This is a genomic window from Spiribacter onubensis (assembly GCF_040838425.1).
GTDB classification, from domain to species: domain Bacteria; phylum Pseudomonadota; class Gammaproteobacteria; order Nitrococcales; family Nitrococcaceae; genus Spiribacter; species Spiribacter onubensis.
The window spans coordinates 175468-266336 of the sequence record NZ_JBAKFI010000004.1; the positions used below are offsets into that span (position 1 = coordinate 175468).

Annotated in this window: 72 protein-coding genes, 3 tRNA genes and 1 other RNA gene (1 of these 76 running past the window's edge); 29 read left to right on the top strand and 47 right to left on the bottom strand. The window is 64.2% G+C overall.

Translation table 11 applies throughout. From position 1 onward, the window contains the following. The 3 genes in view from hrpA to thrH are tightly spaced (each overlapping or abutting the next) and all read right to left on the bottom strand, a layout consistent with a single transcriptional unit that may run on beyond the window. On the bottom strand, positions 1-494 hold the 5' end (the start) of the coding sequence (gene hrpA, locus V6X63_RS08625; RefSeq protein ID WP_367978644.1) for an ATP-dependent RNA helicase HrpA. It extends 3283 nt beyond the left edge of the window; 494 of the gene's 3777 nt are visible here — the first part of the coding sequence; the start codon lies at positions 492-494; its stop codon lies off the left edge, out of view. Then, positions 487-1074, bottom strand: coding sequence for a metallophosphoesterase family protein (locus tag V6X63_RS08630; RefSeq protein WP_367978645.1), 588 nt, complete (start codon positions 1072-1074; stop codon positions 487-489). The genes hrpA and V6X63_RS08630 overlap by 8 nt, the downstream gene beginning before the upstream one ends. Further along, a complete protein-coding gene (thrH, locus tag V6X63_RS08635; protein WP_367966267.1) occupies positions 1071-1679 on the bottom strand; it encodes a bifunctional phosphoserine phosphatase/homoserine phosphotransferase ThrH in 609 nt (202 codons plus the stop codon). Before thrH ends, V6X63_RS08630 begins: the two co-directional genes overlap by 4 nt. A gap of 173 nt (positions 1680-1852) precedes the next feature. On the opposite strand from thrH, the gene V6X63_RS08640 reads away from it, so the two are divergent. The 4 genes from V6X63_RS08640 (at position 1853) to V6X63_RS08655 (ending at position 6346) form a co-directional block, all read left to right on the top strand. Beyond that, positions 1853-2536 (top strand): Bax inhibitor-1/YccA family protein, encoded by a 684-nt coding sequence (locus V6X63_RS08640; protein ID WP_367978646.1) that lies wholly within the window; start codon positions 1853-1855, stop codon positions 2534-2536. A gap of 169 nt (positions 2537-2705) precedes the next feature. Beyond that, positions 2706-3692: an HTH-type transcriptional regulator CysB gene (gene cysB, locus V6X63_RS08645; RefSeq protein ID WP_367978647.1), complete on the top strand. Its 987-nt coding sequence runs from the start codon at positions 2706-2708 to the stop codon at positions 3690-3692. 15 nt (positions 3693-3707) lie between these two features. Beyond that, complete coding sequence (locus V6X63_RS08650) at positions 3708-5630, top strand: DUF294 nucleotidyltransferase-like domain-containing protein (protein WP_367966264.1); 1923 nt, start codon at positions 3708-3710, stop codon at positions 5628-5630. Then, a complete protein-coding gene (locus V6X63_RS08655; protein ID WP_367978648.1) occupies positions 5630-6346 on the top strand; it encodes a 3'-5' exonuclease in 717 nt (238 codons plus the stop codon). The genes V6X63_RS08650 and V6X63_RS08655 overlap by 1 nt, the downstream gene beginning before the upstream one ends. On the opposite strand, the gene V6X63_RS08660 is transcribed toward V6X63_RS08655, so the two are convergent. From V6X63_RS08660 to ffs, 6 genes are all read right to left on the bottom strand, one after another. Next, complete coding sequence (locus V6X63_RS08660) at positions 6343-8010, bottom strand: BCCT family transporter (RefSeq protein ID WP_367978649.1); 1668 nt, start codon at positions 8008-8010, stop codon at positions 6343-6345. The genes V6X63_RS08655 and V6X63_RS08660 overlap by 4 nt on opposite strands. A 36-nt stretch (positions 8011-8046) precedes the next feature. Beyond that, the gene (locus V6X63_RS08665; RefSeq protein WP_367966261.1) at positions 8047-8466 is read right to left on the bottom strand and encodes a universal stress protein; all 420 of its coding nucleotides are present in this window, start codon (positions 8464-8466) and stop codon (positions 8047-8049) included. 216 nt (positions 8467-8682) lie between these two features. Next, positions 8683-9282 (bottom strand): recombination mediator RecR, encoded by a 600-nt coding sequence (gene recR, locus V6X63_RS08670; RefSeq protein WP_367966260.1) that lies wholly within the window; start codon positions 9280-9282, stop codon positions 8683-8685. A gap of 12 nt (positions 9283-9294) precedes the next feature. Continuing rightward, positions 9295-9618 (bottom strand): YbaB/EbfC family nucleoid-associated protein, encoded by a 324-nt coding sequence (locus V6X63_RS08675; protein WP_367967818.1) that lies wholly within the window; start codon positions 9616-9618, stop codon positions 9295-9297. A 6-nt stretch (positions 9619-9624) separates the two neighbouring features. Next, the gene (gene dnaX, locus V6X63_RS08680) at positions 9625-11250 is read right to left on the bottom strand and encodes a DNA polymerase III subunit gamma/tau (RefSeq protein WP_367978650.1); all 1626 of its coding nucleotides are present in this window, start codon (positions 11248-11250) and stop codon (positions 9625-9627) included. A 48-nt stretch (positions 11251-11298) separates the two neighbouring features. Then, an RNA gene (gene ffs, locus V6X63_RS08685) (signal recognition particle sRNA small type) lies at positions 11299-11395 on the bottom strand. Between the two features lie 59 nt (positions 11396-11454). On the opposite strand from ffs, the gene chrA reads away from it, so the two are divergent. Further along, complete coding sequence (chrA, locus tag V6X63_RS08690) at positions 11455-12630, top strand: chromate efflux transporter (RefSeq protein ID WP_367978651.1); 1176 nt, start codon at positions 11455-11457, stop codon at positions 12628-12630. A gap of 23 nt (positions 12631-12653) precedes the next feature. On the opposite strand, the gene V6X63_RS08695 is transcribed toward chrA, so the two are convergent. Together V6X63_RS08695 and V6X63_RS08700 are read right to left on the bottom strand one after the other, a co-directional pair. Further along, a complete protein-coding gene (locus V6X63_RS08695) occupies positions 12654-13832 on the bottom strand; it encodes an FAD-dependent monooxygenase (RefSeq protein WP_367978652.1) in 1179 nt (392 codons plus the stop codon). Between the two features lie 17 nt (positions 13833-13849). Beyond that, positions 13850-15484 carry a hypothetical protein gene (locus V6X63_RS08700; protein WP_367978653.1) on the bottom strand — a complete coding sequence of 545 codons (1635 nt, stop codon included), beginning with the start codon at positions 15482-15484 and terminating at the stop codon, positions 13850-13852. 108 nt (positions 15485-15592) lie between these two features. Here V6X63_RS08700 and mdoH point away from each other — a divergent pair, with 108 nt between their 5' ends. Further along, on the top strand, positions 15593-17419 hold the full coding sequence (gene mdoH / locus V6X63_RS08705; RefSeq protein ID WP_367978654.1) for a glucans biosynthesis glucosyltransferase MdoH: 1827 nt from the start codon (positions 15593-15595) through the stop codon (positions 17417-17419). A gap of 93 nt (positions 17420-17512) precedes the next feature. On the opposite strand, the gene lon is transcribed toward mdoH, so the two are convergent. Continuing rightward, the gene (lon, locus tag V6X63_RS08710; RefSeq protein ID WP_367978655.1) at positions 17513-19921 is read right to left on the bottom strand and encodes an endopeptidase La; all 2409 of its coding nucleotides are present in this window, start codon (positions 19919-19921) and stop codon (positions 17513-17515) included. 126 nt (positions 19922-20047) lie between these two features. Between lon and V6X63_RS08715 the strand changes: the two genes are divergently transcribed. Beyond that, a complete protein-coding gene (locus V6X63_RS08715; RefSeq protein WP_367978656.1) occupies positions 20048-21406 on the top strand; it encodes an 8-oxoguanine deaminase in 1359 nt (452 codons plus the stop codon). Between the two features lie 82 nt (positions 21407-21488). Next, complete coding sequence (locus tag V6X63_RS08720) at positions 21489-22847, top strand: TrpB-like pyridoxal phosphate-dependent enzyme (protein ID WP_367978657.1); 1359 nt, start codon at positions 21489-21491, stop codon at positions 22845-22847. Between the two features lie 30 nt (positions 22848-22877). Here the strand turns inward: V6X63_RS08720 and V6X63_RS08725 are convergent, their stop codons facing one another. From V6X63_RS08725 to gltX, 4 genes are all read right to left on the bottom strand, one after another. Further along, positions 22878-23195, bottom strand: a complete 318-nt coding sequence (locus V6X63_RS08725; RefSeq protein ID WP_367966251.1) for a hypothetical protein — start codon at positions 23193-23195, stop codon at positions 22878-22880. Positions 23196-23283: 88 nt separating this feature from the next. Further along, positions 23284-23360: transfer RNA gene (locus V6X63_RS08730), tRNA-Glu, on the bottom strand. 80 nt (positions 23361-23440) lie between these two features. Next, a tRNA-Ala gene (locus V6X63_RS08735) sits at positions 23441-23516 on the bottom strand. 69 nt (positions 23517-23585) lie between these two features. Beyond that, positions 23586-25010 carry a glutamate--tRNA ligase gene (gene gltX, locus V6X63_RS08740; protein ID WP_367978658.1) on the bottom strand — a complete coding sequence of 475 codons (1425 nt, stop codon included), beginning with the start codon at positions 25008-25010 and terminating at the stop codon, positions 23586-23588. A 120-nt stretch (positions 25011-25130) separates the two neighbouring features. Between gltX and V6X63_RS08745 the strand changes: the two genes are divergently transcribed. After that, positions 25131-25205: transfer RNA gene (locus V6X63_RS08745), tRNA-Val, on the top strand. 1997 nt (positions 25206-27202) lie between these two features. Then, complete coding sequence (locus tag V6X63_RS08750) at positions 27203-27535, top strand: hypothetical protein (protein WP_367978659.1); 333 nt, start codon at positions 27203-27205, stop codon at positions 27533-27535. A 233-nt stretch (positions 27536-27768) separates the two neighbouring features. Here V6X63_RS08750 and V6X63_RS08755 read toward each other — a convergent pair whose 3' ends face one another. The 12 genes from V6X63_RS08755 to osmF all read right to left on the bottom strand — a co-directional run bounded on the left by V6X63_RS08755 (position 27769) and on the right by osmF (position 45523). Continuing rightward, complete coding sequence (locus V6X63_RS08755) at positions 27769-30579, bottom strand: BPTD_3080 family restriction endonuclease (RefSeq protein WP_367978660.1); 2811 nt, start codon at positions 30577-30579, stop codon at positions 27769-27771. A 4-nt stretch (positions 30580-30583) separates the two neighbouring features. Next, positions 30584-33445 carry a site-specific DNA-methyltransferase gene (locus tag V6X63_RS08760; protein WP_367978661.1) on the bottom strand — a complete coding sequence of 954 codons (2862 nt, stop codon included), beginning with the start codon at positions 33443-33445 and terminating at the stop codon, positions 30584-30586. Positions 33446-34175: 730 nt separating this feature from the next. After that, positions 34176-34622, bottom strand: coding sequence for a hypothetical protein (locus tag V6X63_RS08765; protein WP_367978662.1), 447 nt, complete (start codon positions 34620-34622; stop codon positions 34176-34178). Next, positions 34615-35178, bottom strand: a complete 564-nt coding sequence (locus V6X63_RS08770) for a hypothetical protein (RefSeq protein WP_367978663.1) — start codon at positions 35176-35178, stop codon at positions 34615-34617. The genes V6X63_RS08765 and V6X63_RS08770 overlap by 8 nt, the downstream gene beginning before the upstream one ends. A 644-nt stretch (positions 35179-35822) precedes the next feature. Then, a complete protein-coding gene (locus V6X63_RS08775; protein ID WP_367978664.1) occupies positions 35823-36404 on the bottom strand; it encodes a hypothetical protein in 582 nt (193 codons plus the stop codon). A 571-nt stretch (positions 36405-36975) separates the two neighbouring features. Beyond that, positions 36976-39213 (bottom strand): phage/plasmid primase, P4 family, encoded by a 2238-nt coding sequence (locus V6X63_RS08780; RefSeq protein ID WP_367978665.1) that lies wholly within the window; start codon positions 39211-39213, stop codon positions 36976-36978. A gap of 320 nt (positions 39214-39533) precedes the next feature. Continuing rightward, on the bottom strand, positions 39534-40184 hold the full coding sequence (locus V6X63_RS08785; RefSeq protein ID WP_367978666.1) for a hypothetical protein: 651 nt from the start codon (positions 40182-40184) through the stop codon (positions 39534-39536). A gap of 92 nt (positions 40185-40276) precedes the next feature. After that, the gene (locus V6X63_RS08790) at positions 40277-41494 is read right to left on the bottom strand and encodes a tyrosine-type recombinase/integrase (protein ID WP_367978667.1); all 1218 of its coding nucleotides are present in this window, start codon (positions 41492-41494) and stop codon (positions 40277-40279) included. Between the two features lie 305 nt (positions 41495-41799). Further along, positions 41800-42504 (bottom strand): ABC transporter permease, encoded by a 705-nt coding sequence (locus tag V6X63_RS08795; RefSeq protein ID WP_367966241.1) that lies wholly within the window; start codon positions 42502-42504, stop codon positions 41800-41802. Beyond that, complete coding sequence (locus tag V6X63_RS08800; protein WP_367978668.1) at positions 42501-43439, bottom strand: ABC transporter ATP-binding protein; 939 nt, start codon at positions 43437-43439, stop codon at positions 42501-42503. The genes V6X63_RS08795 and V6X63_RS08800 overlap by 4 nt, the downstream gene beginning before the upstream one ends. After that, positions 43426-44592, bottom strand: coding sequence for an ABC transporter permease (locus V6X63_RS08805; protein ID WP_367978669.1), 1167 nt, complete (start codon positions 44590-44592; stop codon positions 43426-43428). The genes V6X63_RS08800 and V6X63_RS08805 overlap by 14 nt, the downstream gene beginning before the upstream one ends. 22 nt (positions 44593-44614) lie before the next feature. Next, the gene (osmF, locus tag V6X63_RS08810) at positions 44615-45523 is read right to left on the bottom strand and encodes a glycine betaine ABC transporter substrate-binding protein OsmF (protein WP_367966238.1); all 909 of its coding nucleotides are present in this window, start codon (positions 45521-45523) and stop codon (positions 44615-44617) included. 153 nt (positions 45524-45676) lie between these two features. Between osmF and V6X63_RS08815 the strand changes: the two genes are divergently transcribed. Then, positions 45677-46717, top strand: coding sequence for an NADP(H)-dependent aldo-keto reductase (locus tag V6X63_RS08815; protein ID WP_367978670.1), 1041 nt, complete (start codon positions 45677-45679; stop codon positions 46715-46717). Between the two features lie 27 nt (positions 46718-46744). Here V6X63_RS08815 and V6X63_RS08820 read toward each other — a convergent pair whose 3' ends face one another. The 3 genes from V6X63_RS08820 to dsrO are packed head-to-tail and all read right to left on the bottom strand — an operon-like array spanning position 46745 to position 51676. Further along, complete coding sequence (locus tag V6X63_RS08820; protein WP_367978671.1) at positions 46745-49819, bottom strand: tetrathionate reductase subunit A; 3075 nt, start codon at positions 49817-49819, stop codon at positions 46745-46747. Further along, positions 49812-50918, bottom strand: a complete 1107-nt coding sequence (gene nrfD, locus V6X63_RS08825; RefSeq protein ID WP_367966235.1) for an NrfD/PsrC family molybdoenzyme membrane anchor subunit — start codon at positions 50916-50918, stop codon at positions 49812-49814. Before nrfD ends, V6X63_RS08820 begins: the two co-directional genes overlap by 8 nt. After that, positions 50915-51676: a sulfate reduction electron transfer complex DsrMKJOP subunit DsrO gene (gene dsrO / locus V6X63_RS08830; protein WP_367978672.1), complete on the bottom strand. Its 762-nt coding sequence runs from the start codon at positions 51674-51676 to the stop codon at positions 50915-50917. The genes nrfD and dsrO overlap by 4 nt, the downstream gene beginning before the upstream one ends. Positions 51677-51764: 88 nt before the next feature. On the opposite strand from dsrO, the gene V6X63_RS08835 reads away from it, so the two are divergent. After that, a complete protein-coding gene (locus V6X63_RS08835; protein WP_367978673.1) occupies positions 51765-53582 on the top strand; it encodes a PhnD/SsuA/transferrin family substrate-binding protein in 1818 nt (605 codons plus the stop codon). Continuing rightward, positions 53579-54172, top strand: coding sequence for a response regulator (locus V6X63_RS08840; RefSeq protein WP_367966232.1), 594 nt, complete (start codon positions 53579-53581; stop codon positions 54170-54172). Before V6X63_RS08835 ends, V6X63_RS08840 begins: the two co-directional genes overlap by 4 nt. Here V6X63_RS08840 and V6X63_RS08845 read toward each other — a convergent pair. Beyond that, complete coding sequence (locus V6X63_RS08845) at positions 54169-54963, bottom strand: transporter (RefSeq protein ID WP_367978674.1); 795 nt, start codon at positions 54961-54963, stop codon at positions 54169-54171. The genes V6X63_RS08840 and V6X63_RS08845 overlap by 4 nt on opposite strands. Before the next feature lie 143 nt (positions 54964-55106). Here V6X63_RS08845 and V6X63_RS08850 point away from each other — a divergent pair, with 143 nt between their 5' ends. Further along, entirely contained in the window at positions 55107-55790 is a 684-nt protein-coding gene (locus V6X63_RS08850; RefSeq protein ID WP_367966230.1) for a response regulator transcription factor, read from the top strand. Between the two features lie 21 nt (positions 55791-55811). Here V6X63_RS08850 and V6X63_RS08855 read toward each other — a convergent pair whose 3' ends face one another. Beyond that, positions 55812-56729 (bottom strand): LysR substrate-binding domain-containing protein, encoded by a 918-nt coding sequence (locus tag V6X63_RS08855; protein WP_367966229.1) that lies wholly within the window; start codon positions 56727-56729, stop codon positions 55812-55814. 160 nt (positions 56730-56889) lie between these two features. Here V6X63_RS08855 and V6X63_RS08860 point away from each other — a divergent pair, with 160 nt between their 5' ends. The 5 genes from V6X63_RS08860 to fdxA all read left to right on the top strand — a co-directional run bounded on the left by V6X63_RS08860 (position 56890) and on the right by fdxA (position 64778). Beyond that, complete coding sequence (locus tag V6X63_RS08860; protein ID WP_367978675.1) at positions 56890-57204, top strand: DUF1127 domain-containing protein; 315 nt, start codon at positions 56890-56892, stop codon at positions 57202-57204. A gap of 93 nt (positions 57205-57297) precedes the next feature. After that, positions 57298-58587, top strand: coding sequence for a metallophosphoesterase family protein (locus tag V6X63_RS08865; protein WP_367978676.1), 1290 nt, complete (start codon positions 57298-57300; stop codon positions 58585-58587). Continuing rightward, positions 58587-61763, top strand: coding sequence for an ATP-binding protein (locus V6X63_RS08870; RefSeq protein WP_367978677.1), 3177 nt, complete (start codon positions 58587-58589; stop codon positions 61761-61763). Before V6X63_RS08865 ends, V6X63_RS08870 begins: the two co-directional genes overlap by 1 nt. A gap of 7 nt (positions 61764-61770) precedes the next feature. Then, positions 61771-64380 (top strand): DNA mismatch repair protein MutS, encoded by a 2610-nt coding sequence (gene mutS, locus V6X63_RS08875; RefSeq protein ID WP_367978678.1) that lies wholly within the window; start codon positions 61771-61773, stop codon positions 64378-64380. A 74-nt stretch (positions 64381-64454) separates the two neighbouring features. Beyond that, positions 64455-64778 (top strand): ferredoxin FdxA, encoded by a 324-nt coding sequence (fdxA, locus tag V6X63_RS08880; protein ID WP_367966224.1) that lies wholly within the window; start codon positions 64455-64457, stop codon positions 64776-64778. Here fdxA and xerD read toward each other — a convergent pair whose 3' ends face one another. From xerD to V6X63_RS08895, 3 genes are all read right to left on the bottom strand, one after another. Beyond that, positions 64779-65696, bottom strand: coding sequence for a site-specific tyrosine recombinase XerD (xerD, locus tag V6X63_RS08885; protein ID WP_367978679.1), 918 nt, complete (start codon positions 65694-65696; stop codon positions 64779-64781). After that, positions 65686-66498 carry a slipin family protein gene (locus tag V6X63_RS08890; RefSeq protein WP_367978680.1) on the bottom strand — a complete coding sequence of 271 codons (813 nt, stop codon included), beginning with the start codon at positions 66496-66498 and terminating at the stop codon, positions 65686-65688. The genes xerD and V6X63_RS08890 overlap by 11 nt, the downstream gene beginning before the upstream one ends. Before the next feature lie 105 nt (positions 66499-66603). Further along, a complete protein-coding gene (locus V6X63_RS08895; RefSeq protein ID WP_367978681.1) occupies positions 66604-67629 on the bottom strand; it encodes a Fe(3+) ABC transporter substrate-binding protein in 1026 nt (341 codons plus the stop codon). A 146-nt stretch (positions 67630-67775) separates the two neighbouring features. Between V6X63_RS08895 and V6X63_RS08900 the strand changes: the two genes are divergently transcribed. Further along, positions 67776-68915 carry an ABC transporter ATP-binding protein gene (locus tag V6X63_RS08900; RefSeq protein ID WP_367978682.1) on the top strand — a complete coding sequence of 380 codons (1140 nt, stop codon included), beginning with the start codon at positions 67776-67778 and terminating at the stop codon, positions 68913-68915. 23 nt (positions 68916-68938) lie between these two features. Here V6X63_RS08900 and V6X63_RS08905 read toward each other — a convergent pair whose 3' ends face one another. Then, entirely contained in the window at positions 68939-70636 is a 1698-nt protein-coding gene (locus V6X63_RS08905) for an ABC transporter permease (RefSeq protein WP_367978683.1), read from the bottom strand. 130 nt (positions 70637-70766) lie between these two features. Here V6X63_RS08905 and hisC point away from each other — a divergent pair, with 130 nt between their 5' ends. Then, positions 70767-71843, top strand: coding sequence for a histidinol-phosphate transaminase (gene hisC / locus V6X63_RS08910; RefSeq protein ID WP_367978684.1), 1077 nt, complete (start codon positions 70767-70769; stop codon positions 71841-71843). Here hisC and V6X63_RS08915 read toward each other — a convergent pair. Beyond that, a complete protein-coding gene (locus V6X63_RS08915; RefSeq protein WP_367978685.1) occupies positions 71840-73207 on the bottom strand; it encodes an MATE family efflux transporter in 1368 nt (455 codons plus the stop codon). The genes hisC and V6X63_RS08915 overlap by 4 nt on opposite strands. On the opposite strand from V6X63_RS08915, the gene V6X63_RS08920 reads away from it, so the two are divergent. Next, the gene (locus V6X63_RS08920; RefSeq protein WP_367966216.1) at positions 73206-73877 is read left to right on the top strand and encodes a 7-cyano-7-deazaguanine/7-aminomethyl-7-deazaguanine transporter; all 672 of its coding nucleotides are present in this window, start codon (positions 73206-73208) and stop codon (positions 73875-73877) included. The genes V6X63_RS08915 and V6X63_RS08920 overlap by 2 nt on opposite strands. On the opposite strand, the gene V6X63_RS08925 is transcribed toward V6X63_RS08920, so the two are convergent. The 6 genes from V6X63_RS08925 to V6X63_RS08950 form a co-directional block, all read right to left on the bottom strand. Further along, complete coding sequence (locus tag V6X63_RS08925; RefSeq protein ID WP_367978686.1) at positions 73874-74287, bottom strand: N-acetyltransferase; 414 nt, start codon at positions 74285-74287, stop codon at positions 73874-73876. The two genes, V6X63_RS08920 and V6X63_RS08925, sit on opposite strands and share 4 nt — an antisense overlap. Then, a complete protein-coding gene (gene serS, locus V6X63_RS08930) occupies positions 74284-75567 on the bottom strand; it encodes a serine--tRNA ligase (protein WP_367978687.1) in 1284 nt (427 codons plus the stop codon). Before serS ends, V6X63_RS08925 begins: the two co-directional genes overlap by 4 nt. Before the next feature lie 15 nt (positions 75568-75582). Beyond that, positions 75583-75966: a fluoride efflux transporter CrcB gene (gene crcB / locus V6X63_RS08935; RefSeq protein WP_367978688.1), complete on the bottom strand. Its 384-nt coding sequence runs from the start codon at positions 75964-75966 to the stop codon at positions 75583-75585. Between the two features lie 63 nt (positions 75967-76029). Continuing rightward, on the bottom strand, positions 76030-77328 hold the full coding sequence (locus tag V6X63_RS08940) for a replication-associated recombination protein A (protein WP_367978689.1): 1299 nt from the start codon (positions 77326-77328) through the stop codon (positions 76030-76032). Beyond that, positions 77325-77993, bottom strand: a complete 669-nt coding sequence (lolA, locus tag V6X63_RS08945) for an outer membrane lipoprotein chaperone LolA (protein WP_367978690.1) — start codon at positions 77991-77993, stop codon at positions 77325-77327. Before lolA ends, V6X63_RS08940 begins: the two co-directional genes overlap by 4 nt. 2 nt (positions 77994-77995) lie before the next feature. Then, on the bottom strand, positions 77996-80341 hold the full coding sequence (locus V6X63_RS08950; RefSeq protein WP_367966210.1) for a DNA translocase FtsK: 2346 nt from the start codon (positions 80339-80341) through the stop codon (positions 77996-77998). A gap of 109 nt (positions 80342-80450) precedes the next feature. Between V6X63_RS08950 and V6X63_RS08955 the strand changes: the two genes are divergently transcribed. From V6X63_RS08955 to infA, 4 genes are all read left to right on the top strand, one after another. Continuing rightward, on the top strand, positions 80451-81584 hold the full coding sequence (locus V6X63_RS08955) for a GNAT family N-acetyltransferase (RefSeq protein ID WP_367978691.1): 1134 nt from the start codon (positions 80451-80453) through the stop codon (positions 81582-81584). Further along, complete coding sequence (aat, locus tag V6X63_RS08960; RefSeq protein WP_367966208.1) at positions 81577-82326, top strand: leucyl/phenylalanyl-tRNA--protein transferase; 750 nt, start codon at positions 81577-81579, stop codon at positions 82324-82326. The genes V6X63_RS08955 and aat overlap by 8 nt, the downstream gene beginning before the upstream one ends. Continuing rightward, positions 82319-83041: an arginyltransferase gene (locus V6X63_RS08965; RefSeq protein WP_367966207.1), complete on the top strand. Its 723-nt coding sequence runs from the start codon at positions 82319-82321 to the stop codon at positions 83039-83041. The genes aat and V6X63_RS08965 overlap by 8 nt, the downstream gene beginning before the upstream one ends. A gap of 73 nt (positions 83042-83114) precedes the next feature. After that, positions 83115-83333: a translation initiation factor IF-1 gene (gene infA, locus V6X63_RS08970; protein WP_367966206.1), complete on the top strand. Its 219-nt coding sequence runs from the start codon at positions 83115-83117 to the stop codon at positions 83331-83333. A gap of 6 nt (positions 83334-83339) precedes the next feature. Here the strand turns inward: infA and clpA are convergent, their stop codons facing one another. Both clpA and clpS read right to left on the bottom strand, forming a co-directional pair. Continuing rightward, positions 83340-85610, bottom strand: coding sequence for an ATP-dependent Clp protease ATP-binding subunit ClpA (clpA, locus tag V6X63_RS08975; RefSeq protein WP_367966205.1), 2271 nt, complete (start codon positions 85608-85610; stop codon positions 83340-83342). Positions 85611-85668: 58 nt separating this feature from the next. Beyond that, the gene (clpS, locus tag V6X63_RS08980; RefSeq protein ID WP_367966204.1) at positions 85669-85989 is read right to left on the bottom strand and encodes an ATP-dependent Clp protease adapter ClpS; all 321 of its coding nucleotides are present in this window, start codon (positions 85987-85989) and stop codon (positions 85669-85671) included. A 93-nt stretch (positions 85990-86082) separates the two neighbouring features. Here clpS and mnmA point away from each other — a divergent pair, with 93 nt between their 5' ends. From mnmA to acnA, 3 genes are all read left to right on the top strand, one after another. Next, positions 86083-87204: a tRNA 2-thiouridine(34) synthase MnmA gene (mnmA, locus tag V6X63_RS08985; RefSeq protein WP_367966203.1), complete on the top strand. Its 1122-nt coding sequence runs from the start codon at positions 86083-86085 to the stop codon at positions 87202-87204. Further along, entirely contained in the window at positions 87191-87808 is a 618-nt protein-coding gene (gene hflD / locus V6X63_RS08990; protein ID WP_367966202.1) for a high frequency lysogenization protein HflD, read from the top strand. The genes mnmA and hflD overlap by 14 nt, the downstream gene beginning before the upstream one ends. A gap of 132 nt (positions 87809-87940) precedes the next feature. Then, positions 87941-90691, top strand: a complete 2751-nt coding sequence (acnA, locus tag V6X63_RS08995) for an aconitate hydratase AcnA (RefSeq protein ID WP_367978692.1) — start codon at positions 87941-87943, stop codon at positions 90689-90691. Between the two features lie 54 nt (positions 90692-90745). Here acnA and V6X63_RS09000 read toward each other — a convergent pair. Further along, a partial coding sequence (locus V6X63_RS09000) for a transposase (RefSeq protein WP_367978695.1) occupies positions 90746-90869 on the bottom strand: 124 nt, incomplete at its 5' end.

Sequence of the window (90869 nt, forward strand, 5' to 3'; positions counted from 1 at the left end):
TCGATGATCAGGGTGTCGTATCCCCGCAGCATCTCGTCGGCCTGGGTCTCGGCAAGCAGCATGCCATCGGTCAGCAGCTTGACCCGCGTCTGTGGGCCGCTCCGGTCGCTGAATCGGACCCGGTAACCCACGCCTGCACCGAGTTCGGTGCCGCACTCTTCGGCCACCCGGCCGGCAAGGCTGCGGGCGGCGATACGTCGCGGCTGGGTATGCCCGATCACGCCGTCGATCCCGCGTCCCATTGCCAGCATGAGCTTGGGTAGCTGCGTACTCTTGCCTGAGCCGGTCTCGCCGCAGATCACCACCACCGGGTGATCGCGCACGGCGGCCTTGATCTCCTCGGCATGCTCGAGGACAGGCAGGTCCAGGTTCAAGTCCGGATGGAGCGTGAGCGCCTCACGGGCAGCGCGAGCGCGCTCCTGCGAGCGGTCGGGGGTGCCTTCCGGGCGTTGACCGCGACGATTACCCCGGCGGCGACGTCGACGTTCAGTCATCCGGGTCGTGGGCGTCGTCCACTGAGCGGGTGTCGGGTCGGCGGCGGCGACGGCGGATACTGCGCGGCTCAAACCGCAGTGCCTCGAGCTGCCAGTCGTGCTCGCCGCAGGTCAGGATCAGGCAGGCAGGCCCGCCATAGGTGCGGGTGCGGCCCGCGGCGCCGGGATTGAGCATCCATGGCGTCGCCGACTGATCGGTGAGCTGCTGATGGCTGTGGCCATACACGACGGCTCGATAGTCAGCATAGTCGCGCCGATATCGGCGGTGCCGCTGTTCGATACTCCCGCCATCGTCACCATGGATGAGCTTGACGCGCCCGCCGGGCAGTTCCACGGAGGCCTCTCGGGGCAGCTTCTCCAGGGTATCGAGCTCGGTTTCCGGCCAGTGGGCCGCGTCATCATTGTTGCCGCGGATGGCGATCACCTCTTCGCGCGGGTGCAGCGCAAAGAGGATGTCGGCCCCGCCGACATCGCCGGCATGGAGCGCGATGTCGCAGTGGCTGACCTGCTCCGCCACCCGGCTGTCGAGGAACCCGTGGGTATCCGCGAGGATCGCGACACGGACCGGCCGGTCGATCATGACCGAGCGAAGCCCTCCGCGATGGTGTCGCTGAGCTGCTCGTATTCGCTGGTCACCGGGAAGTCCGGGAACTCGCGGATCACGTTTTCGGGCGCCCGGAACAGGATTCCCTGATGGGCGGCCCCCAGCATGGCCGTGTCGTTATAGGAGTCGCCCGCGGCGACCACGTTGAAGTTGAGTTCGCGAAGCGCCCTGACCGCAGCCCGCTTGTGGTCCGCCATACGCAGGCGATAACCGCTGATCCTGCCGTCCCCGGCTGTCTCCAGCGTGTGGCAGAACAGCGTCGGCCAGTCGAGCTGGCGCATCAGCGGTCGGGCGAATTCGTAGAACGTATCCGAGAGAATGATGACCTGATAGTGCTCACGCAGCCGATCCAGGAACGCCCTGGCGCCGGGCAGCGGCGCCATGCGATCGATGACCGCCTGGATATCAGGCAGCCCGAGCCCGTGCCGGGCCAGGGTATCGAGGCGCATCCGCATGAGCTCATCATAATCGGCAATGTCGCGTGTGGTGGCCCGCAGTGCGTCGATGCCGGTGAGGTCGGCGAAGTCGATCCATATTTCGGGGACGAGCACCCCTTCGAGGTCGAGACAGACGATATTCACTTGATTGCGCCCAAAGAATCAGGGTCGCGGACAGTAAGGCTTTTCCCGGGAGGCTGCAAGCCGGAGGCCGATGTTTCATGAAAACGTCATGCCATTGAACCAACGTGACACCGCCCCCATCTAATGGCATGTTGATGGGGCTTGTGCCCGAACACCGACGGAGGTAGACAACGATGGCTCAGGATTTTCGCGCAGTCACGGCAGGCCGCAGCACTACGGGTGGTTCGGTACTCGCCAGCAACAAGGTGCTGCGCAATACCTATGCGCTTCTGGCGATGACGCTGCTGTTCAGCGCCGCCATGGCCGGCGTGGCCATGGCAACCAGCGCGCCACCCATGCACTGGCTGCTGGTGCTGGGCGGGTATTTTGGTCTCCTTTTTCTGACTACATCCCTGCGCAACAGCGTCTGGGGGCTGGTCAGCGTCTTCGCGCTCACCGGTTTCATGGGGTATACGCTGGGACCGATCATCAGTCTCTATCTCGGCGCCTTCAGCAACGGTGCGGAGCTGGTGATGATGGCCCTGGGCGGGACCGGCACCATCTTCCTTGGCCTGTCCGCCTACGCGCTGACCAGCCAGCGTGATTTCAGTTTCATGCGCGGATTCATTTTCGCCGGCGTGCTGGTGGCCTTTGCGGGCTCCATCGCCGCGATCCTCTTCTCGATTCCCGCATTGTCGCTGGCGGTCAGTGCTGCCTTCGTGGTGCTGATGAGTGCGCTGATCCTCTATCAGACCAGCGAAATCATCCGTGGTGGAGAGACCAACTACATCATGGCCACCATCACGCTGTACGTGACCATCTACAACCTGTTCCTGAGCCTGCTCCAGCTGCTGAGCGCCTTTGCCGGCGAGCGCTAGGACACGGCCGGACAACGCCTCTCGAAAGCCCTGGCCTGCCTCTCCGGCAGGTCAGGGCTTTTGTTTTAGCGCCGACGGGGTCCACTCTGACGGGGCGCGCGACCGGTTGAAGCACTGACAGCGAAGCGTTATAAAAAACAGCCTTTCTACTGCATTTTGGAATAAAAGTATGAAGCTCAGTCAGCTGCGCTATATCGTTGAAGTCAAGCGCCGCGGGCTCAATGTCTCCGCCGCCGCCGATGCGCTCTACACTTCACAGCCCGGGGTCAGCAAACAGATCCGTCTGCTTGAGGATGAGCTCGGCGTGCCGATCTTCGAGCGCAGCGGCAAACATTTCACCCGGCTCACGCGCGCCGGTGAAGAGGTCATGGCCGTCGCCGAACGGATCCTGGCTGAAACGCGCAACATCAACGCCATCGCCGAGGAATATGGCGACGACCGCGCCGGCAGCCTGGCGATCGCCACCACGCACACTCAGGCCCGCCATGCCCTTCCGGACGCCGTACAGGACTTCCGTCGGCGCTACCCGCGCGTGAGTCTGCACTTTCACCAGGGCACTCCCGTACAGATCGCCGAGATGGCCACCGCGGGCGAGGTGGACTTTGCCATCGCCACCGAGGCACTCGAGCTCTACGAAGACCTGGTCATGCTTCCTTGCTATCGCTGGAACCGCAGCATCATCGTCCCCGAGGGGCACCCGCTCTGCGAGCGCACTCCGCTTACACTCGACGCCATCGCGGAATACCCGATCGTCACCTATGTATTCGGCTTTACGGGGCGGTCGCGGCTTGATGAGGCATTTGCCGAGCGCGGCCTGTCTCCTGAGGTCGTATTTACTGCCACCGACTCGGAGGTCATCAAGACCTATGTTCAACTCGGCCTCGGTGTAGGCATCATGGCCAGCATGGCCTTCGACGCCCGGCGTGACGAGGGTCTGGTGGCGCTGGACGCGAGCCACCTCTTCGAGGCGAGCACCACGCGCATCGGGTTCCGGCGCAATGCCTATATGCGCCGCTACATGCTGGCCTTCATTGAAACCTTTGCGCCGCACCTCACGGAGGATGTCGTCGCAGAGGGGATCCGGGCCCGCACCCCCGAGCAGCGAAAGGCACTCGAGGGAAGACTGGAGCCGAGGCTCGGCACGACGGACGCCTAGAAAGAGACTGATGCGATGGATCCGGAGCTGCTGGAAATCCGCCGTCACCTGAGCGCCTATCCGCCCTTCGATGCCCTCTCCGACGCGCTGCTGGACGAGGTCGCAGAGAACATAGAGATCAGCTACTACCGCGCGGGCAGCCAGATCCTGGCGGCCAACCAGTCCATCGAGTCGCTTTACTATGTGCGCAGCGGAGCGGTCGAGGTCTACCGCCGCACCGGCGACCTCTTCGACCGGCTGGGCGAGGGGAGCATCTTCGGCCACTACGGCCTGCTACGTGGGCGCCGCGTGCACTATCCCGCCGTGGCCATCGAAGACACGCTCATCTATGCCATGCCGGTCGCGGTCTTCGATCACCTCTGCGAGGCGGACGATGACTTTGCCGACTTCGTCGAGCTGGGTCGCCCGCGGCTCGAGGCGGCCGTGGAAACCCAGCGGCGCGGCAACGACCTGATGACCACGCGGGTCCGCAAGCTCGTCACCCGTGCCCCGTTGATCGCCGAATCCGGTGAGACCGCTCGCGAGGCGGCACTGCGCCTGGCCGACGAGCCGTCCGCGGCACTGCTGGTCGTCGAGGCAAGCGGCGATGACCCGCGCTACACCTATGCCGATGCTGAGGGCGCGTTATGGCAGGTCCGCGGCATCCTGACCGATGCCGACTTCCGCGCCCGGGTCGTAGCCACGGGTCGGTCTGCCGATACGCCGGTGGGAGACATCGTCAGCGATCGTCTGGTGGCGGTGCAATCAGACGAGACCGTCCAGGAAGCCATGCTCACCATGCTCCGGCACAACGTGCATCATCTGGCGGTAGTGCACCGGCGCCGGCCGATCGGGCTCATCCGGCTCGAGGACGTGGTCCGCTACGAGACGCAGAGCAGTCTCTACCTCATCGACAGCCTGTTCAGCCAGGACACGCCGGCCGGGCTCGCCACGCTGCTACCGGATGTGCGGACCTCTGCCGTGCGGATGATCCGCGATGGGGCGGACTCACGCACGGTCAGCACGGCCCTGTCATCCATCGGTCGAAGCTTCGTGCGCCGACTGCTGGAACTGGCCGAGGCCGAACTGGGACCACCGCCGGTGCCCTACGCGTTCATGGCCATGGGTTCCATGGCGCGGAGTGAACAGACGCTGGTCACCGACCAGGACAATGCCCTGGTCCTTGATGATGGATACGATCCCCAGCTCCATGACGATTATTTCCAGACCCTGGCCCAGCGGGTGAGTGATGGCCTGGACGCCTGCGGCTACAGCTACTGCAAGGGCGGCATCATGGCGACGAACTCGCGCTGGCGACAGCCACTGGCGGTCTGGAAGCGGTACTTCCGCAGCTGGATCGAGCAGCCCAATCCGGAACGGCTTCTGCACAGCAACATCTTCTTCGACCTGGACAATGTTCACGGCGAGGAACGTTTCATCGAGGCGCTGCAGGCGCTGGTCGCCTCGGAAGCCGGGCGAAGCAGGGCGTTTCTGGCGGCCATGTCCCGGAATGCCCTCAACCGGACGCCGCCCATTGGTTTCTTCCGCGACTTCGTCATGGAAAAGGACGGCCGCCAGAACAACTCGATCAACGTCAAACGCCGCGGCACGGCTCCGCTCACCGATCTGATCCGAATCCATGCGCTGGCCTGCGGATCCCGCGCCCAGAATTCGTTCGAGCGGCTCAACGATATCGCGGAGACCCAGCTGCTGGGGCCGGGCGTCGCCGACCGGCTGAGCTATGCACTGGAGATCCTCAGCATGACCCGTCTGCGGCATCAGGCGATCGATATCGAGCAGGAACGGGAACCCGACAATAACATCGAGCCGGAGAACGTGCCCGCCAAGGAACGTGCCGATATAAAGGAGGCATTCAGGGCGCTGAGTCAGGCCCAGAAGTTCCTCCGCTTCCGCTACCCGATGCCTGCCGGTGGCGTGAGAAGCGACCGGTCCGGTTGATGGGGACGAAGAACGGGGCAGTGGGCGGCGGCTGGTCCGCATGGCTTCAGGACCAGGCGCGACGGACGGAGACACCGGTCCTGCGCGCATTCTATGAGCGTTTTCCGGCCGATGCCCACCAGCCGGTTGGCCAGACACCGCTGGTTGCACTCGACCTCGAGACCAGCGGGCTGGATCCAAGGCGGCACGCGATCCTCAGTATCGGGCTGGTGCCTTTTGACCTGAACGGGATCAGCATCGCCAGGCGGCGTTACTGGATCCTCCGCCCCCCACGGGGCTTCTCCGGCGAATCCGTGGCCTATCACCACATCACCCATGCAGATACCGAGCAGGCGCCGGATTTTGCCGAGATTCTGCCGGACCTTCTGGATGCACTCGCGGGGCGGTTGCCCGTGGTGCACTACCACCCGATTGAGCGCGGCTTTCTCGAACGCGCGGCACACCAGCGCGGACTGGAGACATTCCGCTTTCCGGTGATCGATACCATGGCCATCGAGGCCAGACGTTATCGACAGCGCTGGCGCATGGGCCTGCGGCGTCTGCTGGGAAAGGCGCCGACCTCCATCCGGCTGAACGACAGCCGGGCCCGGTATAACCTGCCCGCCTACGAGGGCCATCAGGCCGTCATCGACGCAACAGGGACCGCCGAGCTGCTGCTGGCGCAGATACAGCACCACTACAGCAGCTCGACAGCCATCGGCGACCTCTGGGTCTAGGCCCCACGAGGCTCCGACATCAGTCCCTTAATGATCGCATAGCAGGCGATCAGAAGGACGATGGTGAAGGGGAAGCCGGCCGATACCGCCATTGCCTGGAGGGCTGAAAGGCCACCGCCGAGCAGCAGTGCAATCGCGATGGCGCCCTCGATGATGGCCCAGAACATCCGCTGCGGCTTGGGTGCGTTGACCTTGCCGCCGGCGGTGATGGCATCAATGACGAGCGATCCGGAGTCCGACGAGGTCACGAAGAAAACGATCACCAGAAAGATGGCAATGATCGAGGTGATGAGGCCCAGCGGGAGATTACCGAGCATCTCAAAGAGCTGCAGGTCGCCACTGGCCCCTGCGACGTTCTCCAGACCGAGATTGACCACCTGATCGATGGCCGTGCCGCCCAGCGCCGTCATCCAGAGCACGGAGATCAGCGTCGGGATGATCAGGACCGCAATCAGGAACTCACGCACCGTGCGACCGCGGCTGACTCGGGCGATGAACATGCCGACGAACGGTGACCAGGAGATCCACCAGGCCCAGTAGAACGCCGTCCAGCCCTGGCTGAAGTTGGCGTCCTCGCGGCCGAAGGGGTTGGATAGAGCCGGGAGGTCAGCGACATAGGAGACCAGGAACTGGAAGAACCCCGTGGCGATGAACAGCGTCGGCCCGAAGATGATCACGAACAGCAACAGCAGCGCCGCAACGATCATATTCAGCTGCGACAGGCGCTGCACGCCCTTGTCCACCCCCAGCATGACCGAGCCCAGTGCGACGAGGGTGATGCCGACGATCAGCAGGACCATGGTCAGCTCATCCCCCGGGATGCCGAATAGATAGGACAGACCCGCGGTGGCCTGCTGTGCGCCCAGACCGAGCGAGGTCGCCAGCCCGAACAGCGTGGCAAACACCGCCAGGATATCGATGATGTGCCCCGGCCAGCCCCAGACACGCTCGCCGAGAATCGGATAGAACACCGAGCGCATGGTCAATGGCAGACCCTTGTTGAATGAAAAGAGGGCCAGCGACAGGGCCACCACGGCATAGATGGCCCAGGGATGGAGCCCCCAGTGGAAGATCGTCGCCGCCATGGCGAGGGAGATGGCGCCACTCTCGTTGCCGGCGGCCGCTCCAAGGGGGGCCCAGTCCGTCCGCACGCCGTTCTCGACACTGGTCCCGCCGATCGCACTGTTGAAATGGGCCAGCGGTTCGGACACCCCGAAGTACATGAGCCCGATGCCCATGCCGGCGGCGAACAGCATGGCAAACCAGCCGGTGTAGCTGAAATCCGGCTTGGCGTGCTGGCCGCCGAGCCTGACCTTGCCCAACGGCGTGAAAATCAGTCCGACGGACACCAGAACAAAGACATTGGCGCCGGCGAGGAAGAACCAGGAGATATTACTGGTGAGCCAGGCACGAAGGCCCTCGAACAGCGGCCCCACCTGGTCCTGCAGGGCCAGCGTGATGATGACGAAGGCGAGGATCACCAGCGCCGAGAAGGTGAAGACCTTGCCATGCAGGTCAACATCGACGCCGAATTTGGTGGCCGCAATATTGTCCTGGCCGATCACGTAATCCGTATCGATGAGATTGGCCGGTCCTTCCGGCGCTGGCACGCCAACCGACTCGTTGCTGTCTTGGGTATCGTCGTTGGTATGGTCGTTAGTCACGAGGACTGCTCCCTTACTACGATTCGAGGCGCCCGCTCAGGCGGGGCGCACCAGGAATACGGAAATATCGGTATGCGAGGCGATACGGTCGCCATGCGCGGGTATGACGGCATCCAGGTGCTTGGGCAGATGCGTGGCCATGACAACCAGGTCGGCGCCGACATCGTCGATGGATCTCAGGATGGTCCGGTCGAGATCGGCAACGGGATCGGGTGAATTGATACACCGGGAATGGGCCGGCTGGCCATGAACCTTCGCCTGCTCCTGCGCGAATGCTTCGAGTTTCTGCGCGTACTCTTCGGGGGTTCGGGCCACGGTGCCCGGCGTTGATGTGGTGACACCCAGATAGTGGACTTCGGCGCCGTAATGCCGCGCGAGGTCAGCGCTGGCCGCGAGCGAGCGCTCGATCGCCTCAAGATGCGCCAGGTCCACCGGGACCAGGATTTTCTTGAACATGCCCTTTGCTCCTTGCATGACGGATGAAGGTGATCCAGCGGTGGGGCACCGCGGTCCTGTACCTGCTGCATGGAAAGGGCGAGGTGCGCCGGTTAGGGCCTGTGACAGCGCCGGATTCACCGAGTTATCGTCGTTGTTCCCTTTACTACCCTGAGGTATCGGTCTCTGGCCGGTCAACCGGGCAACGGCTGAAGGGAGGAGAAATCAGGCTGAATCTCAGCCGTAACGGGCCCGTCCGGCAAAGGCATGGGAGAGGGTGCCAGCGTCGACGTAGTCCAGATCGCCGCCCAGCGGCACACCATGGGCAATCCGCGAGACCTGGATATCGGCGTCAGCCGCCATGCCGGCGATGTACTGGGCCGTTGCCTCACCTTCCACCGTCGGGCTGACCGCCAGAATGATTTCCCGAACCTCGCCATCGGCGAACCGGGCCTGGAGCACCTCGAGCCCGAGCTCGCCCGGGCCGACGCCATCGAGTGGCGAGAGCCGTCCCTTGAGAACGAAGTACTGACCGGAGTAGTCCGTGGCATCCTCGAGGGCCTGCACATCGGAAGGATTCTCGACCACGCAGAGCACCGCCGCATCGCGGCGGTCGCTGGCACACAGCGGACAGAGCTCCTCCTCCGTGAGATTGCGACATCGCCGGCACTCACCCACCGTCTCCGCCGCTGATTCCAGGGCGCGCGCGAGACGCCGCGCCCCGTCCCGGTCATGCTGCAGCAGCGCGAAGGTCATCCGCTGAGCCGACTTCGGACCTACGCCCGGGAGGCAGCGCAGCGCCTCCATGAGCGACTGGACTGAGGGAGAATATGCCATGGACCCTGGCGCCTAGAAGGGCATCTTCATGCCGGGCGGCAGATTGAGCCCCTCAGTCAGGCTTCCCATCCGCTCCTGGGTGACCTGCTCAAGCTTCTGGACGGCGTCGTTACACGCCGCGGCCACGAGGTCTTCAACCATTTCGCGGTCATCGTAGACCCCCTCGTCGATGGTCACGCGGCGGACCTCATGACGTCCGGTCATGACCACACTGACCATGCCGCCGCCGGCCTGGCCGGTCACTTCCATCTCCGCGAGCTCAGCCTGCGCCTTCTGCATTTCCTCCTGCATGCGCTGGGCCTGTTTCATCATGTTGCCGAGTCCACCTTTCATGATCTGCTCCTAGTCGCGTGGACGAATGGATTCGCTGATGACTTCGGCATCAAAGGTTGCCCTGAGTGCCGCAATATTCGGATCCGACTCGATGGCGGCTCTGGCCTCGGCCTGTCTCTCGGCCTCACGACGCTCGGCCGCCGCGGCTGGCGTCTCGGCGTCGACTTCGCCCATTTCGATGTGCACGCTGACGGGCTCCCCGAAATGCGCGGACAGGGCCTCGGCGAGACGGGCCGTCACGTTGTCATTGACGAGGTGTCGGTGCCCCTCGTCGATCTGCAGGGTGACGCGGCCACCCTCCCGACCGACCCAGTCGCAGTGGTCGGCCAGCGCCTGCGCCATGCCCGACAGGGAGAGTTCGGCGGCCAGTCGGTGCCAGTCTGTGTCGGCGGCCGGCGCCGTCCGCGCGCGACCGGTCCCGGAACCCGCCGCGGCCGCGGTGGCATCCCCCGCCGGCGTCGCGGTGGGCGCGGCGGATGGCGATGTCCCCGGCGGCGATGGTGCCGGTGAGGGCGACGGCCGCCTCGATCCACCACCGGCATCCGCGGGTTCGGGCTCGAACGCCAGCATGCGCAGAACGACCATCTCGAAACCAGCGCGCGGGTCGGGGGCCAATGGCAGGTCACGCCGTCCCTGCAGGACAATCTGGTAGAGCAGCTGCACCCAGGCCGGATCCATTCGCTCGGCAATTGCCGCCAGCCGCTCGGCAGCGGGGCCGTCGCTGTCGAAGACCGCCGGGACTGTCTGGGCGAGGCTGAGCTGGTGCAGCATGGCCAGCATTTCCGCGAGTGCCTCCCCGAAATCCGGTGCGCCCTCCGCCATGCGGGACACGGTTTCGAGCAGACCCGGGCCATCCGAGGCGGCCAGACGCTCCAGCAGCTCGACAATGAAGTCCTGCTCTATGCTGCCCAGCATGTCACGGACCTCGGCATCCATGAGTCTGCCACTGCCGAACGCCAGCGCCTGATCCGTGAGGCTGAGGGCATCGCGCATGCTGCCATCCGCCGCCCGGGATAGCCGGGCAACCGCCGCGGTATCCGCCTCGATGCCCTCGGCTTCGGCGATCCGCTCGAGCTGCTCGCCGATCATCTTCGGCAGCAGCGGCTTGAGGTTGAATTGCAGACAACGAGACAGCACGGTCACCGGCAGACGCTGGGGATCGGTGGTGGCGAGCAGGAACTTGACGTGCTCCGGCGGCTCCTCGAGCGTCTTCAGCAGCGCGTTGAAGCTGTGCGCCGAGAGCATGTGGACCTCGTCGATGAGATAGATCTTGAAACGTCCCCGGGTCGGGGCGTATTGCACGTTGTCCAGTAGTTCGCGGGTATCCTCCACCTTGGTCCGTGAGGCGGCATCGACCTCGATCAGGTCAACGAAGCGGCCGGCATCGATCTCGGTGCAGGCCGCGCATTCCCCGCAGGGATGGTCCGTGACACCATCCGCTTCACAGTTCAGGCACTTGGCGAGGATACGCGCCACCGTGGTCTTGCCGACGCCGCGGGTCCCCGTGAACAGGTAGGCGTGGTGCAGCCGGCCGTTCGCCAGGCCATTGGCCAGCGCACGCAGCACGTGCCCCTGACCGACCATTTCGTCAAAGTGACGGGGACGCCATTTGCGGGCAAGCACCTGATAGCTCATCGCGGGAGTATATCACTGGCATCCGCCGGTGAAGGAGGGGAAAAGGCGGGGCGCCAGCCACACCCCGGCGCCCGAGTCCACCGCTACCGCTGCTCCCTTCCGGGCCTGACGGGATTTGCGGTTTATCGTCGCGGGGGGACCAGCGCCACCGCAATGAAATATTAACAGTTCACCCTGTCGTGAGCGAGCCAGTCGGGAGGGTTCATGCCCCGGATCGGAGAGATTTTCTGGACATTCCTGCGTTTGGGCCTGATCGCCTTCGGCGGGCCCGTGGCGCACCTCGGCTATTTCCGGCGCTGGTTCGTGGAGGAGCGGCGATGGCTGACCGACGACGCCTATGCGCAGTCAGTCGCCCTTTGTCAGATGCTCCCCGGACCGTCGAGCAGTCAGACCGGGTTTGCCATTGGCATCCATCGCGGCGGCCTGGTCGGCGGTATCGCGGCATGGGTGGCATTCACACTGCCATCCGCGCTGATCATGATCGCGATCGGCATGGGCGTCACCACCCTGGATGGATTCGCGGATGCCGGATGGCTGCAGGGCCTCAAACTTGCCGCCGTGGCGGTCGTCGCCAACGCCCTCTACGGAATGGCGCGCCAGCTCTGCCCCGATCCGCCGCGCATCGGCATCGCCGTGGCGGCCACGCTGGGCGCTGGCCTGTTACCGGGCATGGGCGGCCAGGTGGCGATGATCGCCCTGGGCGGGCTGACGGCCATCGCATTCCTCGACGCACCGAAGCAGACCCCCGGCACCCTGCATGTCGGCATCAGCCGCCGACAGGGACTGATCGCCCTCGGCGTGTTCACCGCCGGGCTTCTGGTGCTCATGCTCCCGCTCCCCGGCATGCCGGCCCTCTGGGGTGTACTATACCGCAGCGGCGCACTGGTATTCGGTGGCGGCCATGTCGTCCTGCCGCTGCTTGAGACCGGACTGGTGGCACCCGGAGTCATTGATGGAGACCGCTTCCTCGCCGGCTATGGGGCCGCCCAGGCCATCCCGGGCCCCATCTTCACATTCGGTGGCTATCTGGGCGCCCAGATCATGCCCGGTCACGCTCTATGGGCCGGTCTGCTGGCGATCGTGATGATCTTCCTGCCGGGCATGCTGCTGGTGGTCGGACTCCTGCCATTCTGGAGCGCACTCGGCCGCTTCCAGCGGGTCCGTCAGGCACTGCTTGGCATCAACGCCGCCGTTGTGGGGCTGATTGCAGCGGTTCTCTGGGACCCCATCCTGATCAAGGGAATCGGCGGCCCGATGGACGGCCTCATCGCCCTGCTCGCCCTCGCCGCCCTGGCCCTGCTCCGATTACCGGCCTGGGCCGTGGTCGCGGCATGCGCGCTCGTCGGCGAGCTGATCACGCGTCTGCCCGCGGTGGGCTGAGGCACAAGACCGTCCCATCGCGGCTAGCGCCCCTCGAGGGCGTATCGGAGGACGCGCCGTTTGACCCAGCCGCCATGGTCGGCCAGCTGCATGCCCCAGCCCCGGATCGGCGCGAGAGGCCCGAACGGTGCCGTGAACCCGACGTGAAAGGCGCTCATTGTGGATTGCATGAGCTGGTTATCCGGTCGCCGCGAGCGCTCGTAGGCGGCCAGCAGCGGCGGATGCGCCAGGGGCAACGCCCGACGATGCGCCTCGGCAATCTGCACGGCCAGCGTGCGGGCATCGCGCAGACCGAGGTTCACGCCCTGGCCGGCCAGGGGATGGATGACATGCGCCGAGTCGCCCACAAGCACCACGTTGCCCTGCCAATAGCGACGCGCATGCATCCGGCGGATGGGAAAACTGCCACGGGCATACAGGGTGTCAATAAGTCCAAGCTCGATCGGGAAGGCCGCCTCCACTGCCTGCACGAAGTCCGCCTCGGTCATGGCGAGGAGCTCACGCGCCCGGGCCGGGCGGACATACCAGACCAGCGAGGCATTGCCATTGGCGAGGGGTAACAGTGCCTGCGGGCCCTCGGGCGTGAATCGCTGCCAGGTCTGCCGACCTGCCAGGGGTCGCGGGCGGACGGTGGCCACCACGGCATGCTGCCCGTAATCGCCCTCCCATACGGCTATGCCGGCGGTATCCCGCAGCCGCGAGGCCGCCCCGTCCGCAGCGACGGTCAACGCCGGCTCCAGCTCCCCCTCGCCCTCAAGCGTCAGACGCGGGCCATTGGCGCCCGGCTGGATATCCAGCGCACCCGCCGGGGCATCAAGCTGGACCGCTGACAGCGACGCGGCCGTCTCGAGCAGTGACGCCTGCAGATGGTCGTTCTCAATGAACAGACCCAGCCGGTCCAGCCCCAGTTCATCCGCCGTGAAATGCAGGCGCCCGCCTCCGGCGATATCCCAGGTCATGACCTCATCAAAGTCTGCGAGGCGCTCGCCATCCAGTGCGGGCCAGGCGCCGATGGCCTCCAGATATTCGATGGACCGGCGGTTGAGTGCAGAAACCCGAAGCCGTGGCGGTTCCTCGCCGGCGGGCCGTGCGGGTGGGCGGGACTCCAGCACACGCACCGGAATCCCCCGGCGGCCGAGATCAACGGCCAGCGCCGCACCGACCATTCCACCACCGACCACGAGCACGCGATTGCCTTCCATCCCGGGGACTCCTTCCGTCAATGCCGTGATGGTGCCACAGTGGCCTTCACCGACGCAGGGTCCGGAACGGGGTTTTCTTGTCCATCATCAAAAACGGCGAGCAGGTAACCGCGTAGATCCGCCAGGGTCCCGATGCCCCGCCCCTGAGGCATGACGCCGGATCGGAACCCCAGCCGACGGAACTCCGCCAGCAGCGATTCATCCCGCGCGATGATATGCACCGGCACCTCCCGCGATGCATCGTCGCCGGTAATCAGCGGCGCCGGCTGGTGGTCACCCAGCAGGATGAGCACGCCATCGCCGAGATCCCTCGCGGCCCACTCGCCCGCCGTGCGCAGTGCATAGTCCACGGCGCGGGCGTAGTGTCGCCTCACGCGCTCGCCGTCGCTCCAGACGTTGCCCGGCGAGGGTCCGGCATCCGCCCAGCGGTGGAAGACCGATCCGTCCGTGACGGCGTTCCAGTCGACGATGGGTAGGATCGGCGTCCACGGGGCATGACTGCTGATGAGCGCCAGTTCGGCGAACAGCGGGGCGCGGGCGGGCTCACGTATGGCGGTCTGGAAATAGTGCCATGTGTACTGATCGGGCATCGTGACCCAGTTGAGAGGCGGCCCGGCGTAGTCGATGCGGCCGTGGTCATGGATCTGGTCATAGCCCCACTGCCGTCCGGCCGGCCACGGATCGGTGATAGCCGGCATCAGCGCCGCCGTCTCGTATCCCGCCGCGTCGAAATCGCGGATCAGCGACGGACCCGAGGCATCGAGGAAAAGGTCATAGCGGATCTGATTGCTGATCCACCGACCACTCAGCACGCTGCCATGGGCGAGCCAGGACTGCCCGCCCTGGACCGGGGAACGCAGGGTTGTGGTCACCGCACTCAGGCCCGCGCCCTCCAGGGAAGCGGAGAGATCCTCGAGGGCCGCCCGGCCGGTATCGCGGTAACGCGCATCATGCAGCATGGTCACCCCGTAGGACTCAATAAAAGCCAGGATGACGTCGCGGCCCTCGAGACGGGCCATGGACCGATCGACGGGCTCCCCGGAAACGGCGAGGGCACCGGCAAAGGCCTCACGCTCGCGGGCCGTCCGCTGCATGCGCTCGGCCTGATCGGCGAAGCGAATCACCGCCGGCGAATCCACGGCCAGGCCAATCGGCCAGGCATCTCGATAATGATTCAGCAGAAGGCCCACGCCGACCAATGCCACCCCGAGCAGACTCAGCGGCAGACGGCGCCCCGGCAATGCCAGATGCTGCAGGCCACGGCTCAGTCCGAACATGAGGGCAGTGATGACCAGGGCGCCCGCGCCCAGTGTCAGCCAGGCCAGCAGCCCGCCGATGGCGCCACGCAGCAGATGCTCAACCGAGGCGGCGAGGGGCAGGTCGATGAGCAGATTCATGGGCCGCCCCAGTGCGAGGCCCGTCCCCAGGTCGGAGAGTGCCAGAGCGACCGAGATCAGCAGCAACGCCGCCAGCGGCGGAGCGATCCAGCGGGCCCAACCGGCGGGCAGCATCATGAGCAGGCCGACAATGACCAGCGTCTCGGCAGCCAGCCACGGGTACGGGAACGCCGTGTAGGGCATCCACCATTCCGGGGCCACCAGCAATAGGTTGATCGCCAGTACGATCAGCAGCGCCACGGCAGCCTGTCTCATCAATCGTTCCCCATCAGGTGCCTGCGCCCTCGTCCATATGCAACTTCACCCGCCGGCCACTGTCGACGCACTTCAGGGAATGCGCTCCGAAAGCCATAGAGACCGCCTATGACCCACTCAAGCTGGCATCTCATGCAGCCGGGACTGACAGTGCGCCGACTGGTGCTGATGATGCTGGTATGGGCGACGGCGGCCGCGGGTCTCCATGCTTTCTGGCGGCTACTCGCCCCCGGGGGCATGCAGCCGCTTGAGTGGGCGGTTCTCATGCTGTTCGCCATCACCTTCACCACATCCTGCGTGGCTTTCTGGACCATGATGACGGGCATTCTACTGCGCCTCGCCGGCAGACACCCGGTTACGCTGAGCCGGCACGGGCCGGATGCCGCCGATGCGCCGCCACTGGCCCGTACGGCGCTGGTCATGCCCGCCTACAACGAAGACATGCCCGGTGTGGTGCACTGTCTGACCGCCACCTGGCGCTCTCTCCAGGAGACCGGCGAGAGCGGGTACTTCGACTGCTTTCTGCTCAGCGACAGCAGCGATCCCGACCAGCGGGCCCGGGAACGCGATGCAGTAGCGCGACTGCGCGCCCGCTTTGGCAACGGTCTGCGCCTCTTCTACCGGGCCCGCCCGGACAACACCGGTCGCAAACCCGGCAACATCCGCGATTTCTGCGAGCGCTGGGGAGCCCATTATGAGTATATGATCGTACTCGACGCCGACAGCCGAATGACCGGCGAGACCATCCTCACACTCGTGCGACGCATGCAGGCCAATCCGCAGGCCGGCATACTGCAGACCGTTCCACTACCGGTCGGCCAGCGCACGATCCTGGGCCGGTTCCAGCAGCTGGCGGCCAGTCTGCATGCCCGCCACATCGCCAACGGACTGGCCTTCTGGCAGGGCAACAGCACCAATTACTGGGGGCATAACGCGATTGTCCGCGTTGCCGATTTCCAGGCCTGCTGCGGACTGTCGAAGCTCCCCGGCAAGCCGCCACTGGGCGGCGACATCATGAGCCATGACTATGTCGAGGCGGGGCTGATGCGGCGTCATGGCCGCGGCGTCTATGTGCTGCCGGAGATCGGCGGCAGTTTTGAGGGCATGCCAGGGAATTTCGTGGATGACCTCAAGCGTGAACGTCGCTGGTGCCAGGGAAATCTCCAGCATCTGCGCCTCTTGCGGGGGCGGGGCTGGCGACCGGTCACAAGGCTGAATTTCCTGCTTGGTGGACTGGCCTACGTCAACGCGCCGCTCTGGCTGCTGATGATTGCCGCCGGCGTGCTCGACGCCGTCCTCTCGCCGGATGCCGGCCGCTGGGTGGCTGCCGCGAGCTCGCCGGCGCAACTCCTGATCCCACTGCTCGGGCTCAGTCTCATGGTCCTGTTCGGCCCGCGTCTGCTGGGCATTCTAGTGACCGCGGCAAGCCCGGAGGGCGCCGGGCGTCGAGTGGCCCTGCTGCGCGGCGGCCTGCTGGAGCTTGGCTTCGGCATCCTGCGCTCACCGCTGATGATGGTGCTCTACACCGGATTCATCGTGAGGCTGCTGACTGGACGACCGGCCGGGTGGGACACCGGGGTGCGCGGCCGGCGCCAGATCGATGCGGGTCAGGCGTGGCGACTGGGCTGGCCGATTGCGCTGGCCACCGCTGCCGTGGCCTTACTGGTCGCGACGGCTGCACCCGCGCTGCTGCCCTGGCTCCTGCCGGCACTGGTTGGCCCGTTGCTCTTTCCACTCTTCCTGCAACTGACAAGCCTCACCGCGCCGGGCTGGCTGCCGGCTACACCAGCCGAGGCGCAGGGGCATGTGCCGATGAACCGGCATGCGGTCACCGCCTCACCACGGACCAGCCCATGGCGCGAAGCGCAGACACCGGCGGAACACTTCCGCCCGATGCCGCTCCAGCCACTTTCCTGGCGACCCGACGGTGTCTGATTCCGGAGACCTGACCTACACCCTCCTGATCTGGCTGGAGAACCCGACCGGCCAAGCAATCCGCCCGGCCCCCCTGCCCACGGATCAGCCGATCTAGCCCGCCGCTGCCGCGGTATCGGTCTCAGCGGCTCGCAGTGCGATCTCCGTGGCCTCCTCCACATGCTCGATCCAGTGGAAGGTCATGTCCTCGCGCGCCGATTCGGGGATATCCTCGTAATCCTTGCGGTTGCGAGCCGGCAGCAGCACCGTGTGAATCCCAGCCCGGCGGGCCGCCAGCACCTTCTCCTTGATGCCGCCTACCGGCAGCACCAGTCCGCGCAGCGTAATCTCGCCGGTCATCGCGACATCCTCGCGAATGCAGCGGCCGGTCAGCAGCGACACGAGCGCGCTGTACATCGCCACACCGGCACTCGGGCCATCCTTGGGGATGGCGCCGGCGGGGACATGGACATGCACATCATCCGACTGCAGTGAGCTGATATCGAGATCGAGCTGATCCGCTCGGGCCTTGATCAGGCTGAGGGCCGTCTGTGCGCTTTCCTTCATCACATCGCCAAGCTGACCGGTGAGCACCAGCCGTCCACTGCCCTGGGAGCGATTGGCCTCGATGAAGAGGATATCGCCACCCACCGGCGTCCAGGCCAGGCCGGTGGCCACCCCAGGCACGCTGGTGCGCATCGCCACCTCGCCCTCGAACCGGGGCGCACCGAGGATATCCGCGATATCCCCGGCATCGACGCGAGCCCGCTCAAGGCTGCCGTCTGCGATGCGCACGGCAAAATGACGGGCGACGGCACCCAGCTCGCGCTCGAGCTGACGGCACCCGGCCTCGCGGGTGTACTCGGCGACGATCCGGTGCATGGCCGCGTCGGTGACCTCGAGTTGCTCGGCGGTCAACCCCGCACCCGCGCGCTGACGGTCCAGCAGGTAGCGGCGGGCGATCTCGACCTTCTCCTCCTGGGTGTAACCCGGGATCTCGATCATCTCCATGCGGTCGCGCAGCGGCCCGGGGATCTGGTCGGGCACGTTGGCGGTGGCGATGAAGAAGACCCCCGTCAGGTCGAACGGCACACCCAGGTAGTTATCCTGGAATGTCCCGTTCTGCGCCGGGTCGAGGACCTCCAGCAGCGCCGCCGATGGGTCGCCCTGAATGCCGCCGCCGAGCTTGTCCATCTCATCGAGCATCAGCACCGGGTTGCGCGAACCCGCCTTGTGGATGCTCTGGATGATCTTGCCGGGCAGCGCACCAAGATAGGTCCGGCGATGGCCGCGGATCTCGGCCTCGTCGTGGACGCCACCGAGGCTCGCCCGCATGAAGTCACGCCCGGTTGCCCGGGCAATGCTCTGGCCCAGTGAGGTCTTGCCGACACCCGGTGGACCCACGAAGCAGAGAATCGGGCTGCGCCCCTCGGGATTGAGTTTGCGGACCGCGAGATGCTCCAGGATGCGGCGCTTGACCGGCTCCAGCCCGTAGTGGTCCGCATCCAGTATCTCCCGCGCCCGATCGATGTCGATATCCTCATCCCGCTCCAGCGACCAGGGCAGCTCGAGCAGCCAGTCAAGGTAGGTGCGCAGCATGGAATACTCGCCGGCGCCCTCGGGCATCCGCTCGAGACGCCGCAGCTCCTTGCGGGCCTGCTTGTCCACCTCCTCGGGCATCTGCGCGTCGTCGATGCGCTGCTCCAGTTCGCGGATCTCCTCGCCTTTCTCGTCGCTCTCGCCCAGCTCCTCCTGGATCGAGCGCAACTGCTCGCGGAGCAGCGCCTCACGCTGGCGCTCGGACATTGTCTCATGGGTGCGCTCGCTGATCTTCTGCGACAGCTTGAGGACCTCCACGCGGTAGTCCACCAGCGACAGCACCCGCTCCAGCCGGGTCTCGATGTCGAAGGTCTCCAGCAGTTCCTGGCGCTCCTCGCTGCCCAGATCGAGATAACCGGCCACGGAATCGGCAAGGACGCCCGGCTCCTTAATGCTGGTGAGGGCGCCAGCCAGTTCCTGCGGCGCCTGGGGAAGCAGCTCCAGCGCCTCCAGTGCCTTATCCCGCAGCGCCAGCATCCGTGCATCGATTTCCGGCCCCTCGGGCTGGTACTCGGCGATTCGCTCCACACGCCCGACCAGGAAAGGGTAACCCTCCAGGAATTCGGTGACCCGGAAACGCTCAACCCCCTGGAGCACGAGGTGGTGATGGCCCTCACGGCCATTCACGAAACGCATCACGTTGGCGACCGCGCCGACCGTATGCAGGTCTTCCGCACCGGGATCCTCCACCGCGGCGTCCCGCTGGAGCAGCACGCCCATCGGCTGTTCGTGCTGCACCGCCTGGCGGGCCGCCAGGATCGATTTCGCACGGCCGACCCCGACCGGGACCAGCATATTGGGGAACAGCACCATGTTGCGGACCGGCAGCAGGATCAGCGCATCATCCGGGAGTCTGGGGATGACCAGGCTGCGGGAGGGCTCGACCGCCGGCTCTTGCTCGATCGTTGTCTCGTCGTTCGTCATTCATTCCTCCATGCATTCGGGATATCCCGACGCGTTTCACTCCGAGATGGAGGCATCATGCAGCGGATTCAAGAGACCCTTGTCGATGTGCCATGCTGCGTGGGCATACCGGGAGGATGTCGAGCCATGAATGACTGCGCCATCGTCAACGCCAGCTGGATCATCAATCCGGGCGCCGATACTCCACCGCTGCAGCACGGCAGCCTGATCATCCGCGATGGCTTCATCGCGGAGATCGGGCCGGCGGACGAGGTGGAAACCGATGGCCTGACGCCGATCGACGCCCGTGGCCTCGTGCTCATCCCCGGCCTGATCAACACCCATGACCACTGCCTGGAGTGCCTGACACGGGCACTGCCCGGCGCGCAGGACGCCGGACTCGGCGAATGGCTGCGGATCCACAATCCCATCTGGTCGCGCGCCACCCCAGAGGCACTCCGGAGCGCAACACAAGTCCGCGCCGCGGAACTGCTGCTCAGTGGGTGCACCACCACCATGGATCACAACTACCTCTGGCCGAATGGCTGCTCGGTGGAGGATCAGATCGAGGCAATGCGGGCGATGGGCCTCCGGTTCCACGTCTCCCGCGGCTCGGTCACCATCGGCGCGTCCAGTGGTGGGCTCACGCCGGACGCCGTCGCCGAGAACGAGTCGGAGGTCCTCGCCGACAGTGAGCGGGTGATCCAGCAGTATCACGACCCGACCCCCGGGAGCCTGCTGCAGGTGGTCCTTGCACCGTGCTCGCCCTACTCGGTCAGCGAGGCCTTCATGCGCGACACCGCCGCCCTTGCCCGGCAGTCCGGTGTCCGTCTGCATACCCATCTCGCCGAGGGCCGCGACGAACACGCCTGGTGCCTGGAGAATCTGGGGCAGACACCGCTGGGACACATAGAATCGCTGGGCTGGCTCGCCGACGATGCCTGGTTCGCCCACATGATCACGCTCTCGGCGCCGGAAATCGTCCGGCTCGGGATGAGTGGCGCCGGCGTCGCGCATTGCCCATGCTCGAACATGCGCCTTGGCAATGGCATTGCCCCGATTCGCTCGATGCTGGCCCACGGCGTGCCGGTGGGCATCGGGGTTGATGGCGCGGCATCCAACGACGGCGGCAATCTGCTTGCCGAGACCCGGCAGGCGATGCTGTTGCAGCGCGTCGATCAGGGTGCCGCCGCGATGAGCGCCGGACAGGCACTGGCACTGGCGACAACCGGCGGCGCCGGGGTGCTGGGCCGCTCGGACATCGGCCGGCTGGCGCCCGGCATGGCGGCCGATATCGCCGGCTTTCGGCTCAATGCCCTTGAGATGGCCGGCGGCGCGGTTCACGACCCCCTGGCGGCGCTCGCCCTGTGCCCGCCGGCAAGGGCCGATCTGGTCATGGTGAACGGCATCCAGCGGGTGCGGGACGGTGAACTTCTGGACCATGACCTAGAGGCACTAGTGGCCCGCCATAATGCGCTGTCCCGGGCGCTGGTCAATGACGCCTGAGTCCGCGTCGATGAAGCACACATCGGGGCGTCGATGATATGGTTGCGCTCCAGCCCGATCCCCCATGAGAGGCACGACCACGATGAGCGAGCGCGTAAAGACCGTTCTGCCCGAGAGCGAAATACCGCGGCACTGGTACAACATCAACGCCGACCTGCCCGAGCCCATGGCTCCGGTGCTGCATCCAGGCACTTTCGAGCCGGTAGGCCCGGACGACCTGGCACCGCTTTTCCCCATGGCGGTGATCGAGCAGGAGATGAGCACCGAGCGGGAGATCCAGATCCCTGAGCCGGTTCGCGACGCCTACCGCCAGTGGCGCCCGTCACCGCTCTATCGGGCCCGACGCCTGGAGAAGGCCCTCGGGACCCCGGCACGGATCTACTACAAGTACGAGGGGGTCAGTCCTGCCGGCAGCCACAAGCCGAACACAGCCATCCCCCAGGCCTTCTACAACAAGGCCGAAGGCGTGAAGCGCATCACCACGGAGACCGGTGCCGGTCAGTGGGGCTCATCGCTGGCCCTCGCCGGCGCCATGTTCGACCTCGCCATTGAGGTCTTCATGGTCAAGGTCAGTTTCAACCAGAAACCCTACCGCCGGGCCTTCATGGAGAGCTTCGGTGCCACCTGCATCGCCAGCCCCAGCAACACCACCGAGGCCGGGCGCGCGGTCCTGGCCGATCATCCCGACGCCACCGGCAGCCTGGGTATCGCCATCAGCGAGGCCGTGGAGCTCGCGGCACAGCGGGAGGACACGAAGTACGCGCTGGGTAGCGTGCTCAATCATGTGCTACTGCATCAGACCGTGGCCGGCCTGGAGACCATGCGCCAACTGGAGATGGTCGACGACTATCCCGACAAGGTCATCGGCTGCACCGGTGGCGGCTCCAACTTCGCCGGCATCGCCTTTCCCTTCCTTGGTGAGCGTCTTCGGGGCGGGCCGGCCACTGAATTCATTGCCGTCGAGCCAGCCTCCTGCCCCACCCTGACCAAAGGCAGGTTCGCCTATGACTGGGGCGACACCGGTCATCTCACCCCACTGACGAAGATGCACACGCTTGGCTCGGGCTTCATGCCGCCGGGCTTCCATGCGGGCGGGCTGCGCTATCACGGTATGGCCCCACAGATCAGTCACCTGACCGAACTTGGCTACATCCACCCGCGCGCCTATGGGCAGCTCGAGTGCTTCGCCGCGGGCCTGGAGTTTGCACGCGCGGAGGGGATCATCCCGGCACCGGAAGCCAATCATGCGGTCAAGGCGACGATCGACGAAGCCGTTGCCTGCCGGGAGTCCGGCGAGTCGAAGGCCCTGCTGTTCAACCTCTGTGGCCACGGCCATTTCGACATGCAGGCCTATACGGACTACCTGGCGGGGAACCTCAAGGAAGAGCAGGCGAGCGCCGCGGAGCAGTCCATGGCGCTGTCGGGGCTGCCGGGCGTATAACCGGTCCCGGAGCGGGGGTCGCTGCGCCGTTCAGCGGGGTGCGGCGACTCCCCAGTCTCGGGCCGCGCCCAGCGCGATGCCCACCCAGGCTGGCAGCCCGTCGGCCAGACGATAATGCACCTGAAACCGTTCGCGACGTTCCGACAGCACACCGCAGGCGGTCAACTCGGCCAGGGTCTGGCGAACCTGCGCCGGCTCCTGGCTTAGCGCACCGGCCAGGGTTTCGGACTCCAGCTCGCCGGCCTCATACAGACAGGTCAGCGCCCTGAGCCGGCGCTCATCACTGATAATCCGGTGGAACTCGGCGCCCCGCAGCGTCTCCGTCAGTCGACTTGCCTGTGCACCCATCTCGACTCTCCTGTCTGTCTTTCCCGGAGTATTGACCGGCCGTATTACAGGAGTGTGAATCAGGATTTCGAAGGGGTCAGGGAAGAAATGGCGTCCCCAACGGGATTCGAACCCGTGTCGCCACCTTGAAAGGGTGGTGTCCTAGGCCGGCTAGACGATGGGGACGCTGTCCAAACGACGCAGCGGATAATAGGCAGAACGCAGGGTTCCGTCAAGGTGACGCTGCATCGGATCAAGGGGAAGATTGGTGGAGCCAGGCGGGATCGAACCGCCGACCTCCTGCATGCCATGCAGGCGCTCTCCCAGCTGAGCTATGGCCCCGTTTCCAAAGAATCCGCAGTCTAGGAATTGGCCCCGATGCTGTCAAGGCCAATGCCGCCCCACCGCTGCTCAGGCGTTGCTTTGCGCCTGCCGCATGGCCCACTCAAGGGCCTTGCCGATACGCGACAGCGCCGTCTCGCGGCCAAGGAGCTCAAGCGTGATGTCGATGGGCGGTGAAACCGGTCCACCCGACACCGCGACACGCAGTGGCTGCGCCACCTTGCCCATCTTGAGCTCCTGCTCCTCGGCCACGCCGCTGACCGCCTGATGGATGGCCTCGGCATGCCAGTCCTGCAACGCGGAGAGCGCGTCGACAAGGGCTGCCAGCACGGTGTCGGAGCCCTTGAGATGCTTGCGCGCCGACTTCTCGTCATAGCCCTCGGGCTCGCGGTAGAAGAACCGGCTGTTTTCGGCCATCTCCACCAGCGTCTTACTGCGCTCCGCCTGCGCCTGGACGACCCGCTCGATATCCGGCCCGTCATCGGCGCCCGGGTCGATATCCATTGCCCCCAGATGCCAGGCCAGGTGCCGGGCCACATGCGCCGGCGGCAGCGTCTTCATATAGTGCTGGTTGAGCCAGTCAAGCTTGGAGGGATTCAGGCTTGATGCCGAGTGATTGATATCGGCGATATCGAAGTACTCGATCATCTCATCGAGGCCGAACACCTCCTGGTCGCCATGCGCCCACCCGAGGCGGACCAGATAATTGATGACCGCCTCGGGCAGATAGCCGGCATCGCGATACTCCATGACACTGGCCGCGCCGGCACGCTTGGACAGTTTCTTGCCCGACTCGTCCAGGATCATGGGCACATGCGCATAGACCGGCGGCTCGACGCCAAGCGCCCGGAGGATGTTGCCCTGGCGGGCGCTGTTATTAAGATGATCGTCACCGCGGATCACATGGGTGATGTCCATATCCATGTCATCCACCACCACGACAAAGTTGTAGGTGGGCGAGCCATCCGCCCGGGCGATGATCAGGTCATCGAGCTCGGCGTTGTCGAATACCACCTTGCCCTTGACCTGGTCGTCGACCACCGTATGACCCGCGCGTGGCTGACGAAAGCGGATCACCGGCTCGCCCTCAGCATCCGCCGGCGGCTCGGTCAGATCGCGGCAGCGCCCGTCATAACGGGGCTTCTCCTTTCTCGCCTGCTGGTCGGCACGTAGCGCATCAAGCCGCTCGCGAGAACAGTAGCAGCGGTAGGCGGTGCCCTCCTCCAGCATGCGGTCGATGACTTCGCGATAGCGATCGAAGCGGTGGGTCTGGTAAAGAGGCCCCTCGTCGTAGTCCAGACCCAGCCAGCTCATCCCCTCGAGGATCGCGTTGATCGCCTCAGGCGTCGAGCGCTCCAGGTCCGTGTCTTCGATGCGCAGAACGAAGCGGCCACCATGGCGCCGTGCGTAGAGCCAGCAGAATAGCGCCGTGCGGGCGCCGCCAATATGCAGATAGCCGGTGGGACTCGGCGCGAATCGAGTGGTGACGGTCATGGCAGCCTTCGTTGTCTGAAAACGTGACAGTTTAGCGATTGACGCGGGTAAACGGCCAGCCTGACGCGGCGGGGCCGCGTTGACAGTCATGGGGCGACTTCCTAAACTTCACGCTCGGTTGGGCGGTTAGCTCAGCGGGAGAGCACTGCCTTCACACGGCAGGGGTCGCTGGTTCGATCCCAGCACCGCCCACCAACCTTTTCAATTACTTACGTGCTTCCGCTCCTGGCAACGACAGACAAAAGGTGGAACGCTGGGTGGAATCCGTGCGCGTCTCGAGCTCGCCGGATCACCCTCGCATGCGGGCAGATGCGGACTGGGAGTGCTCTCAAGCATCGCGAAGGTCTATCTGCGAGCCATTACCGGAGAGCTCGAAGAGTCATCAGAGCGTGGACCGAGAGGGATAAACTCACACGCCCAGCTGCGTTCATCCCCAGCTTAGGGGGGTGGGGGTACCCACCTCGACCCAACGACCTCGGGGCGCCCACCCCCACATACGGCGTGCTCGTACATCTCGGACCAGTTCGCCCAAAATGTGTTAGGGCCCTTACAGCCGCTAGTCGGTTACGCACTGGCTGCCATGAGACGGTTAGGTGGCCCTCTACACAGGCTTTTGGTTCGTTTTCCCCCGTCAGGCAAGATATCCTCTCCGTCGATCGACTCGCCATCCATCGCCGGTACTACAACAGCAAAGCGAATTCGCGCGCCCGCTCGCGGCGATGGGGCGCATAACCCGCCAACCATTTAAATCTGGCGGTCGACGGCCTCAAATCTCGGTGGAGCCCAAAATGTGGATGGTGGCCTCGTTGTACGCCGCATCCCGCCCCATCAGCAGATCGAGTGACTCCCGAGCTGCCGCTTTCAGGCCCATAACCACTCTTTCATCTGCGGCGAACTGACCCCGGAACACGACTTCAATGCCGAGCTCGGCCCGTGCGAACCCTTTCGGGACTACCCCGGGTGTCAGCAGCGATCAGTTATAGGCTCCCACGGTCGCATTACAGTCGGCGGTAAGGCTTCCTGGAAACGCCCCACCCTACCCATGATAATTGGGCTCTTAGCAGTCCTGCAGCCAGTACCGGCGCGGAGGGAGGCAAGGGCGCTTCACTGGGCGGCGAGTTCCATACATAACCGAGAGGTCCCGCCCCTACCCCGAGACATTCCAACGGAACCGTGACGTTTCCTGCTAGGGGTAGGGATTCAGTAGCTGCCTCGCAAGGGTGGTGCGAGGCGACGCCAGTGGAGGTAGCGACCAACCGCAACACAGACACTGTCGGTACCCCTGTCGCTCTGAGACAGTACCTCGGAAAATGGAGCGCGGGCTGGTTTATCCGAAACTAAACCCTCACCAATCTTACCGCGCCCGACGGCGTCTTACATTTCTTGCACCCTTCTTGCATTTCTCACACACTTCTTGCCAATATTCCCGAACCTTAGACAACATTTAATTAAATGAATTTTACTTGACCCGAAAAATCCCTTGGCGGAAAGGCGGCAGATAGCGGCCATATTAAAAGATTGCCTAGCATACATACGAGCAGAAATTAACCTATGTTTAAAAATAAACGAAGAGAAAAAATTGCAGTTCTTTAAAGATTGGAAGAAAAACGCATCTGAGTACAGAGCTCTTCAAAAAGAACTCCAGCTCGTTATGAATAAACGGGGCGTCAACTTTATGCATTTACACCCGGAAATAACGAAGTGCTTAATTCGGATATCACGTACAGATGGCGCAGAAGCCGCCGCTGATTGGCTAGAGAACACGATGGAGATACAGCTTCATTTGAACATGTCGGAAAAAGAAGTTAGTGAACAGCTAATCCGCCTATGTCGAAAGTGGAACAGAGATGCTTCGCGGTAAACTACACTGGACGTGTCTTGTTGTAATTTGGCAAGGTGCCAAATAAATACAGAATGTTGTGCAGTGAATATGCTTTGCGTATGCCCAACGCTAGAAACGTTGGCAAAACGAAGAATACTCGGGAATCCACACCGGGTCTTTATGCTAGTTTTTCCTGTCCCTCGGAAGAAATACGCAGCACCCAATCCAGTACCTTGTCTAGTAGCACATGTATCTGGCATTTTCCGAAGACTGAGGAAGAAAAAAATAATGTATAACTAACCCAAAAATAGCAAACCGATATGAGAAAACCTTTCCGATTTGTTCGTCCTGGTTAAAAAAAGGATATTAAATGCAAATAGCCAGCGTCGCATCAGCAGCAATCATTGGCGGAATAGCCGGTTTAATAGCTGGATCTCTCGGAGACACGATCATCTCAGGGTTGTTAGCTGGCGCTTTTATTGGAGGCGTAATCGGAGTCATATTCAATATTCGCCCCAGATCATTTGAAGAACCAGAAATCGCAGTTGAATCTTTCTCACCTGCCGGTTTCGCTGGAGGGATTGCAGGTGGCATCGCGTCAAATGCAGGATTGATCGGAATTCTTGTAAGTTCCGTTGCCGGGTGGATACTCGGACTCTTCCTCCCCGCGATTCTTATCGCATTCTTAATGCCCCGCAAGTAATAGATGTATGAACGTTATAAAATATGGCTAGCGCCTGATCTAGCAAAATAATCTCAATAATACGATTAACATTACGAAGAAGCAATAACCGTCTATCCAATAACTGGACCGCAAGGTAATCACTAAAAAACACCAATCCACCTAATCCGTCATAGATCAGATTTTTACTCGCTAAAATTTCCGTTTTTTGAAGGTATTACCATTTTATGTCCTGCTCGATAACTAGCGATTCATTAATTCATTAAAGAGTGTCGAATAGTATGTTGCGGTGTGGTTGCGTGCTTTGTCACTATGTCCTCCACTTCGTTCGGATTAAAAGCTACATCCCATGCCCACAACCCAAAGCCACCAGTCATATTCATTGCCGCAACCCATTCATCGAGGGTCGCATGTTTAGCTCTGTTCTGCGGGCTATCGGTACCTTTGATTTCGAGTAAGAGCGTCATCCCGTTGGCAAGCAGTACCAAGAAATCGGGGGCGTATCGCCGACGGGAACCCGCCCACATATAAAATACTTTAAAGCCGAGATGATCGTTCTTGGCGTATGCGAGAACATCATCGCGCTTCTCGAATACGTTAGCCGCGTGGCCTTCCCAGGCAGAATCTCCGACCAGATGGCTGATATGCGACTTGGTCGTTGGGAAGCACGGCTTGGTCGTATACCAGGTGCGCATCAACCCCGTTGTACCGATCGGCGATTCCTCGTCATACACTGGAGTCAGACGTTGCGTATTCTGCTCAGTCACGTTGCTCAGAACATGCTGAACTACGCGATCGATGTTTAGCGCGATGAGAATGCGTCGCCTGAGCGGTTCGGCGTGAAACAGCGACGGGATTTCGAGGCGATCAGATTTCATGAAGGCTTCGACAATCCTCACCAGCTGCGCAGCCAGGTATTCATGAGTCCCATTGAAGCCGTGGCTGAGCTCGGCAAATGCCTTCCGGGCCGCTTGGAACACGAGTCGCTGTAGGCGGAACCCATCCGGCAGCTCCTCAAGGTCGATCGCGGTGACCTTACCCATGTCTGTCGCGCCGCCTAGCGCCGGGGCGAGTTCAGCGCTGATCGGTGTGCTGGCCGGATCGAGGACAAGCGGCTGGATCTTGTTCCAGTCGATGGCGAGCTCCGGTTTGACAACCGTTTCGACACGCAGAACATTCGGCCATTTAAGCTCCAGATGCGCTCGATCCGGCACCACCTCAATCTGCGTTGTTGGCTTCGGTGGTGGCGGCGGCTCACCGCCTGCAGCGGTTTCCGAGATCGAGAGCGGCACACCGAATACGTTCACATACTCTGGAAGGAAAAGCCCGTTCTCATCGGTGTCGTAGGACACGCGGCGTAGGCCGCGTCCGACGACCTGCTCGCAGAGCAACTGAGAAGTGAAGGCCCGGAGCCCCATGATGTGCGTCACGTTCTTGGCATCCCACCCTTCAGACAACATCTGCACGGATACAACGTTCTGCAAATCTTGTCCGCCCGTCCCGCGCTTGCCGACGTTGTCAATAATTTCACGAAGCAGGTCTTCCTTCTTCAACGAGCGGATCTCGTTGCGGATGGTCGGTGGAATATCCGCTGCACCGACGATCGCGTTGAGACGCGCCTCGTAATCCTTGTCAGATGATGCCGATTCCCCGATTTCGGCCTTTTCCAGAACCTTGGAATCGACCCGGAGCGTCCGCGTCGGTGCGCTCAACTCTGGCCAGTGTGCATCCCCGCGATTGAAGTAGTGCTCGATGCGCGCCGCGGTTTCGGTCCGGTTGCAAACAGTGAGCATAACGGGCGGCGAGTGATGCCCTGCCTCCTGCCAGCGCGCGCGAGTTTCTCGCCAATCGGCGCCGAGCAGTGTATAGGCGTCCTGCACCAGCTTCGGCAGCGCCTCATGAAGCTCCGCCTTTCGGTTCAAGTCCTGGTGTACAGAATCTTCTCGGTAAAGGTGGTATAGCTTTGAGCGCAGGGTCTTTGCGTCCGGGATGGCGTCGTCGCGAACCACCACACGCGGCGTTTTCACCAGCCCCGCTTCAATCGCGTCGTTCAACCCGAAATCGGAGACAATCCAGTCGAACAACGCAATCTCGGTGCTTTTTTTACCGGTCGGCGCGAACGGGGTCGCAGACAGATCGAAACAGCGCTGAATACGACGAGTCTTGTGGATACGGTCCAGTCCCTCGATCCACCGCGTTGCCTCATCAAGATCGATGCCCTGTTCGGCCGCGTCCTTTTTGCTGATCTTGACCTCGGGTGGCTTGCGATAGGCGTGGTGCGCCTCGTCATTGATTACGATAATGTCTTTGTGCGCGGCCAGATTGCCCAGCACCCGCCGAGTAAACGCCTCGTCAGACTCCCGGCCCTTCTTTACCACTGAGCGGTCCACTTCCTTCAACGGCATCAGCGTGTGCCAGTTCTCGATAAGGATTTCGGCCTGGTTCAGCTTCTGCCGCAGGGCCTCGGAGGGGCACAGGTTGAACTCGTCATAATAGCTACCCTCGCTCGGGCGCAGCACCTGCAACCGTTCCTTAACGGTTAGCCCGGGCGCTACGATGAAAACTGCACGGCTGAAATCCTTGTTCCGCTTAGGATAGGTCACAGCATTAAGCACCTGCCAAGTGATGACCATCGCCATCACCATGGTCTTACCGGCGCCAGTCGCCATCTTATTGCAGAGCCGCTGCCAGTCGCCGCCATCGCCTGGGATGAAGATGCCTTGCTTGTAGGCTGCCAAACCCTCGACCCACCAGATCAGCGTCTCGATGGCCTCTAGCTGACAGAAATAGAAAGGGTGCTGACGAGCCTCCTGGTCATACCAGTGCTCCAGCAGTTTCCGCGTCACAATCGTCACGCCCGGCCAGCCGTCCGCCCGCCATTGATCCGAGCGTTCCCTGATCGTGTTGACCAAGTCGAGGTCATGTACTCGCTTTGTATTGGTACGGGCGTCGAAGACTTCATAGCTTGCCGGTCGCCGCTCCGGCTTGATTTTCAGCTGGCCGCCCGTGCCGTCGACCCAGTGCTGCTGGGGGCACTCCCAGGGCTTATTTATGATCAGGGACATGGTGCTATTCCCCGAGCTGCATGATCTTGAGTGACTCGATACCGCGGTCGTCCACGATCTTGACGGCGATCCGCCGATTCTCCCCGGGTTCGAAGGGCAGCGACGTGGTCCCGTGAAACTGTTCCAGCAGCTCTTCGTCCAGTTCTGCGCGGATCGTCTTGCGCAGGCGGTTCCAGCCGCCCTTGCCGTCCGCCATCGGGAAGAACACCTGATGCGGCATCAGCGACCGGTTGTCGTAGTCGGTGTCCAGCTCCCACATCGCAATCTGCCTCTTGCCGCCGGAGATCAGATCGCCCGTCTTCGGGTCGAAATAGTCGAAGCCGCTCACCTCGACCTCCCAAAGCCCGTCCTCGCGCTTGCGCAGTTCCACGTCCGGCTGGCCCATCAGCCAGAAGGACTGGTTTGACCCGCGCTTCCTCTTCAAGTCTTCGGTCAAGAGGTCGGTGTTCATCTGCGCCTTGAGCAGCGTAACTCCCGGCCAGCTCACCTCGTCGATGTCCTTCGCGGCCTCGGGATCGAAGGTGAAGGCGCAGAACAGGACGAATTTGGGCGACGGGCGAAGGGTCTCGGCCTCGGTCAGTGCCAGTTCCACCTGCCGCTGCTCCAGCGCCGCATGCTCGGGGCCGAAGCTGACGAGGACGCGTTCGCCCGTCTCGGCCAGCGACCCGCTGGCGTGGATGTGCTTCAGCCCCGGCAGCGTCTCGAACTCGGCGAAGCGGAGCGTGGCGCCGCCCTTTCCGCGCACGCCGGTCTTGAGCAGTTCGTCGCGCCAGAGCGCCTGGCGGGAGGTCTCGCCGGAGCGGGCGACGGTCTCGTCGGCTTCCTGCAGCGGCATGCTCTCGTCCAGCGACAGAACGGTCGGCGCTGGTACTGCCTCGACCGAGAAAGGCCCGCAGATGCGCAGCTTGGATTTGTCGATGCGCGGCTTGTCGTAGAGCGTCTCCTGCTTCGCATGGTCGGCGATGGACTGATCCATGCGGCGCTGCATCGCTTGACGGGCGGCGTGGAAGGCGTCGAATGGCGCGCGGGCGGCCTCCGGCCAATCGTCCGACCAGTCGAACGGCACCTCCCATTCGTGCAGGGTGTCACCCTTGGCGAAGTTCACCGGTTTGCCCTTGCGCACGCCCTGAGCCGGCTGGAGCGGCTTCGGCGGGCTGGAGGTCAGTGCGGCGTTCAGGTCTTCCAGCGCCGATGCGATCTTCGGATGGTCCTCGTCGTAGATCGTGTCGATATCGGGGTTGTTCGCGATGCTCTTCAGCGTGATGTGCGGCACGGTCTCGTAGTCGAAGCCGCCGTTCAGCCCCTCATGTGGATAGCGCAGGGCGTAGTAGTCGAAACTAGCGGTCATCAGCCGCTGCTTGGCCAGCGTGATCGCGACGCGAGAGGTGTCACAGGTGATCCAGCGTCGCCCCCATTTCTCGGCGACGACGGAGGTGGTGCCGGAGCCGCAGGTCGGGTCGAGCACCAGATCGCTGGGGTCGGTGGTCATGAGGAGGCAGCGTTCCACAGCTGAAGTAGCTGTTTCAACAACATAGACCTTCGTCGATCGCATCAAGGTATCAGTCCACAAGTTGTTTAGCGGAACAGCTGGGTAGTCATCCAAGTACATCACGTAAGCCAGGTTCTTGCCGGTGGACACCAAGCGGTTAGCTTTCAAGACACGCCTCATCGATGTCGGATTACTTGCCCACTGGCGATCTCCAGGGGGTACAAAGCTATTGCCCTCAAAAACAAGAGGGTCCATGCGATGCTGAGGGTTATCGTGCTGCGATGCTGGATTCGATTGTTTGAAGATCCGCGAGCCTTTGGGAAAACTGATAGACCCATCTTTTTCTTGCTTTGTCATTGCTCGACGCAGACCGTTGGCTTGCTCAACTTGGTCATATCTCTCGCCAGTAGACTCGCCCAACCCTGCAATTTTTCGAGAATAAAGTTGTCGATACTTTGAGAGTTGTCGATTTTTTGCGTAAAAAAGAATGAAGTCGCAATTTGACGCTAGTTTTTTCGAGGTTGCGGTCCCACCTTTTTTCAGAATTATCTCGCAAACGAAATTTTCTTCTCCAAAAACCTCATCCATTAAAGTCCGGACTCGGTGCACGTTTTCATCCGAAATCTGGACGAACACCGACCCACTCTCGGTGAGCAATTCCCGAGACAGCATCAGCCGGTCGCGCAGATAGGTGAGGTAGGAATGGATGCCGAGCTCCCAGGTGTCCCGAAACGCCTTGATCATCTCCGGTTCCTGCGTCAAGTCGTCGTCCGAGCGGTCTTTCACGTCGCGCTTGTTCGTGAAGGGCTGGAAGTTCGAGCCGTACTTAATGCCATAGGGTGGATCGATATAGATCATCTGAACCTTGCCGCCCATACTCTCCTTGGTGAGTAGCGAGTTCATCACCAGCAGGCTGTCGCCCGCCACCAGCCGATTCGACCAGCCCTTTTCGTGGTGGTAGAAATCCAGCGCCTGGCGCAGCGGCAGGTTCTCGAACGGCGCCGCGAACAAGTCCGACTGCTGCAATTGCGTCGCGCCGTCCTTACCCTTTAGCCGCTTCGCGGCCTTGGCGAGGATCGTCGCCGGGTCCACTCGTTCGTGGACATGAAGCGAAACGGTATCAACCTCAAAGCTCGTTCGCTCCGCCTTGCCTGTCCAGTTTAAATAGGGCGCCTGCAGTCGCTTCAGCTCGTGTAATGCTTCTCTCATGCGCTCCCGGTCGTCGCTGGCCAGCGCGTCATCGATCAGCCTCTCGATTCCCGCACGCGCGCTGTCGAAGTTCAGATCTGGGTCGAGATGCGGGTCGTAGGCCCACTCGGTCTTTTTACTATCCGGATCGGTACCAGCATGAACCATTCCGACCTCAGGGTTGTTCACTCTGGTCTCGTCGTGGCGGTAGCTCAGGATCTGCGAAGGCTCGGACTGGGCTGCAGCTGCCTTTGGCCGATCGGCCGCGCCAGCCCGACGGGGCGAGCCAGACTCAGCGGAACCTCCCTCGGAGTACCCATCACCGCGGGTTTGTCCGTCATCGGTGAGCGCTATGGAACCGCCCCGCCCCTTTCCACGTCGCAACAGACCCGATGCGATCAATTCGTCACGAGCTGTGGCGTACTCCGCCTCGGACAACTCTGGTACCGAACCCGCCAGGTGCCGCCTCATTGAGCTATTACTAACGGTGGACCCGTCCTGCGGGCACAGAGACAGGATGAGATTTTTCAGACGGTCAGACATTAGTGAAAGCTACCTTGCTGTTCGGCTTTTCAACGCGACGGTAATGTAGACGGGACGAACAATATCACTCCTTAACTCATGCCGCCTGAGGCAGTAAAGCTACATCGCATAGGCGAGCGCCAGTACCGAGACTGGGTTTCCCGTCCCGCATGATTTAGTACTTGCCAAATGAATATCTGTGGGTGAGTGGCCTGTCAGTTCCTTTCACCCGAAGACGTACTGCAGCCGTTGACTCGGCAGGAATGTGCATTGGTCGGCCAACTGTGAACAAAAGACAAGCTCCGGAACAGTAGCACTCAGCCTGGAGTGACCGGAGAGATTACTGCTAGTGTAATCAGAACGGCCAGTAACGCGAGTCCTATGAGAAACCAGCGTTTCATCGCGGGTCCTCTATCAAGCGATGAGGGTATCCATAAACTAGAATCACTCGGTCTCCCGGTTCAAATATCTGATTGCCCTCGTTCGGTTGCGCAACGGTAAGCACGGCGCCCGTCGAGGTCTCGATGACGTACTCGGTACCAGGGAATACGTTCCCTTGGGCCTCTATCGCGTTGCCAATGATCGCTCCGGCAATAATCCCGGCGACCACTGGAGCTGCATCGCTAGAATTGTCGAGGGCCATCGCACCTCCCAGAGCCCCTCCAGCATAGCCGCCGGCTCCGGAGGTATTTTTGGCGATCTGCACCGGGTTAGTGGCAATAACCTCCCCAGATATCGAACGCTGCGCATTGCCAATGCTCTCGACACGATACTGCCCCACACCATCTGTTGTGCAGGCGACAACCGTAACTGCAAGCATCGCGATCGTCGCGATCCTAAGCATCCGCTTCTCCCTCAAACGCTGGGGTCGACAAGTCAGCTTGATCGAGCACGTTGATAAAGTCCGCAATGTTATTCCTCACTGCGCGGTTCCATGACTCCGTCGCTCGGACGACCCCCATGAAAGCGTAGTCGAACGGAACAACTCCCTCTGAGCGAATCTTCTGGGTAAACAACAAGTCTCCGTTGGATCGGTCGATGATCTCGTAGATAGCGGCGACCGTCGTGGTCATTGACACGCCCGCTGCTGGTACATCGAACTCGGTGATACGGACAGACAGATTTACTTTGGTATCAACGTCGTCCCGGAAGACCAGTGACCGGTTAACCGCATCCTGCAAGGCCTCTTTCCATAGGCCTGGAACCGTCGAATCTGCGTCCATGTCATCCTGCTGAGCCTGCGGCGCAAACCCCACCGTCAATGAGCGCAACTCAGCATCCTTGCGGTTATCAACCATGCCGACGTCCTGAACCGTAAAGTCTGTCGGTGGCACCGTCTGGCATCCGGCTATTACTGTGGCAAGAGCAACAAGGGCTAGCAGCTTAACTGTGACTTTCATGTCCGATTTATCCTGTGCCTGAGTCGCAAATATCTGACCACCTAAGCGAGCGCGTCCGATATTCACCATACGCACCGCTTCACATGGGGGGTCTGTGTCTATGCTTTCACCACTCTGCGACATATGGTGTCGCGGCAAGCTGCGTGGTTTTGATTCCATGCGATGGCCACACGAAAGACTCGGGATGCTGATGCGTGTGTGTACTGAAGGAGCACTTTCACGGCACTAAGCGACATATTATCGACGAGCTGATCCACGGGTTCCCTCGCGGCAAGGCTGAGTTTGAGTCAATCGCTGGCGCACCAATGTCGAGACCGGCTGGTTTGCACCACCCTTGAGACATGGACTTACCCATCGCGGGGTAGCAGCGCCGCCCCAATCTTGACCCGAGAACAGCAAGACTTCTTGATCCTGCCCACCGGCGTTTGAAGTTTCAATAACTTAGGACGCTGGACGTAAACTAACGCAACGGCAGTCGATGACATGCGCGGATGCAAGAAGGCCTGGTACAGCACGGAGTGTCGCCCCCAGACTCTGACACTCGCGAATGCATCAGTATTGCAGCCACAGCCAGTGAGCTAGAGCTGCACACCCCAGATCCATCATTGACCAGTGAGATGGTCCCACGAGACGCTGATCAGCACCTACTCCGGGAACATGCCTCCCAGAGCGTCGAGCATGTCACAGTGCAGATCAGCCAAGACCATCTGGTGGTACTCGAGCGCCCGGAGATATTCTCCGTATAGTCGCTTGTACTTGCCGCGCCCACCTGGTTCAGCGGCGTCGATGGCATCGAGGGCACTGACAAAATTAGCCTCCCATCGATCGAACTGCCTGCGGTGATAGTGTCCATCTGCCCAGAGGCCGCACTGCTGAAACACCGGATCGAGGCGGTCGCGCTGGCCTACTGGGATCGCGCGTATGCTCTTAATAATCCCGCGGAGATCTATTCCATACTTCACAGCCGGTAGGTTGGTGACGTTTATGTATGCCAGCCTCCGCGACCTCGCTGCGGCCTCAACGTGGTGGCGCAGCAGCCTAGGTTTTGCCGGCGTAGGATACGACTCGAGCTCGGCCGTTCTAAGAGCGCGTCCATGACCCGGTCCGTCGGGCAGTTCCGCTCGATGATGCTTGATCCACACATCAAACTGCTTGCTACCCTCGGTGTGGACCTCGGGGTTGCGATCGGCGAACTCGTCCAGCTTTGTGATGTTGCTATCTTTCATTGCCATGACCTCCTGATCGATTAACGTTTTCGCGGTGGGTGCCGGTGGGCGGGTACCACATCGCCCGGAACCCGGCCTCGGTGCCTCGCCAGTTTCGGTGGCGGCGCCATCCCAGATCGCGGAGACCCTGAGCCACATGTGCGGGATGAGCGCGTCGGCCTCGGTAGCGAGGTGCTAGGGCCTGCTGGAAGAACTCGAGACTTCGCGGTCGGTAGCGTTCATCCTCGGGCAGGTCACGGATCAGGCGGGCAAGCCGCTCAGCCATCGGCGTATGCCGGGCCTCCATCTGGCAGCGGCGCCGTTGCTCTCGCTTAGCGTGACGCGCGCGAAGTTCGGCGTCGCGGACAGCTGCGTTCTCACGCAACTCGTCCGACCATGTCTTAGTCATCGGAATGCACTCCTTGCGGTGATCTGGGGGGGTCTTGACTCCCCAGCCGGGCGGCTGGAGTGCAGGTTAGTGCGACATGGAGGGGTTTTTCGCAAAATCCCCCACGCGAGAGAGTTACTAGGCAGAGTTTCCAGAAAAGACCCGAAACCTGCACTAACCTGCACTGTTGGAACAGCAGCGAAGTCATGGGAGGACAACCCCTGCGTAATATGACTTGCCGTTGCTCCGTGTGGCCGATATTCCCCGCTCTGCAAGCCGACGGGTGAAGGTCTTCTTCGAACCCTCGCTGACCCCCTCGTCTTGGCAGAACGTCCGCCACCGCTGCCAGAGCACTTTCTGCTCGACCCGCCCCGAGGGATCAGGCTTGGTGCATTCCTCCAGGAACTGCCCCAACAGATCGCTCTCGGTACGGTAGCGTTTAGACTCACTCTTGATACGGTCCGGCACTTGAAGCCCGCTTCGGTACCACGCCATTGCCCCAATGACCGCCCACCGCAGTATCCCGGGCAATTCCTGCCTAAGCCTGCTCTCAAGCGACGGGTCCGCCTCATCCTCAGTGAACTGCCGCTCGAAAGGAATCAACACGATTCGCCGCCAGATCCCAGTGTCGGTGCCAGTCACGATGGGCTTGTGGTTCGTCCGAAGCCATGGAGTAAAGGTGGGGGTGAACGTAAAGCTGCTCTGGTACAGGTGGCGGGCCCTGATGGGCTCGCGGCTTGCCACTCGTTTCACCGTCAGCTCGGCTAATCTGTCTCCGTCGGAGGTTTCGTTGATGCTCAGCAGCCGCGATCCACACACCCCAGCGAGATCATCACTCGGCCCTTTGTCGTCCTTCCTGCGCGTGAGTAGGCTCGGTGGCGCCGTGTGGTGATAATCCGCGAGAAGCGCTGCAAGAGTATTTGAGAATACCGATTTACCGTTTGCGCCGTGCCCGACGCACAGGAACATTCTCTCCTCGCCGGCATGCCCCGTGAGGCTGTACCCGACAGCCCTCCGTACGAACTTGATGATCTCTTGATCATGCTGGAAGATCTCAGCGAGAAACTGCAACCACTGCGGGCAGGCAGCATGAGCGTTCCACGCTTCCCCGGCTTGCTTCGTAATACGATCCGCAGGCGTAGCGTTCCGGAATTGCCCACTCCGAAGATCAAGCACTCCGCCACGGACCCCTATGATGTCGGGATCCTGATCGAAGTCATTAAGTGAGGCCGCTGACATCTCCGGCTCCGACTGAGCCAGCTTGAGCATCGCCTCTAGGCGCGGCGCTTTGCGCAATCCTATAGCCCAATTGAGTAGCCGCTTTGCCCCATTCGGGTCAGCTTGGTGCCGCTTCACCGCGTGACCAAGCGCCCTATCGGCCACTAGTTTCGCCGCTTCGATCTCCTCACCCTGGATGCATGCCGCCCAGCGGTCCCCGGTCCAGCGATACCAACGTCCCTCCTCGTGGACGTAAAGCATGCGCTGGCGATTCAAGTGGGCAAAGACTTTACCCGCGAGGATGTCACCGGGCGCTTTATCATCGATCAAAGATGCCAGGGACACCGATATGGCCGAGGTCGCTTCCTGGAAGCCGTGCTGCCTCGCCTTGTACTCCAGTGTCCCGACGCCAATCCCTTTATCAGCATCGTAAGATCCCCAGACCTTCGTGAAATCTGTCAGGTCAAATTTCGACGGCGCAGTCCTGGACCATTCCTCCGCTAGTGCACGACCCTCGTCACCCCAGTCAAGCGCCGCGACAGACCAGACCACATCTCGCCATTCATCACGGGAGCAGTCCGGCGGGATGCAGGCAAGCATGTCTCTTACGCGCTCACGGTTCACGTCATTCAGCTCATGGCCATCGCGCTCCGGCCCGCAATATGCCGAAACATGATTGACCGCAGAGCAGGACCCGCGCGTATCCACCTTCGCAGCCAGTGCTTGCAGCGGCCACGGCACAGCAGCGTATGTGTCAGCATGCTCCACAGGCCATCCAGCGGCAGGATGCCAGACGATATAGCCACCATCCGCCCGCACATCGACTCCCGGAGCTAGCTTGTCTGCTGAGCAGCGGAAACCGCCAGGATCGCGAAACAGGTAATGTCGTCCGCCCGAGGGAGTCGCGTGGGTTCTGGTCGCAGGTATTTCGATACCTAGCTGATCCAGCGAGGCAAACCCGTTTTTGTCAGGCCTCACGTCCACGTCGATAACGAGTAGCGGCAACTTTCCACCGTTCTTGCCGGTCGGCACTCCGACCCCGGCATCGGGCCAGCACCTCCACCATGCTTCGACCTGCTGGATGTCGTCGGTCGCTGCAAGAAACCCACCTTTCACGCGAGGAGCCTTACTCTCCGGATCCACCGGAAAGACCGGGACCCCCATCTCGGCAAGCCGCCGGGCCTCTGCCACCGGTGCAGAGCCTGTTTCCATAGGGGTCGTCATTCCGCACCTCCAACGAGGCGTTCCCTCGCGGTGAGTACGGTCGACCAACGCCAGAGCCGCCGGCCATTGACCACTGCGGCCGGCTCCGGGACTCGGCCAGATCGAATCCACCGATGTAGCGTTGCGTTGGAGATTCGACCGAGCTCGAACCGGACGACCGCTGCTGGTGTCAGCGGGTCGCTCTCCGGTAGCTCAGGCGGAGATACGTGCTGCTGGGTTGGCGTTTTGATCTGTAGCATCTTGGCCTCTCGGTTCATGTCTATGGCGACATGATGGGTACCGAGAGACCATGCGATCAGAGGTAGTTACTCATTGATTTTTTAATCGATAACTACCCCCCCCAAATTGGTAGAGCGCTTCTTTCTATCGCGCAAGATCTGGCGAAGAGAATAGGCTTTCAAGGACCGGACTCCGAACAATGGCCGAGCGGCAGCCACGAATCTCGTGAAGGGCGTGGAATCGTCTTCTTTTGCGTAGGCTGTCCTACCGGTGGCTTCTTCATACACATCAGCCAGAAGCATGACCGCAACATCCGCCATATATCTTTTCCCTGGTCTTTTGCCCTCAATTTGAGATTGCGCGGCAGTGCATGCACCGAGGAATGTTTGTAGCCTGTTCTCTATAGCCACTTTTTCGGCAAGGGCGTCAGACATCGACTGACGACTGAGCCCCGCCTGATGCCCCCGGAACGCACCACTCCTGTTTAGGAAGCTGAAAGCGAGCTCCCCCATCTCTCGTGATACGTCAAGGTAGCGGGCAACGGCCTTGTGGAGCTCAGAGAGATATTTTCGGGCTTCAGCCAGAGACAACTCTGCTCCATCCACTTCGGTTCGTATTCGGAAGTCACAGAGCGCCAGTGTGAGCTCTCGAGCCAGCGGATAGTCGTCGGGAATAATTTTCCGCCGGACATTGACTGAATCCCGGACGCTCTCAGCTTTCTCAAGGGATACTCCGGGACCGACCCATACCATCTGACGATCCGACGTCCCAATGCGGCGCCCACTCCGGGGTATTTTCGCGGCCATCAACTGTTCCTCCGGCTAGGTGACGGTGTGTCGGGCGTCTAGCCCTTGATATACAGATCGACTTGATCCGCCCATTTCTGCAGGGCCTCGCGCCTGTCTTCCAGGTAATCGTGCCGGTCGTAAATGTCGGCGATACGGCCGAGCGAGTGATTGAGACATCGCTCGGCAATATGCGGTGGAACCCCCAAGGCGCTAAGACCAGAGCGGCAGGTACGCCGCAGGTCATGCGGACTGAACGATGGGATAGGCAGAACGCGCTCGCCCTGTTCATCCTTGAGCCCAAGGAGCCTCCGGACGGCGCGACCGAAGACGTGATCAGTCACCGGCCCAGCGCCATCACTCCGGCCAGGGATAACCCAGGTCTCATCCAATCCCCTGAGCCCTCGCATGAGATCGACAGCCTGACGCGGCAGCGGACACGCAAACGGCTGCGCCTGCCTCTCCTGCTTTCGGGAGAGCTTCTGGTTGCTGACCGGGATAGTGAGTACAGCATTGCTGGGATCAAACGCCGACCACGTGGCTTGCCGCAATTCACCAGAGCGCAATCCGGTCAGGAGCAGCAGCCGGATGGCGGTTTTTACCTGCAGCGACATTTTGGGTGCATGATCGAGCGCTTTATAGAGCTGACCGATCTCGTCGCCCGTGAGAATCCTGTCCCGCCTATTGTTCTCTATTCCTAGGTTATCGGGGTCCAGTGGATCAGCCGGGGACATGGGAATAAGGCCCTCCGAGCAGGCAAAGCGAAACATCTGCTTGGTGTGAGCCAGAACTTTGCCCGCATGAACAGGCGCCCCTCTCTGCACCACGCTTCTGACCATCTCACTGATCTCAGGGGTGGAGACAGCACTCAGACGCCGTCTGCCGAGCTTCGGGATGATGTCCGTGTCCAGCGTCCTCCGCACATCCTCCGGGCGCTTACGGTGTCCCTTTATTCGCGATGCATAGAAGTGCTCCGCCAACTCGGCAACCGTCTCGTTCACACCGCCGGCCGCTCTCGGGTCCATCCCCTCCTTGTGCCGGGCCTGGGCCTCAGCATGTCGTGCCCTCGCCTCCCGGAGCGAAAGCTGGGGGAAGGCACCGTAGGTGATTATCCGCGGCTTGTAGCCCCTGCCTCGGTCCCACCTGAATGTCTTTTGCTTGCGGGTCACTCGCACGAACAAGCCCGGCGCATTGGCAACCGCCATATCCACCGGGTCGGCGCCTGGACTCTGCTTTCGTAGCTGTAGATCGGTTGCTATCACGCTTTTTGGTTTCATCACTCACAACTCCATGCACCGCATCCCCGCGCCCTGCGAGGCTGCTCACTCGCTGTATCACCTGTCTTATGCACCGAGGTGGAACCCGAGGTGGAACGGTAGGTGGAAGATAAGCTGAGATGGAATGATACGGACTGAACGAGGAAGAAACAACTAATGTGATTCTAGTCAACTACTTATGGTTTTTCTATGCTAGCTTACGCTTGCCAGAGTTAAGCAGAATTAACACATGTTAATGCCTTCACACGGCAGGGGTCGCTGGTTCGATCCCAGCACCGCCCACCAACCCTCTGAGTCATGCGCTGCTAGCGAATCCGGCTGAAGGCGCTGTCGACGGTCACCGCCAGAAGCCCGATCAGCACCGCGCCCTGCAGCGTAAAGGCGATGTTGTTATTGACGATGCCCGAGATGATCGGATCTCCAAGGGTGTTGGCACCAATGGTCGAGCCGATCGCGGCGGTGGCGATGCTGATGGTCACCGACGTACGGATCCCCCCGAGAATCGCCGGGGCAGCGATGGGCAACTCCACCCGCAATAACACCTGCCGCGGACTGAGGCCGATCCCGCGGGCCGACTCGATCACGCCTCGATCCACCGACTGCAGCCCGGCCAGTGTATTGCGCACGATCGGCAGCAGCCCATAGAGCACGAGCGCCATGATCACGGCCTCGGCACCGTAGCCGAGGGCGGGAACGGAAAGCGCCAGCACCGCCACCGGCGGAAACGTCTGACCGATGGAAGCGAGCTGGCTGACCAGCGGCAGGAACTCTTCCCCCATCCGGCGAGTGACCAGAATCGCCGCGCCGACACCAATCAGGATAGCTATTACCGCCGCCACAGCGACGATGACCACATGCTCGCCGAGCAGCGAGAGGAACGTGTCCCGGGGATAGATGACCGTGCGGCGATCCGGGGCCAGCGCCTGGAACACCGGTTTCAGTGCCGGCATCAGCCATGCCGCTGCCAGTAGCAACGCCATCCAGATGAGTGGCGGCAGGAAGCGCATCATTCGGCCTGGTCGACCAGCCGCGATAACGGCAGGGTCCCGACGCGCTGGCCCGCCTCATCCACCACCGCCAGCCGCGATACCCCATGCCAGAGCATCAGGGAGACCGCGAGACGCATGCTGTCATCAGGCGTCACGGCTGCGGCGGCGGGGGCATCATCGCCGGCAGGGTCCATCATGTCGCCAACCCGGGTCAGCGCGGCGCGCTTCAGGCCGCGATCGCGCCCACCCACCAGCGTCTCGACGAAGTCATCCGTCGGATGCGCCAGGATGTCGGCCGGCGCGCCCTGCTGGATGATCCGTCCAGCCCGCATCACCACGATATGGTCCGCGAGACGCAGCGCCTCGTCCATGTCATGGGTGACGAACACGATGGTCTTGCGGATATGTGACTGGATCCGCAGCAACTCCGCCTGAAGGCTCGAGCGGGTGATCGGATCCAGTGCACCGAAGGGCTCGTCCATCAGCAGGATCCCGGGATCGGCAGCGAGCGCTCTCGCCACCCCCACCCTTTGTGCCTGGCCGCCCGAGAGCTGGTGAGGATATTTACCAGCGAACTCGTCGACGTCGAGCCCGAGCAGGGTCATGAGCTCCTCGACCCGGCGCTCGACAATGGCCTTTTCCCACTTCAGCAGGCGGGGGACGACACCAATATTGCGCGCGACGGTCCAGTGCGGGAAAAGGCCCGTGTTCTGAATGGCATAGCCGATGCGACGGCGCAGCGTTTCCTCGTTGAAGCTGCGGATCTGATGGCCGTCGATGCGGATTTCGCCGGCACTGTGCTCGATCAGGCGATTGATCATGCGCAGTGTCGTCGACTTGCCGCAGCCGGACGTCCCCACCAGCACACAGAGGCTACCGTCGGGGATGGTCAGCGAGATGCCATCCACCGCGGCCTCGTCGCCAAAATACTTGCTGACGCCATCAAGCTCGATCATCGCTGTCTCCGCGGCGCAGTGCACCGGCCAGCCCCTTGAGCAGTGCGTCCACCAGCATCGCCATAATGACGATGGGCAGCGCCCCGAGCATGACCAGGTTCATCGCCGCCTGCCCCAACCCCTGGAAAATGAACGTCCCGAGGCCCCCGGCGCCGATCAGCGCGGCCACGGCCGCAAGGCCGATGGCCTGAACCGTGGTGATGCGGACGCCCTCGATCAGCAGCGGCAGGGCCAGCGGCAGACGAACCCGGAAGAAGACCTGCAGCGGCCCCATGCCCATGCCACGGGCCGACTCGATGACCGCGTCATCGACACTCTCGAGAGCAATGTAGGTATTGCGGGTCATGGGCAACAGGCTGTACCCCACCAGCGCCAGCAATGCCGGCGCCAGGCCGATGCCCTGGATGCCCAGCTCCGAGAGCAGCGGATAGCGCGCGGCGAGCCAGGCAAGGGGCGCCAGCAGCAATCCGAACAGCGCCAGGCTCGGGATGGTCTGGATAAAGCTCAGCACCCCCAGCGTCCCCTGCCGTACGCGGGGCATACGACGCATCCAGAGCGCGAGCGCTACCGCGATCACGAGACTGGCACCGACCGCCAGGCCCACCAGCACCAGATGCTCGATCACGGCGTCGAGGAAGGACTCGCTCCGCCCCAGATACTCACGGATCAGTGCCAGCTGATCCAGCCAGCCACTGGTCAGCGACATGACCAGGGAGGCCAGACCAAACCCCCAGAGCAGACCAGTCGGGCCAGCCCTCATTCGAAGGCGCTGGCGAAGATCCACCAGCATCAGCATCAGCGCAAAGCCGAGCAGCCAGGTCCCGCCGGCAATGGCGGCGCGCGCGGCGTTCTGGCCCGGTTCGATGAATGCCCCGACCGCAGCACCCAGACCCCACGGCAAAGCCAGGAGCAGCGCCATGACCAGGGCGAGCATGATCCCGGCTCCGGTGCGGGTGGAGCGCAGGGCGAGCAGAGCGATCAACCCGAGTGGCAGACAGACCGCGATCAGGCCGCCAGGCCCGAGCGCCTGCAATAGACTGTGGCCCGTGCCGGCCACGATCCGGTTCGGCTGGATGCGCACGGCATCCAGCCCGACAACACCGAGCAGCGCGAGCAGAGCCAGGAACAGGCTGACCCGATTGGTCCGCATCATGACGGGCGCCAGCGTGCCCGGCTCAGTCGTTCATCTGCTCGAGAAAATCCGCGGCCACGTCGCGGGCGGGTTGTCCTTCCACGGCCACACGGGCATTGAGTTGCTGCAGCGTCTCCAGATCCAGCTGCGAAAACAGTGGCGCGAGGGAATCGGCAATCTGCGGATAGGCCTCCAGTACCCCGGCGCGGACCACCGGCGTCGGCTGATAGACCGGCTGGACACCCCGCGTATCCTCGAGCACCACCAGACCCAGGGCATTGACGCCCCCATCGGTGCCATAGGTCATCGCACCGTTGACGTCATTGTCCGGCTGCGCCGCGGCCCGCATGGTCGCCGCGGTATCACCGCCGGAGAGCGTGAGCAGCTGGTCCGAGGAGAGCTCAAACCCATAGGCGGACTGGAAGGCAGGGAGGGCCGATTCCGAGTCGACGAACTCCGCACTGGCGGCAAACCGGAAGTCGCCACCGTCGTCCAGATAGGCGGCCAGGTCATCCAGGGTCTCCAGGCCCTCTGCCTCGGCCAGATCACGGCGCACGCTCATCGCCCAGGTATTGTTGGCCTGAGCGGGCTCCAGCCAGATCAGGTCGTTACGCTCCCGGTCGAGTTCGCTCACCATCTCGTAGGCGGTGTCGGCGTCGTTCCACCCGGGCGCATCGGCGCGGTCAAAGAAGAACGCCCCATTGCCGGTGTACTCCGGATAGAGATCGATCTCGCCGGCCTTGATCGCCTCGCGCACGATACTGGTCCCCCCCAGTTGCAGGCGGTTTTCCGTAGGAACGCCATTGGCTTCCAGGGTCTGGATGATGAGCTGACCCAGCACCGACCCTTCGGTATCGATCTTCGAGGAGACCACCACCGGCGACTGGGCCTGGGCGAAACCCACCCCCAACCCGAGCACGGCGGCACAGGCAAAACGGCTGAAAATGCGCATTGGTATACACCGGTTCGAATGAGGGCGCAGTCTAACGAACGTACCGGATGGTTTCGATATTCCCCGGACGGACTGGCAAGAGCCGCCCCTGCGATTCACACTGTCCCGATTCCGTATTCAACGCCGGATTGACGATTCGACAGGAGTCAGATCTTGGAATACCGCAAGCTTGGCAATACCGACCTCGAGGTCAGCGCCCTGTGCCTGGGGACCATGACCTATGGCAAACAGAACACTCAGGAGGAGGCCTCCTCGCAGCTCGACCTGGCCGTCGAGCGTGGTATCAACTTCATCGACACCGCGGAGATGTATCCGGTACCACCGGAGAAGGATACCCAGGGCGCCACAGAGACCATGATCGGCAACTGGCTCGCGGCGCGCGGCCGGCGTGACGATCTCATCATCGCCACCAAGATCGCCGGCCCGGGTCTCGGCACGGTGCGCGACGGCAAGGGTGACTACAGCCTGGCCAACATCGAGACCGCGGTGGACGAGTCGCTGCAGCGCCTGCGCACCGACGTCATCGATCTCTATCAGCTCCACTGGCCGGCCCGGAACAGCAACTTCTTCGGCAGACTCGGCTTTACGCCGGAGCCCGACGAGGCGGATCCCGTCCCCGAGATGCTGGCGGTTCTGGAGTCGCTCCAGAAGATGGTCGACGCCGGCAAGATCCGATATGTAGGGCTTTCCAACGAATCCGCCTGGGGCACGATGAAATTCCTCGAGCTGGCCGAACGTCACGGCCTGCCGCGCATGGTCAGTGTCCAGAACCCCTACAACCTGCTCAACCGCAGTTACGAGGTGGGCCTGGCGGAGGTCTCGCACCGCGAGGCGGTGAGCCTGCTGCCCTATTCGCCGCTCGCCTTCGGCGTGCTGAGCGGCAAGTATCTGGGCGGCGAGCGGCCGGAAAACGCCCGACTGACGCTATTTGACCGCTTCACCCGCTACACCAGGGACCCGGGCATCCGAGCCACTGAGGCCTACGTCAACGTCGCGCGTGAGCACGGCCTTGATCCGGCCCAGATGGCCCTCGAATGGGTCACATCGCGGCCGTTCGTGACCAGTAATATCATCGGTGCCACCACCCTGGCGCAGCTCGAGAACGACATCGACAGTGCCGATCTCACGCTGAGCCAGGAGGTCGTCGACGCCATCGAAGCGATTCACGCCGAGGCACCCAACCCCTGCCCGTGACTCGGCGGGCAGGCCGGCCGCAGGCCGTTAGCCCACTTTTTCAATACGCGCGGGCAGCGCCTGTCGGACCGATGCGCCGGTCACCCAGTCCACCCAGGCGTTGCCCGAGCTATGGGTGGGGTCGACGAGCCCCAGATCATTGAGGTTGACGCCGGCACCGATGGCCTCGTCGCCGGGGAGTGGCGTGCCGTCGACTGTATGGGTGCGGGCGCCGAGCTCGCGGTGGCCGTAGCCATGTTCGATGGCCACCGCGCCGCGCTTGACGCCGTCACGCAGCAACGCCACGCCCTCCACCGAGCCACCGGGTGTGACCAGACGGACCCGGTCACCGGTCTGAATCCCGGCCGCCTCTGCGTCTCGGGTGTTGATCCCCACCGGGTTATACGGGTGGATCTGCCGCAGCCTCGAGGCGGCGATGGAATGCGGGCTTTGTAGATGCGACTTGTAAGAAGTAAGGCGTAGCGGCCACTGGTCCACCGGATAATGCCGCTCCACGCGTGAACCGTCGGCGAAGCGCGGCGGATGCCAGGTAGGACAACCGGTAAAGTAATCGCCCGTCAGCGAATGCCGGTTACTGCCCACCTTTTCGTTCCAGATCGTCGCCGGCCGCTGCCAATGCGTCACCGGGCCTGCATCCTTCGCGGGTGCCTCACCAAACCGACCGCCACGGCAGAACACGTAGGCCGCCCGACGCCACTCCTCGGGCTTGAGATGCGCCTGCAACACCGGTGCGATCCGATCGACGCCGGTCAGCCGCATGTCGTCCTCCGCAGCCTCCGGCACCGGACCACCGTCCCAGGCCACATTGGCTGCCCCGCGCAGGTACCAGTCAGCCGCGGTGTTGAGCGGGTGCAGATTGCCATCGGCATCGGGAATCGCGTTGTCCCCGAACCCCGGCAGCCCAAGCCGCTTGGAAACCGCAATCAGGAACGCCTCCATGCTGATCGGTTCGCCGTCGGCGGTCTTTTCGACCCGCGGCTCGACGACGGGCCAGCGGGCACTGGTCATGCGCTGCTTGACGCCGGCCCAGGCCTTGGAGAAGCCCCATCCCTCGTAGGTCACCAGATCCGGAACCAGATAGTCCGCATAGGCGTTGGTCTCGTTGATGAACGGCTCGATACCGATAATGAGCCCGATCCGGCCCGGATCCTTGAGGCGCTGGTCGATCGCCTCGCGCAGCCCGGCCTGGCCGTAGATCGGGTTGCCCATATGATTGATCCAGATCTTGGCCTGGTAGGGATAGCCTTCCAGGGCCGAGCAGAGATGCTCGGTGAAAAGCGGGGGTGAGACCGGATACCACGGCGCCTTGGCTGGATAGGGATTGCGCCCCGACTCGACCTTGCGGCGGAACTCGCTGCTCGCCTCATAGGTGGTGCGGCTGCGCGACAGAAAAATGCCCTTCGGCCCGATCTTGCCGGGGAAGTTGGCCATGTCGTAGCGCTCGCCGGCGCCGGTGTTGGTATAGGGCTTGCCCTTGACGAAGGTCCCGCCCGGGGCATTCAGATTACCCACCATGGCATTGAGCATGACGATGGCATACGAGGTATAGAAGGCGCTGCCGTTCATCACCCCGCCGTGGGTGTTGATCACCGCCTGCTTGCCGTAACTGGTGAACTTGCGCGCCAGGGCCTCGATGGTGGCCTCCGGGACATCGCACTCGGCGCTGTACTCGGACAGCGTCAGCCGCCGCGCCTCGTCGGCAAGCCGCTGCATGGCGGACTTCACCGTCACGGTGGATCCATCGGCGAGGACGACCTCCCGCGTGACGAACAGCTCCGCCGGCCGCGGCATTGTATGTGCCATCCATTCGCCACTAACGGCATCGACGACCACCGAGTCGCCGGCGCTGTCGGTCCAGCCCAGATCACGGCCGCGGAGGATGCGACCGGTCAGCGCATGGTTCTCACTGCTCACCACCAGATGGGTGGCATTGCTCCAGCTCGGTTCGCCCGCAGCTTCCTGTGCGGCGGGACCGGGCTGGATCAGGTAATCGCGATCGTATCGCTCGTTATCGATGATCCAGCGGATCATGGCCATGGCCATCGCCGAATCTCCGGCCGGACGAATCGGGACCCAGTTGTTATTGCCGCGGGTCGCCAGGCTTGAGGAGTTCGGCAGCGAGGGCGCCACCACCACATACTCGAAGCGCCGGTCGGTACGGGCGCTGGCAAGCTGACGGCCCTGCTGTTTGTAGGGGTTGCCGGCATGCGCGGGGGCCGTCCCCATGAAGATGACGAAACGGGCACGATCCCAGTCCGGCTTGGCATGGGTGAAGCCCTTCATGTCATCGAACAGCGCTCCGGAACCCACCCGGTAGCCCAGGCCGCAGTAAGAGCCGTGATGACCGAAGTTGCGCGTCCCGAAGGCATTGAAAGTAAAGCGCTTGACGATCGCCCGGCGGCCATCCGGACCGGCGTCGGTGACCAGCAGACGGTTCGCTACGGGGCCGTACTCCGGGTTTTCCGGATCCATCAGCGTCTCGGTATCGTGGATGGCGCGCAGGCCATCCACACGGCCCTCACCGAACAGGTCGCCGCCCTCGGTGACCTCCTCGATAAGCTGCTCGAAACTGATCGTCTGCCACTGCCCGCTGCCACGCGGCCCGACCCGTTTCATCGGCCGTGTGATGCGCTGGGGGTTATCCAGCAGCTCAAGCATCGCCGCACCCCGGGCGCAGGCCGCCGAGCGCCCCTCGATACCAGGATCGCCACCGAGACCGGTATAGGCCTCCCGTACCGGAGCATCGTAGACCTGCGGCTTTTCATGGGAGAGCGGATGATAGGGGTTGCCGGCGATCCGAAGCACGCGGTTATTCACTGTGTCCACCCGCGCCCGGATACCGCACTGAGTCCAGCAGCCGAGACACTGGGTCAGGCTCACTACCTGACCCTCGGCCGGTATGAGCTCGCCGGTCTCGGCGTCGATGCGGAATTCCGGTGGCAGGGCGTTACCGGTAATGCGGTCTGTGGTCGGTTCGCCGGCACTGCCACTGAGCAGCCCCTGGGCTGCCTTCTTGACCGGATCCACGTAGCCCGCGCCGAACACGCCCAGGCCACCCAGGGCCGCACTGCCCTTGAGAAGGTTGCGGCGCTTGTTATCCATGAGCCACCTCGCTCATTTTCATTGATTCGTTGGCGGCCTCACGGCCGGCGATGATGCCGGGGAGGACCATCATCACCGCCAGCCAGAGACCAAAGATGCCCAGAATGCCGAGCAGCCCATCGCTGCCCAACGGCAAGTGGTAGGGATAGAGCCCGGCGCCATATTTGGGCACCGTCTGCACATCCATCAGGACCGCCCAACGGAACGACCAGGCGGCCAGAAGCGCCAGCGGCGCCATCCACCAGGAGAGCGCCACGCCCCGGGGCGTACGCAGCATCCACAGCGCCGCCACAAGCAGCGAGATGCCGACGCCCACCGACAGCGCGAAGACGATACGCCAGTAGGCGAACTGTCCAATCAGGCGCGCGAAGGCCTGGAACGACACTGAATCCGTGATCCAGCCGCCCGCTGCCCAGCCCAGCGCACCCGCCCCGGTGCCCAGCAGCGCGAGCATGAACAGACGCAGCGTGAAACGCTGGTCACCGGCGGTGGCTCTGAAGATCCGCGCCTGGGCATAGAGCATCGCCGCCAGACTCCCCATGAACGCGGTCATCGCCAGGTTCAGGATGAGCCACTCGGTGTGCCAGAGCGCCCGGGCCTTGACGATCATCACCTCGGAGCCGGTATAGACCAGAATGCCGATCGCGCCGATGATCATGAGCGCGGCGAGCCACGGCCTCAGGCGCCGACCGGACCAGTGCCCCGCCGTCCAGAGCGCCAGCCACCGGGGCGCCCCCTGCTCTTTGAAGCGCTCGCGCTGCCAGAGGACCCAGTAGCCAATCAGCCCGGTCATGAATACCGGCAGAATCAGCGCGCCCAGAGACATCCATGACCAGGGGGTGATGTCGGTATAGAAGTGATAGAACCGACCGGGCTGATGCAGATCGGCGAGCAGGGCAATCGGTGCGACCACCCCCGTGGAGACCGCCACCAGCAGCGCCGCGGGCTGAAGCCGCTGCCAGCGACCACCGCGCAGGAACTCACCGGCGCCGGCAATGATGGCCGCGGTGGCGGCGAGGCCCACGAAGAAGAAGTACTGCACGGCCCAGGGCAGCCAGGCCACTTCCTGCTGCGGGACGATGATCTCGGCGACATTCATGATACCGCTCCCATCACGCCGCCATGTTCGGCGTCGAACCACAGCCCACTCTCACCCTGGATGCGCTCGATGAATGCATCCGTCATGCCGATGTAGAAGACATGGGGCCGCGTATTGAGCTCCGGCTTGAGCACCTTGATATCGTCGTCGTTCTCGCGCAGGACCTGGTTGATATGGCTATCGGGATCGTTGAGGTCACCGATGATGCGGGCACCACCCACGCAGCTCTCCACGCAGGCCGGCAGCAGACCGGCCTCCAGGCGATGGACGCAGAAGTTGCACTTGTCGGCCACCTGGGTGTCGTGATTGATGAAGCGCGCATCGTAAGGGCAGGCCTGGACGCAGTAACCGCAACCGACGCACTGGTCACTGTCCACGACGACTATGCCGTCCTTGCGCTGCCAGGTGGCCTGCACGGGGCAGACCGGCACACAGGGCGGATTGTCACACTGGTTGCACAACCTCGGCAGCATCACTGCCGCGGTGTCCTCGGAATCGTTATCCTTGACCTCGTACTGGTGCACGATGGTACGGAACTGGCCGACAGGCGGCTGGTTCTCGATCGAGCAGCTTACGGTACAGGCCTGGCAGCCGATGCAGCGGCGAAGATCAATCGCCATGCCATAGCGCTTGCCGGGATCGCCGCCGCGACGAGACGGCTGATCGTTCAAGCCAGCCTCCACATCGGCGAGCGGCACCACGGCGGCGCCGGCACTGATCGCCGCCTTGCCCAGGAACTGTCTGCGGGATGGATCCATGATGCGACTCCGTACTAAAACGCTGAGCTCATCATCCGGCCTGCGCGTCCCGCACCGAATTGTGGAAAACCACAAGGCCGGACCGACCTTGATCTGGAACAAGCGATATTCAGCTTTCGCGCAAGGCCGGCGCTTTCTGCGCGTCATCGTGGCGCTGGCGCTGATCGGTCATGGACTGGCGGTGGCGCAGATGACACAGCGCCCGAACCAGCCGCCCCCGGTGGATGGCGGGCCCGTGATCATCGGCATCCTGGCGCCACGCGGCGAGGCTCATGCGCTCGCGCAGTGGCAATCCACCCTGCAGGCGCTGGACGAGGCCATCCCACGCGCCTCGTTTGAGCCCCGCGCCCTCACGCTGGAGGGCATTGCCGAGGCGGTCGCCAAGGGGCGCATCGATTTTGTGCTCACCAACCCCGGGCAGTTCGTCCTGCTGGGCACGCCCTATGCGTTGAGCTGGCTGGCCACGCTGCGCTCCAATCCGGCGGATTCGGCGCGAGAGGCCCTGGGCTCGGTCCTGCTGGTTCGCGAGGACGCACCCTACACGAGCGCCCAACAGCTCATCGGGAAACGCGTTGTCGCCGTGCATGAGCAGGCCTTCGGCGGCTACCTGCTGTTGTTGCCACAGCTCGAATCTGCCGGCATCAACCCGGGAGAGCTGGACCTGGCGTTTCTCGGCTATCCGGTGGATGCCCTGCTCTATCAGCTCCGGGACGGTCAGGCTGAAGCGGCGATCATGCCGGTCTGCATGCTCGAGCAGATGGCCGCCGAAGGTCTGGTAGCCCCTGAGGACTACCGCGCCCTCATGTCCAACGGGAAGCTCGGTGGATGCCTCGCCAGCACCCCAGCCTATCCGGACTGGACCTTTGCCGCTCTGCCGCATGTCTCCGAGGCGCTGGCCGCCGATGTGGCCCGCGTGCTGCTGGACATGGAAGGCCCCGGGACTACTCGCTGGGGCGCACCGGTATCCGCTGCCCGGGTCGCCACGCTCTTCGACGACCTTAGACTGCATCCGCTGCAGGAGCCCCTGCTGGACCGGCTTGGCGACACCCTGCAGCGATACTGGCATTACACGCTGTTCGCCGTCCTGCTGCTGTTGGGTGGGCTGCTCTATCACGCCTGGATCCAGCGTCAGGCGCACCGGCATGGCCGCGCCCTGCAGTCGACCCAGCTGGCGCTGCGCGAGCGCGAGCGCGAGCTTGCCAGTGCCCAGAGCCTGAGCGTTTCCGGTGAGCTGGCGGCAACCCTGGCCCACGAGCTCAATCAGCCTTTGGCTGCGATCCGGCATTATGCCGAGGGCGGACGCCTGCGACTGGAACGCCAGGCGCCGGACAGCCCACTGCTGGAGCCATTCTCCCGCATCGGCAGGGAGGCCGCCCGCGGCGCCGGCATCATCGAGCAGGCAAGGCAGTGGATCAGACGCGAACCGCCGGAAATCGAACGAGTACCGCTGAAAGGTCTGCTCCGGGACGCCGTCGCACTGGCCGAACCCAGAGTCCGCCGGCTCGCCATCGCACTCGACTGGAAAGTCCGGCCCGCCGATCTCGCGGTCCAGGGCAATCGGCTTGCCATGGAACAGGTCCTTGGCAATCTGATCGATAACAGCCTGGATGCCTTCGAGGCCGACCGGCGGGTCGGCTGGATCCGCATCGACGCCGAATACGATGCCGAACTGGCGCAGGTGACGATAAGGGTTGCTGATAATGCCGGCGGTTTCGACGCCGAGCGCCTGTCGCAGCCATTCATGCCACTGGACAGCAGTCGCGCCGAGGGCCTTGGCCTGGGGCTGGTCATCAGCCGGCGACTCATGCAACGTCAAGGCGGTGCCATTGAAATCGGCAACCATGCACGCGGCGGCGCCGAGATCCGACTCATGCTGCCGGCCAGTACCGAGGATGCCAATCCATGATCAATGCCCTGCCCGTTCACCTGGTCGATGACGATGCCGGCGTAGCCGAGGCTTGCCGCTACCTGCTCGAAGGCCTCGATCTGGATGTGATCTATTGGTCGCGAGGGGAGGATTTCCTGGCCGGTGCCAACCTGCAGGAGCCCGCCGCGGTCATTCTCGATATGCGCATGCCGGGGCTTGATGGCATCGCGGTGCATGAGCGTCTGCGGGCCGGGAGTGCCTGCCTGGGCGTCGTCATTCTCACCGGTCATGGCGATGTCGATCTCGCCGTGGATGCCATGAAACGCGGCGCGGTGGATTTCCTGCAGAAACCTGTGGGCGCCGAGGCCCTGCAACAGGCGCTTGCGACAGCATTCGACCGGGCGAGGGATTATGCGACACACCGGGATATTTCGGCCCGCGCCGGGCAGCTCAGCGATCGCGAACGCGAGATTGCCCGCTGCGTGAGCCAGGGCATGACCAACCGGGCCATTGCCGATGCGCTGCATATCGCCGTGCGCACCGTGGAGGTCCACCGGGCACGCGTGGTCGAGAAGATGGGAGCGGCCAACAGCGCCGAGCTCGCGGCGCTATGGCAGCGGATTGACTAGAAGAAGCGCACCAGTCTGATCTGCAATGCGTCATCCAGCTCGAGGGCGCTGCTGTCATCCACCGGCCGCTTGTAGCTGATGTTCAGCCGGGTCCGCAGTGACAGCGCGAACAAGCCCCAGAGCCCGTACCGCTCGCGATTGATGGAAGGCCCCCACTCACCGCCGTCCACGCGCGACTCGGCACCGCGTTCGATATAGTAACTCGCGGCGAGGGTCACGGCGCGATGCGGACGCCAGGCCAGCGAACTCTGATAACTGATGTAGGGCTTGACCTCAAGCGTGGTGGGATCCGCCGGCCGGAGACCCGCGCGGCTGACCGCGACCCGCTCGCCGATATACTCGTCGTTGTCACCGAAGACCATCACATCAGCGGCCAGATTCCATTCAAAGTGCTCGCCAAGGCGCTGCTGACCACCGGCCTGGAGTATGGCCGCATAGCGATTGCTGCCCGGGTTGAGGTTGGCTCCGAGGGTGCGGCTGGCCTCGTATTCGCCGGTGGGGGCGATCAGATAACCGGCCATGCCGACGTACTGCCCCTTTTCCCGGTCAGCATGGGGCCAGACCGCCAGGGCCAATGCCAGATCCCCGGCGCCCCTGCCCGGATCCAGGTCGAATCGGGACGAAGCCTCGCCACTGACCCTGTACTCAACCAGCGGCAACTCTCCGTAGGCATAGGCTGGCATGCCCGCGAGGTCAAAGCCGTGACCCAGCCTCAGGTTGACGTTGCGCCGCTCGATCCGGGCTGTACCATCCCCACGACCACGCACAACCACCCGGCCATGACAGGGCATCGGGGCAGCGGGCGTTGTCTGCTAAACACAGGTCATCATCCGCAATTGCTCAACCCTCGACATTATGGGTGACAGGTTTGGTAAGTTCCAGCAAGCGATGGCGCGATATACTGCACCAGAAAAGCATTGTAGGGACACAGGCAATGATCGATGCACTGGTCGTTGAAGACGAATCCGAATTGCAGGACGCAATCGTCACCACGCTTCAGATGGAGGGCATGCGGGCGGTTGGGCTGTCGTCCGTAGAGGCGGCGGAACGCTGGCTGTCAACCAACCAGACGCTGACGATACTGCTTGATCTTACACTGCCGGGCGTCGGTGGGCTTGAATGGCTCAGATCACATCGCCCCGCCCAGAACACGGGCCTGATCATCATCACCGGTCATCCGTCGGCTCGGGCGCGGGTCGAGGCGCGGACGCTCGGAGCGGATGATTACCTGCAGAAGCCGCTGAATCTGGAGGAGGTGACGCTGACGGTGCGAAACCTCATCCAGCGGCTGCCGCGCACCAACCAGTGGACCCTGGATCTATTGAACTGGACACTGGTTCCGCCCACTGGCCAGCAGGTGCGGTTGACGGCCTCGGAACTCGGCTTTCTGCACGCACTCGCGCGAGAGCCGGGCAGCGCCGTGGACCGGCGTGAGATCATCCGCTATCTGGGTGCCAACGAGAGCAGCTACGACATGCGGCGTATGGAGGTGCTGGTCCGACGCCTGCGCAGCAAACTCGAGGAAGAGACCGGCGAAGTCAGTCCCATCCAGACCGCTCGGGGAGTAGGCTACTCGTTCACCGCGGCGATCCGGGTCGCCGAGCGGCCCGATGGCTGAGGTGGACATTCACCGATCCGGTCAGGCCGCCGCTCCATTGGGCGTCCCGGCGAAGTAGTCCACGACATGCTGGGCCAGTGCCTCGACGGCGGCACCCCGAGCCGGCATACGCAGCAACAGCACCTCATAATCGCCCAGGGGGGAAAGCCCGGCTTCCTCCTCTTCGATGACTCGCAGCGGCGACTGCACCAGACCGCGGGGGAAGGGGGTAATGGCGATATCCTGGAGGATGGCGGCCTCCTGCGCGCTGGTGTGTTCACAAGTATAGGCGATCCGATAGCGATGCCCACTCCGGTTGAGCGCCTCCAGCGCCATGCGCCGCCAGGCGCAGCCGCGGTCCGCCACCGCGATTGGCAGCGGGGATCGCTGCAGGGCAACTCCCCCCTCGCGCCCCGTCCAGACCAGCGGCTCGCGATAGATGGGTTCGGCGAGCGGATGCGGGCGGTTACCCGCCTCGGCAATCAACAGCGCGATATCCAGCTCGCCGATATCCAGCCGGCGCATCAGATCGGGACTGCGCCCCACCCGGACGTTGACCTGGACCGCCGGAAAGCTCCGACTGAACTGCGAGAGGATGCCCGGAAGAACCCGCGTCCCCAGATCATCCGGTGCGCCGAGGCGTACGGTGCCACCCACCTGCGGTGAGAGGAACTGACCCACCGCCTCGTCATTGAGCTCCAGGAGCTGCCGGGCATACCCCAGCATGGTTTCGCCCTCCGGCGTCAGATGGACCTGACGGGGTTCCCGGACGAACAGGGCGCGGCCGAGCATTTCCTCGAGTCGCTTGATCTGCATGCTCACCGCAGACGGCGTCCGGTAGATCTGCTGCGCGGCCCGCGAAAAGCTGCCGGTCTCGGCAATCGCCAGGAACGTGCGGAGGATCTCCATATCGAGGAGGGGGAGCCCCTGCGGCGAATTGGGGGACGTGGGTGTGGACATCGCGGTCTCCCGAGGATGGCCATATGGATCAACGAAATTCACTCTAAAGTTTATTCTTTTTCAGTTGCCTGAACAAACTCCCACAGAGACAATATCCACCACGGACGGCGAAGACGTCCCGCAATGCACATTCAGCACAACTGAACGGAGGTGAAGCACTATGGTCGGCCAGACAAATCGCCACGACACCGAAATCTACATGCCGGCCATGCCGCCGATGGGCCTCTCGCGGGCCATCGGCCACTGGCTGCGCAACCGTCTCCGCAACCGTGCCGCCGAGTCGCTGAGCCGCCTCAACGGGCATCTGCTTGATGACATCGGTGTGAGCCGCCAGGAGGCTCGGCGGGTCAGCGAGTATCAGCTGACGCGCATCTACTCGCAGCCCCTCGGCCAGATCCGGCTGGTCAAGCGCAGCGGCGCGCCGGCCGAGCGGCATGAGCCAAAGGCCCGTATGTCGCGCGAAACCCGACAGTAGGTTTCGAAACGGCAAAGCTGGATCGACCGCCGGTGCACTCCCGCATCGGCGGTCGACTTGTTTAACACGGCTGGATCTCGGAGCATTGGTGCAATGACCATCAAGCTCCTTGCCGTTGGCGATCTGCATCTGGGCCGTCGTCCACCCCGGTTGCCGGAGAACCTCTCGGCACGAATCGATGATTTCTCTCCCGCGACCGGCTGGGAACGGATCATTGATCTCGCCGTGCGCGAGCGCGTCCAGGCCGTACTGCTCGCCGGGGATGTCGCCGAATCCACGCAGGACTATTTCGAGGCGCTGCCGCGACTGCAGGCCGGTGCCACCCGATTGAACGACGCCGGCATACCGTTGCTGGCGGTCAGCGGCAATCACGACGTCGACATCCTCCCCCGTCTGATTGACCAGGTCCCCGAGGCCCGTCTGCTGGGCGCCGGCGGTGAATGGGAATCCGTTGGAATAACAGGCGATGGAAATGGTGATGCCGAGCAAGTCACCATCTGGGGCTGGTCATTTCCAGCGCCACGCGTCACCGAGAGCCCCATCGCGACCCTGCCCGCACCGCCGGACCGGGGCCCCCATCTGGGGCTGCTCCACTGCGACCGGGATCAGTCGCAGAGCCCCTATGCACCAGTCACCACCGAGCAACTGCGTAATACCGGCTTTGACGGCTGGCTGCTTGGCCACATCCATCAGCCGGACGCCCTGCATGCCGGGCAGGCCATGGGCTACCTGGGCAGCGTGGTCGGGCTGGATGCCGGCGAGCCCGGCCCGCGCGGCCCCTGGCTCGTCGAGATCCGCGATGGCCGCATTCAACGCCTCGAGCAACGTCCCCTCGCACCCCTGCGCTGGGAACGCCTGGACGTGGACATCACCGGTGCCACCACCGGGGCGGCGGTGGCGACGGCGCTCAGCCGGCGTCTGGAAGCACTCGGCGCTGACCTGACCCGGGGGGCGGACTGGCCCGACCTGACGGCCCTGCGCGTCAGACTGACAGGCGAATGCAACCTGACACGGGAAGCCATCGAGGCCGAACTGCCCGACAACGGACGGGCAATGGGGTTGCCAGGAACCGGGCAGATCCAGTGGTTTCTTGAACACCTGCGAATCGATACACGCCCCACCATCCCGCTGTCCAGACTCGCCGAGCGCGATGATCAGCCGGGGCTCCTCGCCCGTCGACTGCTCACGCTGCAGCGCGCCGGGGACGATCCGGAGAGACGGGCATTACTCGAAGCCGCCCGGCAGCATCTGCAGTCGAGCATGACCGACAGTCGCTGGCGACAGCTGCCCGGCGATGATCCCGATCCGGAATCCATTGCCGTCTGGCTGCGTGAGCGCGGCCAGGACGCCCTACGGGCCATGCTCGCCCAGGAAGCGGACTGATGCGGCTCACCGGTATCGACATCCGCCAGTTGCCGGGCATCGACCCGGTACGGCTCGACGACTTGCAGGCGGGCATCAATTTCATCGTCGGGCCCAACGCCATCGGCAAGAGCAGCCTGATCCGGGCCCTGCAGTATGTGCTCGGCGATCCGCGGCCGGGCGACCCGCCGGCATTATCCATCACCGCCCGATTCCGCGATGACACCCATCGCTGGGAGGCGCAGCGCAACGGGCCGCATCGCCGCTGGCTGCGCGATGGCGAGCCGGCCGAACCGCCCCCATTACCCACCGCGGATGCCCTGCATTGCTACTGGCTGCGGGCGGAGACCCTGATCTCACCCGATGGCGAGAGCGAGGCACGACTCGGCCGACGGCTCCGCGAGGCGCTGGCCGGGGGCATTGACCTGGAGCGCGTCCGTACCGAGGCCGGACTCGCGCCAGCCTCCTTCCCGCAGAACGAGCGCCGCGCCTGGCTGAAGGCCAGGGACGACCGTGAAGACACGGAACGACGCTATCGAACCCTTGATCAGCAGCGTCAGCGCCTGCCCGGACTCCAGCAATCACTTGATGAGGCGCGCGCCGCCCAGAGTGGCCTGGAACGCCTTCGACAGGCCCGTCAGCTGAGGGCGGCGATCGACACGCGCCGGGCAGCGGAAGCACACCTTGCCACGTTCCCGGCCGTCCTTGAGGCGCTGCATGGCGACGAGGGTGAGCGTGTCGATCACCGTGAGCGCGACATCCAGGCATTGCAGCGAGAGATACAGGCGCTGGAACAGGAACAGGTGCAGCTGCAAACCGCGCTGAAGGCGACCGGCCTGGCCGAGCAGCGACCCGAGCGCTCGCTGCTCACCGAATGCCGGATGCGGCTGGACGAGCTGCGCCGTGCGGAGCAGTCACGGCGGCATACCGCCGAGGCACTGGCCGCCGCCCATGCCGAGCGCGACCATGCATCAACCGCCCTTAACAGCGACGATGAGCACTTACCTTTATTTGACCCATGGCATACCGACGCCCTCGGTGAGGCCCTGAAGGCCCATCGAGACGCCCGACAATGGCAGGCCCGCATGGAATCCCCCGAGGCCGGTAAGGGCGACCGGGCGATCCTGCTACTGACCGCCACGGCGGCGGCCGGCGGCATGCTGGGCGTGGTCTGGGGCCTACTCACAGGCGACCTGCTGACCATCGGTGCAGGAAGCATCGCCGGCATCGCAGCAATCGGCGCGGTCATTCGGGCCTACACGAGGGCCCGGCCGGACGGTCACGACTTCTCCACGCCAGTGGCCGAGGCCCGGGCTCGTCTCGATCAACTGCGCCGCGAGAGTGGGCTTGAGCATCTGGACTGCGAAGACCTCGGGCTGGAGCGCTTCATGGATCTGGTGCGTCAACTCGACCGGGCCCGCGCAACGCATGAGCGCGAGGCCGCCAGGCTGTCCGAGCAGGATCAGCAGATCGCGGCGGCGCAGGCGCAGTTGCATGAGCGGCTGGCGCCCTGGGGGCCGATCACCGCCACCGACACCGTCGCTCTTCAGACAACGGTGGAATCACTGGCCGACCGACTGGACCAGGCCCGCGAGCTCCAGACAAGGCTCGATGAGATGTCACGGCAGCATGAGCGCCTGACCGCCGATCTGGATGCACGCAGAACCGAAAAGGCAATGATCTACGCCCGGGCGGAGCTGCCAGTGGATGACCGGACCGGCCTCGCCGCCCGGCTCACGGCCCACGGTGAATTCACCGAAGCACGACGGAGACTGGATCAGGCCAGTTTTGCGGAGCAGCAGCTGCGGACTCCGCTCGCGGAGCATCCGTCGCTGGTCGCATGGGCCGAGCAGACGGATTCGGCAGAGATCGGCGAGGCCATCGACCGCCAGGCCGAAAAAGCCGCCCGAGTCGAAGCGCTGACCGGGGAAATCACCAGGCTCAAGGCCGAAGTCGACCAAGCCGGCGGCGATGATGCCCTTGCCAGCGCCATTGCCGAGGAGAGGGCGCTGGGGGAGTCGCTCGCCGACAAGCGGGCCACCCGAATGCAGGCCGATCTGGGCGACTGGCTCCTCGCGGAAGTCGAGGCCGATTACCGGGCACGCCACGAACCCGGGCTGATCCGCGACGCCCGTCACCGCTTCGAGCAATTCACCCGGCACCAGTGGTCGCTGGAGGTGGACAGCAGCCATCAGCCCGTCGCCCGCGACCTGCGTCAGGACATACGGCGGCCGCTCACGGCGCTCTCCTCGGGTACGCGCATGCAACTGCTGCTCGCCGCCCGAATCGCCTGGGCCCGCGATCAGGAGGGCAATGGCCCGCCTCTGCCACTGGCGCTGGACGAGGCATTGACCAACACCGACGCCGACCGGTTCGGCGCCGTCGCGCGCAACCTGGCTGCGCTCGCCGACCGTGAGGGACGACAGATCCTGTATCTCACCGCGCGACAGGAGGATCTGTCACTCTGGGAGCGGACCACCGGCCACCCGCCGCACTGCATCGACCTCGGCGCCGTACGGGGAGTCGCCGAGCGGGCATCGGCCCAGGCGCCGGTGAAGCTGCCGGACGCACCACCGGCACCGGCGGGTATGGAACCTTCGGAATATGCCGGCATTCTGCAGGTACCCGCAGTTGACCTCCGGGCCGATGCCGGAAAGATTCACATCTTCCACCTGCTCCGTGACGCGCTGGATACCCTCCACGAGCTGATCAGCCAGTGGCGTGTGAGCCAGCTGGGACCGCTGGCGAACTGGCTGGAGACACCGGCGGGACGCGAGGGATATGGCGGGCTGAGCGCCGGCACCGCGCTCGCCGACCGGATCGCCGTGGCCCGGGCCTGGCATGGGCTCGCCAACCAGGGGCTGGGCCGCCCCGTGGATCGAGGCGTCCTGATCGCGGCCAGGGCCTTTTCCGACCGCATGGTGGAGCGCGTACAGGAAAAGGCCGAGACCCTCGATGGCGACGCCGAGGCCCTGCTGACGGCCTTGCGAACCGGCGAAGTCCCCCGCCTGCGCCAGGATCATGTCGATACGCTGGAGGCCTGGCTGCTCGAGCATGGCCATCTGGACAGGCGTCCACGGCTCGAGTCCAGCGCCATCACCCGTCAGCTGCTCGACCGCCTCGGCCATCGGGTCGACCCCACACTCATCCAGCAGGTCAGCGCATGGCTGGCGGCCGGGTCTGGGGGACTCGTATAGTACGCCGATGACCAAAGCCGCCGGACACACCCCGATGATGCAGCAGTATCTGCGCATCAAATCGGAGCATCCCGATATCCTGCTGTTCTATCGCATGGGCGATTTCTACGAGCTCTTCTACGAGGATGCCCGGCGAGCGGCGGAACTGCTGGACATCACCCTGACCCAGCGTGGCGAGTCGGCGGGCGCGCCGATCCCCATGGCCGGCGTGCCCGTACACAGCTATGAGGGCTACCTGGCGCGGCTGCTCGCCCGCGGCGAGGCCGTGGCGATCTGCGAGCAGGTCGGCGATCCGGCCACGGCCAAGGGACCGGTCGAGCGTCAGGTGGTGCGGGTCGTCACACCCGGCACGCTCACCGATGAGGCCCTGCTGGAGGAGCGACGCAGCAACCTGCTCACGGCGGTCGCCGGCGATGCCGAACGCTGGGGGCTTGCCAGCCTGGAACTCGCCGCCGGCCGCTACACAGTCTGCGAGGGTCGGGGCAGCGCGCAACTCGCCGCCGAACTGGAACGGCTCAGCCCTGCCGAGTTGCTGGTGCCGGAGGACCTCTCCGATCGTCTGCAGATAACCTCCGAGCGAGGACTCACCCGTCGCCCGCCGTGGCATTTCGAGCGGGACAGCGCCGAGCGTGCGCTGACCCAACACTTCGGAACGCGTGACCTCAGTGGATTCGGCATCGAGTCAATGCCCCTGGCTGTCGCCGCCGCCGGTGCCGTGCTGCAGTACGTCGCGGATACACAGCGATCGGCGCTGCCGCATATCCGGGAACTGCGCATCGAGCAGACCGAGGCGGCGATCACCATTGACGCCGCCAGCCGCCGCAACCTGGAACTGGAGACCAACCTCAGCGGAGGCGGTGAATACACCCTGGCGGGCATACTCGACACGACGGTCACGGGCATGGGTAGTCGCGCCCTGCGCCGCTGGATCAACCGTCCGCTTCGTGACCAGGCCGCGCTGCGGGAGCGTCAGTCGGCCGTTGCCGCGCTCCTCGATCGGGGCAGCGCGACACTGCGCGAGGTCCTGCGTGGCTGCGCCGATGTCGAGCGGATTGCCGCGCGAATCGGTATGGGATCGGCCCGACCCCGCGATCTCACCGGCCTGCGCGGGACGCTGGCGGCCCTGCCGGCTCTGGAGCAGGCTCTGGCCGGGTTCAGCGACCATCGGCTCTTGACCCTGGCCGGTGACGCCGCACCACAACCCGAGCTGTTGGAGGTCCTGCAGGGCGCCATTATCGAGCAGCCACCCGTCGTGATCCGTGACGGCGGCGTCATCGCCGACGGTCACGATGCCGAACTGGATGAACTGCGCGCCCTCTCCCGTAACGCCGACGGCTTTCTGACCGACCTCGAGACCCGCGAGCGTGAGGCCACCGGACTGTCCAGTCTGAAGGTGAGCTACAACCGCGTTCACGGCTACTACATCGAGATCAGCCGCGGGCAGAGCGAGCAGGCGCCGGCGCGCTATATCCGCCGCCAGACCCTGAAAGGCGCGGAGCGCTACATCACCCCGGAGCTGAAGACATTCGAGGACAGGGTGCTTTCTGCCCGGGAGCGTGCGCTGGCCCGTGAAAAGGCCCTCTACGAAGCACTCGTCGAATGGCTGCGCGAGCGGCTCGACCGGATCCTCGACCTCGCCCGGGCGCTCGCCGAGCTGGATGCGCTCACCGCCCTCGCCGAGCGCGCCGAGACACTGGACTATACCCGCCCGGTCCTCGACAGCACGCCCGGTATCGAGATCACCGCGGGCCGCCACCCGGTGGTGGAACGCAGCATCGAGAGCCCCTTCATCCCCAATGATATCCGCCTTGATGACCAGCGCCGGATGCTGGTGATCACGGGGCCGAACATGGGCGGCAAGTCCACCTATATGCGCCAGATCGCCCTGCTTACCCTCATGGCACACATCGGCAGCTTCGTTCCGGCCGCTGACGCCCGCTTCGGCCCGGTGGACCGCATATTCACCCGCATCGGTGCCTCCGATGATCTGGCCGGTGGCCGGTCTACGTTCATGGTGGAGATGACCGAGACCGCCAACATCCTCCATAACGCCACCCGCGAAAGCCTGGTGCTATTGGATGAAATCGGCCGCGGAACGAGCACCTTCGACGGTCTTGCCCTTGCCTGGGCCACGGCCGAAGCGCTCTGCGAGCGGATCGGCGCGTTCACGCTCTTTGCCACGCATTATTTCGAGATGACCGCGCTGCCCGAGCAGTACCCGGCCGCGGGCAATGTTCACCTCGAGGCGGTGGAGCACGGCGAGCGAATCGTCTTCCTGCACAGCGTGCGCAATGGCCCGGCCAACCAGAGCTACGGTCTGCAGGTCGCGGCTCTGGCCGGAGTACCGGCCACCGTACTGGATACCGCCCGGGCCAAGCTCGCCCGGCTTGAGGCCAGCGAACCCGCCGCCCCTCAGCTGTCCCTCTTCGCCACACCGGCATCCACGCCCGAGCCTGCCCCCCCACCCGCCGCACCGGACCCGACGGCGGAGGCCATCATGACACGCCTTGCGGATCTCGATCCGGATGACCTCACGCCACGACAGGCCCATGAACTTGTCTGTGAATGGCGAAGTCTGTTGGGGACCAACAACAGCGCGCCGGCATCCAAACCATAGCAACCGTAGGTTGATGAATGCCCGCCTCGGGCCTAGGCTCTGCGCCAACCAACCGACGATCACCGGAGTCAACGATGACCTACGTCGTCACCGAAAACTGCATCAAGTGCAAATACACCGACTGCGTCGAGGTCTGCCCCGTGGACTGTTTCCACGAGGGGCCCAACTTCCTCGCCATCGATCCGGACGAATGTATCGACTGCACGCTGTGCGAGCCCGAGTGCCCTGCCGAGGCGATCTACTCCGAGGATGATCTGCCCCGGGAGATGGAGCACTTCCTGGAACTCAATGCCGAGCTGGCTCAGAAATGGCCGGTCATCACCGAGATGAAGGATCCGCCGGCAGATGCCGAGGAGTGGGATGGCAAGCCCGACAAGCTGCGGCATCTGGAGCGCTGATCAACCCCGCGGGTGATGCTCGGCGTGCAACGCCTGCAGCCTTGCCCGCGCGACGTGCGTGTAGACCTGGGTGGTGGACAGGTCGGTATGTCCGAGCAGCAACTGCACAACACGCAGGTCGGCGCCATGATTGAGCAGATGGGTGGCGAAGGAATGCCGCAGCGTATGCGGTGAGAGAGGCTTGGTGATACCCGCGGTCCGGGCATGGTCGCGGATCCGGTACCAGAACGCCTGGCGTGTCATGCCAACGCCGCGACGGGTGATGAATACGGCCGCATCCCGGGCCCCCCGGGCCAGATGCGGCCGGACCGTCTGCAGGTAATCCGACAGCGCATCCAGCGCCGATTCCCCAAGTGGCACCAGTCGCTCTTTGCCCCCCTTGCCGGTCACGCGCACCACGCCCTGCTGGCGATTGACCTGGTCCATGCGCAGGTGCACGAGCTCCGAGACCCGCAGGCCGGTGGCATAGAGCACCTCGAGCATGCAGCGGTCGCGCTGTCCGATGAGGGACGCCGCGTCCGGCGTATTCAGGAGCCGCTCGACCTCGGCCTCCGTCAGCGCTTCCGGCAGCGGTCGATCGGCTTTGGGCGACTCCACGCGCGCGGTCGGATCGACCGGAATGGCGCCCTGGCGGAGCTGGTAGCGATAGAAGCGACGCAGGCTCGACAGCAGCCGGGCGCTGCTGCGCCGGCTGCTCCCCATAGACACGCGAGCCGCAAGATAGGCCATCACATCGGCACGATCCGCACCCAGCAGGCCCGAGCGACCATCCGTCGCCAACCAGCCAGCGAACCCCCGCAGGTCGTTGCCATAGGCGCTCAGCGTGTTGTCGGCGAGCCCCCGCTCCATCCACAGGGCGTCCAGGAACGCCGTGATGACATCCTGTTCGGTATCAGGCAGGGGCGGATCAGTCGTCATCCGCCGGATGTTCCGACCGGGCACCGCCGGCCGGGCTGAGTGGGGCACCGCCAGTCTGCAGCGCGCCGGGCCCCAGTGCCTTTAGCATGTCCATGGGAACAGGAAAGACAATGGTCGAGGCGTTGTCAATGGAGATGTCACTCAGGGTCTGCAGATAGCGCAGCTGGATGGCCTGGGGGTTTTCGGCCAGGACATTGGCGGCCTGGAGAAGCTGCTGTGACGCCTGGTACTCACCCTCGGCGTGGATCACCTTGGCACGGCGGTTGCGCTCCGCTTCGGCCTGACGGGCGATGGCCCGGATCATCGATTCATCAAGATCGACATGCTTGATCTCGACATTGGCCACCTTGATGCCCCAGGCGTCGGTCTGCGTGTCGAGGATTTCCTGAATGTCGGTGTTGAGCCGGTCGCGTTCGGAGAGCATCTCGTCGAGATCATGCTTGCCCAGGACCGAGCGCAGGGTCGTCTGGGCCAACTGGCTGGTCGCTGCGTAGTAATCCTCGACGTGGATGACCGCGCGCTCCGGATCCATGACCCGGAAATAGAGCACCGCATTGACCTTGACCGTGACATTGTCCCTGGAGATCACGTCTTGGGAGGGCACATCCAGCGTGATCAGCCGCAGATCGACTTTCACCGCCTGCTGAATCACGGGAATCACGAGGCGCAGGCCGGGGCCTTTCACCTTCCAGAAGCGCCCGAGCAGGAAAACGACGGCCCGCTCGTACTCGCGGAACACCCGGAAGGAAGCAACGACGATGGCGGCCAACGCGCCGAGGACAATCAGCACCGGTATCGTCATCCGATTCTCCCTTTCGCAACCTTCATGGCTCTGGGACAGAAAAGGCCGCGATGGGGTTCGCCCCCGACCGCGGCCAATCAATCCAAGGGAGAAAAGTCTTGCGAATTAACGCCAGCCGGCCCGATCCATCAGGCGCACGGCCTCGGCGTTGTTCTCCCCGAGAACGGCGACGTTGAGATCATCCAGCTTGTAACCCACATAGGGCTCCAGCACTGCAATCGGATCGACGCCCTCGACGGCCGGGAATTCGTTGTTACCGGCCGAGAACAGTTTCTGGGCCTCGTCCGAGACCAGGAACTCGAGGAACTCCCGGGCTGCCTCGGGATGCGGCGCACCGGCCACCATGGCGGCACCACCAATGTTCCGATGGGTGCCCCGGCCGTCCTGATTGGGGAAAATCATGCCCACGCGCTCGGCCACCGCCTGATCCGCCGGATCATCGGACAGCGACAGGCGCACCCAGTAGTAGTGGTTCCCCACGCCGATGCTGCACTCGCCGGCCGCCACGGCACGAATCTGGTCGGTATCCCCACCCTGGGGGGTGCGGGCCATGTTATCGACCAGGCCCTCGGCCCATTCCTCGGTGGCTTCGACGCCGTTGGCCTCAATGAGCGAGGCGACCAGTGACTGGTTGTAATCGTTATTGGAGGAACGGATGCAGATCTCGCCCTCGAAGCGGGGATCGGCGAGTTCCTCGTAGCGCTCAAGCGGCGGCTCGTCATAGACCTCGGTGTCGTAGTAGACGACCCGAACCCGCTCACTCAGACCGAACCAGAGATCGTCGGGATGCCGCAGCTCCGAAGGAATCCGCTCCATGAGCACCTCGGATTCCACGGGCGCCAGAATGTCCGCCTCCTCGGCCCGCCGCAGACGGGCGGCGTCGACGGTCATGAAGACGTCGGCCGGACTTGCCTCGCCTTCACGCTCGATACGCTCGATCAGCTGATCGGAATCGCCCTGGAGGACATTGACCTCCACACCCGTGCGATCCTCGAAGGCGCTGTACAACTGCTCGTCGGAATCGTAATGACGGGCGGTATAGAGGTTCAGCGTCTGCGCACCGGCCACGCTGGCCCCGGCGGCCAGGCCCACTCCCAGCAGCGCCGCTGTCCCGCGGGTCATCTTCGCCATGATCGTCTCCTTGAAATTCCACCAATTTAAATGCGGATGCGAACCATTCGCATCTTGGGAGGTATTCAACCGAACCCATTGGCCGGCGTCAAGCGCCAATGAGAATCGCTTGCAAAAACGCCGTCTGATGACGGAAACTCCGCACCATGAGCGCAGAGCAACAGAGTCTGGTTTCGCGGTTTCCCGCCGGCGGCGTCGCTGCCGTGCAGGCGCCATGTCCGGCCCCGGCCGGCGAGGCGCTGCAGCTGGAGGAAATCAGCCACGACTTCGACACCGTCACCGCGGCGGATGACATCAGCCTGAGTGTCGAGCCCGAAGAATTACTCTGCCTGCTCGGCCCCTCGGGCTGCGGGAAGACCACGCTGCTGCGGTTTGCGGCCGGTCTGGAGCGTCCCCAGCAGGGGCGTGTGCGAATTGGCAGCCAGCTTATGTCGGATTCCGGCTCCAGTGTCTGGACACCGCCGGAACAACGCCATGTCGGCCTGGTCTTCCAGGATGCGGTGCTTTTCCCGCACCTGAGCGTACTCGACAACGTCGGCTTCGGCCTGCCCAAGGTATCGGCGCGGGAGCGGGAGCAGCGCTCGCGCGCCCTGCTGGCACAGCTGGGGCTCGCCCCGTTCGCGGAGAGCTTTCCCCATGTACTCTCGGGTGGACAGCAGCAGCGTGTCGCGCTGGCACGGGCACTGGCTCCCTCGCCCCGGATCATGCTGCTGGACGAACCGTTCTCCGGCCTTGACGCGCGCCTGCGCGACCGGATCCGCGATGACACGCTGCATCTGCTCAAGCGCAACGGTACCGCTACCCTGCTGGTCACCCATGACCCCGAAGAGGCCCTGTTCATGGCCGACCGCATCGCGGTGATGCGGGACGGGCGGATCGTCCAGCAGGGCAACCCGACGGAGATCTACTGCAACCCGCAGGACCCATTCGTCGTTCGCTTTTTCGGCGACGTCAACGAGGTACGCGGGATCGTGGCCGACGGCCGGGTGGAGACGCCGGTGGGGCCGGTGGACGCCCGGCACCTGGCTGAAGGGACCGCGGTTCAGGTGCTGATCCGGCCCGAGGCCCTCCAGGTGGAGCGGCGTAATGGACCGCGCGACCACAGTGGCAGCCACGTGCTGATGTCACGGCTGCTTGGCGGCGCGAGCTTCATCCATCTCTGCGTGCACCAGGGCAACGACGAATTCCACATGCACGCTCATATGCCCGGCGTGTTCCTTCCGGAACGGGACGATCCCATCAACATCCACCTGGACCCCAGCCAGACGTTCGTCTTCCCGATCTGATGGCCCGGGCGAGCGGCGGCGGCTCAGCCGCCGGCGTCGCTGTAACCGGGCCGCGACCGCCGCATCGCCCGGCTGAGCAGAATCACCGGCACGATCCCGACCAGCACGATGGCCAGTGATGCCGTCGACGACTGGCTGAGCCGCTCATCGGAGGCCAGCTCGTAGGACCGGACCGCCAGGGTGGTGAAATCAAACGGCCGCAGGATGATGGTGGCCGGCAGCTCTTTCATCACATCCACGAACACCAGGATTCCGGCCCCCAGGAGACTGCCCCGCATGATCGGCGCATGCACCCGCCGCAGGGTGCCGCCGGCGGTCTTGCCCAGTGTCCGTGAGGCCGCATCCATGCTCGGCGTCACCTTGGTCAGGCTGGCCTGCACCGCGTTGTAGGACACGGCGAGGAAGCGAACCAGATAGGCATAGACCAGCGCAAAGCCGGTCCCGGTCAGCAGCAGCCCGACATTCCAGCCGAACTCGCCACGGAGCAATGCGTAGAGCTGCTGATCCATCCAGCCAAGCGGGATCAGAATCCCCACGGCGATGACCGCACCGGGGATGGCATACCCCATGGCCGAGATGCGCACGGCCGCCTGGGTGAGCGGTGACGGCGCCAGACGCACGCCGTAGGAGAGCAGCACCGCCAGCCCGACGGCCGCCAGCGCGGCAATCGTGGACAGGCTGATGCTGTTGAACACATAGGGAAGGAATGACCAGCCGAACTGCTGATCGCCAGCGGTCAGGCTCATCTCCAGCAACAACATCGCCGGAACCAGGAAACCCAGCACCACCGGGAGACCGCAGCCGAGCACCGCGAGCCAGCGACGCAGTCCGGTGAGCTCATACTGCGGCAACTCGCGGTAGCGGCTGGAGGTGTGGAAGAACTGCGCCTTGCCACGCGAGACCCGCTCGAGCAGCAAGAGCACGAGGACGAAGAGCAGCAGCACGCCGGCGAGCTGTGCCGCCGCCGTACGCTCGCCGAGGCCGAACCAGGTTCGATAGATACCCGTGGTGAACGTATCCACGGCAAAGAACTGCACCGCACCGAACTCGTTGAGCGTCTCCATGAGCGCCAGCGCCGCGCCACCTGCGATGGCTGGCCGCGCCAGGGGCACGGCGATGGTGCCGAACAGCTTCCACGGCCCCCGGCCGAGGGTCCGCCCGACCTCGAGCACGCAGACCGACTGCTCGAGGAAGGCCGCCCGCGTCAGCAGATAGACATAGGGGTAGAGCACCAGCGAGAGCAGCACGATGGCGCCCCCCAGTGACCGTACCGGCGGGAACCAGTAGTCGCCCGCTGCCCAGCCGAAGGTATCCCGCAGCAGCGTCTGCAGCGGCCCCGAGAACTGCAGGAAATCGGTGTAGGCATAGGCGATGACATAAGTGGGCACCGCCAGCGGCAATAGCAGGGCCCACTCGAAGATGCGCTGCCCCGGGAAACGGCACATCACCACGAGCCATGCCGTGCCGACCCCCATCACCAGCACCCCGGCGGCGACACCGACGGCCAGCCCCGCCGTATTGAAGAGGTAACGTGGCAGAACGGTGCTGGCCAGATGTGACCAGATCTCCGGTGCCGGCACGAACACATGCCCCAGAACGGTCAGGACCGGCAACGCGACGAACAGGGCGATGAGCGCCATCATCAGCGGCCAGAGACCGGTGCGGCGGGCTGCGAGGGCCATGCGGGCGAACAGCGGCAGGGAGTGAGCGGAGACAGCCAAGGCGCGACTCTCCCGTCGGTATGGGAACAGGACTTATTTCGTCCGCATAATACCCACATGCTTGTTGTTTTTCAGCCGCATGACCGGCCTTTCGCTGACTTGCCTTCGTCCATCGGGGTATCATCCGCCCATGACCTACGAGCGCGACAACATTCAACGGATGGCCGGCTACACGCCGGGTGAGCAGCCCACCGACACCCGGGTGATCAAGCTCAATACCAACGAGAATCCCTGGCCACCCTCTCCAGCGGTGATGTCGGCGCTTGCTGCCATTGCACCGGAGGATCTGCGCCGGTACCCCTCGCCGACCGCCGCTGGCTTTCTCGCCGAGGCAGCCAGGCTCCACGGCATAGGGTCCGATCAGCTTGTCGCAACCAACGGCGGCGACGAACTGTTACGGCTTGCCATCACCACGTTCGTCCCGCCCGGTGCGCCCATTGGCGTCGCCGAGCCCAGTTATTCGCTGTACCCGGTCCTCGCGGCCATCCACGACAGCCCGGTGCATGCGGTGGAACTGGACGGCGACTGGTCCCTGCCCGCGGATTTCGCCTCGCGGATGAACGCGGCCGGCGTTGCCCTGACCCTGCTCGTCAATCCCCATGCACCCAGCGGTCGGCTGCTGGACGCCAACGCCATCAGCGCCATCGCGGCGGCCCTGGACGGCGTACTGCTGGTCGACGAGGCCTACGTGGACTTCACCGATCCGGGTCATGATCTCATCGGGCTCACCCGGTGGCACGACAACCTCATGATCCTGCGCACACTATCCAAGGGATACTCCTTGGCCGGGCTGCGCCTGGGCTATGGGATCGGCCCTGTCGGGCTGATTGAGCCCATGGCCCGAAAGACCCGCGACAGCTACAGCGTGGATGCCGTGGCCGACGTCCTGGGCGCCGCCGCGCTCGCCGATCAGCCCACCGCGCGGGCGAGCTGGGAGGCGGTAAGAGCGGAGCGCACGCGTCTGATCCATGCACTGCGTGAACGCGGGTTCGCGATTCCGGACAGCGAGTCCAATTTCTGCCTTGCACGGGTGCCGGACCAGAGCCGGCAGCCGGCGGCAGAACTCTACCGCGGTCTCAAGGAAGGCGGCATCCTGGTCCGGCATTTCGGCACGCCGCGACTCGTCGACTGCCTTCGCATCACCGTCGGCACCCCCGAGCAGAACGACGCGCTACTGCGTGGCCTGGATGCCCTGCTCTCCCCTTAGGCCGTGCGCGTCTCGCCAAACCAGCTGCCGCGGCGCCATTCACGCCAGAAAACGGCGCCGAGCAGAAGGCTGCGGGCCACGGTGAAACTGACAAACGCCAGCCAGAGCCCGTGGTTGCCCAGTGACTGGGTAAGCCACCAGACGGGCAGGTAGAAAAACAGCACCGCGGCGATCATCGTATCCCGCATCGCCCGTGTCCGCGTCGCGCCGATGAACAGCCCGTCCAGCAGGTAACTCCCCACGGCCAGCACCGGCATCGCCACCATCCAGGGCAGGTATTGATCGGCCGTCTCGCGAACGGCGGGCAGATCGGTCAGCAGATCAATCAACGCCCCGCCGCCCAGGGCGAACCCCAGACTGGCGGCCCCGGCCGTGACCAGTGACCATTCGGTGGCCGCCCGCACCACCGACCGGAAGCCGGCCTGATCGGCGGCACCGATACGCTGACCCACCAGGGATTCGGTGGCGTGGGCGAAACCATCCAATCCGTAGGAGGCGAGCAGAACGAACTGCAGCAGTACGGCGTTGGCCGCCAGGGTGACATCACCAAGCTGGGCACCCCGGGAATGGAAGAACGCGAAGGCGAAGAGCAGACACAGGGTGCGGATGAAGAGCGCGAGGTTCACCGACAGCAGACGTCCATAGCCGGCCATGTCCGCGAAGACCCCGGAGACCCGGCGCCAGCCCCACCCATGCCAGGCGAGAAGCGCGAGTCCGATGCCACTGACCAGGGTCACATAATCGGCCAGCACGCTGGCCAGGGCGACACCGGCGGTGGTCATGCCGAGGCCCATCACGAAGACCAGATCCAGCACGATATTGACGCTGTTGTTGATGACCATCAGCAGCAGCGTCACGCGACTGTAGCCGCGGCCGAGAAACCAGCCGATCAGCGCGTAGTTGGCGAGTACGGCGGGGGCACTGGCAATGCGGATGCGGGCGTAGACATCGGCCTCGGCGGTGACGGCTGCGCTGCCATCCAGCAGCTGGAGACCGAGCGGGATGAGCAACGGATGCAGGGCAATCAGTGCGATGCCGATGACCACGGCCAGCAGCAGGCTCTGGCCCAGCACCCGAATGATGTCATCGGTGTCGTCCCGGCCCAGGGCCTGAGCGGTCAGCCCGGTCGTGCCCATTCGCAGAAAGCCGAATCCCCAGTAGAGGAAACTGAACAGGGTCGCGCCCAGCGTCACACCGCCGAGGTAGCGGTTATCCGGCAGGTGCCCCACCACGGCCGTGTCCACCAGCCCCAGCAGCGGGACGGTGATGTTGGAGACGATCAGCGGCCAGGCAAGCGCCCAGACCCGGCGTCGGGCCTGCATGGGGCGAACCCCGCCGCCGGTGCTGTTATACTCCGCGCCCATGAAAACCATCACTCCCGCACAGTACCGGCGCGCCCTGTTCTGGCTTGCCGGTGCGCACATCACCATCATCGCCGCCAGCAACTATCTCGTGCAGCTGCCGATCACGCTGTTCGGACTGCACACCACCTGGGGCGCGTTCTCTTTCCCGTTCATCTTCCTGGCGACGGATCTGACCGTGCGGACGTTCGGCAAGGTGGCGGCACGGCGGATCATCTTCTTCGCCATGGGACCGGCCCTGCTGGTTTCCTACCTGCTCGGCGTGCTCTTTCAGCAGGGCAGTTTCCAGGGCGCAGACGCGCTGCTGAGCCTCAACACCTTCGTCGGCCGCATTGCCGCCGCCAGCTTCATGGCCTACGCACTCGGCCAGCTGCTCGACATCCACATCTTCGACCGGCTGCGCCAGGCGGCCCGTTGGTGGGTGGCACCGGCGGTCTCCACGCTGTTCGGCAATCTGGCCGATACCGTGGCGTTCTTCGCCATTGCGTTCCACAACAGTCCCGACCCCTTCATGGCGGCGAACTGGCCGGAAATCGCGGCAGTGGACTATGCCTCGAAGATCCTGATTTCCGCGGTGCTCTTCCTGCCCGCCTATGGTCTGCTGCTGGCCTGGCTGCAACGCCGGGTGCTGGGGCCGGATGGCCGCGTCAGGCTGGAACCGGCAGCCCGTTAGGGGTGTCCAGGGTCCGGGCGCTGGCCCGGCGTCCCCGGCTTTTCCGGATACCAGACCAGCGGTTCGCCCTGGTGACTGTCATCAATGCGAAAGCCATGCCGGGCATACCAGTGCAGCAGCGCCGTCTGACCCAGGCCTGATTCGTCATCCACGTTGGCCTGCCCGAGCAGGGTGACGCCATGGCGGTCACAGAGCGCCTTCAGCCACTCCAGCACGGCGCTGGCCTCCCCCTGCCCCCGCCAGTCGCGATCGGTCTCGATGCGCATGAGCACCAGATACGCCGATTCGGCCTCGAGCACGGCCCGGACATGCCCGAACCAGCGGTAAGCCAGCATCGACCGGTCGGTGACCTCGGCGGGCACGGTATGCGCCTGCCAGGCCTGCATGGCGCCATGGACATCGCCGTTCATGGCGCGAGCCACTCCGTGCCGGCCATATAGGGCTTCAGCGCCTCGGGAATCACCACCCGGCCATCGGCCTGCTGGTAGTTCTCCAGCACCGCGACCAGGCAACGCCCGACCGCCAGCGCCGAACCATTGAGCGTGTGCAGCGGTTCGGGTCTGCCGGTGTCCGGATTGCGCCAGCGCGCCTGCATGCGCCGTGCCTGGAAGGCCTCGGTATTGCTGCAGGAGGAGATCTCGCGATAGGCCGACTGGCCAGGCAGCCAGACCTCGATGTCATAGGTCTTGGCCGCAGCGAACCCCATATCCCCGGCGCAGAGCGTCACCACACGGTAGGGCAGTCCGAGTCGCTGGAGGATCTGCTCGGCATGGCCGGTGAGTCGCTCCAGCGCCGCGTAGGAGTCGTCCGGCCGGGTCAGCTGGACCAGCTCGACCTTGTCGAACTGGTGCTGGCGGATCATGCCGCGGGTGTCGCGTCCGTACGATCCGGCCTCGGAGCGGAAGCACGGCGTATGGCTGACATACCCGAGCGGTAGATGTTCGGCGTCGATGATCTCGCCGGCGGCGAGGTTGGTCAGCGGCACCTCCGCGGTGGGAATGAGATGCAGCCGCGGCTCGAAATTCTCGATGGCGAAGAGGTCCTCGGCGAACTTCGGCAGCTGGCCGGTGCCGATCAGCGCCTCCTGCCCCACGAGATAGGGAACAGCGGTCTCGCGGTAACCGTGCTCGCCGGTATGCACATCGAGCATGAACTGCGCCAGCGCCCGATGAAGACGCGCGATCCCGTCCCGCATGACGACGAAACGCGAGCCGGAGAGTTTCGCGCCGGCGGCGAAGTCAAGACCGTTGCCCAACGCCTCGCCCAACTCCACATGATCGCGGGGACGGAAATCGAATTCGGGGGGCGCTCCCCAGCGCCGCACCTCGACATTGGCGGTCTCGTCATCCCCCGGCGGAACGCTTTCATGCGGCAGGTTGGGAAGACCCAGATGAATCTCCCGCAGGCTCGACTGCACGGTATCCAGATCGGCCTCGGCGGCCTTCAGGGCCTCACCCAGGCTGGCGACCTCGTCCAGCAGGGGCTGGATGTCCTCGCCGGCCTTCTTGGCCTGGCCGATGGCCCGGGAGCGTTCATTCCGCTCATGCTGGAGTGACTCGGCGCGGGACTGAAGCTCACGTCGCTGCGACTCGAGCGCCCCATAGTGCCCGGCGTCGAAGTCATGTCCCCGGTAGGCCAACCGCTCGGCAATGGTTTCCGGGTCCTGTCTGAGGGCTTTCTGATCCAGCATCGATTCGATCGCATCCTAGAAATTTCGGGTCAACATGATACCCGCAAGGGCAGCGGCCAGGCAGGTCGCTACGCTCACCAGTATGTAGATCATCGCCCTCGCCGTGGCGCCGGTGCCGAACATCGCAAGGGCGTCCATCGAGAACGCCGAGAAAGTGGTGAAGGCGCCCAGCAGACCGACCGTGAAAAACAACCGCCAGGCGGGCGCGACGAGGCCGCGCTCGACCAGCAGCACGAAAGCGACGCCCATGAGCAGGCTGCCCAGCACATTCACGGCCAGGGTGCCCCAGGGAAACCCGCGGGGCAGCCATTGTGCCGCTGCCATGGTGGCGCCATGACGCAGCAGGGCCCCCAGCGCGCCGCCGGCGGCAACCGCCGTCCACTCACCGAAGAAGGCCATCGGCCGATTCCTCGCTCACGAAACGGCGGGAGTGTACGCGAATTCGACGGCCCATCGAAGCGCCTACCGGTGACGGGCTGCCGCGTCGAGCCGGGCGAGCCAGTCGAGCCGGTCGGCGATGCGCTTCTCAAGGCCGCGGTCAGTGGGCTGGTAATAGCGCGTGCCGGCCAGCGCATCGGGCAGGTAGATCTCCCCCGCGGCGTAGGCATGCGGTTCGTCGTGGGCATAGCGGTAGTCGTGCCCATAACCGAGGGACTTCATCAGTCGGGTCGGCGCATTACGCAGATGGACGGGCACCTCAAGCGACCCCTGGCTTCGCGCGTCAGCCATGGCGGCATTGAAGGCGCGGTAGACCGCGTTACTCTTGGGAACGGCGGCCAGGTAGGTGATGGCATGGGCGATGGCGAGCTCGCCCTCGGGCGAGCCCAGTCTTTCCTGCGCCTGCCAGGCGTCCAGCGCCACCTGCAGCGCCCTCGGGTCGGCGTTGCCGATATCCTCCGAGGCCATCCGCACGACCCGCCGCGCGATATAGAGCGGATCACAACCGCCATCAAGCATGCGCGCATACCAGTAGAGCGCGGCATCCGGGGCCGATCCGCGAACGGACTTGTGCAGCGCCGAGATGAGGTCGTAGAAGGCGTCTCCGCCCTTGTCGAAACGCGCACGCCCGCCAGCGGCCGCTTCGCGGATCAATGCCAGGTCGATCCGGCGGGCATCGCCGGCGAGATCGGCGGCCACCTCCAGCAGACTGAGCGCGGTCCTGGCGTCCCCATCGGCGAGCCGCGTGAGCGCATCGCGGGCGTCACCCGCCAGCGCGAGCCCGTCTTCGGCGAGACCGCGCTCGGCATCGGCCATGGCGGCATCAATCAGCCGGCCGATATCCCCGGCTTCCAGCGCCCGCAGGACATAGACCCGCACCCGGGAGAGGAGCGCGTTGTTCAGCTCGAAGGAAGGGTTCTCGGTGGTGGCCCCGATGAACAGCAACGTGCCGTCCTCGATGTAGGGAAGAAAGGCGTCCTGCTGCGCCTTGTTGAATCGATGCACTTCGTCGACGAACAACAGGGTGCGTAGCCCCGCCTCGCGGTTGCGCTGACCGCGTGCCGCCGCCTCGCGAATATCCTTGACGCCAGCCATGACCGCCGAGAGGGTCAGGAACTCGGCCTCCGCCGCGGTGGCCACCATACGCGCCAGGGTTGTCTTGCCGGTCCCCGGCGGCCCCCACAGCACCATGGAGTGGGGCCGCCCGGCGGCAAGCGCCTCGCCCAGCGGGCGCCCCGGGCCCAGCAGATGGGCCTGGCCGACGAACTCCGCCGGTGTTCGGGGGCGCATGCGATCCGCGAGCGGGCGACTTCGATCAATCATGACCCCTGCATGACATCCGCGCCGGCGGGGGGTTCGAACTGGAAGCGGCCTGGGCTCAGATCGGGATTCAGGGTCAGGTCACGCAGGACAACCTCGACCCGCTGTCCCAGCCCATCCTCCACCGTGATCGATACCGGAATGCCCTCCTCCAGCTCCAGTTGTACCCGCTGGAAATCCCAGGCCGGATCGGTAGGTCGCAGGATGACGACATCCTCACCACCGGCGGTGAGTGAGAAATTCTCCTCGAGCCGTGACAGGTCACCGCTCAGCAGCTGCGCGGCCCCCACACCGAGCGCCTCTTCGAGGGGGCGGACCACGACCTGCTCGAGCGCCACGTCATGGACCCAGAGTTTTTCACCGTCGGAGACGATGAGCTGCTCCCAGGGGGTGCGGTAATCCCAGACGAACCGCTGCGGACGGGCGATGACGAAATGCCCACTCGCCTCTTCGATCACCTCGCCCGTCTCGTCGCGGGTCGTCTGGCGAAATGCCCCGGCGAGCGTCTCCACGGCCTCGAAATAGTGGGTCAGGCCAGCGACCGGGCCGTTGTCCTCGGCCTCCGCACTGCCCTCCTGCCCGGCCGCCCGGGTCACGGAGAACGCGGCGAGCAGAACGACGACGATCAGGAAAACCGGCATGGCCAGGCAGTGACGCACCCACATCATGTTCAGTCCCCGGGAGGTGGTGGCGCGATGACCTCGCGCGATCCATTGGCCTGCAGCGGGCCGACGATCCCCGCCGCCTCCATCTCCTCGACCAGCCTCGCCGCCCGGTTGTAGCCGATCTTCAGCCGTCGCTGGACACCGGAGATGGAGGCCTTGCGGGTCTCGGTGACGATACGGACCGCCTGGTCATAGAGGGGATCCGATTCGCCGCCGCCGGCACTCATCTCCCCGGGCAAAGCCCCCAGCGCGGCGGCCTCGCCCTCGCTTTCATCGAGGATGCCGTCGACGTACTCCGGTTCGCCGCTCTGCTTGAGGTGCTCGGCGACGCGATGGACCTCGGCGTCGGATACGAACGCACCATGAACCCGCTCCGGAATGCCGCGGCTGCTCGGCCCCAGATAGAGCATATCGCCATGACCCAGCAGCGACTCCGCGCCCATCTGGTCGAGGATCGTCCGCGAGTCCACGCGCGAGGATACCTGGAAGGCCATGCGGGTGGGGATATTGGCCTTGATCAGGCCGGTGATGACGTCCACGGACGGGCGCTGGGTGGCCAGAACGAGGTGTATGCCCGCAGCGCGGGCCTTCTGCGCCAGCCGGGCGATGAGCTCCTCAACCTTCTTGCCGACCATCATCATCATGTCGGCGAATTCATCCACGACCACGACGATATAGGGTAGCGGCTCCAGCATCGGTGCCTGCGGCACCTCGCCGTGGCCGTCCAGGGTCGGTTCGACCCGCCCTTCCGGCGCACGCCAGAGCGGATCGGTGAGCGGCTCACCCCGCTCCCGGGCGTCACGGATCTTCCGGTTGGCGCCGCCGATGTTGCGCACGCCGAGGCTGGCCATCAAGCGATAGCGTCGCTCCATCTCGCCAACGCACCAGCGCAGGGCGTTGGCCGCCTCCTTCATGTCGGTCACCACCGGCGCCAGCAGATGCGGGATGCCATCGTAGACCGAGAGCTCCAGCATCTTCGGATCGATCATGATGGTGCGGACCTGCTCGGGACCGTTCTTGTAGAGCAGGCTGATGATCATCGCGTTGATGCCCACCGATTTACCCGAGCCGGTGGTACCCGCGACCAGGAGATGCGGCATCTTGGCAAGATCCACCACCTGGGTATAGCCGCCGATGTCCTTGCCAATGGCCAGCGTCAGCGGCGATGCCGCCTTATCGAAGGCTTCCGAGCGAATGATCTCGGACAGCGCGATGACCTGGCGATGCTCGTTGGGGATCTCAAGCCCCACCACCGACTTGCCGGGAATGACCTCGACGACACGGACTGCCGTGACCGACAGCGCCCGGGCCAGGTCCTTGGCGAGATTGGTGATCTGGCTCACCTTGACGCCGGCGGCGGGCTTGAGCTCGAAGCGTGTGATCACCGGGCCGGGCTGCACCGCGACCACTTCCACCTCGACACCGAAGTCGCGCAGTTTATGCTCGACCAGCCGGGACATGGCCTCAAGGGCCTCCGGCGTATAACCGGGCTGCTCGGCCTTGGGCGCATCGAGCAGCGAGACCGGCGGACGCTCGCCAGGCGCCGGCGGTTTATCGAAGAGCTGGATCTGCTGCTCCTGACGTGCCTTCTCGCTCGGCCGGGCCTCCTTCGCTGGCGGGGCAATGGCCGGTTTCTGTCGTTTGCGCGCCCGGCGGCGCTCTTCGCGCCGGGCCACCTCCCGTTCGCGACGCGCACGCCGGGCCATGATCCGATCATGGATCCAGGCCCGCAGCAGGGCCAGATACTTGCCCTGGGCGAGGATGAAATGCCCCAGCTGATCCATGAGCGCGATCCACGAAAGCCCGGTGAACAGCGTCACGCCGGCAAGGAGCACCGCCAGCGCCAGTAGCGTGGCACCGGTGAAACTGAATGCCTCCCTGATCTGGTCGCCGACGAGATTGCCCAGCACCCCGCCGGAGCTCAGCGGCACGGTCCCGGCCACCGGCTCGACATGCAGCCTCGCCAGCGCCGCGCCGGCCAGCAGCGTCAGAATGAAACCGAACACCCGCACGCCGATCACACCCCAGTGCACCTCGCCGTCGCGGCGCTGCCACCGGTAGACCAGCGTGGCGAGCAGCCCGATCAGCACCGGGAAGAGAAACGCCAGATAACCGAAGAGGTAGAGGCTCAGATCCGCCCAGTACGCGCCCACGACGCCTCCGGCATTACTGAGCCCGGCCGCCGGACCGGAATGACTCCAGCCCGGATCGGCGGGGTTGTAGGTGATCAGCGCCAGCATGAGGAAGCCCGCCACCGCCATCAGCAGCAGTAGGGCCGCCTCACGGAGCATCCGGCCGATCTGCTGGCTGATGGGGGTCACGGGCTGCCGGGCTGTTGTCTTGCCTGCCATGGCGCTGAGTGTACAGTAGGCGCCTGACCTTTAGCAGCGGGATGACCCCGGGCACTTCACGACGCCATCTGCGGTCTGTCGAGGCATGCAACTCAGAGCGATACCGGCAATGCGCGAGATCGACCCCCGGCGCTGGAATGCGCTGCAGGGGGCCGACAATCCGTTCCTGCGTCATGAATTCCTCGATGCGCTGGAGCGCCACGGCGCCGTGTCCCGCGAAAACGGCTGGATCCCCTACCACCTGCTGCTTGAGGACGGCGAGACCCTGACCGCCGCCGCGCCCGCCTATATCAAGGGCAACTCCTGGGGCGAATTCGTCTTCGACTTCGCCTGGGCCCATGCCTACGAGCGCAATGGCATGGCGTATTACCCCAAGCTGATCATCGCCGTGCCCTACAGCCCGGTGAACGGACCGCGCATGCTGCTGAACCCCGACTATCCCGCCGAGGGACTGCGTCATGCGCTCGCTGATGGCGCCCGTCAGATGGCCGACGCGATGGAAATCAGCTCGGTGCACTGGCTGTTCGCGCGGGATGCTGACATGGACATTCTGGAGGAGGCGGAATACGCCCGCCGCGAGGGCTGCCAGTATCACTGGCGAAATGCCGGCTACGCCGACTTCGATGATTTCCTCGCCGGCCTCAGCGCAAAGAAGCGCAAAAATATCCGCCGCGAACGTCGTCGGGTGACGGAACAGGGCCTGGCACTGCGGACCGTCCACGGCGATGAGGCCAGCCCGGCGCTATGGGAGGCCCTGCATGGGTTCTACGAGGACACCTTCCATGCCCACGGCAACCTGCCGGTCATCACACGCGACTGCTTCATCGAGCTCGGCGGGACGCTGGGCGACCGCATCGTGCTGTTCGTGGCCGAAGACGATGGTGAGCCGGTCGCCGGCGCGATCTGCCTGCTCAGCGAGGATACGCTCTATGGCCGCTACTGGGGTGCCGCACGGGAATACGATGGACTGCATTTCGAGGCCTGCTATTACCAGGGCATCGACTACTGCATCCGGCACGGCCTGACACGCTTCGAGCCCGGTGCCCAGGGCGAGCACAAGGTGGCGCGGGGCTTCCTGCCGGTGCTCACGCACTCGGCCCATTACCTGCGTGATGCAGAGTTCCGCGCGGCGGTGGACGACTTTCTCGAGCGCGAGCGACCGGCGGTGGCCCGCTACGCCCATGATCTGACCATCCAGGGCCCTTACCGGCCGGACGTCCTGGAGCAGCTCCCCCGTGACTGACGCCCTGCTGCCGATTCCCTGGCTGGCACCCGATGACGAGACCACGCCGCTGCCGGACCCCGAAACCGCCCTCGCCGAGCCCAATGGCCTGCTCGCCATCGGTGCCTCACTATCACCCGGGCGGCTCCAGGCCGCCTACCGCGCCGGCGTATTCCCATGGTACTCGCCGGGCGAGCCGATACTCTGGTGGAGTCCGGACCCTCGAGCGATCATCCCGCCATCCGGTTTTCATATCAGCCGCTCGCTCCGCCGCGCGCTGCGTCGGGACGACTACCGGGTCAGCCTGGACACCGCCTTCGACGCCGTGGTGGCGGCCTGTGCCGAACCCCGGGCGGATCAACTGGGCACGTGGATCACCACCGATATGCGGGCCGCCTACAGTCGCCTTCATGTCGCTGGGCTTGCCCACTCCATCGAGGTCTGGCGGGGAGATGCGCTCATCGGCGGCCTCTACGGGGTCTCGCTGGGGAGCGCCTTTTTCGGCGAATCCATGTTCAGCCGCGCCCCGAACGGGAGCAAGATCGCCATGGCGTGGCTGATGCGGCAGATCCAGGCCTGGGGCTTCCACTTCCTCGACTGCCAGATGCCCACCGCTCACCTGCTCCGCATGGGTGCCGAGGAAATTCCCCGCAAGCGTTTCCTTCTGGCTCTGGCCGCCAGCCAGCGTCAGCCGACGCGAACCGGTCCCTGGCAACTGGAGATCACCCGCGGCGCGGTCACCGGGGAGTGGGATGATGACTGAGGCCCGCAGCACCCGGCGTATCCGGCTGTTCGGTACCGGCTATCGCCCATGTCCGTACCTGCACGACCGGCCCTCGCAGTTCGATTTCGTCGACCCGCGCCTCTCGCCGACGCCGGCCCTCTACGACGAGCTGCTCGCCCAGGGATTCCGGCGCGGTGGAGAACATATCTATCGAACCGCCTGCCCCGGCTGCCACGCCTGCCAGAGCCTGCGCATTCCTGTCGCTGACTTCCGGCCAAGACGACGGCATCGCCGGTGCCTGCGCGACAATGCGGATATCGAACCGGTCAACGTCGGGTTCCGCTACCGGCCCGAGCATTTCGACCTCTACAGCCGTTATGTCACCGCGCGTCACCCAGGCGGCGGCATGGACGAGGCCGACCCCGATCTTTACTGGCAATACCTGACGGCCAGCTGGTGTCCGACCGAATTCATCGAACTGCGCCGGCGACCCGGCGGCGAGCTGCTTGGCGTCGCGGTGACCGATGACACGGGCGGTGCCCTCTCGGCGGTCTATACCTTCTACGAACCCGATGCCGTCCGGCGGGGTCTGGGCACCCTGGCGATTCTCCTGCAGATCGAGGAGGCGCGGCGGCGGCGCCGTGAGTGGCTTTACCTCGGATACTGGATTGCCGGCTGCCCGGGCATGGACTACAAATCGAGCTTCCGGCCGCACGAGCGCCTGTCATCCGAGGGCTGGATCCCGAGCGATTAGCGCGCGGAGTTATTGGTGAACGCCCCGGGCTCCGGTAGAATCCTCGCTTTTACGGCCATAAGAGAGAGGCTGAATGGCGAAGGAAGAAAACATCCGGATGCAGGGCACCATCACCGAGGTGATGCCCAATACGATGTTCCGTGTCGAGCTGGAGAATGGTCACACCGTGACGGCTCACATCTCGGGCAAGATGCGCAAGCACTACATCCGCATCCTGCGGGGTGACAAGGTCACCGTGGAGCTGACCCCCTACGACCTCAACAAGGGCCGGATCGTCTATCGCGCCCGCTGAGCCGGTCTATTCGACCGGCTCCGGCGTATCGATGTGAAAGGCCAGCGCTTCCCCGGTTTCATCCAGACCCACCTGCACATGGCCACCATTGGCGAGGCGTCCGAACAGCAGCTCGTCGGCCAGTGGCCGTTTGAGCTTGTCCTGGATGAGCCGTGCCATCGGCCGCGCCCCCATCTTCGGATCATAGCCCTGCTCCGCCAGCCAGGCCCTGGCTTCGTCGCTCACCTCGAGGGTCACACGCTTCTCCGCCAGCTGATGGCGTAACTCACGGATGAACTTCTCCGCCACCCGCTGAATCACCTCGGCGGCCAGGCCGTTGAACTGAATGATGGCATCCAGTCGATTGCGGAACTCCGGCGTGAACTGCTTGCGGATGACCTCGAGGGCATCGCTGCTCTGATCCTGCGGGGTGAAACCGATGGTCCGTCGGCTCTGCTCCTCCGCACCGGCGTTGGTGGTCATCACCAGTATCACATTGCGGAAGTCCGCATGCCGACCGTTGTTGTCGGTCAGCGAGCCGTGGTCCATCACCTGCAGGAGCAGATTGAAGACATCCGGGTGCGCCTTCTCGATCTCATCGAGAAGAACCACCGAATGCGGATGCTTGAGCACCTCCTCAGTGAGCAGCCCACCCTGGTCGAACCCCACATACCCCGGTGGTGCACCGATCAGTCGCGAGACAGTGTGCCGTTCCATGTACTCGGACATGTCGAACCGGATCAGGTTGATGCCCATGATCTCGGCCAGCTGCCGGGTCACTTCGGTCTTGCCGACACCGGTCGGTCCGGCGAACAGGAAGCTGCCCACCGGCTTTTCGGTGTCGCGCAGTCCGGCCCGGGACATCTTGATGGTCGCCGCGAGCGTGTCGATGGCCTCGTCCTGGCCATAGATGACGCGCTTGAGATCCTTCTCCATCGTCTCGAGCAGGCGCATGTCCGAGGTGGACACGCGCTTGGGCGGAATACGTGCCATCTTGGCAACGATGGTCTCCACATCGCCGACGCCGACCGTCTTTTTCTTGCGCGACGGCGGCAGCAGACGGAGATTGGCACCGGCCTCGTCGATGACATCAATTGCCTTGTCCGGTAGGTGCCGGTCGGTGATGTACTTGGCCGCCAGCTCTGCCGCCGATTCCAGCGCCGGATGCGTATAGCGGACCCCATGGTGCGATTCGAACCGATCCTTCAGTCCACGGAGGATCTGCACGGTTTCATCCACCGTCGGCTCCGGCACGTCGATCTTCTGGAAACGCCGGGCCAGGGCGCGGTCCTTCTCGAACACCCCGCGATACTCCTGGTAGGTGGTGGAGCCGATGCACTTCAGCTCACCGCTGGCCAGCATGGGCTTGAGCAGGTTGGAGGCATCCATGACGCCCCCCGATGCCGACCCCGCGCCGATGATCGTATGGATCTCGTCAATGAAGAGGATCGCGTGATCTTCCTTCCTGAGCTGGGCCAGCAGGCCCTTGAGCCGTTTCTCGAAGTCGCCGCGGTATTTCGTACCCGCCACCAGCGCGCCCAGATCGAGGGAGTAGATCGTGGCGTCGGCGAGCACTTCGGGGACATCGCCATCCTCGATCAGCTTGGCGAGTCCCTCGGCGATCGCGGTCTTGCCGACGCCGGCCTCGCCGACATAGAGCGGATTGTTCTTGCGCCGCCGGCAGAGGATCTGGATGGTGCGCTCGATCTCATGCTTCCGACCGATAAGGGGGTCGGTCCGGCCCTGTCGTGCACGTGCGTTGAGATCCGTCGCGAAGCTCTCCAGCGGCTTGGCGCTACCGCCCTCCTCCGCGGTGTCTCCCTCCTCCTGCGAGGGATCCGGTTCGCTGCTTCCCTCCTCGCCGGAGACTTTGGAGATACCGTGGGAGAGGAAATTCACCGCATCCAGCCGTGAGATGTTCTGCTTGTGGAGGAAGTAGACCGCCTGTGACTCCTGCTCGCTGAAAATGGCCACCACCACGTTAGCGCCGCTGACTTCCTTCTTGCCCGAGGACTGCACATGCAGGATCGCGCGCTGAAGCACGCGCTGGAAACCCAGTGTGGGCTGCGTCTCACGGTTGTCGTTGGGCGGCAGCAAGGGGGTGGTCTCGTCAAGAAACGCCTCCAGGTCCTGACGCAGGGCGTCGAGATCCGCACCGCAGGCACGCAGCACCTCGAGTGCCGCCGGGTTGTCGGTCAACGCCAGCAGCAGATGCTCCACCGTGAGGAATTCATGACGCTTGTCACGCGCCTCTTTGAAAGCGAGGTTCAACGTGAACTCGAGCTCTTTGCTTAGCATCGGCCTCTCACCTGAAATCCTGTTGGTTTGACCCGGGCCGTCCCGGATCGGTTCCGGCTCATGCGGGCTCCATCGTGCACATGAGCGGGTGATCATTCTCGCGGGCATGGTCGTTGACCTGATCGACCTTTGTCTCCGCAATGTCGCGGCTGTAAACGCCGCAGACTCCCTTGCCGCGGGTGTGGACATGGAGCATGACCTGCGTGGCCTGGTCACGGTCCATCCGAAAGAACGTCTGCAACACCTCTACCACGAATTCCATGGGCGTGTAGTCGTCATTGAGGAGGACGACGCGATAGAGGGGCGGCTGCTTGACGCTGGGCTTCGCCTCTTCGACCGACAGATCGTCGTCGCGTTTCGGATCGTTCTCTTCACTCATCACCGCACGTCCCGGGGCCGGTATCAACAAGATGGGGATGCCTGACCGATTCTAAAAGGTCGACGGCCGATCGCCAATGTTATCCTGCATGTCATGGAAAGGGATTCACGCGTCATCGTTGGCCTGTCCGGCGGCGTCGACTCGGCGGTCAGCGCCTGGCTTCTGTGCGAGCAGGGCTACCGCGTCGAGGGCCTGTTCATGAAGAACTGGGAGGACGACGACACCGAGACCCACTGCTCGGCCGAAGCCGACTACGCCGATGCCCGCCAGGTCGCGGAGACGCTCGGCATCCCGCTGCATCGGGCGAATTTCTCCGCCGCCTATCGCGAAGAGGTCTTCGAGCACTGCCTGCGGGAATTCCGGGCCGGGCGCACGCCCAATCCCGACATCCTCTGCAACCAGCGCATCAAGTTCCGCGCATTCCTCGATCATGCCCGACGCCTCGGTGCCGATCGGGTGGCCACCGGACATTATGCCGCCATTGGCGGAGAGCCGGGGGCGAGGACCCTGCGCCGGGCGGCCGACGCGGACAAGGACCAGACCTACTTCCTCTACACCCTGGACCAGGAGCAGCTCGAGGCGGCCATCTTCCCGCTGGCCACGCTCACCAAGCCCCGGGTGCGGGCAATGGCCGACTCGGCCGGCTTCGCCAATTTCAACAAAGCGGACAGCACGGGCATCTGTTTCATCGGCGAGCGCGACTTCCAGGCGTTCCTGGCGCGCTACATCGATCGTCGCCCCGGTCCGATCGTGACCGTCGAGGGCGATGAAGTCGGCCGCCACGAGGGGCTCGCCTTCTACACCATCGGCCAGCGCCGCGGCCTCAACCTCGGCGGCCGGGCCGACCGCCCCGGGCTGCCATGGTATGTCGCCGGGAAGGACATGACCGCCAATCAGCTGGTGGTTGCTCAGGGCCATGACCACCCCGCATTGATGAACCATGGACTGCTGGCCGGTGACTGGCACTGGGTGGACGGCCAGGGGCCGGATCAGCCGATCCGCTGCACCGCTCGGCTACGCCACCGGCAGCCGGATCAGCCGGGCCGGCTCGCGCCCTGCGCGGACGGGCGCCGCGAACTGATCTTCGATGATCCACAACGCGCCGTAGCGCCTGGTCAGTCCGTGGTGATCTATGATGGCGAGCGCTGCCTCGGTGGCGGCATCATCGATGAGCGTCTGCCGGTGGAACGGAGCCTGGTCAGTGGCGCAGCCTGAACACGAGCGGGCACTGGCGCTGGGCGCCGTATTCCAGGCGTTGGGCGAAGTCCGCAGCATCGCCGAACATGGCCGCGATGACCGCAGTCGGACAGAGCCCTGCATCACCGGGCTGCTGGGTGATTACCAGGGTTCGGTCGAACGACTCTACGGCCGCCCTGGGGCACTCGACCCGGGCCTGCGCGATGTGATCGGGCATCTGACCCAACCAACCGCCATGCACCTCACCCGCTACCTGATCAGCGTCATGCAGCTCGAGAGACGACTGCGCCGCGACAGGCAGCGCCTGCAGGATCTGGCGCGGGGCCTCGACCGCGCCCGCGCCCAGGCGGATTACTTCGGCGAGCTCACGCACGACAGCGTCATCCACAATCTCGCCGATCTCTACAGTGAACACATCAGCCCGCTGCGGCCGCGGATCCTGGTGCAGGGCCATGCGGTCCATCTGCAGGATGCCCGCAATGCGGCATTGATTCGCAGCCTCCTGCTGGCGGCCATCCGGGCCGCCGGACTCTGGCAGCTCAATGGCGGCGGCCGGTTGCGACTTGTCCTCGGCCGTCGGCGGGTGATCGAATCGGCTCAGGCGGCGCTCGCGGAGACGTGATGCGGTTGATGCAGGGCAACTCGGGGCATCCCATTGCGGCGCTGCATCATGTAGAATTCGGGCCGCGAATCCGGGCGGAAAGCCCATTAAAACAGAGGTGCCTTGCGCGCACGACGATTTCGGGAGGAAGTCATGAGTAACAGTTACGGTGCCCGCGGAACGCTGGACGTGAAGGGCAAGCAATACGAGATCTACCGACTCGATGCGCTCAAGGATCGCCATGACGTCGACCGTCTGCCCTTCTCGCTGAAGGTCCTGCTGGAGAACCTCCTGCGCAAGGAAGACGGACGCAACGTGACCAGCGAGCAGATTGAAGCGCTCTGCAACTGGGATCCCAAGGGGGGACCGGGCGAGCAGATCTCCTTCATGCCTGCCCGCGTCGTCCTGCAGGACTTCACCGGCGTCCCGGCCGTGGTCGATCTGGCCGCGATGCGCGACGCGATGAAGCAGCTCGGCGGCGACCCCAACCTGATCAACCCCCTGGAGCCGGCCGACCTGGTCATCGACCACTCGGTGATGGTCGACCACTTCGGCACCCCCAACGCCCTCGATCTCAATACCAAGATCGAGTTCAAGCGCAACGAGGAACGCTACAAGTTCCTGCGCTGGGGTCAGAAGGCCTTCTCAAACTTCCGTGTCGTGCCGCCGGGGACCGGCATCGTCCACCAGGTCAACCTGGAGTACCTGTCGAAGGCGGTGTTCACCAAGGAAACCGAGAACGGAACGCTGGCCTATCCGGACACATTGGTCGGCACCGACTCCCACACCACCATGGTGAACGGCCTGGGCGTGCTCGGCTGGGGTGTGGGCGGCATCGAGGCGGAGGCCGCCATGCTCGGCCAGCCCATCACGATGCTCGTGCCGGAGGTCATCGGCTTCAAGCTGAACGGCGAGCTGCGCGAGGGCGCGACCGCCACCGACCTGGTACTGACCGTCACCGAGATGCTGCGCAAGAAGGGCGTGGTCGGCAAGTTCGTCGAGTTCTTCGGCGATGGTCTCGACAACCTGCCGCTGGCGGATCGGGCCACCATCGGCAATATGGCACCCGAATATGGCGCCACCTGCGGTATCTTCCCGATCGATGCCGAGACCATCGAGTACCTGCGCGTCTCAGGTCGTGACGAGGAGACCATTGCGCTGGTCGAGGCCTATGCCCGCGAGCAGGGCATGTGGCGGGAAACGGGCTCCCGGCATGCCGACTACACCGATGTGGTGGAGCTGGACCTGGCCGATGTGGTGCCCAGCATCGCCGGGCCCAAGCGGCCCCAGGACCGCATCGCCCTCACCGACGCCAGGCCGGCGTTCCTCGACTACCTGGAAGAGGAACTCACCGCCCGCGGCACCATGCCGGATGCGGACGAGGCCCGCTTCGAGGGTGAGGGCGGCGATACCGCCCCGGGCAATCAGTTCTGGCATGAAGCCGGCGCCGTGAACGTCAAGCTCAACGGTAAGGAATTCATGCTCAATCATGGCGACGTCGTCATCGCCGCCATCACCTCGTGCACCAACACGTCCAACCCTGCGGTTCTGGTCGCCGCGGGCCTGGTGGCCAAGAAAGCGCACGAGCGCGGCCTGACCACCAAGCCCTGGGTGAAGACTTCCTTCGCACCGGGCTCGCAGGTGGTGCCCGCCTACCTCAGCGATGCGGGACTGATGGAACCGCTGGAAGCCCTGGGCTTCAACGTGGTGGGCTTCGGCTGCACGACTTGCATCGGCAACTCCGGGCCGCTGCCGGACGAAATCACCGACGCCATCCGCGAGGGTGATCTCATGGTCTCCGGCGTGCTCTCCGGCAACCGCAACTTTGAAGGCCGCATCCACCCGGACGTCCCCGCCAACTACCTGGCCTCGCCGCCGCTGGTGGTCGCCTATGCGCTGGCCGGGAGCGTCGCAAGGGATATCTCCCGCGATCCCATCGGCGAGGACGGCAATGGCGATCCGGTCTACCTGAAGGACATCTGGCCCAGCCAGAAGGAAATCGCCGACATCATCGAGGATCACATCAACTCGAAGATGTACCGGGAGCAGTACTCCAATGTCTTTGAGGGCTCCACGATCTGGCGCGAGCTGCCGGCACCGGAGGGTGAGATCTACGAGTGGCCGGATTCAACCTATGTCCGCAACCCACCCTACTTCGAGGGTATGGGCCTGGAGCCGGGCGATATTTCGGAGATCAAGCAGGCGCGGTGCCTGGTCAAGGTGGGTGATTCCATCACCACCGACCACATCTCACCGGCCGGCGCGATCAAGGCCGACAGCCCGGCAGGCAAGTATCTGCAGTCGCTCGGCATCCTGCCTCAGGACTTCAACAGCTATGGCTCACGACGCGGCAACCATGAGGTCATGATGCGCGGCACCTTCGCCAACGTGCGGCTCAGGAACGAGCTTGCCCCCGGCACCCAGGGCAGCTGGACCACGTACTTCCCGACGGGTGAGCAGACCTCCATCTATGACGCGGCCATGAAATACAAGGAGGAGTCGACCCCGCTGGTGGTTCTGGCCGGCAAGGAGTACGGCACCGGCTCGAGTCGTGACTGGGCCGCCAAGGGTACGGCACTGTTGGGCGTGCGCATGGTCATTGCCGAAAGCTATGAGCGCATCCACCGCTCCAATCTGGTGGGCTTCGGCGTGGTACCGCTGCAGTTCGCCGAGGGCGACAGCGCCGAGCGCCTCGGACTGACCGGCGAGGAGACATTCAGCATCGGCAGTCTGGATTCGGAGCCCTCCTCGGTCACCGTGCGCGCCGTCACGCCGGATGGCGAGGTCAAGAGCTTCGAGGCACGGGTGCGGATCGACACCCCGACCGAGTGGGAATACTTCCGCAACGGCGGCATTCTGCACTACGTCCTGCGCGGCCTCGCCCAGCGCTCACAGGCGGCCTGAGCCGCTCATCGCGGGGCGGTGCCGCCGCCTCGCGGGTCCTGGACGAAAAAAGGTTCATCGCGCATTACCGGGGTAAGCGGCTCGGATCTTCAGGAAGAAGTACTCATCATCCCGGAAGCCGTAGGCCATTCGCTTGGTGACCTTGATTTTGTTGTTGATGCCCTCGATGAGGCTCTTG

Excerpts from the sequence above, each read along its gene's own strand:
- xerD (WP_367978679.1), bottom strand. The coding sequence starts at position 65,696 with ATGACGACTGATCCGCCCCTGCCTGATACCGAACAGGATGTCATCACG.
- V6X63_RS08890 (WP_367978680.1), bottom strand. The coding sequence starts at position 66,498 with ATGACGATACCGGTGCTGATTGTCCTCGGCGCGTTGGCCGCCATCGTC.
- clpA (WP_367966205.1), bottom strand. The coding sequence starts at position 85,610 with ATGCTAAGCAAAGAGCTCGAGTTCACGTTGAACCTCGCTTTCAAAGAG.
- V6X63_RS08925 (WP_367978686.1), bottom strand. The coding sequence starts at position 74,287 with ATGAACGGCGATGTCCATGGCGCCATGCAGGCCTGGCAGGCGCATACC.
- mnmA (WP_367966203.1), top strand. The coding sequence starts at position 86,083 with ATGGAAAGGGATTCACGCGTCATCGTTGGCCTGTCCGGCGGCGTCGAC.
- V6X63_RS08715 (WP_367978656.1), top strand. The coding sequence starts at position 20,048 with ATGAATGACTGCGCCATCGTCAACGCCAGCTGGATCATCAATCCGGGC.
- hisC (WP_367978684.1), top strand. The coding sequence starts at position 70,767 with ATGACCTACGAGCGCGACAACATTCAACGGATGGCCGGCTACACGCCG.
- V6X63_RS08695 (WP_367978652.1), bottom strand. The coding sequence starts at position 13,832 with ATGGAAGGCAATCGCGTGCTCGTGGTCGGTGGTGGAATGGTCGGTGCG.
- V6X63_RS08785 (WP_367978666.1), bottom strand. The coding sequence starts at position 40,184 with ATGGTATGGGTCGGTCCCGGAGTATCCCTTGAGAAAGCTGAGAGCGTC.
- V6X63_RS08770 (WP_367978663.1), bottom strand. The coding sequence starts at position 35,178 with ATGAAAGTCACAGTTAAGCTGCTAGCCCTTGTTGCTCTTGCCACAGTA.
- mdoH (WP_367978654.1), top strand. The coding sequence starts at position 15,593 with ATGACCCACTCAAGCTGGCATCTCATGCAGCCGGGACTGACAGTGCGC.
- V6X63_RS08720 (WP_367978657.1), top strand. The coding sequence starts at position 21,489 with ATGAGCGAGCGCGTAAAGACCGTTCTGCCCGAGAGCGAAATACCGCGG.
- V6X63_RS08725 (WP_367966251.1), bottom strand. The coding sequence starts at position 23,195 with ATGGGTGCACAGGCAAGTCGACTGACGGAGACGCTGCGGGGCGCCGAG.
- V6X63_RS08820 (WP_367978671.1), bottom strand. The coding sequence starts at position 49,819 with ATGGATAACAAGCGCCGCAACCTTCTCAAGGGCAGTGCGGCCCTGGGT.
- crcB (WP_367978688.1), bottom strand. The coding sequence starts at position 75,966 with ATGGCCTTCTTCGGTGAGTGGACGGCGGTTGCCGCCGGCGGCGCGCTG.
- V6X63_RS08790 (WP_367978667.1), bottom strand. The coding sequence starts at position 41,494 with ATGAAACCAAAAAGCGTGATAGCAACCGATCTACAGCTACGAAAGCAG.
- V6X63_RS08630 (WP_367978645.1), bottom strand. The coding sequence starts at position 1,074 with ATGATCGACCGGCCGGTCCGTGTCGCGATCCTCGCGGATACCCACGGG.
- V6X63_RS08805 (WP_367978669.1), bottom strand. The coding sequence starts at position 44,592 with ATGATGCGGACCAATCGGGTCAGCCTGTTCCTGGCTCTGCTCGCGCTG.
- V6X63_RS08865 (WP_367978676.1), top strand. The coding sequence starts at position 57,298 with ATGACCATCAAGCTCCTTGCCGTTGGCGATCTGCATCTGGGCCGTCGT.
- V6X63_RS08855 (WP_367966229.1), bottom strand. The coding sequence starts at position 56,729 with ATGTCCACACCCACGTCCCCCAATTCGCCGCAGGGGCTCCCCCTCCTC.
- dnaX (WP_367978650.1), bottom strand. The coding sequence starts at position 11,250 with ATGAGCTATCAGGTGCTTGCCCGCAAATGGCGTCCCCGTCACTTTGAC.
- recR (WP_367966260.1), bottom strand. The coding sequence starts at position 9,282 with ATGGCATATTCTCCCTCAGTCCAGTCGCTCATGGAGGCGCTGCGCTGC.
- V6X63_RS08845 (WP_367978674.1), bottom strand. The coding sequence starts at position 54,963 with ATGCCCTGTCATGGCCGGGTGGTTGTGCGTGGTCGTGGGGATGGTACA.
- cysB (WP_367978647.1), top strand. The coding sequence starts at position 2,706 with ATGAAGCTCAGTCAGCTGCGCTATATCGTTGAAGTCAAGCGCCGCGGG.
- V6X63_RS08895 (WP_367978681.1), bottom strand. The coding sequence starts at position 67,629 with ATGGCGAAGATGACCCGCGGGACAGCGGCGCTGCTGGGAGTGGGCCTG.
- V6X63_RS08915 (WP_367978685.1), bottom strand. The coding sequence starts at position 73,207 with ATGGGCGCGGAGTATAACAGCACCGGCGGCGGGGTTCGCCCCATGCAG.
- V6X63_RS08655 (WP_367978648.1), top strand. The coding sequence starts at position 5,630 with ATGGGGACGAAGAACGGGGCAGTGGGCGGCGGCTGGTCCGCATGGCTT.
- serS (WP_367978687.1), bottom strand. The coding sequence starts at position 75,567 with ATGCTGGATCAGAAAGCCCTCAGACAGGACCCGGAAACCATTGCCGAG.
- V6X63_RS08650 (WP_367966264.1), top strand. The coding sequence starts at position 3,708 with ATGGATCCGGAGCTGCTGGAAATCCGCCGTCACCTGAGCGCCTATCCG.
- V6X63_RS08920 (WP_367966216.1), top strand. The coding sequence starts at position 73,206 with ATGAAAACCATCACTCCCGCACAGTACCGGCGCGCCCTGTTCTGGCTT.
- V6X63_RS08755 (WP_367978660.1), bottom strand. The coding sequence starts at position 30,579 with ATGTCCCTGATCATAAATAAGCCCTGGGAGTGCCCCCAGCAGCACTGG.
- gltX (WP_367978658.1), bottom strand. The coding sequence starts at position 25,010 with ATGACCGTCACCACTCGATTCGCGCCGAGTCCCACCGGCTATCTGCAT.
- V6X63_RS08665 (WP_367966261.1), bottom strand. The coding sequence starts at position 8,466 with ATGTTCAAGAAAATCCTGGTCCCGGTGGACCTGGCGCATCTTGAGGCG.
- V6X63_RS08955 (WP_367978691.1), top strand. The coding sequence starts at position 80,451 with ATGCGCGAGATCGACCCCCGGCGCTGGAATGCGCTGCAGGGGGCCGAC.
- lolA (WP_367978690.1), bottom strand. The coding sequence starts at position 77,993 with ATGATGTGGGTGCGTCACTGCCTGGCCATGCCGGTTTTCCTGATCGTC.
- V6X63_RS08950 (WP_367966210.1), bottom strand. The coding sequence starts at position 80,341 with ATGGCAGGCAAGACAACAGCCCGGCAGCCCGTGACCCCCATCAGCCAG.
- V6X63_RS08940 (WP_367978689.1), bottom strand. The coding sequence starts at position 77,328 with ATGATTGATCGAAGTCGCCCGCTCGCGGATCGCATGCGCCCCCGAACA.
- V6X63_RS08860 (WP_367978675.1), top strand. The coding sequence starts at position 56,890 with ATGGTCGGCCAGACAAATCGCCACGACACCGAAATCTACATGCCGGCC.
- V6X63_RS08765 (WP_367978662.1), bottom strand. The coding sequence starts at position 34,622 with ATGCTTAGGATCGCGACGATCGCGATGCTTGCAGTTACGGTTGTCGCC.
- infA (WP_367966206.1), top strand. The coding sequence starts at position 83,115 with ATGGCGAAGGAAGAAAACATCCGGATGCAGGGCACCATCACCGAGGTG.
- V6X63_RS08700 (WP_367978653.1), bottom strand. The coding sequence starts at position 15,484 with ATGAGACAGGCTGCCGTGGCGCTGCTGATCGTACTGGCGATCAACCTA.
- dsrO (WP_367978672.1), bottom strand. The coding sequence starts at position 51,676 with ATGGATCCATCCCGCAGACAGTTCCTGGGCAAGGCGGCGATCAGTGCC.
- V6X63_RS08775 (WP_367978664.1), bottom strand. The coding sequence starts at position 36,404 with ATGAAAGATAGCAACATCACAAAGCTGGACGAGTTCGCCGATCGCAAC.
- chrA (WP_367978651.1), top strand. The coding sequence starts at position 11,455 with ATGCCCCGGATCGGAGAGATTTTCTGGACATTCCTGCGTTTGGGCCTG.
- V6X63_RS08870 (WP_367978677.1), top strand. The coding sequence starts at position 58,587 with ATGCGGCTCACCGGTATCGACATCCGCCAGTTGCCGGGCATCGACCCG.
- V6X63_RS08850 (WP_367966230.1), top strand. The coding sequence starts at position 55,107 with ATGATCGATGCACTGGTCGTTGAAGACGAATCCGAATTGCAGGACGCA.
- V6X63_RS08900 (WP_367978682.1), top strand. The coding sequence starts at position 67,776 with ATGAGCGCAGAGCAACAGAGTCTGGTTTCGCGGTTTCCCGCCGGCGGC.
- V6X63_RS08840 (WP_367966232.1), top strand. The coding sequence starts at position 53,579 with ATGATCAATGCCCTGCCCGTTCACCTGGTCGATGACGATGCCGGCGTA.
- V6X63_RS08965 (WP_367966207.1), top strand. The coding sequence starts at position 82,319 with ATGACTGAGGCCCGCAGCACCCGGCGTATCCGGCTGTTCGGTACCGGC.
- V6X63_RS08795 (WP_367966241.1), bottom strand. The coding sequence starts at position 42,504 with ATGATGCGCTTCCTGCCGCCACTCATCTGGATGGCGTTGCTACTGGCA.
- V6X63_RS08750 (WP_367978659.1), top strand. The coding sequence starts at position 27,203 with ATGCAAATAGCCAGCGTCGCATCAGCAGCAATCATTGGCGGAATAGCC.
- mutS (WP_367978678.1), top strand. The coding sequence starts at position 61,771 with ATGACCAAAGCCGCCGGACACACCCCGATGATGCAGCAGTATCTGCGC.
- acnA (WP_367978692.1), top strand. The coding sequence starts at position 87,941 with ATGAGTAACAGTTACGGTGCCCGCGGAACGCTGGACGTGAAGGGCAAG.
- fdxA (WP_367966224.1), top strand. The coding sequence starts at position 64,455 with ATGACCTACGTCGTCACCGAAAACTGCATCAAGTGCAAATACACCGAC.
- V6X63_RS08780 (WP_367978665.1), bottom strand. The coding sequence starts at position 39,213 with ATGACGACCCCTATGGAAACAGGCTCTGCACCGGTGGCAGAGGCCCGG.
- nrfD (WP_367966235.1), bottom strand. The coding sequence starts at position 50,918 with ATGAATGTCGCCGAGATCATCGTCCCGCAGCAGGAAGTGGCCTGGCTG.
- osmF (WP_367966238.1), bottom strand. The coding sequence starts at position 45,523 with ATGCGCATTTTCAGCCGTTTTGCCTGTGCCGCCGTGCTCGGGTTGGGG.
- V6X63_RS08800 (WP_367978668.1), bottom strand. The coding sequence starts at position 43,439 with ATGATCGAGCTTGATGGCGTCAGCAAGTATTTTGGCGACGAGGCCGCG.
- clpS (WP_367966204.1), bottom strand. The coding sequence starts at position 85,989 with ATGAGTGAAGAGAACGATCCGAAACGCGACGACGATCTGTCGGTCGAA.
- lon (WP_367978655.1), bottom strand. The coding sequence starts at position 19,921 with ATGACGAACGACGAGACAACGATCGAGCAAGAGCCGGCGGTCGAGCCC.
- V6X63_RS08640 (WP_367978646.1), top strand. The coding sequence starts at position 1,853 with ATGGCTCAGGATTTTCGCGCAGTCACGGCAGGCCGCAGCACTACGGGT.